We start from the raw sequence: 115,343 nt of genomic DNA, 5'->3' as shown, positions 1-115,343 counted from the left end.
AGCATGGTGGCCAGCGTGGCGATGAAGGGCGGGATCCGAAGGATGATTATGCAAAAGGCGTTGATCGCCCCGAAACCAACCCCGGCAAGAACGGCCCCCGGCAACGCAACCTGAATCCCATACGGGCTGAGATAGGCCGCAACAACCGAAGTAAAGGCCGCCACTGATCCGACCGACAGATCAATCCCGCCGGTCATGATCACAAAACACATGCCCAGCGCAATCGCGATGAACATCGCGTTGTAATTCAGGAAAGACGAGAAATTGTAGGCGCTGCCAAAGTTGTCATAGCGCATCAGCCCGAACAGAATCAAAGCCAGCAGTGCGATCCAAACCGTCACCGAGGCCGAATTACGTCGAAGGTATTTTCGCAGGTCAAAAGCCGTATCATCCAACATCGATTAAGCCCTCCGAAACTGCTGGACCCAGACGGCCAGGATAATGATGACGGCCTTGGCGATCAGTGCAACTTCGTCCTCTACCCCGTTGGCCAACAATGTATATTTGACCAACTGGATGATGACGGCACCCAGTATGGCACCAAAGATCGGCGCTCGCCCGCCTTGCAAAAGAGCCCCGCCAACAACCGCGGCCGCGATGGCATCAAGCTCCATCAGATTGCCGTTGCGCGCGGCGTCCGAGGCTGAGTTGATTGCAACCACAATCAAACCGGCTAGGCCCGCAAGCACCGCGCAGATGACATAGGCCCCGATCTTGACCCGTCGGACGGGACCACCCGACAGATAGGCCGCGCGTTCATTGCCCCCAATGGCCAGCAAGTAACGGCCCCATGTGGTTCTGGTGATCACCCAAAACAGCGCACAGGCAATGGCCAGCGCCAGCCAGCCCTGGAACGGCAATCCAAGCACTTTACCAGTTCCAAGATAACTGAATGAAGGGTTTGAAAACGTCTGCAGGTTCCCGTTCGTCAAGACTTGGGCAATACCGCGACCAGAGATGAAGAGAATGAGCGTCGCAACGATGGGCTGCACGTTCAACACGGCAACCATCACGCCGTTGAATACCCCGCATAGCCCCGCAATGAACAGCGGCAGGACAATGGCCAAAGTGACGCCTAGCATCGGATTGGCAGAGCCCAGATCCGACAGAAAGATCAAAGGAGCAAGCGCCCCCGCCAGCGCCATGACCGCCCCAACCGACAGATCGATCCCACCCGTGGCGATTACCAGCGTCATCCCCATGGCCACGATGGCGATCGTAGCGACCTGGCTGATATTTACGAACAGGGTTTGCAGTTGCAGGAAATTAGGTGTGAAAAACGCGTTGAACACCAGCAGGGCGACTAACGCGGCGATGCCGCCGTGAAAGCGGAAGGGCATTGATGCGACCCGTTGCGGCAACTTCATTGCGCGGTCCATGAACCAGTTCCTTCTTCATGATGCGCAAGCGCGCGCACCAGTATGTTCTCGGTGACCCCGGGGTTGGTCAGTTCCTTGACCGAGCGTCCCTCGTGCATGACCACGATGCGATCGGCGCCTTCCACCAGTTCTTCGAATTCCGAACTGATGAGAACGACGCCAAACCCCTTCTCGACATAAGACCGAATGAACGATTGGATCTCTCGCTTGGCGCCAACATCCACGCCTCGGGTCGGCTCGTCGAGTATCAGGATGTCGGGCTGCGTCGCCAGCCAACGGGCAAGCAGCACCTTCTGCTGGTTGCCGCCGGACAATTCGCGAATGGGTTGGTCCATATGCGCCGCCTTGATGCCCAGATCGTCGATAAAGGCCTGAACAATCTCGCGCTCGCGGGCAAAGTCGATTTGACCACGACTAGCCAGTTTCGGCAGCAGGGCCAGCGTCATGTTCTCGCGCACGGACATGTCTGGAATGATCCCTTCGGCCTTGCGATCTTCGGTCAGAAAGCCGACGCCGTTTGCGATCGCGTCACCCGGTCCGGACGGTTGCCCGACCACGCCATGCAACTCGATTGCGCCGCTGCGTTTCCCGTCCACTCCGAACAAAGCGCGCGCCGCCTCGGTCCGGCCTGAGCCCAGCAATCCGCCCAGCCCAACGATTTCCCCGCGGTGGAGAGTGAGGTCGAAATGCGTCAGCCGCGGGCCTGTTGAAACAGAGTCCGCCCGCAAAACGATATCGCCTTTCTTGGCCTTGGCACCTGCGAAGTCCGTCAAACCGTCTGCCGCGATCTCATCCTTGTTGCGGCCCAGCATGTCCGCGATCATTTCCAGTTTGGTCGTATCCTGGACGTTACGCGTGCTGACGGTACGCCCATCTCGCATCGTTGTGACTCGATCGCATATTTGGAACAGCTCATCGAGGAAATGCGAAACATAAAGAACAGACACGCCCTGTTTCTTCAACTCGCGCACAACACCGAACAGCACCTCGACTTCGCTGGCATCCAGCGACGACGTGGGTTCGTCCATGATGACAAGTTTCGCATCCAGCGAAACAGCCCGCGCAATCGCAACCAACTGCTGGATCGCTGTCGAGAAATTTCCTAGCGGCTCGGTCACGTCGATATCTATGCCAAAGCGCGTAAGAACCTCGCGTGCGCGCCTGTTGCCCTCGCGCCAGTCGACCAGAAAGCCGAGACGTTTGGGCTCGTACCCCATGATGATGTTTTCAGTCACTGACCGCAGCGGCACCAGGTTGAGCTCTTGATAGATGGTGGCAATTCCGGATTCCTGCGCTTCGCGCGGAGTGGAAATGCGGCTTGGCACACCCGCCAGATGAACGTCGCCGGCATCCCGATCGTAAACTCCGGTCAGAACCTTGATCATCGTCGATTTGCCCGCACCGTTCTGGCCGATCAGCGCATGAACCTCGCCGGGCGCGATTTCCAGGTTGGCCTGGCTAAGTGCCGGCACGCCGGCAAAGGACTTTTCAATTCCCGACATCGAGACGAGCGCATTCATGAGATGTCTTCCTCCGATTGCTTGCAGGTGGCGCCGACCACAGGCCAGCACCACCCACCAGGGAGAATCAATAGGCTTCGTGGATGTGATCGGCCGCATTGTCCTTGGTAAAGATGCGATCTTCGACTTTCACCCATTCCGGGATCGCCTCGCCAGCCGCGTATTTATTCATGACTTCACAAGCCAGAGGGCCGAAGAAGGGTGAGCTTTCCACCGTCACCCCCATCTTGCCATCGATAATAGCCTGAAGTGCATCGCGTGTCCCGTCGATCGAAACGATGGTCACGTCCTCGCCAGGCTTGCGGCCGGCCAGTTCCAGAGCCTGGATCGCACCGATTGCCATCTCGTCATTGTGGGCGTAGACCACGTTCACGTCGGGGTGCGCCTGCAGCAGGGTTTCCATCACCTGACGACCCAGGTCGCGCGCAAAGTCACCGGTCTGAGAAGCCACGATCTCAAAGCGGTCATCCGTTGCAATCGCGTCGTCGAAACCTTTTTTGCGGTCATTTGCAGGTGAAGAACCAGTCGTGCCTTCCAACTGGACGATGACGCCATTGTCGCCGTCGAAATTCTCCATCAGCCACTGTGCGGCACGGTTGCCCTGATCAATGAAATCCGACCCAAGGAACGCCACAAAATGCTCGCCCGGCTTGGCAACGGCCGGATCAACCGAGCGGTCCACCAAAAAGGTCGGGATTCCCGCGGCACGGGCCTTCATAACGGCTGGGATCAACGGCTTTTCTTCCCGCGGGGGCAAGAACAGAACGTCGATGCCTTGGGCGATCATGCTGTCCACATCCGCAACCTGCTTTGCTGCAGATCCGGCTGCATCCGTCGCGATAAGGTCCCAGCCGCAGGCCTCGGCCGTGTCATGGAACGATTTTGTCTCGGCAATGCGCCACGGATTGTTCGACTCCATCTGCGCAAAGCCGACCTTGTAGCGATCCTTCTGCTCAAGCGGTGGCAGATCCTGCGCTATCGCAGTCGTGCCCAACAGCGCACCCGCGACAACCGTCGAGATCAAAAGAGTTCTGCGTTTCATGGTTATTCCTCCTCCATTGGTGCGGTCGCCTCCGTTTTGACCGCGAGTTTTAGGTCATGCCCAATTCATGTAAGTCGTCTGTTTCCTCAGATAGCCATCAAAGCCATACGCGCCGTCTTCGCCCCCAACCCCGGACAAACCCCAACCGGTGTGAAATCCCTGTACGGCCTCACCATTGGAGCGGTTCAGGTACAATTCGCCGAACTTCAAACGGCTCGGGGCCTCCATCAATCGCCGGTGCGATGCCGTAAAGAGATAGGCGGACAGCCCGAATGACGTGTCATTCGCAAAACTTATCGCCTGATCAAAATCATCGACTCGCATGGCTGTCGCCACGGGTCCAAAGACCTCCTCCTGCATCGCGGCATTGCCGTTGTCGGAGACCTCGAGAACCGTTGGGGACATCCAGTGCCCTTCGCGGTGCGCGCCGTCCGTCAAAGGCCCGCCTTCCAGATGGACCGTGGCACCTTCGGCGATGCTGCGCTGGATGATTTCGACGACCTTGGTCACTTCGACCTTGCTGACTTTGGGCCCCAGGTCGCAGTCCTCCATCGGATCTCCGATCGACAATGCGCGGGCTGCTGTCACGAATTTTTCCAAGAACTGATCCGCAATACCGCGATGCAGATACATACGCTCGTTGCAGGTGCAAATCTGGCCGCAATTGGCAAACCGGGCGGCAATGGCGGCCGAAACAGCAGCGTCAATATCCGCATCCTCCATCACGATGAACGGAGCCTTGCCGCCAAGCTCGAGCCGGACAACCTTGATCCGGTCGGCCGCGGCGCGAAAAATCTCTTTACCGGCTCGTGTGCTGCCGGTCATTGTGATCAGTGAGGTATCGGGGTGTTCGACCAACCGCTGCCCAACCACCGGCCCTCTCCCCGTCAGAACATTCAGAACACCGGGCGGAAACCCGACCTTGTCCGCAAGCTCGGCAACCGCAAGACCGGAAAGCGGCGTGATTTCATGTCCCAACAAAACAACGGTGTTGCCCGCGACCAGCGCTGGCCCGATTTTCCTGGCCGCCAATGCCAAGGGATAGTTCCAGGCCGTCAGCGCAACGACAACCCCATAGGGATGGCGCCGAATCTGGATTTCTTCGGACCTGTTGTCCGAGGCCACTATGTCACCCGAAATCCGCCGGGCCTCTTCAGCTGCATGGCAAAGAAAGGTAGCGGCGGCATCCACTTCACCTCGGGCCTGCGAGATCGGCTTGCCCTGCTCGGCTGTGATCAAAGCAGCCAGACGCGCGGCGTCGACCCGGATGGCCGCGGCGAGCTTTCGGACCATTTGCGCCCGCTCGATCGCCGGGCGCGCAGACCACGCGCCAAAAGCCCTGCGGGCCGCCTCGACCGCCGCATCGGCATGCATGGCACCACCATCTGGAACCTGTGCTACGATCTCTTCATTTGCAGGGTTTTCGACATCGACCGCGTCCGCGTCAAAGTCGGCAAAGCGGCCATCGATGAACATCGAATGGCGAACGACTTGACCCAACTCCCCCACTACAGACCGCAATTTCGCCTCCCGCACTTGCTCGGCCAGACCACAATGGCGACCGCACCGCCGATCAAAACACTAATAATATTATTTCGTCAACACTAATATTAATTATCACTTACTAATATTAGTTGCGCACCCTCCGCATAGTCGATAAAAAGGATGCGAACAAAAAGGTTGAGCGATGAACGATCAAGCGAACAAAGCCGGGCAGCACAGGGGTGTAGGACGAGTCGCGGGCCGGCAGCGCGTGACGATGCACGACATTGCGCGCGTCGCCGGGTGTTCGCAGACGACAGTATCGCTGGTTCTCAACAAGAATGATTCCGTCAAGATCTCCGAGGATACCAAGCAACGGGTCCTGGATGCCGCCAACACGCTTGGATACGCCATGCCCTCTCAACTCAGGAAACCCCAGGACAGCGCGCGCCGGCCCGCGGCGCTGGACGGAACCATAGCTTTCGTCGTGGATGATCTGGCGTCGAGCCCCGAGATGGTGAACGCGTTCAACGGGGTGAAACAGGCCGTTCGGGACACCGGAAACCTTGTGTTGCTGGCCGAAACACAAAACGACCCCGAGGTCGAGCCCAGAACGCTGAGGTATTTCCTCGACCAACAGGTTGCAGGCATCATCTACGCGACCGTTTTTACGCGGCGGGTGGTCGTGCCGGAGATCCTCAGGCAGACGGCCACTCCGGTTCTGCTGTTGAACTGCTTTTGCGACGACCTCTCTTTTCCTGCGGTGATCCCCGGCGAAGTCGCTGCCGGACATACGGCGACCAACGCCCTGATCAAGGCCGGGCACAAACGAATTGCCACCATCACCGGCGAGCCGTTCATGGAATGCGCCGCCGGGCGAACGACCGGGTACAGAAACGCCCTTGCTTCCGCCGACATCCCATTTGACGAGGATTTGGTCATCGAGGGCAACTGGCTGCCCAGCGCAGGCTATGCTGCCACGCGCGAATTGATGGACCTGCCCTCTCCGCCAACCGCCATTTTCTGTCAGAATGACCGCATGGCAATCGGCTGCTATGAGGCGCTCAAGGAACTTGGCCTGTCCATCCCCGAGGACATTTCAGTCATCGGATTCGACGATGACGAAACCGCGCGACACCTGTCGCCACCCCTGACCTCGATGATCCTTCCAACTAGGGCGATGGGACGCTGGGTCATCGAACAGTTGTTCCACGGTCCGACGGATGGTCAGCGACACCCTCTCGTGAAGCTTGAATGCGAACTGGTCGAGCGCGACTCGATCAGCGAACCCAAACGCCGGGCCTGAAGGCGAACTCGTGACGGAAACCTTCGATCATATCGTCATCGGCGGCGGCTCTGCCGGCGCAGCCGCTGCAGCGCGACTGGTCAACCAGGGCAAGTGCAGGGTTCTGGTGCTGGAGGCCGGGCATTCGCACCGCCATCCGTTGCTGGACATGCCGCCGGGTATCTTCAAGATGATCAACGGGTCCAAGTTCATGACCTACCACCAGACCGAACCGCAGGACCACCTGGACGGTCGCGTGCATGACATTCCGCAGGCCAACGTGCTGGGTGGCGGGTCGTCTGTGAATGCCCAGGTCTATATGCGTGGCCGCCCTTCTGATTATGACGCGTGGGAAAACCTGCTCCGACAGACCAACGACAGAGTCGGCTGGGGATGGGATGATGTGCTGCCCTACTTCCGTAGAATGGAAGACAATAACAGGCTTCACAATGACCTGCATGGCAGCAACGGTCCGGTGCAGGTCTCGGATCCGGGGCATATCGACGACATGTCACGTTGGTTCGTTCAGTCGGTGCAGGCCCTTGGCGAACCATTCAACACGGACTTCAACGGCGCAACGCAGCGCGGTGTCGGGTTCTATCAGTTCACCAATCGCGCCGGTAAGCGCAGTTCGTCGGCTTATGCTTTTCTCGCCCCACTCGAGACGAACCCGAACTTGACCATCCAGCTTGGCGCAACGGTCAGCAAAATCATCATCGAAAACGATAAGGCCGTCGGCGTGCAGTATCGAGACAAACGCGGAGCCCACACGGTCCGGTGCGATGGTGAAGTTGTCGTTGCGGCGGGCGCTCTGGTGACGCCGAAAATCCTAATGCTATCAGGCATCGGACCTGATGCACATCTTGCCGATCACGGTATTCCCGTGATCTGCCCATTGCCTGGGGTTGGCCAGAACCTGATTGACCACCCTGAAGTTCCAATTACCGCCTTTGCCAACGGTCCCTACGGATACTTCAAACAAGGTGAGGGCTGGCGGATGCTTCGCAACGGCATCCAGTTCAAACTGTTCGGCAGCGGCCCGGTGACTTCGGCCGGGGTCGAAGCTGGCGCCTTCGTCAATCCGTCGATTCCTGATGGAGAACCGACCATTCAAGCCTTTTGCGTGCCCATCGTCTATCTGGATCGCGACGCACTGGACGAGGTGCAGGATGACTTTGGCCTGACCGTTACGACCGTCGTGGTCAAACCGAAATCACGCGGAGAGGTCCGGCTTCGCTCGGCCGATCCTCACGCCATGCCGGTGGTCTCGCCCAACCTTCTGAAGCATGAAGACGACATGCAGGAGATGATCCGGGGGCAGCGGTTCTTTCGCCGGGCATTCACGTCGGGCCCGCTTGCTCAAAGGGTTCGCGAAATCGTCATTCCTACAGCGGACGACGACCAGACGCTACGAGCACATTGCAAGCGATTCGTGAAAACCAACTATCACCCGGCGGGCACTGCCAAAATGGGCCAAGACGGCGACGGAATGGCCGTGCTGGACGCCAGAATGCGCGTGCGGGGGATCGAGAGCTTGCGGGTGTGCGACATGTCCGCCGTTCCGGACATCAACGCCGGCAACACAAACGCACCTGCCATGATGCTTGGCGAACGATGCGCCGACCTGATCCTTGGCATCGGATCAGCACGCGAGGGACGCAATTCTTAACCTAAGCTGCGGCGTCGTCCGTCATTGATCCGATTTCTGGCGCAAAAAATGGCGTCGCGCTGCCCGCCCGACCGAAAACGGATCTCCCTAGATGTTTTCCGACTAATTCGAACTTGCCTCAGTTTGCCGCGGAAACCGCGAACCTATCCGGAACAAAGTTGACGCCACTCGCTAAGGGCGGCGGCGCGGGTCAGCTTGAATGTATCTCTGCTGGTGAGATCGCTCCTTGTTAAAGTGGTTGTAGACGGAGGAATGGACGGAGGCGAATGTCTGTAAACTTCGCACCCGTATGAACCGCTGCATTACGCGTTCGCGTCGTCGAAACGGCAGGTGCGAATTCTCGACGCGGTTGTTGAGCCACCTGCCCGTCTGTTGTTTTTCAAGCGCGCCCAGTTCTCTGAGAGCGGCTCTGTATGAGGCAAAGCGATCCGTGACGATGGTTTCCGCTTTGCCGTGTCGCTTCATCAATTTCTCAAGGAATTTCAATGCTGCAGCATTGTTTTGGCGCTTGGTGACAACAGCTTCCAGTACCTCGCCTTCCTGATAAACGGCCCGCCAAATATAATGCCGCTTGCCATTTACCTTCACGAAAACCTCGTCAACGTGCCACTTCCATTTGGAGAACGCGCGCAGCAGCTGAACACGCTTCCGCCTTATATCAGCAGCAAACATCGGGCCAAACCTGTGCCACCAAAATCGAACAGTTTCGTGGCTCACGTCGATGCCTCGCTCGTGCACCAAATCATCGACATTCCGAAGCGAGAGCGGGAAAGGATGTACAGCATCACCGCAAAGCGGATGATCTCGAGACTGGTTTTGAAGCATTTAAATGGTGATCGTCTTTCCATCCACAAAGGCTATGATTGCCCCCTTGCCCGCCTCAAGCCAAGTTCTTCTGACAAAACCTACATTGCAGCGATTCAGACATCAGTCAGAGAGCCTTGCGCGCCAGACCTCAAATCGTTCAAGAACGTCTGGGTCGGTTGCAGGATAAAGTCCAATTACGGGGGTGTTTTTTCGCACCTCTTCCAGAACGAAGCGTTCGAACAGCTCCATTGGGCCTGCCTCGATCGCAATGTCATCGGCGAGGTGGCGTGGGATAATCATGACACCGTCGCTGTCACCCAGAACGATGTCGCCGGGATAGACCGCCACGCCGCCACACCCGATTGGCAAACCGATATCTACCGCATGATGTTTCGTAAGGTTGGTTGGGGCAGACGGTTTTGCAGCAAAGACTGGCATCTCAAGTGCTGCGGCACCGTCGGCGTCGCGAATTCCACCATCCGTGACAACGCCCGCTGCTCCGCGCATTTCCAGTCGCGTCAAAAGGATCGAACCTGCCGAGGCCGCCGATGCATCCTGCCGACAATCCATGACCAATACCGCGCGTTCAGGACATGTTTCCACGGCCACGCGCTGCGGGTGATCTGGCTCACGAAACGCCTCGATCGGGTCGGTGTCAGGCCGTGCAGGAATGTAGCGCAGTGTAAAAGCCGGGCCGACAAGGGAGGGCCTGCCCTTGCCCAATGGGGCAACGCCTTGAACATAGGCGTTTTGATAACCGCGTTTGTAAAGCAGCGTGGCCACAGTCGCTGTGCTGACCTTTGACAAGCGATCAAGCGTATTCGGATGCAGTTTGATCGTTTCGGCAGGCTGAGGGTTCGGCAAGGGCTGGATCCTTCTGCTAAGGCTGTTGGCAACTATCGAGCAGGCTTTGGTTGATGGGAACAAGTGCACCTTTGCCTTGCACGACATGCCCTGCCAGTTTGCAGGCCAGTGCTATGCTGTCAGGTAAGGGTGTATCCGTTGCCAGCCCCGCCAGAATGCCAGCGTTTAAACTGTCGCCTGCAGCAGTCGTATCCACAACCGAGGCCAGAGGCGGAACATGGACAGAGCCCTCTGCGCCGCGAGTACGATAAAGGACCGTTTCTGCGCCATTCTTGACAACGATCGTTTCTGCACCCGCCCTTGCATAGCGCTGCAAAGTGGCCGCGGGGTTCAAGTCGCTGAACCAAAGTGCCTCGTCCTCGTATGATGGCAAGGCGATATCGCTAACGGCGGCCGCCTGCATGATGTTCTCGGTCATCTCAGAGGGGCTGTCCCAAAGATGCGGGCGCAGATTGGGGTCGAAGGCAATCCGTTTTCCGGCACGCCGCGCTGACCGAGCAACGTCGAGCAAGGCAGCGCGCCCTTCAGGGTTCAAGATTGCCAGAGTGATGCCCGAGAAATAGATGAGATCAGATTGCGTCATGGCGTGGGCAAGTGCTTGCTTGTCTTGGGCCAATAGGCGTGCGGCCGACTGGCCGCGCCAATAGGTAAAACTGCGTTCCCCGTTGTTTAGCGTGATAAGATACATCCCCACTGAACGGTTTGGCACGATCCGCACCTGCTGGGTGTTGACCCCGCTTTCGCGCATGACACTCAGCATCCGTGATGAGATGGCGTCATCTCCGACGGCTGTAAAATAGGACAAGGGCGTTTCGGGTGTGAGTTGGGCCAGATACCAAGCTGTATTGAACGTGTCTCCGGCGAACCCCATTTGATACGTGCTTGGCGGGTCAGTTGGGGCCATTTCGGCCATACATTCACCTATCGCGAGAATTCGCATATTCCGGTTTCCAGTACTTCGAAGTTTGACAAACGGTAGCGTTCGACAATTAGGTAACCTGTTCTGCAGTGGTCACGAGAACAGCATCCCACCATTGATATCGACATTGGTCCCGGTCAGATAAGCCGAGTCCTCGCTTGCCAGAAACACCACGAGGTTCGCAACGTCCTGAGACTGGCCTTGCCGCTTGAGCGGCGCAGCAGCTTCTAGCCCCCGACGGCCTGCATCGGGAGTATGGATGTTATGGAAATCCGTGTCGATCATGCCTGGGCAGATTGCGTTGACACGGATATCAGGACCCAGTTCTTTTGCAAGACTACGGGTGAGCGTCATGACCCCGCCTTTTGACGTTGCATAAGCCGACGCACCCGGGCCACCACCGTCGCGACCCGCCTGACTGGCGATGTTTACAATGGCCCCGGATTTCATATGCAGCAGTGCCGCTTTGACCATAAGAAACGTGCTGGTCAGGTTGAGATCCATGACAGCCTGCCAATGCTCAAGCGACATCTCGGCGATTTTCTTGCGCGCGACCAAACCTCCGGCATTGTTCACCAGAATGTCCAGGCTTCCATAGGTATCGACCGTCTTGGCGATCAACGCATCGACCTCTTCGGGTTTGTTCAAGTCGCCTTGCATTGCAAACGCCTGTCCACCGATCTTTTTGATCTCGGCTACGGTTTCCTCGGCGCCGGCACTACTGGCGAAGTAATTCACCGCGACATTCACCCCTTCGGAGGCGAGTTTGACAGCGCAGGCGCGCCCGATATCGCGGCCACCACCCGTGACAATTGCGGTCTTTCCCTGAAGTCTCATGGTTGCTCTTTCCCGTTCAATTGGTGCTGCTATGCGTGACTGATGGATCTGACGCTAAAGCTTGGCAAAATAGTCGAAGATTTCCGGCACGTTGCCGTCACCCATGCCTGCGTCCGCGGCTGCCTGAAGGTTGTTCGCGGTTCCTTCAGCGATCTCGGCACGAGTGCCCACGTCCTCGGCCAGCTTCAGGAAGTATCCAAGATCCTTGTTGGCGTTGTTAATCGAAAACCCCAAATCGCTGACACCATCCACCGCGTAGTTCTTACAAAACTGCATAAAGGGGGAATTGGACGGTCCAGCTGACATGATGTCAAAAAGCTGCTGTTTGTTAACCCCTGAGCGTTCAGCCACAGCAAAGGCTTGGCTCATGGTGCAAGCTGTCGTCATGCCCATATAATTATTGATGAGCTTGGTCACATGGCCCGCACCCAGTTCGCCGAGGTGAAAGACATTTTCCCCTAGTACATCCAGGACAGGTTTCACCTTCTCAAAGGTGGCTATATCGCCTGCTGCCATGATGTTCAGCAAACCATCCTTGGCGTGCGCGGGTGTGCGTCCCAGCGGCGCATCAATCATACCAGCACCTTTTGCGGCCAAGTCTGTGCCGATTTTGCGTGTGGACGCTGGGATCGAGGTGCCAAAGTCAATGACCACAGCACTATCTTTGATGCCTGCCAGGATGCCGTCATCGCCGTAGATCAGGCTTTCGACGACATCCGATGTTGTTACACAAAGCATCACGATATCGCTGTTTTCAGCAAGCTCTCGTGGCGTTGTAACCTCTACAGCACCGCGGTTGACTGTGGCTGCGACGGCTTCCTTGCTCCGACCCATAACAACCAGATCAAAACTGTTGTTTTGCAAGCACTTTGCCATGTTACCGCCCATAAGACCGAGGCCGATGAAACCGATGACGGGTTTTGTCATATCTGACTCCTTAAACTCTTTCCAAGTGGGCTTCGCAGAGTGCCGTGACCCCTGCCTGTGCAACTTCGAGATCCTGGGCTGGTGAGCCCGAGCTGACACCGATCCCGCCAACCACCTGTCCGTCGACCGTCACGGGAAGGCCACCTGCAACGGTCACCATTCGTCCGCCGAGCGTTGAGGATATTCCGTGTGCGGCCATGCCAGGCTGATTTGCTTCACCAAGAGCATCGGTTCCTTTTTGGATACCGGTTGCAGTGAAACTCTTGTCGATGGCCAAAATGATGCTGGTAATCTTGCCACCATCCATCCGCTCAAACGCGATGAGGTTGCCGCTTTCATCGGTGACGGCAATACACATCGGTACGCCGATTTCCTGCGCCTTGGCTCGCGCTCCTGCGATCAACTTGCCCGCGTCATCGATGTCCAGGCGTCTTATTGTCAGCATCGCCTCATTCTCCTTTGATTTAGGGACCAATGATCAAGTTCGGCAGTGTCAGCGATATTGCCGGTACAAAAGTGATCAGCATGAGCGCGGCCAAGATGGCGAGGTAGAAAGGCCAAATCGTTTTGACCGCTTTCTCCATCGGTAGTTTTCCAACAGCACAACCCACAAAGAGGCAGGTCCCGACGGGTGGTGTGCAAAGACCGAGACCGAGGTTCACCAAAAGGATCATGCCGAACTGTAGCGGGTCGATGCCCAGCATGTTCATCACCGGCAGGAAAATCGGTGTGCAGATCAGGATCAACGCGGCCATGTCCATGATCATCCCCAAGAGCAACAGCACAGCGTTGATCATCAACAAGATCAGGATCGGGTTTTCTGTGATACCCAACAGGAATTCGACTGTTTTTGTCGGCACCCGGTTGAACGTCAGCATATAGGCAAAAGCACCGGCACAAGCGATCAGGATCATCACCATCGAAGTTGTGCGTACCGAAGAGATAACGGCGATTTTAAAGTTTTCCCAAGACAGGCTGCGATAGACAACAAGCGTCACCACAAAGGCATACATTGCCCCAAATGCACCGGATTCAGTCACTGTAAAGACGCCTGACAAGACCCCTCCGACAATGATCACGGCCGTCAACAAGCCAGGGATCGAGCCCACAAAGGCGATGGCCAGTGCGGTCCAACCCGGAAACTGTTCGGCCTGATAGCCGCGCTTGACCGCCACGACATAGGCGGCAATGGCAAGGCAGCAACACATAAGGACACCGGGCACAACTCCGGCCAGGAACAGTTTTGAGATTGAAACTGCACCGCCTGTTGCGAGGGCAAAGATGATCATGTTGTGGCTGGGTGGGATGATGATCCCGGCAATTGATGATGTCACTGTGACGTTCACCGCATAGTCGGCGTCATAACCTTTGTCTTTCATCACCGGGATCAGGATTGACCCAAGCGCCGAGATATCTGCAATTGCCGATCCGGAAATGCCACCAAACAACATGGACGAGAAGACATTGACGATACCAAGCCCACCGCGCACAGCGCCTACGGCGGCCTGCGCAAACCGAACCAACCGGATCGCGATTCCACCGTGAAACATCAGCTCGCCCGCAAAGATGAAAAACGGGATCGCCATTAGGGAAAAGACGTTGATCCCGGACACGATACGCTGGAACCCAACAAACATCGGCAATCCTTCAAACCAAAAGGAAGCCAATGCGGCGATACCAAGGGCGTATGCCACTGGAGCGCCGATGATGACACATAGGGCAAAAACCCCCAACAGAATCATGAGTCCCATGACTATCCCTGATCTATGTTGTCTTGGCGTTCGTCTCGGCCCAGAAACAGGCGGATCAGATGGCCAGTGGAAAAAAGGAACACCAACGCGCCGCTGATTGTCAGTGGCAAGGAGCGCAAGCCCTCTGACCATTGGATGAGCGGGATCAGGGTGTTCCATTTGAATATTGTCAGCTCGATCCCGTACCAAAACATCATGCCACCGAAACCTGCCATCAGGACATCAGTGAGCACGACGAAAACCGTTCGCACAGAGGGTGGGACTAAATTGCGGAACACGACAACAGAGAGGTGCGTGTGATTGTGCACTCCCGCAGCCGCCCCGAGAAACGCGATGACCATAACCAAAAGCAGTGAAACCTGCTCAACCCAAGTGGGCGTGTTGTTCAGAACGTAGCGACCGAACACCAGCCAGGCAAAGATCGCAGTCATAACGACAATGGCGATGCCAGACAGCAACATGCAAACTCGTGCGAGCAGGTCAAGAATCCTGTCCATGTTGCGCATGGCGGCAGGGGCGGTATCGGGCTCTTGCATTGGATTTCCTCTGAGACAAAACGCCCGGCATCCAATTGTCGGAGCCGGGCGCTCAAAGTTGAACTGTTAAGACAACTTATTCAGTGGCTTGCGCCATTTCTACCAACGCTTTCATATCAGGATTTGCAGCCAAGTAGTCTGCATAGACCGAATCCATTGCGGACTGGAATGGGCCTTTGTCGGCGATTTCATTGACGGTGATGCCGGCCGCTTCAACATCTTTACGCGCTTGTTCAGAACCAATTGCCCAAAGCTCACGCTGGACCAATGCGGCTTCTTCTGCTGCACCGCGCACAGCGGCTTGCAATTCAGGAGACAGCGCATTGAATTTGGCCGTGTTCACGCAGATGCACTCGGGGATAATCAGGTGTTCGGACAAAGAATAATTTGTGGTCACTTCATAGTGACCGACATTCTTGAACGACGGGAAGTTGTTCTCCGCACCATCAACAACGCCGGTTTTCAGCGCTTGCTGAACTTCGGAGAATGCCATTGGAGACGGGTTACCGCCCATAGCTGAAATCATAGATGTATAAAGATCGTTGTTCATCACACGGATTTTCAGACCTTCGACATCTGCGGGCGTGTTGATCGGCTTTTGGCTGTAGAAAGAACGCGCACCGGCATCAAACCATGCCAGTGGCAGAACGCCTGCTTCACCCATCGCAGCTGAAACAACCTCACCGGCGTCGCCGTCCAGCACGCGGAACATGTGCGGCACATCTTTGAAGATGAAAGGAAGCGATACAAGGTTAGCTTCTTTCACCATTGGGCCAATAGGACCGAGGTTGAAGTTACCAACCTCGATTGCGCCGATACGAACCTGTTCTAGGGCATCCGGTTGGGAACCAAGAACACCACCGTGGAACACATCGACGGTAACTTCTCCGTCTGTAGCGGCGTCAACCAGTTCGGCAAACTTGTCCATTGCAGCCGTGTTGGGATGGCCGTCGTTGTGGATATTCCAGGCTCGCCAGTTTTCGGCTGAAGCTGACGTTGCAATGAATGCCACAGCGGTCGCAGTTGCAAAGAACGATTTCGTGAAAGTCATGGGTTCTCCTCCCCGGTTATTTTTGGACAGGATTTGGCTTTCATGGAATTTCAGAGACCGTAAGCCACGTAGCTTTCGATTTCCCCCAAGAACCAGAATCGCTGCTGCCCTTAAAGGGACACTAGTATCCAAGTTATGTCAACTGTAGGCTTTTAGAATGTCAGATTGCTTGACAGTCGAAAGCGCAGGGCATTTGATAGGTGACAGGCCTACATTGGTTCACTCAAGCAAAACAAAATAGAATATTCTATTTGTTTCAATGCCATAACAGTGGATCTGTAATTTGAAACGTGACTAAGACAGAGGGCGCAAGCAACATACCGTGGAAGAAATTGTCAGACGAACCACAACCGATGCGGTCTATGAAGCGCTACACGACGAGATCGTTTCGCTTGAAATTCTTCCCGGTACAAAGCTATCCGAAACAGAGGTAGCCAGCCGATTCGGCGTATCACGCCAACCTGTTCGCAACGCATTCACAAGGCTCGGCAACGAAGATCTGCTCTTAATACGACCACAAAAGGCGACCGTAGTTCGAGGGTTTTCTATGGAGCGTGTGGCTCTCGCGCGATTGGTTCGAATGGCGGTGGAGCTAGAGATCGTCCATCGAGCAATGGAAGTTTGGGACGCAGCAAGTGCAGCAAAACTTGAAGAAAATCTCGCCTTACAAGAGCAGGCGATCAGTGACGGTGATCTATCGGCGTTTCACTCGCTGGACTATGATTTTCACAAACTGATCTACGTGCTCAGCGGCAATCCGATGGCATTTGATGTAATGCTAGAATCCAAGCAAAAGGTTGACCGGCTTTGTATGCTCAGTCTTGAAAAGGGCAGTGCCGCAGAGGCCATCCTCGCCGATCACCGAGAGATTGCACAGGCCATGGCGGCAGGAGACCATGACCAAGCGCAAGCCGCTGTCAGAAAACACCTGTCCCGCCTCGACGAAACCATCGACTTCATCCACAAGACGCACCCAGGCTACTTTGAGTAACCGAGGCCATGCGACCTGGTGGTCTCAGGCCGTTCCTCGTTCCGGACGATCATTATCAATATTGAATTTCATGCCGTCCAAAAGCTCTTCTAAATCGGGACGTGCCGCAGGGCCGTTAGAGATATCGGCCAGCATCAGTGTTCCATTCGGACGGATGGCAAACGCGCCAGGTTCGGCGAACAGACCCGTCGTTTCTGCATCAGATAGAGGCGATGACACGTAAAGACCAAGCGCGCGCATTTGCGCTTCAGTCATTCCATAGCAAAGTTCAAAATCCCAGCCGAATTCTGCTTTGTCTGCCGCAGCTTTTTCTTTGGTGTCGGCAGAGACAACAATAACGTCCATAACGTCAGCCCATGCCGACAGCGCCGCATTCAACTTGTTCAAAAAGCGCTTGCAGCGTGGACAATGCTTACCTCGATAAACAAACAACATGGTCCAGCGGTCTTTTTGTTGACCGATCGTAACCTTGTCATCAGACCCCAGCCTTAAAAAACTCATTTGCTCGATTCGCGCGCCGACATTTGGTTTGGCTGAGGTCATGAGTCGTTCCTTTCTTCTACAAACAAGGGCTTTGCGCGGATACCGTTAGCTTAGTTCATGTCACGTCAAGGCAATTATTGAAACCAAGATCGCGATATCATTTAGTGCTTGAAAGGCACGCTCGATCTAAGATTGCTGTCAGTTAACGAGGAATCACCGATACCTACCCGCCGCCACTCTACGCCCCTCATTGCAGCCGGGCTTCTAATGCCGTAACAGGTGTGAGCGCAACCAGCGTACTTGTGTCGAATTCAACGCGACCTGATCACCTGTGGCCCCAAGAAAACTTTAGAATCGAGACCAGAACGATCAAACGATCGGCCCGGTGAAACCCAAAACGTCACCGTTACTACTTAACTGTAACTTTGGGCTCAGTTCGGACGTTCGCCCGATTGTCGCGAGCGACCGCAATGCGGGACAAAGCGGATGTACAGCATCACCGAAAGGTGGATGATCTCGAGATTGGTTTTAAGAATTTGAAAGAGGCAGGTCTAGGCATAGGCAAAAGCAAGCAAAACTCCTGCCCCGCCCAAGCAAAGTTCTTCTGACAAGACGCTTGAAAGATCTGCGATTTGTAGCGCCGGATCGCTATTCAGCTCCCCGCCCGCCCAGAACTGATCTCTTCAGATGATCGCCAGCAGAAGCTTAGTAAAGACCCGCGACCTTTGCCCTCAGTTTTATCAGTGATGCAACAGTGTCGATTGTGGGTGTTGCGATCCCGGTCAGTTGCCCCAATTCCTGTACTGAAGTGACCAAGGCATCAATTTCCATAGGTCGGCGCTGCTCTTCTGGCCAAAGGCAAAATTGCACGAGGACAGATCGACCTCGAATTTAACCCCAAAACTCTGGCAAGCGCACTTGGCATCGCGGCCGATCATCTGCACCCGGATCTCACCCACGTCACCGCATCTTTCGATCTGCGCCGCCGCGGTGTCGAGGCCAAGATCATCGCTGGAGACATTTCACCCCAACCCGATCCTCACCTCCAGTCCATGCTGCTCCGCGCCCATGGCTGGGCGCGCGATCTGAATGCCGGGATTCAACTGATGGAAATTGCACGCCGTGAAAGCGTTCCCGGCGCATTCATCCGCACCCGCGCCCAGCTCGCGTTTCTCTCCCCGAAGATTCAGGCCGCGATTCTAGACGGGACCCAACCGCCCGAACTCACACTCAAGCGTCTGGTCAGCGTGACCCACCCACTTAATTGGTCCGAACAGGAACGCCAGTTCGGCTTTTGATAGCTTCAGATCCTGCGTCCCTGATACAGGGTTCGCCCTCCCTGATCCGCCGGAACAATTCCCTGTTCCCGCGAGAAAATTCCCTGTTCCGCTTTTTAGGGAATTTGCAACATAAACCTCTGAAAAACATGCAGTTCTGACAGGAGAAATGACCGAACTCAGACCCGTTTCACGAAAATTCCCTGTAAATTGCCGGGTATCAGGGAAATCCAGCCCAAAGCGACCCCGCCAAAATGCGGCACTGAGACTGCGGCCGGAATTGCGCTCTGAATGTACAGTCTGCTCCGTCTCTGATTGAAAGCGCACGCGCCAACTCGCGGAAATTGCGGCACAATTCCGGGTCAGAAAACACAACTGAAGTGAGACGGGTATGGGTGGCGGAGAGACAGGGATTCGAACCCTGGAGACGGTTCCCCGCCTACACACTTTCCAGGCGTGCGCCTTCGACCACTCGGCCACCTCTCCGTGCCGGCGATGTTTGGACCAATGTCATGGAATTTGCAAGGCCCCAATTCGGTGAAATCACGGGAAAGATCAATTAAATCCGGTCGCCTTTCCGGTGCGTCAAACCACCGGAAAGACTACCCTTCAGCTTTCGGACAGGTCGTCAGAATTCATCGCCAGCGTCGGGGTCCAGATCAGATTCGGTCAGTTCAACTGGCTCTCTTGTCGTCGACTCATCTGCCTTCTGTTTGGACGCAGAACCAGCCGCTTTCACCTTGTTTGAGGTCTGCAAAGCTTCGGGATTACGCAACCAGATATCACGCTGTGCAAACGGCACCTCGATGCCTGCTTCAAGGAAGCGTCGGTTGATTTCGTGGTTCATGTCGGATTTGACGGACAGAACCCAGTTCACATCCCGCAGGATCGCCCTGATTTCAAAATCCAATGCATCCGCTCCAAACCCCTGAAACACCACACTGGGTGCCGGGTTGGCCAAAACCATCGGGTGGTTGTTCGCAACCTCACTCAGGATGGTCTCGACCAGACGCGTATCAGTGCCATATGCGACGCCGACCGGAACAATCACCCTGCCGATTGTATTGCCACGCGTATAGTTGGTGACAACACCGCTGATCAGGTCCGAGTTGGGAATGATCACATCCGATCTGTCGAACGTCTCGATACGGGTCGAGCGGACGGAAATGTCACGTACGTAGCCCATCATCCCGTTCACATCAATCCAGTCACCCTTGGAGATTGGCCGTTCCACCAGAAGGATGATGCCGGACACAAAGTTGGACACAATCGTTTGCAGGCCAAAGCCAATACCGACAGACAGTGCACCAGCAACAATTGCCAGCGATGACAGGTCGAACCCCGCGACCATGATCGCTGCCAACGCAGCCAGAAAGATCCCGATATACCCCGAGCCAGCGACAATCGCATTCTGCCCGCCCGGATCGATGCTGGTTTTGGGCAACAGCGAGTTGCGCAACCCGCTTTGCAACAACCGTGTCAGCGTATATCCGATTGCGAATACAGCGATAAATGTCAGGAAATTGCTGGGCGAGATCATGACACCGCCGATGTCAAAGCCAAGCAGCAGACGTGACCACACCTCAAGCAGGTCCGTTTCACGCGCACCCCAGTATATCGCCAGAACAGGCAGCGCGACGATGGCCAGTGCAAAGCCCACCAAGACTGAAAAAAGAGAGTCGCGCGCAGCGTCGCCCTGCCCTGTGATCCATCCGTATATCTGGCTGACGAACCGTTGAATAATTGCCAATACGGCAATCAGAACCAGCGTTTTTACCGCCGGAAACACGATCGCTTCGGCCGCATTGGTATACCCGGCGATTGCCAGAACGGGTGTTGCAATCCCCAGCAGGAACATGGCCTTGCGCAGGAATTCCAACAACTGGCTGAATCCGGCGGCCCGCGTAGACGCCGTCTGGTCCAGCAGGCGGTCGTTCGTTCGGGTCTGCCGCACGCGGAGCAAAAGCAATGCCGTTCCGACGATCACGGGAAAGCTAATAACCGCACGGGTCGCATCCGAGACGTTTTCGATCTGCTGAAACAGAAGCGCCAGTTCGTGCAGGATCAACATCAAAGCCAACAGATCAATGTATATCCGCAATTCGGTAATCCGAGCAGCAGACAGGCGCTTGAATCCTTGTGAAGCGCCAATCACGTAAATCTGTCGGCCAATCCAGTCGTAGAAGAAGGCAATTGCCGCCCAGTAGGGGATTTTTTCCAGCAACAAACTGCCCCGCAGACCCGGAATACCCGAAAGACTGATCGCGGCGATGGCGGCAACGACACCGATCCATGGCAACAGAATCCGCAACAGAGAAATGATGAAGGACCAAACACCAGTGCCCGCTCCGCCCAGCAACCTCAGATAGTCGCCGCCCCGCTCGGACCAACGTTTGCCGAAGATCAGTAAAACCGCGGCCAGGATCACCAGAAACAGGATTCCCAAGCCACGATCACGGATACGTTCTTTCACTACGTCCGAACGCAGGTTGGTAATTGTTTCATTTGTCAGGCTCTGAAGCGCCTCTTTTACGTCTTGCCATGCAGGTCCCCAATATACGGGGTTGATCGGTGACGGCCCGCGCTCAAAGAATTGTTTTGTCTGCCGCGTCCGGATGATCCGATCGATTTCACTGATCAATCCATTTGCGCGGGTATAAGCTTCTTCGGAAATGATGCGCGGCACCCGCAAACTGTTGAGCTGCTCATTAAGATGAGTTCGCAATTTAGCGATGTCTTCAGGTTCGGCCGCGTCCCCTTCGGGTTTCGGACCAAGCGCCTTGATCTGGCTTTCCAGCGTTGCGATACGGTCTGTGTTGGCGCTGCGTGCCTTGTTAAAGTCCTCTCGGTAACCGTTTATTTCAGAACGTAAATTCTCAAACGCAGCGTTTGACGCACGGTTCGCTTCAATCACGGACTCGGCACGGTCAGCCGTTTTTATCCAGCCCCGGTAATACTCACTTTGCCTGTCGGTCAGCTGCGCGACAGCACCGCCTGCGAGCCCGACAAGACACAGGAATACCAGTGTCAGAAACAGGCGAACCTGCCCAGGCATCACACGTCCTCGAAAACGCCGGGAATGCTGCGCGGTGCTTCGGTCATCCAATCCGGCACCGGCAATTCTTTCTCGCGCAGGAAATCCGGGTTGAACAGCTTGGACTGATACCGCGTGCCATAGTCGCAAAGGACAGTCACAATCGTGTGGCCCGGCCCCATTTCCTTGGCCAGACGCACGGCGCCCGCCATGTTGATCGCGGTTGACCCGCCCATAACCAGCCCCTCTTCACGGAGCAGGTCAAAGATATAGGGCAACGCCTCGGTGTCAGTGATCTGATAGGAATGATCCGGCGTGAACCCTTCCAGGTTCTTTGTTATCCGCACCTGTCCGATACCTTCGGCAATCGATCCGCCCTCCATCGCGATTTCACCGGTGGTGTAGTAAGAGTAGAGACCCGCACCCATAGGATCGGCCAGACCGATTTTCACACCCTTGGGCTGCAACGCTTCGGCAACCCCGGCCAACGTACCGCCCGACCCGACAGCACAGATAAACCCGTCGACCTTACCTGCTGTTTGTTCCCAGATTTCGGGCCCTGTGGTTTCAACATGGGCCTGACGGTTCGCCACGTTGTCAAACTGGTTGGCCCAGATCGCCCCATTGGGTTCGGTCTGCGCCAATTCCTCGGCCAGACGGCGGGAATAATGCACGAAATTGTTGGGGTTGCGATAAGGTGCGGCCGGAACTTGAACCAGTTGTGCACCTGCCAGCCGCAGCATGTCTTTCTTTTCTTCCGACTGGGTCTCCGGGATCACAATCACGGTCTTGAACCCCATTGACGCACCCACCAGCGCCAGGCCAATACCGGTATTGCCTGCGGTGCCTTCCACAATGGTGCCGCCGGGCTTCAAATCGCCCCGCGCAATGGCATCACGGATAATAAAGAGTGCAGCACGGTCCTTGACGGATTGACCGGGGTTCATGAATTCGGCTTTGCCGAGAATTTCGCAACCAGTTTTTTCACTGATGCGGCGCAGCCGGATCAACGGTGTTTTTCCTACTGCGTCAGCAAGATCTCGTGCAATGCGCATGACGGCCCCTTGTCGTTTGTACCATCGAAGATTTACAGCCGCACCGCCGCGACCACAAGCAGGATAGTCACCCGCGCAATCTGTCCCGATGGCGGGCCAGCCAATAAGCCAGAGACACCAATTGTAGATCCTTGAAAACATGACGATCCGTCAAGTCTATGAATTCATCGAACGGCAAGATTTGACTGCGGATGTCTTCACCTTCTGTGTCCAGGCCGCCAGTGATTGTGGTGTGTGTCAACTCACCCAGACCAACATAAAGATACATGAACCCGGTGGAAGATCCGCTCGAGGTATAGGCCCCGCCGGCATATTCCAGCCTGTCAAAACGAATACCCGCCTCCTCCATCGCCTCGCGATGCGCGGCCTGTTCGGGTGTCTCGCCCGGATCAATCATCCCGGCCACCGCTTCCCAAAGCCAGGGTTCCGGATCGTTGTTCAGGAAAACCGGCGGTCTGAACTGTTCCACGATCAAAACGGTATCACGGACCGGATCATAGGGCAGAACGCCGACCGCACTGCCCTGCAACAAGCTTCCACGGCGCAGCACCGGACCCATGCTGCCGTCATGCCGCCGGTGTTGCAGATCGATTTCCTCCATCCCGAAATAATCGAGATACACCCGGTCATGGCGATGCACGATCACGTCTTTTGCAATGTCCCGCGGATCACCGGTTCGCCGCTGCCCGGCCATAATCTTCGACCAGGCACGCGTTTGCGTGGCGCGAATACTGCGGGCCATGACCCGGGGGGCGACCTTCCCGAAATAGGCCATCTCTTCCTCAGCTGCGAGCGTTGTGAGTTCGCCCAATCTGTCCGCCCAGTTCTGAAGCGACCACAAATCACCCGGTCTCCATGCATCGGGTGCCGGAAAAAAGACCTGCGCTTCGGCCTCGGTCCCGTCTTCTAATTCGACTTTCAAAGGCTTCAGATTATAGTCGAAAGACCCTTCGTAATAATCCAGCCTGGCCAGATCCTCAGGCGACAAGTCCTGCACGAGCAACCCTTCGGCACTGGCGCCTTCCGTTTCCAGGATCATCGGGAAATCCTGCCCCTGAACAGAATGGACAGCATGGCCTCGAAGTCGGGCGGGCCGTGCTTTGCTTTCGCTCAGAGGATGGCCAAGAACGCGTTCCAACAACGGCAAGTGCCGCAGCGTTCCATAAAAAAACAAATCAGACAAATTCGATCTCTCATGTAAGGAAACGGATCAGCGCCACGAACGGTTGGCCTGTTCTGTGGCCAGCCCCGAGACAACGGCACCAATCAGGAATGCAATCAGGATTTCCGGATAAATCAGCAGCTTACCGTACTCAATCCCGATTTTGAAAATGGCCAGTATGGCCTCGAACGGGCCACCGTAACGATTGCGCATGGCAAGCCGGAACATTTCATAACAGCCCTGCACGAACAGCGCCCAGAAAATCATCGAGGCGACACCGGTCAGCCCATTGTTGATCGCAGCAGTCCAACCGCGCCCGGCCCGCTTACCCATGATGCCCCACCCGCAAACCGCACCAAGGGCCATGTTGACCACGGTAAAGTACCCATAATCCTTACCTTCTTCACCGTTTTCGATGATCATGCCAGAGACAATGAAGGCCAGCACGATGAGGCAAATGGCGGCTACGAGACGCGAGGCAGTGGGCATATAACGGTCCGTCAGTTAACTTGCTTTACTACGGTGATCTGTGTCACATCGCAATTGCGCGTGTCAAAGGCTGCGCCACAGGCAGTCAAATAATAATTCCACATGCGGCGAAAACGCTCATCAAACCCCAAATCTGCGATCTGTTCCCATTTTGCGTTGAACGTTTCATACCATCTCCGCAGTGTCAGATCATAACTTTTGCCGAATTCTTTCGACTTCACCACATTCAGACCGGCCTGATTGATCTGCTGCCGCAGGATCGAAGGTGATGGGAGCATTCCGCCCGGAAAGATGTATTTCTGAATGAAATCTACGCCGTTCTTGTAGTAATCCCAGCGGTGGTCACCCACCGTTATGATTTGCAAGGTCGCTTGTGCCCCCGGCTTCAGTCTCTCACGAACGGTTTCAAAATAAACCGGCCAGTATTTTTGGCCCACCGCCTCGAACATCTCGATTGAGGCGATGCCATCATATTGTCCACGCTCGTCGCGATAGTCCTGCAACTTGAACGTCACTTGATCCGAAAGCCCTGCTTTTTCAATACGCTCTTTCGCATATTTAAATTGTTCCTCACTGATCGTAAGGCCGGTTACATGCAGGCCCCGTTCTTTCGCGGCATATTCGGCAAAACCGCCCCATCCGCATCCGATTTCCAGAATGTGGTCGCCGGGTTTGGCCCCCATCTCATCGACAAGGCTGGCGTATTTGGCAGTTTGCGCCTTCTCCAGACTTTCTTGCCCGGTCTCAAAAATGGCACTGGAATAGGTCATCGTGTCATCCAGCCACAAACCGTAGAAGTCGTTACCTAGATCATAGTGGTACGAGATATTCTTCTTCGCCTGCGTCCTGTTATTACGGTGAAGCCAGAACCGCAGCCGTTCATAGGCCTGAACAATAAATTTCCCAGTAAATCCGTCATAGACGGTCTCAGACCCCAAATGGACCAGATCCATGAATGAGCGGAGGTCTGGCGTGCTCCAATGTCCCTCAAGGTAGGCATCAGAAAAACCCAGTTCGCCTTCGCGGATCAGGCGGGCAAAAACATCTCCGTTGTGAATGTCGATCTGGGCGACGGGCCCTGCCTTGGGCCCTTCAGCGCGAAAAGTGCGGCCATCGGGCAATGTAATGTCCAACCGCCCCGACTCCATTCGGGTCAGCATCTTGAAGACCTGGGCGAAATACCTGGGCAGATCCGACTGCCCCTCTGTCGTCGTCAGCACCATCCGCTCTCCCCTCTGCGGTACAGTTATCAGGCTAGGGCGCGATTTTGTTTCTGGCAAGTTTTCAGTTCCTTAGTGGGATTTTCGGCTTTCATACGCACGCAAGGCGCGGTTTCGACCGTCCGCCAGTTTCACGACAGGTTCGGGATAATCCGCCTGCGGACACAGGTTCCATGACCGGGGAACCGCAGCAAAATAAGAAAGCGCAATGTCACTGGGTTTCGTCTGGCCTTCGGCGATCCAGCGCCGCAGGTAAGACCCCTGCGGATCAAACTTTTCCGCCTGCGTTTGAGGGTTGAATATGCGAAAGAAAGGTGCCGCGTCGGGGCCTGACCCAGCAACCCACTGCCAGCCCATGGTGTTACAGGCCGGGTCCCAGTCAATCAGGCAATCCTCGAACCAACTCATCCCGATTTTCCAGTGTGTCATCAGATGTTTGGTCAGGTAGCTGGCAACAATCATCCGGGCCCGATTATGCATACGGCCTGTCACATACATCTGTCGCAGGCCAGCATCGACGACAGGAATTCCGGTTCGGGCCTGCCTCCAGGCGGCAACTTCAGGATGGTGCGGATCGACGTTCCAGGGGAAATCATCCCATTCCGCTTTCCAGTTTTCGGTCAGCAGATGCGGTGAGTGATACATCAGGTGATAGGCAAACTCACGCCAGACCATCTGCCGCAGAAATGCCTCAGTGCCGGGGGTTCCCATCATCGCAGCCTGTTGAACCCTGTGCCAGACTGTACGTGGCCCGATCTCGCCCAATGAAAGGTATTCTGACAGGTTTGATGTTCCTTCCAAATCCAATCGGTCACGGTCAGTGGAATAACGGGGGACATGGTCGAGAAAGTGCTCAAGGCGATCGCGGGCGGCCTGCTCGCCGGGTTGGACATGGGGACGCACGATTGCAGCACCCCGATTCATGTCCGCACCCATCTGCCAGGTGCTAAGTCTGTCACTGGAAGGCCAAGTCGCTGGCGCTGCCAAGCGTGACACCAACGCATCCGGCGCGGGCACGTCCCGCCGCTGAACCGCGCGCCACATAGGGGTGTAGACACGAAACGGCTGGCCCTGTTTTGTTGATACCGTCCAGGGCTCAAAAAGCAAATGACCAGGAAAGGACTTTGCGCTTACACCCAGTTCGGTCAGCGCCGTTTTGATCTGTGTATCGCGTCTGATCGACGCTGGATCATAGGCCCGCGACCAATAGACAGCCTTTGCGCCCGTCTCTTTGACAAGTGTCCGCAATTGCTCAAGCGCATCGCCACGCCGCAGGATCAGACGGCTACCAAGCCTCGTCAGAGCGTCGCAAAAGACCTCCAGACCCAACCCCAACCGCCATTTTGGGGCCGCGCCAAGGTGTTGCACAAGAAGGTCATGAACAAAGACTGGTATGATCGGACGGCCGCTTGCAACAGCAGCAGTCAATGCCGGATGGTCCGACAGGCGCAGATCCCGTCGGTACCATAAGATGATCGGAGACCGCTCGTTTTCCATATCCACCCTGAGGTTTTCTTCGTTCTACGAAGCCCCAAGCTGAGTGGATCACAAAACGTGTTCAAGCGCCTCCAAAAGCTGATCAATCTCCTGCTGCGAGGTATAATGTGTAAAGCTGACCCGCAAAACGCCCTGTGCCAGATCCACGCCCATCGCTTGCAATGGGCGCACAGCATAAAAGTCGCCTCCCCCCGCCATAACACCGTATTGCGCCAGTTCTGCTGCAACTGACTCAGCGGGACGGTTCAGCGACAGCGCTACCGTCGGCGCACGCCGGGTGGCATCTGAAGTGCCGATCAGACGTACCGCGTTGCGGTCCTTTACCGCATCCAGAACCGGTTGAAGTAAGGACACCTCATGCGCGCGCATCAGGTCATGGGCAAAGGCACCCTGCTCTGCTGCACCGGCGTCAGGCCCACCGTGATGCGTGCACAGGAGCTCGACGTAATCGGCCATACCTGCACTTGCCGCAATCTGAGCATGATCCGGGCCTGCCGGGGTAAAGCGCTTGTAAAGAACGTCGGCGTTGAAGTAGTGCGCTTGGTTGGGCAGCAACTCTCCCAGTGTTCGGCGAATGACCATGCAGCCTTGATGCGGGCCAAAAGTTTTATAGGCTGAAAACAGATAGATATCCGGCCCCAAATCGCCAACATTCGGAAACCCATGCGGGGCGTAAGATACGCCGTCCACGCAGACAAATGCACCAGCCGCGTGGGCAATCGCAGTGATCTCGGTGACCGGGTTAATCTCTCCAACGACATTGGAACAATGCGGGAAACAGACCAGACGCACTTTTTCGTCCAGCATATTTTCCAGATCCTGCGGGTTCAGTGATCCGGTTTCAGGATCGATCTGCCACTCCCGCACTTCAATCCCTGCCTCGGCCAGACGACGCCATGGGCCCGAATTTGCCTCGTGATCCTGATTGGTCACGACAATCGCCTCGCCAGGTTTCATCCATTGCCTGAACGCCTGTGCCAAAACATAGGTATTCTGTGTCGTCGAAGGGCCAAAGCTCAGCTCATCGGTTTCAACACCCAGGATGGCGGCCATGCGCACGCGTGCCTCATCCATCTCGGCACCTGCAAGACGGCTGGCCTCATAAGGGGCGTAGGGCTGAACCTTTCGCTGCGTATAGAACCGCGTCAACCGGTCGATCACCGGCTTGCAGGTATATGACCCGCCCGCATTCTCAAAAAACGCCTGTCCTTTCAGGCTGGGTTCGGAAAAAGCCGGAAACTGTGCCCGAACGAAATTGATATCCAGAGAGCTCATGCCTCATTGCTCCTTAGTTGTGCTGTCATATCAACAAGATGCCCGCTCATGTTTCCGGACATCTCAGAAATCATGGCAGGTCTTCCAGCCCAGCCTGTGCTTGCGCCATGAGCTGACGAAACACCGGGCAGCCCTTCACTTCGGAAGGACAACGCTACTTAGACAGCACCATCCGCGACCGTCAAGCTGAAGCAAAAGAAAAAGCCCGGCGGGGTTGCCGGGGCTGAATTTCTAACACTCTGGGGCAGGTCTCGTTCGGGCCTCAACCCTGAACTTTGGTATATGTCCCCTCGCCTGCAAGAATACCACGGAAACCTCCGGGCTCATCCAGACCAAAGACGATCAGAGGCAGGTTGTTGTCACGCGCCAGCGCGATGGCTGACGCATCCATGACCCGCAACCGCTTGGCTAGAACGTCGTCATAGGTGACCGTGTCATAACGCACCGCGTCGGCATGTTGTTTGGGATCCTTGTCGTAGACGCCGTCGACACCGTTCTTGCCCATGAAAATCGCCTCACACGCCATTTCATTGGCGCGCAAGGTCGCCGCGGTGTCGGTGGTGAAATACGGGTTGCCGGTGCCGGCCGCAAAGATGCAAACCCTTTTCTTTTCAAGGTGTCGTACGGCGCGGCGGCGGATATACGGCTCGCACACTTCATCCATGCGAATGGCCGAAATGACCCTGGTGAACACCCCAATCTCTTCCAGGGCAGATTGCATACCCAGTGCGTTCATCACCGTGGCCAACATCCCCATATAGTCTGCTGTCGTCCGCTCCATACCCTGAGCAGACCCACTCAGGCCCCGGAAAATGTTTCCGCCACCGATAACCATGCAGATCTCAACACCCAGATCGTGAACCGATTTCACCTCTTGCGCGATGCGCTGAACGGTTGGAGGGTGCAGGCCAAAGCCCTGATCCCCCATCAATGCCTCTCCTGAAATTTTCAACATGACACGTTTGTATGTGGTTTTCGGGGTTTCGGCAGTTTCAGAAGACGGGGAAAGGCTCATGTTGCGCTCCGGGCTGGCACGGGGTTAATTTCCGGCGCAAAATGAAGCAAAAGCTCCGCAGGTTCAATGCGGTTGGTGAGGATTGAGGCAACCGCATATGACCCGGCGATCAACAGACGCGATATTTCGGCAATTGCCCCCTATTCCCGATGACAAGCCTGTCCTGATTGCAGGGCCCACAGCATCCGGGAAATCAGCGCTGGCACTGGAGATCGCCGAACGCCATGGCGGGGTCATCGTCAATGCCGATGCAAGTCAGGTTTATGATTGTTGGCGCGTGATTTCGGCCCGACCATCTGCCGAAGAAGAAGAACGCGCACCGCATCTGCTCTATGGTCACATCGCCTATGATCAGGATTATTCAGCCGGTCACTGGCTGCGTGAAGTGGTGCCACTGCTGACCGGGAGCCAGCGGCCAATCATCGTCGGCGGCACAGGATTGTATTTCACGGCCCTGACCGAAGGCATGGCCGAGATCCCTGCTACCCCAGTGCAGGTGCGGGCCGAAGCAAACTTACTGACCCTTGCTGATCTTGTTGCCGGGGTTGACGAACAGACTCTGGCTGGTCTGGATATACAGAACCGCGCGCGCGTGCAGCGCGCTTGGGAAGTGCAGCGTGCCACGGGGCGCAGCCTGATGTCCTGGCAGGCCGATACTCCACCGCCAATCTTACGGCTGAAAGATGTGGTTCCAATCGTTTTCGACGTCGACAAAGCGTGGCTTCTGAACCGGATTGAACGCCGTTTTGACCAGATGCTGGAACTGGGCGCAATCGACGAAGTTCGCGCCATGCGGGATCGTTTCGACCCCGTTCTTCCCGCCTGCAAAGCCATTGGTGTGCCAGAGCTTATGGCCTATCTGGATGGAAAACTGACTTTGGATCAGGCCCGTGAAAGGGCCACAATCTCGACCAGGCAATTTGCCAAACGCCAACGCACGTGGTTCCGGGCCAGAATGAAAACATGGAATCACGTTGATTTCTCAAAGTGATATCTAGTGTTGTTCATTCCACAAGATTTGACAACCAAAGTAAACGGATCAACGGAAACGAATTAGTTTTTCGTCTGTTATCAGTGATTTGACACAGAATCTCCGTAAGGATTTCTCCTGACGAAGCGCCACATGACAAAATCCGCGCCAAAGTATCAACACTGCGGGAACGTCGCTTTTGTGCATTTTATGTCGATTCCGAACGTTGACGTTAAGTGAATTCTGGTGCCGAATAGCGGCATGGGGATGCACAGAGTCCAAAAACCGGAACCCTTCTTTCTTTCGACAGGACAAGCCCGTGTCGCTTAGAACAATAACAAATCAACAAAATCAATGTCACAGGGAGACATTTATGACCAATACGGCAATCACCACAGACAAGGTGCACTGGGCGGCCGAGATGCACGCGCAGGAATACCGTGACGGCAAGCTTAGCCGCCGGGAATTTCTGGCCCGCGCGACGGCGCTGGGTGTCGCGGTACCGGCAGCCTATGGATTGATCGGTCTGCAGTCGCCTGCGGCGGCGCAAGAGCCGCAGCGCGGCGGCACCATCCGCTATCAGATGGAAGTGCGTGCGCTCAAAGATCCGCGGACTTATGACTGGACGCAAATTGCTACTTTCACAGCAGGCTGGCTGGAGTACCTCGTCGAATACAACAACGATGGCTCGTTCAAGCCGATGCTGCTGGAAAGCTGGGAAGCTAACGCCGATGCCACCGAATACACATTGAACGTTCGCAAGGGCGTAAAGTGGAACAATGGCGACGATTTCACAGCCGAAGACGTGGCCCGCAACATCGCTGGATGGTGTGACGCTGGTCTGGAAGGCAACTCGATGGCATCGCGTATGGCGTCGCTTATCGACGAAAGCACTCAGCAAGCTGCGGACGGTGCAATCACCGTTGTCGACTCCCATACTGTCAAACTGAAGTGCAACGCGCCTGACATCACGATCATCCCGGGCATGGCGGACTATCCCGCTCCTATCGTTCATAGCAGCTTTGATGCAAACGACATGCTTTCAAACCCGGTCGGCACAGGCTTCATGCTGCCCGACAGCCACGAAGTTGGCGTCAAAGGCGTACTGGTGCGCAACGAAGGCTTCGAATGGTGGGGTTATGAGGTCGGCAAAGGCGGCTATATAGACCGCATCGAGTTCATCGACTACGGCACTGACCCGGCTGCATTCCTTGCGGCTTATGAGGCCGAAGAGATCGACATGAACTGGGAGTCTGTTGGCGAATTCGTCGACATCTTCGACGGCATTGGGCTTGTGCGCTCGGAAATCCCGTCGGGCTTCACCATCGTTATCCGCCCGAACCAGTTGGCGGAGGACGAAAACGGTAACAAAATCTACGGCGACAAGCGCGTTCGTCAGGCTTTAGCTATGGCGGTGGACAACGAAGTGTGTCTGGAACTGGGTATGTCGGGTTATGGCATTCCGGCTGACAACTGCCACGTCGGGCCAATGCACCCTGAACATGACTCGGCCGTAACTCGCATTCCGTATGATCCTGCCGGCGCGAAAGCCCTGATGGACGAAGCGGGTATGGGTGACTTTGAGCATGAAGTGCAATCGATCGACGATGACTGGCGTCGTAACACCACAGCTGCGGTTGTAGCGCAACTGAACGACGCTGGCATCAAGGCCAAGCACACAGTTCTGCCGGGATCAACTTTCTGGAACGACTGGACGAAATACGCCTTCTCGTCGACGAACTGGAACCACCGCCCATTGGGCACCCAGGTTCTGGCGCTGGCCTACAAGTCAGGTGTTGCCTGGAATGAATCAGGTTTCGCCAATGCAGAGTTCGACGCCTTGTTGTCTGAAGCAAACTCGATCGCTGACGTGGATAAGCGTCGCGAAGTGATGGCCAAACTGCAGGCGATCATGATCGACGAAGGTGTCACGATCCAACCTTATTGGCGGACTGCGATGCGCCATCATCGCGACAATTTGGTGGGTGTTGAAAAGCATATCGCTGACCTGCCGCAGCTTTATAAGTTCGGCTTTACGTCCTGAGCCAAAAAGCAAAAGGCCGCGCCACCTCGGCGCGGCTTCTTCGTCCTGAATGCGGCGAACAAATAATAACAGCTAAGCGTGGCGTTCCATGAAACCCGCGCTAGCCGACCCACAGGGGCAAATATGGGACTTTTCATTCTAAGGCGCGTTGGCATTATGCTGTTGACGGCATTGTGTCTGACATTCCTGGTTTTCTTCTTAACCAACCTCTATCCGAACCTCGAAAAGCTAGCGAAAACGCAGGGCAACTTTCGGATGTCGGATGAGCAGGTTGAGAGCTACCTGAACAAAAATGGTTACCTCCAATCCACTCCGATAAAATACGGCGAATGGCTGGGTGTCCTGCCCTCATATCGGTACACGAATGAAGACGGAACCGTTCAGGGAAGATGCATTCTGCCGGGCAAAACCGCCGAGGAATCTCCGAGTTTTTGCGGAATCCTGCAAGGGTATTGGGGCTATTCGACTGTCTTCAAAGAAGAGGTTTCGACCGTTGTTGGCAACAGATTGGCTCTGACTGGCCGTCTGATGCTCTGGGTCATGCTGCTGATGGTTCCGTCTGCGTTGATCCTTGGTGTTTTGGCAGGAATGAAAGAAGGATCTGCCACCGACAGGACGTTGTCGACCTTCGCCATCACAACGACGGCGACACCGGAATACGTCTCGGGCGTGATCTTTATCGCCATCTTTACCTCTTCTGCAGTTGGATTGAAGTGGTTCAAGGGTACGGCCACGCAAGCGATGGAGAACCCGACCTTTGAAAACTTCTTCCTGCCGGTCCTGACCATTGCGCTTTATGGGATGGGTTATATTGCCCGGATGACCCGCGCCTCGATGACTGAAGTGATGACCGCCCAATATATCCGGACGGCGCGTCTGAAAGGTGTTTCCTTCCCCAATATCGTCATGAAACATGCGCTGCGTAATGCGCTGATCGCACCCTTCACCGTCATCATGCTGCAATTCCCCTGGCTGCTGAATGGCGTGGTGATCGTCGAGACCCTGTTCAACTACAAGGGCTTCGGCTGGGCGCTGGTTCAGGCCGCGGGCAATAACGACATTCAGCTGTTACTGGCGATTTCGGTCGTGTCGGTCTTTGTGGTGCTGGTGACCCAGCTGATCTCTGATATCGGCTATGTCTACCTCAACCCGCGCATCCGCATTTCTTAAGGAGGGTTAGATCATGGAACCACTTACCTGGACCGGCTCTATTGCCTTCCTGAACCCGCTTTTTGCACTTGGCCTTGCGCTGATGCTCTTGTCTATTGCCGTATGGATGCTGGCCAGCATCGTGCTGCCCGAAGACCAGATGACGGTGAACCCGGACGGTACGTTGAGCTCAAGCTCAGGCCTGCGGACACTGATACAATTGGCGCTGCGTTACAGTTTCCTGGCCAGTGTAGGACTCGCAGTCGCCTATATTGTGCTAGGCGTTCTGATGGGCACCAGCGCCGGAATAGTTGGCGCCATGTCCCAGCAGTTTTTGCCCGTATGGGTGTCTTTGATCATCCTTTATGCCATGTCGATCGCTTTCAAACGCAAGCTTGGCCTCTACGGCAAACTGTTTGACAGTCCAATCGGCATGATTGGCTTTGGCCTTGTGATGTTCTGGGTCTTCACCGGGATTTTCGGCGCGATGGATCTGATCGTTACACATGATCCGCTGTCGCAGGTCTCGGGCATGAAGAACAAAGTGCCAGGGACGCCACTGTCCAATCTGGAGGACGGTCAATACGCCTGGTATCTGCTGGGTGGCGACAACCTGGCCCGCGACGTGTTCAGCCGAATGGTCAAAGGGGCTTGGATTGTTGTTCAGATCGCCCCGCTTGCCACGATATTTGCCTTCATGGTTGGCATCACGCTGGGTCTGCCGGCAGGCTACTACGGTGGTCGGCTGGATACTTTGCTGTCCTTCCTTGCAAACCTGATCCTGGCCTTCCCGGTGATCCTGCTGTTCTATCTGCTGGTCACGCCTGAGATCGTTGCGACCGGTGTGCCGAACTACATGGCGGCTGTCTTGTTCGTATTCCCTATCATATTCCTCGGCGTGCTGCTGAACTCACGCTACTATACCAGACCGAACTTCCGAACACCGCTGCTGATCGGAGTTTTGGGGGTTGCGGGTTGGTTCTACCTGTCTCTGATTTCGACCGGTGGCTATATCATCAATACCGACGCCTATCGTATCTGGGGTCTGCCGACCTATCTGGATCTTTTCGATATTCCAGGCGGTATTCTGGTGGTCTTTGTTTCGGTGGTCTTTGTGAATTCGCCCACCGTGTTCCGCATCGTGCGCGGACTGGCGATGGACATCAAAACACGGGACTACGTGGCGGCAGCACAAACCCGTGGCGAGGGTCCGTGGTACATCATGCTGTGGGAAATCCTGCCCAATGCGCGGGGTCCGCTGATCGTCGATTTCTGCTTGCGTATTGGCTATACCACCATTCTTCTGGGAACCTTAGGTTTCTTTGGGCTGGGTCTGCCGCCCGAAAGCCCTGACTGGGGGTCGACTATCAACGAGGGGCGCAAGCTTTTGTCGATCTACCTGCACCCTGCTCTGCCGCCCGCGCTGGCCTTGTTGACGCTGGTTCTGGGTCTGAACCTGCTGGCCGACGGGTTGCGCGAAGAAAGCCTGAAGGACTGATGTGAAAGCGCCCGGGGGGCTAGCCCCCCGGACCCCCCGAGATATTTTTAGCCAGATGAAGAGGATCCCCTCGATCTGGTGAGGAGATACAAGATGAGCAAGATGGCGGATTATGACGGCCCGATCCTTGAGATCGACAAGCTGTCGATTTCCTTCTTTACCCGCCTGCGGGAAATTCCGGCTGTGATGGATTTCTCAGTCAGCGTCCAACCCGGTGAAGCTGTTGGTCTGGTCGGTGAATCTGGTTGCGGTAAATCCACGGTGGCGCTGGGCGTCATGCAGGACCTTGGTAAAAACGGTCGCATCGTTGGCGGTACGATCAAGTTCAAGGGTCGTGATCTGGCGGAAATGAGTTCAGATGAATTGCGCGACATACGCGGCAATGAGATCGCGATGATCTATCAGGAGCCGATGGCCTCGCTGAACCCGGCGATGAAGATCGGCAAGCAGCTGATGGAAGTGCCCATGATTCACGAGGGCGTCAGCGCAGAAGAAGCGTATTCGCGCGCTCTGGAAGTTGTCACCGATGTGCGCCTGCCGGACCCAGAGCGAATGCTCAACTCGTTCCCGCACCAGCTGTCAGGCGGTCAGCAACAGCGGATCGTGATCGCGATGGCACTGATGTCAAAACCGGCGCTGCTGATCCTTGATGAGCCAACGACGGCACTTGACGTGACGGTTGAGGCTGCCGTGGTCGAACTGGTGAAGGATCTGGGAAAGAAATACGGCACTTCGATGCTGTTCATTTCGCACAACCTCGGTCTGGTTCTGGAAACCTGCGACCGGCTTTGCGTCATGTATTCAGGTGAGGCGGTCGAGCGCGGCTCGATCAAGGATGTGTTTGATGAGATGCAGCATCCTTATACGCAGGCCCTGTTCCGGTCGATCCCGCTGCCGGGGGCCGACAAGAATTCGCGCCCGCTGGTGGCTATACCGGGGAACTTTCCTCTACCCCATGAGCGGCCCCCTGGTTGTAATTTCGGCCCGCGCTGCGACTATTTCGAAGAGGGTCGCTGTGACGCCAAGGACATCCTGATGGAGGCGGTTCCCGGAAATGACCGGCACCATACCCGTTGCCTGAAATTCAAAGAGATCGACTGGAACGCACCGATCACGGTGGGTGAACAGAAAGAGAAAGGTGAGATCGGCAGGGTCGTTCTGAAGATGGACAACCTCAAGAAATACTATGAGGTTGCGGCAAACGCCCTGTTCGGCGGTGGCGAAAAGAAGGTTGTGAAAGCAAACGAAACGCTCAGTTTCGAGGCGCATGAATCCGAGACGTTGGCCATTGTGGGCGAATCCGGTTGCGGCAAATCCACGTTCGCCAAAGTTTTGATGGGTCTTGAGACGGCCACGGACGGGCAGATCCTTCTGGACAACCGCAATATCGAACAAGTGCCCATAGAAGAGCGTGACGCAAAGACCGTTGGTGAAGTTCAGATGGTGTTTCAGAACCCGTTCGACACGCTGAACCCGTCGATGACCGTCGGGCGCCAGATCATCCGGGCATTGGAGATCTTCGGTGTTGGTAATTCCGAGGCCGATCGCAAGAAGCGGATGCTGGAACTGCTGGATCTGGTGAAACTTCCGCGCGCCTTTGCAGACAGGATGCCGCGTCAGCTGTCAGGTGGCCAGAAGCAACGCGTTGGTATCGCGCGCGCCTTTGCTGGTGATGCGCGCATCGTGGTGGCCGACGAGCCCGTATCAGCGCTGGACGTTTCCGTGCAAGCTGCGGTGACCGACCTGCTGATGGAAATTCAGCGCGTGCACAAAACCACGTTGCTGTTCATCAGCCATGACCTTTCCATCGTGCGATACCTCAGCGACCGGGTAATGGTGATGTATCTGGGCCACGTGGTCGAGCTGGGCACAACTGACCAGGTTTTTGCACCCCCCTACCACCCTTATACCGAAGCGCTGCTGAGTGCTGTTCCCATCGCCGATACATCGGTCGAAAAGCAGCACATCGTACTGGAGGGTGATATCCCTTCGGCCATGAACCCGCCACCGGGATGCCCGTTCCAGACACGGTGTCGCTGGAAGTCCGAAGTGCCTGACGGTCGCTGTGAGTCGCATGTACCGCCAGTGCAGACATTGGCCGAGGGTCATCAGGTAAAGTGCCACTTGTCCGAAGAGGTGCTGGCACGGATGCAACCCGTGATCAAAGTCGCGGCTGAATAGGTTTGCGGATCTTTACTGGAAAGGGCCGGTCGTTGACCGGCCCTTTCTGTGAGCGCCGCGTGTCACGAGGAGACCGGCGACGCTTGTGAGTGGTGGTTCCCTACAAGACTCTCAGCCGGTCATGACGTTGTTGCCGAAATGCATGAACTCCTGATCCATGCCTGAAATCTCTCCGGCCTCCAGTTTCAGGCTGGCACTGTCAAGCATCTGATAGCTTTTCTGCCCCTTTACCCACTCGTCCGCAGATTGCAGCGTGGTCAGCGTGTAAGACGTGACTTCGTTCAGGTAATGGGTTGGGATAATGATCTTGGGCTTTAGCTTGGCCACGATGTCATTACCCTGATCGAAACTCAGGATATGTTGCGACCCGTCTACCGGTAGGGTCAGAACATCGACCTGTCCGACGGCGTCCCAAAACTCCTGAGGCGGATTGTGGCGATTATCACCCCAGATCAGCGTACGAATGCCGCCTGTTTCCACCAGATAGACCACCATATCCATATGACCCACATTGTTCGGTGGGCAGGCTTCGACCCCAAACTCGGCCAGTGCATTGGTCCAGTTGTACCACCCCGGCGCCACGCAGGCATGTTTATCTGCAAAACCGGTGATCTTGATATCGGCGAACTCGAAATTGCCCACCATCCTGTCCAGCACCATGGTCGAGCTTGGTCGTTCGATCGCGTCGTGATCGAAATGCGCATGTGTCGACAAGGTAATGTCCACCGGGATCTGGGGGAATTCATTGCGGAACCAAAGCCCCCACGCGCCCGACGGGTCATCACGCCAGGGGTCGAACAGGACCGTTGCGCCGTTGGGCGAGGTGATCTTTATGGCGCAATGGCCATAATAGTCGATACCGACAACTCCGGCACTGGCCTGACCCGTCGATCCCTGCAGGTCGATCACGTGGTTATTGTTTCCTGGCTGCAACCAGGCTTGCGATTGCGCCTCGGCCGGTTTTGCCCCCAGCACTGAAGCTGTCGCGCCAACACCGGCAGCACCTGCCGCCATGAAAAATGACCGCCGAGACAGCCCCGGTGCCAGATGATCCCTGTCCCCTTTCAGGATGGTCGGTTTCAGATCCTTGCGATCCATATCTTTGTACCTCTCTGTTGGACGTGCGCCGTTTTTCCGCACCTCAACCCAGAGGGTAACAAGCCAAAGCACATCGGCTCAGACCGAAAAAATGGGGGTGAAATATGGGGGCAATCCCCATATTCGGCATTCACGAAATCGAGAGCAAATGACTGCGCAGGTTTTGATCCCGTCCCTCAAGTCCTAGTTTTCGACGAATGTTGTTGCGGTGAAAATCGATTGTCGACGTCTCTCGGGACAGGGCCTTGGCAATGTCCTTTGTGGTTTTCCCAAACATGACCATCTGTGCAATTTCCATTTCGGTCGGGGTCATTGCCGCGAAGGCATCCGTCAACTTGTCAGACAGCGAAGATGTGATCTCGTTCAGGTTCTTTTCGGCCAGCTCAAGATAGACAAATTGCGCCTCGTCGCCGGAAAGCTGCGCCCGAACCTTTTCAAGATACGGCAAAACTCTGCTTCGAACCTGCTCGACGATTTCGTGATCCCGGTTCTTGCGGTCATCGTCGAGACTTGAGAGCAATACGCGCAACGCTGTGTTCGTCTCCTGCAACTCTCGGGTTCGATCCGAAACACGCGTTTCAAGCTGGGCAAGTGTTTCGTTCAGTTTCTCCTCCAACGCGCGTCTCAGATAAACCTCTTGCAACAAAGCCAAATCCGACTCGACCATGCGCGCGAACTGCGCCAGCCCCTCTCGGAACAACAAGGCCCGCCGGTTCTGTTTACGGTCCAGAACACAGATTGTGCCAAACACCGAGCCATCGGGCCATTTCAGCGGTAAGCCGATGTAAAAGGTCATTCCGTGTTCCAGGTCGTCGTTGTCCGCCCAAACCGGATCACATTTGGCGTCCTCGACCACCAATTCTCCGTCACGCTCCAGAACACCCTGGCAATATAGCTTGGGGTTCAACTGGAAACTCAGACCGACCGGATATGGATTCTCGGGGTGATCGGATGTGATCAAAACCGCATGATCCGGCGCGTCGGTTTTCATGATCAGGCTTGCGGGCACGTCGGCCAGTTCTGCGACCAGATCAACAAGTTGCTGCCAGTTTGCCAGCGTTTCTTTGGGAATCTGCGGATGATCAGCAGGCATAAGGGGCCTCACCAGTTACTGGGCGATACCCTGTCAGGTTAGTTGCAGGCGTTACACTGAATCAAGAATACGACACTCTGCGGCGCAGCATCGGTTTCAGCCGCCCCAGATAACCTTCACGTAGTTCTGGGTTTCCTTGTACGGCGGGATACCACCATGCTTTTCAACCGCATCAGGTCCCGCGTTATAGGCCGCCAGCGCCAAAGGCCACGATTTGAACTTGCGGTACTGCCAGGACAGATATCTGGCACCGCCTTCGAGGTTCTGCTTGGGATCATGCGGGTTTACGCCCAAAAGCTCGGCCGTTTGTGGCATAAGTTGCGCCAATCCCAACGCACCTTTATGTGACTTCGCCTGAGGGTTCCATCCACTTTCCTGCTGCACGAGACGCAAGAACAGATCTTCAGGGATGTTGTGAAGGCGGGCAACACGCCGCGCGATTTCCAGATACTCTCCGCGATATTTTCCTGAATATCGTTTGCTGACCTGATCGCGCGTTGTTTTGGGTTTCAGCCGGGCCGAGTCGCGGTACTGGGTTGCCGCACGAGAATCCAGAACCTTCGCCTGTTTCAGGAAAATATCCTTGCGGCTTTTGCTGGACAATGTTTGTGCCTGCACCGGCGCAACGGCCAATACAAGGCAGGCAACGGAAAACCCAGCAACCCAAGAACGCATCTTTGCTTATCCTGCTCGATCAAAACCAGTGGGAGTATAGGTATTCCCGCAAAAAATGAAAGCTTGGTAAACAGTACAGTAAGACTCTTGTTCCACAGTGTTGTATCAACTGTGTTTCAACCATGATGCAGGCCGTATAGGGTCTCAAAAAATAAGTCGCGCCAGATTCGGTGCATTTACGCAGAACAGAACGAGGATTTACATGGCGGGTTCAGTCAACAAGGTCATTCTGGTGGGAAATCTTGGCCGTGACCCCGAGGTCCGGTCGTTCCAGAACGGCGGCAAAGTGTGCAACCTGCGCATTGCCACCTCGGAGAACTGGAAAGACCGCAACACGGGCGAGCGGCGCGAACGGACAGAGTGGCATTCGGTTGCCATCTTCTCGGAACCGCTGGCCCGCATCGCCGAGCAATATCTGCGCAAGGGCAGCAAGGTTTATATCGAAGGCCAGCTGGAAACCCGCAAATGGCAGGATCAATCCGGTCAGGATCGATATACGACCGAGGTTGTCTTGCGCCCCTATCGCGGGGAACTAACCCTGTTGGACGGTCGTAGTGAAGGCGGTGGCGGCAGCGGCGGCGGTTATGGTGGCGGCCAGGCCGGAGGTGGTTACGGTGACCCCTACGGCGGCCCATCCAGCTCTCCGGCACCAGCCTCGGGCGGAATCGACGACGACGAGATTCCGTTCTAACCAAAGCGGAGTAACAATATGACATGGTCCTTCTCTCTCGGCCGATTGCTCGGGTCCGAACTGAGGGTCCATGTCACCTTTTTTCTGCTGCTTGCGTGGGTCGGTTTTGCCGCATTCTCAGCCGGTGGCATGCCAGCCGCGATTGAGAACCTTCTCTTTGTTCTGGCGCTGTTTGCCTGCGTTGTCGCGCATGAGTTCGGTCACGCCCTTATGGCGCGGCGTTATGGTATCAAAACCCCCGACATAACCCTTCTGCCCATCGGCGGCCTGGCCCGGCTTGAGAGAATGCCGGAAAAACCGATGCAAGAGGTTCTGGTGGCGCTTGCGGGTCCGGCAGTGAATATCGCAATCTTTATTGGCCTTGCCGTGCTTGGTGCAGGGATGCCGCTTGAGACCCTCGCGCAATTGGAGTCACCAAATGTGAGAATTGTGGACAAGCTGGCCTATATCAATCTGCTTTTGGCCATCTTCAACTTGATCCCGGCATTCCCAATGGACGGAGGCCGCGTCTTTCGCGCCCTTCTGTGTTTACGCATGAATCGTGTCAAAGCCACCCGAATTGCAGCCGTTGGTGGCCAGGTTGTCGCCATCGGGTTTGGATTTCTAGGGCTGAGCTCTGGCAATCCAATTCTTGTGCTGATCGCCGTATTTGTGTTCTTTGCGGCCAATGCAGAAAGCCAGGAAGTCGCTTTGCGATCCGCTGTCCGCCGCGTTCTGGCCCGTGACGCGATGATCACCGAATTTCATGCCCTATCCCCCAGCGATACGCTGAGCACAGCCGCGCAAGCCGTCATTCACACCACGCAGCACGAGTTTCCGGTACTAGACTCAAATCACACTTTGCTGGGTTTTGTGACACGCGATCGCCTGTTCACTGCCCTGGCAAGCGACCAGCCCAGAACTGCGCCCGCGACCTCGATCATGGATGCCAACGTTCCCGCAGTCTTGCTGACAACCGGCCTTGAGGACGTACTGGAACACCTGCACAATGGTGCGCCGGCGATTGCAGTTCTGAGCCATGGCGGTCGTATGATCGGTTACATAACCCGCGAAAACATCGGCGAGCTGATGGTCATTCAGGGTCGTTAACCCCTGCGTCACATCGGGGCGAGAGCGTCCGACAGAACCGATAAGACTGCATCCTTCGGCACATCCGAGGTCACAAAAGCCTGACCAATTCCGCGGGCCAGGATAAACCGCAGCTGGCCGTCCACGACCTTTTTGTCCTGCCCCATCAGATCCACCAGTGACTCGGCACTTGGCAATTCGCCCGGAATATCAGCCAGATCCGTTTTCATACCCATTGCTCGCAGATGCGCACGTACCCGGCTTGGGTCTTCTTGTGAACACAGCCCAAGGCGGGACGAAAGCTCGAACGCAAGTGCACAGCCGATGGCCACGCCCTCGCCATGCAAAAGACGGTCCGAATAACCAGTGGCAGCCTCCAAGGCATGACAGAAGGTGTGTCCCAGATTCAGCAGGGCGCGGTCGCCTTGTTCGGTTTCGTCCCGGGCCACGATATCGGCTTTCATCTGAACCGAGCGGGTTACCGCACGCACCTGCGCGGCCAAGTCGCCCGAGGACACGCTTTGCCCGTTCGCCTCAAGCCATTCAAAGAAATCAGCATCCCCAAGCAAGCCGTATTTCACCACCTCGCCATACCCTGAAAGAAAGTCCCTCTGGGTCATGGTCTGCAACACAGATGTATCGGCCAGAACCAGCGATGGCTGATGAAAAGCGCCGATCAGGTTCTTCCCCTGAGGGGCGTTGATCCCTGTTTTCCCTCCGACGGAGCTGTCGACCTGCGCCAGCAAAGACGTGGGAAATTGCACGAACCGAACACCTCGGCGCAGGACGGCTGCGGCAAAGCCGGCAAGATCACCAATTACGCCACCACCAAGGGCCACAACAACGTCGCTGCGTTCAACCTTTTCAGCCAACAGCCACTCAACCGCGCGTTCGAAGTGAGGCCAGCTTTTGGTTGCCTCACCGGCGGGTAAGGCCAGCGCGGACATTTCGATTCCGGCGGCTTTCAGACCTACACGCAACGCGTCCAGATGCAGGTCAGCGACGTTCTCATCTGTCAGGACGGCCAACTTGGGGCGCGCCAATAGCGGTGCAATCCAATCGCCTGCGCGCGCCAGAAGATCCGGACCGATCTCAACGTCATACGACCGGTCTCCAAGTTCAACGTGTACTGTTTGGTGCATTATCTGATTTCCAAAACATCAGGGCGCGCCAATAAGGCGTCGACAACCCGGTCCACCATATTCTCGATCGAAGTTTCGCCATCCGAATCCACGATCAAATCTGCCTCCGCGTAAACCGGAACACGCGCCTCGTAGAGGGCTTTCAATGTCGCATAAGGATCAGCAGTGCGCAGCAGCGGGCGCGTGTCCTTGTGGCGAACTCGGCTCCACAAAACTTTCAGGTCTGCCCGCAGCCAGACAGACGCCCCGCGCAAGGTGATCATACGCCGGTTGTCGGGCTGAAGAAACGCCCCGCCACCCGTTGAAAGGATGCCTTTTTTCTCGTCCAGCAGACGGCTGATGACCTGTGTTTCCTTAGTGCGAAAAAACGGCTCCCCGTCCCGCTCAAAGATTTCGGGGATGGTCATGTTGGCGGCTGATTCGATTTCGGCATCACTATCCAGAAAGGGAACACCCAGACGCGCGGCCAAAGCGCGGCCCACGGCTGTCTTACCAGCCCCCATCATCCCCACCAGAACCACGGTTTTGTGCAGAGCAAATCGGGTCTGCGCGTCCGCTGAGTGCGTGTTATGCTTAATTTCGCTCATTTCACCGTGAATGACGTGATCTTGGGAAAAATGCCAGTTATAACTTGGTCAAAACCAAAAATTGAGGCAGCGTGACGCCATGAGCCGTCTGATCAAATTCCTGATATATGTTCTGTGCCTGGTATTCATCGGGCTGGTTGCCTATGCCTATGTCGGTCCATTCTTTGGTGTGGATTTCTCTGCGCCTCAAAGTGAAATTCGCGAGCCGGTTGTACTGGATGTCAACTAAGCAACTGCTTTTGGCAATCACACTGGCCGGGTCGGCACATGCGCAGGAACCCTTATCCGCCATCGAATGGCTGACAGACCCGCCGGAAAACCTGCCGGGAACCGTTCTGCTGGAACCACCGATCACGCAAGATGGCACTTTGCCAGGAATTGAGGTGACTTCGCTTGAAGCGCTGTCGCAGCCGCTGGGCCTTGTTTCGTCCTCTGTCACCGGCCTGCCCGTCGACCTTTGGCAAGGCAGCGATGCGGATCGCTTGGCCGAACTGATCGCCGACGTCCACGTGCGTGACAACCCGGCGATGCAGCGATTGTTGTTCACGTTACTCTTGTCTGAAACACGCGCGCCGTCAGGGCCTCTGGCCGAAGAAACCCTTTTACTGGCGCGGCTGGATCGGTTGATGCAACTGGGTGCCGCTGATCCGGCGCAATCGCTTGTTCAACTGGCCGGACCTACTGACACGCAAGACCGTTTCAAGCGCTGGTTCGATGCGACGCTCTTGACCGGGGATGAGGATCGCAGTTGTACCGCCCTTATTGCCGAACCGCATCTTTCGCGGGACTATGCGGCTCAGATCTTCTGCAAGGCCCGCCGCGGGGATTGGGCTTCAGCCGCGCTGACCCTTGAGGCAGCGCATGCGCTTGAAATCCTTCCACCCGAGGATCTGGCAGTTCTGGACCGTTTCCTCAGCCCGGAACTGTATGAAGGCGCAGCTTATCTGCCGCAGCCTGAGAACCCTGATCCCCTGACGTTCCGTTTGTTTGAGGCAATTGGCGAACGACTTCCCTCCGCTCCGCTGCCACGGGCGTTTGCCAATGCGGATCTGCGCGATGTCGCAGGTTGGAAGGCACAGATCGAAGCAGCGGAACGGCTTACCCGCATTGGCGCATTAACCCCCAATCAGCTGCTGGGCCTTTATACTGAGCGTGACCCGGCGGCCTCAGGTGCTGTCTGGGATCGGGTGGCCGCCGTTCAGCGTTTTGAAAGCGCGTTAGACACCGGGAACGCGGAAGCGATCGGAAAGACCTTGCAGCCGGTCTGGCAACAGATGCGCGGTGTCGGGCTTGAGGTTCCGTTTGCCGAACTGTTTGCCGAGCGCTTGTCGACTGTCACATTACCGGTTGCTGCCACCGAAAACCTGCGCTGGCGTATTCTGATGCTGTCCGGGCTTTACGAACAGGCCGCCTTGTCAACACCTGACACATCGAACGAAACCCGGTTTCTTGCCGCTTTGGCACAAGGCGATCCCGGGCGCGCGGTGTCCCCGTCCCCTTTGGCTGATGCCGTCGCTCAGGGGTTCGAATGGGCAGCGCCTGTGCCAGGCGACATTGATGCGTTGCTGACCAACGGTCAGTTGGGCGAAGCCATAATTGAAGCCATGCAATTGTTTGCACATGGCGCGCGGGGCAATCTGGTGGACCTGACAGCGGCAATTGCAACATTTCGGCGCGTTGGGCTGGAAGACACCGCGCGACGTGCGGCCCTGTCCCTTTTGATCCTGCAAAAACGTTGATCATGGGCTCTCCGGCATCAGATGCACTGTGGATTTCAACGTTCTTGCAGGCGCAGGCGGCAGAGCTTGGCGCTGCGACCAATACGCTGCTGGCTTATGGGCGCGATCTGAAAGATTTTGCCGAATGGCTGGACCGCAAGAAATCCGGATTTGATCAGGCAGATCGCGACCTGATCGAAGCCTACCTGATCGACTGCGATGCACAGGGCTTGTCACGTTCGACCCGCGCGCGGCGTTTGTCTGCAATAAAGCAGCTGTACCGGTTTGCCTTCGAGGAAGGCTGGCGCGCAGCCAATCCTGCCATTCAGATCAAAGGTCCCGGCCGGCAGAAACGGCTGCCCAAGACGCTGGATGTGCCCGAAGTTGATCGTTTATTGGAGGCCGCCCGAAAAACCGGGAGAACCGAAGCTGACAGGCTAAGAAACACCTGCCTGATGGAGGTTTTGTACGCCACCGGAATGCGGGTGACTGAACTTGTCTCCCTGCCAGTCTCCTCGGCCCGTGGCGATCCCCGGATGCTGCTGGTGCTGGGCAAAGGGGGGAAGGAGCGAATGGTCCCCCTGTCGCCCCCGGCCCGGGATGCGCTGGCCGCGTGGCTGACCGCGCGGGACGAGGCCGAGGATTTGGCCGTGGAAAATGGCGCTCAACGCTCGCGCTTTCTGTTCCCATCACGCGGTAAGTCCGGTCATCTGACACGGCACAGGTTCTTTTTGCTGGTGAAAGAGCTGGCTGTACGCGGCGGTGTTTCTTCTGAAAAAGTCACACCACACACGCTGCGCCATGCATTCGCTACGCATCTGCTGGCCAATGGTGCTGATCTGAGATCGATCCAGACGTTATTGGGTCATGCAGACGTGGCGACGACCGAAATCTATACGCATGTTCTGGATGAACGTCTGGCGGAACTGGTGTTGCAACATCACCCGCTGAGCAAAGACCGCAATGAGGACAAAGGCTAAGACCTTGATCCAGCGGAGCGACGTCCCCATAACGGATGCAGTACACTAACCTATCAAGGACCAATGGAACCCTTACCTTCTATGATCGACGGCGCATTCTGGTTTACGACCGGCGCTATCCTGTTTCTGCTTATCCTGTCCGGATTTTTCTCGGGCTCGGAAACGGCGCTGACCGCCTCATCAAGGGGGAAACTGCGCGCTCAGGCCGACAAGGGATCGCGCGGGGCTAAAAAGGCGCTGGAAATCACCGACGACAACGAACGTCTGATCGGGTCGGTTCTGCTGGGCAACAACCTCGTCAACATTCTGGCTGCGTCACTGGCGACGGCGTTGTTCACACGTCTTTTTGGCGAAAGCGGCGTGGCATTGGCGACACTGGTCATGACCTTTTTGGTGCTGATCTTTGCCGAAGTTCTGCCCAAGACATACGCCATCACCAATTCCGAAAAGGCCGCTGCGGCTGTTGCGCCGATCATCAGCGTGGTCGTGACGGTGTTTTCGCCTGTCGTCGCAGCCGTACGATTGCTGGTGCGTGGCGTATTGCGCTTGTTCGGAGTTCAGATCGATCCTGACAGCAACATTCTGGCCGTGCGCGAGGAAATCGCAGGCGCCCTGCAACTGGGCCATTCAGAAGGTGTTGTTGAAAAAGAAGATCGCGACCGCATCCTCGGCGCGCTGGATCTGGGCGACCGCACGGTGGAAGAGATCATGCTCCACCGTTCCAACATCGAGATGATCGATGCGAACGCCCCACCCGAAGCTATCCTGAGGCAATGCCTTGAAAGCCCTCACACTCGTCTGCCTGTTTTCAGGGACGAGCAGGAGAACATTGTTGGCGTTGTTCACGCCAAGGATTTGTTCCGCGCGATGTATGCACAGGCTGGCAGCAGCGACGGCGGCACCGACCGTCTGGCCAGCTTTGACATCGGCAAAGTCGCGAATGCCCCTTATTTCGTTCCAGAGACCACAACTCTGGATGACCAGATGCGCGAGTTTCTGCGAATGCACGCTCATTTTGCGCTGGTCGTAGACGAATATGGCTCATTGCGTGGCCTGATCACGCTTGAGGATATTCTCGAAGAAATTGTGGGCGAAATCGCCGATGAATTCGATATCGCCGAAGAGGTGCCGGTCATGCGGACGGATGATGGCCAATTCCTTGTCGAAGGCGCGATGACCATTCGTGACGCCAATCGTGCGCTGGACTGGTCGCTACCGGATGAAGAGGCCAACACTCTTGCTGGTCTGGTCATCCACGAAGCCCAGATGATCCCGGTTGTTGGGCAAGTATTTTCGTTCCATGGCTTCCGGTTCGAGGTCACAGCACGCGAAGGCAATCGTATCACAGCCCTGAAAGTGCGGCCCTTATAGGGTTTGGACGCAAGACAAAAACGACGCGCTCTGTCGCTCGTATGACAGAATGCTTAATCGTTGATCTGCACCGTCCTACCAGAAAAGGAGGAGCGGATGAAAAACACATGCCAGGTGGCCGTCATTGGTGGCGGCGTTGTCGGGTGTTCGGTTCTTTATCACCTGACCAAGCTTGGGTGGTCGGACGTCATGTTGCTGGAACGGTCCGAACTGACCAGCGGCTCGACCTGGCATGCAGCAGGCGGGTTTCACACCCTCAACGGCGACACCAACATGGCGGCGCTACAGGGCTACACGATCAGGCTGTATAAAGAACTGGAACAGATCACCGGCATGTCCTGTGGCCTGCACCACGTGGGCGGTGTGACACTGGCCGACAATCAGGACCGGTTTGATATGCTGCTGGCCGAACGCGCCAAGCATCGGTTCATGGGGCTTGAGACAGAAATCGTCGGCCCGGAAGAAATCAAAAAGATCGCGCCCATTACGAACATCGACGGAATTATCGGCGCTCTTTACGATCCGCTGGATGGTCATTTGGACCCGTCAGGCACCACCCATGCCTATGCCAAGGCCGCGCGAATGGGCGGCGCTACGATTGAAACCCATTGCATGGTGCGTGAAACCAACCAGCGCCCCGATGGAAGCTGGGATGTCGTCACCGACAAAGGCACAATCCATGCCGAACACATTGTTAATGCGGGCGGGCTTTGGGCACGCGAAGTTGGTGCCATGGCGGGTGTCTATTTCCCCCTGCACCCGATGGAGCATCAATACCTTGTCACAGACGCGATCCCCCAGATCGAAGCGATCATTGATGCGGGTGGCGAGCATCCGCATGTCATGGATCCGGCGGGTGAAAGCTATTTAAGGCAGGAAGGGCGTGGTCTGTGCATCGGGTTCTATGAACAACCCTGCAAGCCTTGGGCAGTAGACGGCACCCCGTGGGATTTCGGGCACGAGTTGCTGCCCGATGACTATGACAAGATCACCGACAGTATCGAATTCGCCTATCGCCGCTTTCCCGTGCTGGCTGAGGCCGGGATAAAATCGGTGATCCATGGGCCGTTTACCTTTGCCCCAGATGGAAACCCGCTGGTCGGCCCTGTACCCGGAATGCGCAACTACTGGTCGGCCTGCGGTGTCATGGCCGGGTTCAGTCAGGGTGGCGGCGTTGGCCTGACGCTGGCGCAGTGGATGATCGAAGGCGAGCCAGAGCGCGACGTGTTTGCCATGGATGTTGCCCGCTTCGGCGACTGGATCAGCCCAGGTTATACCCGCCCCAAAGTCATCGAGAATTATCAGAAACGCTTCAGCGTTGCCTATCCGAACGAAGAACTGCCCGCCGCACGCCCCAACCGCACAACACCAATGTATGACATCTTCAGCGATCTTGGCGCGGTTTGGGGGCAGCAATACGGCCTTGAAGTGCCAAACTATTTTGCGCAGGAAGACGAGCCGGGATTTGAAACGCCATCCTTCCGCCGCTCGAACGCGTTCGAGGCGACGGGGCGCGAAGTGCGGGCGGTGCGTGAAGCTGTAGGTATCAACGAGGTCCACAATTTCGGCAAATACCGCATCACCGGACCCAATGCTCGGAACTGGCTGGACCAGATCATGGCTGGTCGCATTCCGAAACCTGGTCGGCTGTCTTTGACCCCGATGCTGTCGCACAAGGGCAAGCTAATCGGCGATTTCACGGTTTCCTGCCTGAGTGACACTGAATTCCAGCTTACGGCGTCCTATGGCAGTCAGGCCTTCCACATGCGGTGGTTCCAGCAAAACGCTCAGGACGGTGTAACAATTAAAAACATCAGCGACCGGTTGAACGGTTTCCAGATTGCCGGCCCAAAGGCAACGCAGGTTCTGGCGACCTGCACACGAGACGACCTGACGGATTTCAACTTCCTGAACGTGCGACGGATGACTGTCGGCATGACCGACTGTATCGTTCAGCGTGTCAGCTATACGGGCGATCTTGGTTATGAAATCTATTGCGACCCCTTAGCGCAGCGTCAGCTTTGGTGGACGCTGTGGGAGGCCGGACAACCCCACGGAATTGTTCCGTTCGGAATGCGCGCAATGATGAGCCTGCGGCTGGACAAGTTTTTTGGCTCATGGATGCGAGAGTATTCGCCGGATTACACCGCCGCTGAAACGGGATTGGATCGGTTCATTGCATTCAGCAAAAACACCCGTTTCATCGGCCGCGATACAGCGGAATTAGAACGGGCCAACGGAACCATCCGCCAGTTGGCAGCCTTCGAGGTTGAAACAGACGATGCGGACGTCAACGCCTATGAACCGATCTGGCTGGATGGTTCGGTTGTTGGGTTCTGTACCTCCGGCGGCTACTCTCATTTTGCGCAGAAATCTGTCGCCATGGGCTTTCTGCCGTCCGGGCGCATAGAAGATGGTCTGGAGGTTGAAATCGAGATTCTGGGGCAGATGCGCAAAGCGAAGGTTATCTCGACACCTTTGTTTGACCCAGATGGCACACGCATGAGGGGATGACAGCACACATGACTGACAGCAGTGTGGCGCAATGACCGAAATCCCCATCATCCTGCTTGCTGCCGGTCATTCCAGCCGTATGGGCGGGCTGGACAAGCTTATGCAGCAAATTGATGGCATTCCACTGCTGACCCGTACGGCGACCCTAGCGCGTGGCGTGGCACCTGTCCTTGTCGCCCTGCCACTGCGCCCGCATCCAAGATACGATGCTCTTGCAGGAATGGACGTACAGACCGTTCCCGTACCGGACGCGGTCGAGGGAATGAATGCCAGTTTGCGCACCGCCATAAAACACCTTCCTGTTGATGCACCCGCGGTCATGGTTTTGCTGGCCGACTTACCCGACCTGACCCAGACCGATCTGAGAACGATCTTGAAAGCACGCCAGTTGCATCCCGACAATGTAATCTGGCGCGGAACAACCACAGATGGAAAGCCCGGGCACCCGGTGATCTTCGATCGGACGCTTTTCACTCAGCTTTCGGCATTACATGGCGACCACGGCGCGCAGGCGGTGGTTCGCTCACAACAGCGCGGCGTATTCCTGCAACCCCTGCCCGGTCAAAACGCGGTTTTAGATCTGGATACACCGGAAGATTGGGACGCCTGGCGCAAAAAGTGTACTTCTTGAATAAACACGGCCCGGTCGATATCGACCGGGCCGGTGCCCAATACAGGACTACCACTTTCTACAATTCCAAAAGTTTGACCAATAGGTCTTTAAGACACTCTGGTTCCCTAGCCGCTAAACCTAAACAAGACCCCCTCGTTAACACGCCGCTAAAACTTCCGGTAACTGAGTTAGCCGCCAGCGCCCCCTAGCGCTTTTGGCTTCCCCTCACTTGGGCAATTTCATCCTCACTTATCCGATCCTTAGAAACAACGTAAAATTGGATGAATAGGTTAATTTAGCGCATCTCGACTTGGCTTTTAGGCAACATAGCCCTGGGGCTTATTCAACCTATAGGCGATCCACATTCGGTGCACAAATCAACGATTCGGGATTAAGCGCAAACTTATGCGCCCATTCAGCTGCCTCTCAGCAAAGTTATAGCGTCAAGTCCGAAGACCTCCGGACTCGCCCACAACCATTGGAAGAGCAGCATTTTTCCCCACTGTTCAGTGAAAGCATTGTCAACAAAACAATGAAAATACAACTTTTTTGAAAGTTTGACGTCTGTTTTGGCAACAATCCTCCGATTCGCCTTCGACCTCCTCGGTTAAATCAGCGAATCCTGATCAACGTCTTTCGCCACAAAACACCCGCTTTGTGGCAAAATTAAGATTTATTAATTGATCAGTCAGGAAACCCCAATCCTGACAGTGCATCTCATGTCTCAACGCGCAACGGAAATTGCGTGATCAAACCAGGAGACAGAAATGAGCATCCGAAAATCTTCGCTTTTACTTCCCCGCACATCCAACTGGATGGGTGTTAGCGCATTGGGCGCAGCCATGCTGGCCACAACCGCTTTACCTTCGATGGCGGACGAGGCGCTAGCCGATCTTGTCGAATCCGTTTCCCCTTCGGTTGTGACCATCATTGCCGAGCAAAAGGCCGCCCCAAGCCCCGCACAGGGGCAGAGTTTTGATTTTGACGGTCATCCGTTTGGGGAATTCTTCAAACGTTTTGGTGGGCCTGAAGGGTTCAACATGCCTCAACGCGGTCCGGCACAAGGGCTCGGGTCAGGGTTTGTACTGGATGAATCCGGTTATGTCGTCACCAATCACCATGTGGTGGACAATGCCGAGACTGTAACCGTTCGCCTAAGTGATGACCGGACATTTGAGGCCGAGGTGGTTGGCACCGATCCGCTGACAGATATCGCAGTCTTGAAGATAGATGCAGGCCCGGGTCTGCAAGCTGTCAAACTGGGTGACAGCGATGCAATCCGCGTTGGCGAAGATGTCGTTGCGATCGGCAACCCGTTTGGTTTGAGCTCGACAGTTACTACCGGCATTGTATCGGCCAAAGGGCGCAATATCTCGGACGGGCCTTATGCCGAGTTCATTCAAACGGACGCCGCCATCAACAAGGGCAACTCTGGTGGCCCGCTTTTCAACATGGACGGCGAAGTGGTTGGCGTGAACTCGGCCATATATTCCCCCAGTGGCGGATCTGTCGGGCTGGGATTTGCCGTAACCTCGAACATCGTTGAACATATTGCGGTCGATCTGCAGGACGACGGGCAGGTCAGCCGTGGATGGCTGGGTGTATCTATCCAGAATATCAGCCCGCAGCTTGCGGCGGCACTGGGAATTGATGCCTCCTCGGGTGCACTGGTGGCAGATGTTGTCGCCGACAGCCCTGCAGATGGCGTTCTGGAGCAAGGCGATGTTATCCTGTCCTTCAACGGCGAAGCCGTAGACTCCAGTGGTGACCTGCCTATTCTGGTGGGCACAACCAAGGTCGGCACCGCAAGTAATCTGACCATTCTGCGCGATGGCAAACAGGAAACGGTCACTTTGACCGTTGGCCAGCATCAGGCAGCGTCGGCTCAGTCCGATACCCCTGTCGAATCCGAAGCGGCGGGCACGTCGCTTGGTGTCACCGTGGCCCCGCTGACCGAAACGATGCGAGCCGAGACAGGTATCGCCAAAGCCGTAGAAGGTGTCGTCGTCACAGACCTGCAACCGGACAGCCCTGCGGCTCGGGCGGGTCTGCAACGCGGTGACGTGATCGTCAAACTGGGCAATCAGGACACGTTCACACCCGAAGCGCTGAAGGCGGCACTGGACACCGAAAAAACAGACCCGGCACTGGTGCTGATCAACCGGGCTGGCAGCCAAATCTTCGTTGCCGTCGAACTGGTCTGATCAATACCATGCGCGCGCCGCTTGATGGGGAGAACCGGCGCGTGCCTCACCCGACGGACCTGAGTTGTCCGCTGTCCGTCGGGCTTGCCGGGTGCGTGCCCAGCACCCGGCAAGATCGTCAGCAAACCATATGCTTTGTTTGAATTTTGTGTTTAAATCCTTAGGGAAAGGAACCACATCATGAGCCGCCGTCTGTTGATCGTCGAAGATGACGCTGACACCAGGGATTTCATTGCCAAAGGGTTTGGCGAAGAAGGCTATGTTGTCGAAACGGCTGCTGATGGCCGCGAGGGATTGTACCACGCAACGGATGGCGGGTTTGACGCCATTGTGCTGGACAGGATGCTTCCCGGTCTGGACGGGCTGTCGCTGATCAAATCCCTGCGTGCAGCAGGGTTGAAAACACCGGTCTTGATGTTGACGGCCATGAGCGCAGTGGACGAGCGCGTCAAAGGATTGCGATCAGGCGCCGACGATTATCTGGTCAAGCCCTTCTCGTTTCAGGAACTTCATGCACGGATCGAAGCCCTGTTACGACGTCCGCAGGAATCCGAGGAAACGCCGACCCTGACCTGCAAGGATCTTGAAATGGATCTTCTGACCCGCAAGGTTACGCGGGACGGCCATGAGATCACGCTGACGCCCCGTGAATTCCAGATTCTCGAATTCTTTCTGCGCCGCAAGAACCGTGTCGTGTCGCGTACCATGCTGCTTGAGGGCGTCTGGGATTATCATTTCGACCCGAACACCAACGTTGTGGATGTTCACATCTCAAAGCTGCGCCGCCAGTTGGATGAAGGCGGAGACACACCTTTGATTGAAACAGTTCGCGGTGCGGGTTACATGATGTCCGATGGATAACCTTCGGCTTTCCCTTAATAATTCAAGAACAAGACTTGTCGCCACCAGCATGGTGCTAAGCACGTTACTGACCGCGTCTGTGCTGGCATTGGTCTATGTGACAGCCAACCGGAGCATCGAATCCGAGACCCGATCGGTCGTGTCCGCCGAACTGACCGGGCTTGCCGATGAATATGAACGGCGCGGGCTGATCGGGCTGATTACAGCGATCGAGCGTCGTCTTCCAAGCGCGTCCGATCGAGACGCGCTGTATCTGCTGGCGGATCGGCAGGGCGTCAAGCTTGTGGGTAACCTGAAAACCTGGCCGGTCAATGTGACCGCCGGAAGCGGTTGGGTCGACCTCGAGTTGCGCAGGGCTGACAATGACCAACTGGTGCCCATCTCGGCCGCTTCGATCCGATTGCCCGGTGGTGAACGCCTTTTGGTGGGACGGGATGCGGCGGCCCGTCAACAATTCGACCGTGTATTGTTCCGATCTCTGGCACTGGCACTAGGAATAGCATTTGTTCTGAGCGTGATCACTGGCTGGCTGTTCACACGTCTGGTGTTTTCACGCCTGTCAGACATCGCAAGCACAGCCGAAAACATCGTTTCCGGCGATCTTTCCAAGAGGATGCCCCTGCGCGGAACCGGGGACGAGTTCGATCAGGTCTCTGGCACGTTGAACAACATGCTCGACAGGATCGAAGAGCTGGTGAGCAATCTGCGCACCACGTCGAACTCTATCGCACATGATTTGCGCTCTCCTTTGTCCCGCCTTCGCCAAAGGGTCGAATCCCTTTCCGAGCCCGGCAAAAGCGATCTGGACCGCGAAATCGACATTGCGCGGGCTACGGGAGAAATCGACCATGTTTTGCGGGTCTTGGGGCAGCTTACCGAAATTTCGCGGGCCGAGGCCGGTCTAGGGCGCGAGCAATTCGAAGACATTGACTTGCAGCAACTGGTTGGAGATGTCGTGGAACTGTATGACCCGGTGGCCGCAGATCAGGACATCCGCCTTGAGGTTACAGGCTCTGCCCCGGCTATTCAGGGGCACCGGCCCCTACTCTCGCAGGCTCTTTCTAATTTGCTGGAAAACGCGATGCGTTATGCACCGGCGGATACCGCAATCACGATCTCTATCGGTACCAAGGACGGATTTGCCCAATTGCGGGTTCGGGACCGTGGTCCGGGTGTTCCGCCCGGAGAGTTGGATCGCCTTCAACTTCCCTTCGTCACACTTGATCCGGCGCGGACGGAACGCAATGCGGGATTGGGGCTCGCGCTGGTTGCCGCGATTTCACATATGCATGGCGGGACATTCGCAGCCCGAAACTGCGACCCAGGTTTGGAAACTACGATCAATCTGGCAATTCAGAGTTAATCCGGCAGTCCGTTTATCGCCAATACCTTGTTTTTGTACCGTTTATCCCCTGTAACTTCCGCACCGAACCAACCCGGCGGGACATAGGCATTTGCGTCTTCACTGGTATGGAACTCAACCTCAACCAAACGCAGGGGTTCCAGACCGCCTGAAAAAACATCCAGCTCGAACTGGTGGCCGTCTGGCATTAGATCCGTGTAACGCACCTTCTCGACCCGGCGACCTTTGGTTTCCGGCCAGAAGGTTTCAAACTGGTCTCGGGTTATCTCTGCCTCACGCTCAACACGTACAAGATCACCGCCGCCTTTTAAGGTCAGGAAAAACACATTGTTCTTTTGTCGAAGGCGCAATTCGGTCGAGTCCTCCGGCGCGGTGAGGTACCCCTGACGCACCTCTGCTTTTTCTGCGCGGCTCAGGTTCGGCAACCTTGCCACCAGAAACTTGCGTTCAATTTCTTTGCTCATCAGGGTGCCCCCGCTCTTTCTTCCAGCTCATCAAACAGCGCCCGATATGCCGCACCAGCAGCGCTACGACCTGCGTAAGTACAGACAGGGCCCCGATATTGCCCCATCTTTTCGACATCCGCAGCGAAAGGCACAACCGCGTGTAAAATGCGCTTGGGATGCTGGGCGCGCATTGAAACCATCGTTTCCCGATGCAACAACTTCCGGTTCTGCACCATCGAAAAGAACGCCCGCAGCTTCTTCTTACGCAGCCCGTGTTTGTCGAAAAAGCCAACCAGCTGATCGAATGACCGCTCGGACAGGGTTGTGGGAATGATCGGAACAACGATTTCATCAGCGGCCCGAAAGATATTCTCGGACAAGGTGGAAAAATTGGGCGGACAATCCAGAAGAACCAGATCATAGTCACTGCCAGCCGCCGACAATGCCCTTTTCAGACGCGAGCGTTTGTTCCGCATGCGCGACAGGAAGATATCAAAGTCGCGGAAAGTCAGGTTTGCGGGCAGAACGTCCAACCCGTCAAAATCACTTGCCCGGATGGCTTTGGTAAACCGCTCCACATCCTCAAAAAAACGGGCATCCGTCAGTTTTTTTGACGGCTTCACCCGAAAATAGAACCCGGACGCCCCCTGAGGATCGAGATCGCATAGCAAAACTTTTTGGCCAGCCTGCGCATAGGCATAGGCCAAGTTCACCGAAGTAGCGGTTTTTCCGACACCGCCCTTATTGCTGTAACAGGCAATGATCTTCATTCCCTACTCCTTTTTGTGGTGAAACAGACTGCGGAACATGTGCCGGATTTCTTGCCCGTCGAACTGAAGGAAGCTTGCGACAACGCGTTTTCTTTCGGTCTTCTGACGTTGATCAAGCACAGCGATTAGGCCGCCCACGGACAAACCGATCTGCGCGTTTACGTGGCCTTGCGTATCGGCGTGCGACGCTACAAAGGTCAGCAACGCGTCTTGCTGCACAGAATAGTCGTTGAACAAACCAAGATTATCCTGAAGTTTTTTCAACTGTTTAAGGATCGTTCTCAATCCGTTCGCATCGAAGAGCGGGGCAAACAATTCCATCAGATATCTTAGTTTTTTGCATTCGATACGAAGCTCATGCACCGTCTTGTCTGGCGTATCATCGCTTATGCCGCGCGCCAGTTTGCACATCTTGCGATAATGCTTCCAGATCAGCGCGCAGGCATAGTCATACGTGCCGCGATGCGCGTTTGGTCCGAGGTCCAAGTGATCAGTACTGGTGAACATTGCGGTCAGGTCGGTCATGGACGTCGTGTAGTCGGCGCTGCGCAACCAGCGAGATAGGCGCAGTTGCTCTTGTGTACGTTCCGTTTGAAACTGATCAAACATCTCGGACAGTCCTGCGTGAAGGCTCGGCGGGATAAGATTGAAATACTTGTCTTTTTTCAGAAGGTAGACATCCAAATCACGCAGAGGTCCCGTGGGGGCCATAAGATCGGAAAAGAGCCGCTTCAGTTCGGCCGTCTGGGCCTCGGACAACACACCCTTGAACAGGCTGATCACTGACCTGATCTTGCGCAACGAAACCCGGTAATCGTGCAAAAACTCGGTGTCGATATCAGCGATCATGCCCTCCTCGTTTTGCCGTGCAACCCTCAGATATATTTGAACGATTTTCGCAGCGACTTCGCTGCAAGGATCTGCTTGACCGAACTTTATTTCAGGCTTGGCCTGATAGGGAACCATGTCTGGAAACAGACTGGGATAGACCGTTTCAACGTCACGAACACCGCCCGAAACGCGATCGAGAGCGGAACGGACCAACTGATAGGCCTTCTTATACCCGCGCAACTGCTGAATTCGTACAATGGTTGCCTGCCCTGATGGCGTCGACATGTACGTTAAAGTTCCCCTGACTTTTGTCTTTTGCAGATCATCAAGCACGGCGAAGGTCTTTGCCTCGATCTCTCCAACACCAATCTGCGTCAGCGCCCGTAGTTCAGGAAAGTCGCTCAGCGCCTTCTGAACCGGCCCTTCTGGCAAGTCCCGTGCAAACCGCAGATGCCCCGAGTGCTGCTGAGACAAAGGGCCGTGGTCCTTCCGCAGCAGGTGCAACACCCCGCCAGTATCGATCAAAGCACGACCCGAGGCGCGCAGTGACTGATCGTGACAATCCAGCAATGCGAAAGCTGCGACGGGGCTATCGGGTGAAACTTTTTGGGAAAACCCGGCAATGGCATTTGCCAGAGCCGTTTCGTCAATCCTCGCTGGGAAAATGAACTGATCGCTTGACGATCTGGTCATGATACGCCTTTCCAGTTCAACTTCAGAAACCCCTTTACAGGTTTCTCAACGATCATATGCGCGCGCCCCTTGTTTGGTTTGGTTGCTCCAACGCCATCCAAGGTTCTCCTTTTCAGTCTCGGCTGAACCCGAAAGGACATCAAGGCATTATGCCTGCGACCGAGTGTAATCACGGGGTGACAGACCTCGGGTGCCGAAGTAAGACACCGCTATGAGCGAACCAGTATCTTCGATCCGAAACCTTGGCCCCGCCTTTGAACAGGCCTGCGCACGTGCTGGTATTCATTCGGCTGAGGCGCTGCGAGAACTGGGGCCGGACGAAGCCTATGCCCGCCTGTTGCGCGCCGGCACCAGGGCGCATTTCATCGGATATTATGTTCTGGTGATGGGATTGCAGGGCCGCCCGTGGAACGATTGCAAGGGCGACGAGAAGAAAGCCCTGCGCGAAAGGTTCGACGCAATCAAAGCTGGTAACGGTGCTGCTCCGGAAAACCAGATGATTGCAGATCTGGACGCCATCGGAGTTCGTGTTGCACCAAAGGACTTAAAGCAGCTCTGAACGAATAAGGCCGCACCCAACCAAGGATGCGGCCCCTGTTTGTCACCAATGGCTGTGGCTTAACCGACCAGTTCAATGCCCGAGAAGAAGTATGCGATTTCAACCGCTGCGGTTTCCGGTGCGTCCGAACCGTGGACCGAGTTTTCACCGACCGATTCCGCGAATTCAGCGCGGATGGTGCCGGGGGCTGCGTCCGCAGGGTTCGTTGCGCCCATGACTTCACGGTTCTTTGCAATGGCGCCTTCGCCTTCCAGAACCTGAACAACAACCGGAGCCGACGACATGAATTCGCACAGTTCGTCATAGAACGGACGTTCGGCATGAACGTCATAGAACTTGCCAGCCTGAGCTTTGGTCATGTGAATGCGCTTTTGCGCCACGATGCGCAGGCCTGCTTCTTCGAACTTGGCGTTGATCTTGCCGGTCAGGTTGCGGCGGGTTGCATCGGGTTTGATGATCGAGAATGTGCGTTCCAGTGCCATATCGGCCTCTCCTTATAATGTGACGCGGGATCCGCGCCGAAATCCATCGCGCGCCGGGTATCACGGTCTTTGATCCATGAAAAGTGTAATGATGCCTTGCCGGTGGCTTTGCAGTTCAGATTGTTTCTGGCAAAGGGTCGACACGGTCCAGTCGACGAACGTAAAGCACCGCCATCAAGCCGGCAAAGCTACAGGCCCACATCATGCCCAGTACCAGATACGGCCCGTTTTCGGGGCTGACGAACGCGCCGGTCATTGAGGTCAGAACAGCTCCCAAAGCCACGATCATTGCCCCCGACAGCCCTGCCGCGCTACCTGCCAGCCCGGGGCGTACCGACATGACACCGGCCGCGGCATTGGCATTGGTCAAACCGTTGCCAAAGCCGACACAGATTGCCGAACCGAAGAAGACCCAGACCGATCCCAGATCAGCGAGAAACAGCATCAATCCGCAGAACGGGCCAGTTGAGGCCACGATCCGCCCCGACAATATCATTGTCGTCAGGCGCGTCCGGGCCGCAATCCGACCGGTGACAAAATTGCCAACCATGAACCCGCCGGTGATGATGCCAATCCCCAGCCCCAGCGTTGCTGGGCTCAGGTCGAACCACGCTGCGGCAACCAGCGGCGCACCGGTGATAAAGCTGTAGAACCCCCCAATCGAAAACGCCGCGCATAGGGCATAACCCCAGAACCTGCGGGCACGGAACAGGTGTGGGTATTCGCGCAGTTGGGCACCAAATGTGGACGAGCGGTTCGTGTTGGTTTCGCCCAGGTCGAACCAAAGCAGCACCAGCAACCCTGCTCCAAGCAACGAGTACAGGACAAACCCCGAACGCCAACCGAAAAGCATATCCAGCGCCCCACCCAACATCGGCCCAAGCATCGGGGCTAAGGCCATGGCCATCGCGACGTAACCGAGTTTGCTTGCCGCCTCATTCGGTGCGTAACGGTCTCTGATCGACGCGCTGGACAGGACCGAGCCGGCGACAACAGCAGCCTGAAGCAGGCGGAAGCCAAGAAAAACCCAGATCGATCCGGCCAGTGTGCATCCGATCGACGCAAGGACAAATATTGATATACAAATCAAAAGGATAGGTCTGCGCCCAAAGCGATCCGATAACGGGCCCATGATCAGTTGCAACACTGCCGAAACCGCCAGATACCCCGCGACCGACAGGTTCATCAGGCCGTAATCCACCGTGAAGTCTTCACTCATATGCGCCAGCGACGGCAGGAACATGTTGAGCGTCAGCACAGACAGCGCCGTAGCAAAGATCAATGTGATCAGGGATGGAGGCGTCCGGGCCGCGCGCATGTGAAAAACCGCTTCAAAAAGCAAACGAGACAGCGCTAACACATTGCTTGATGCTTGAAAATGCCAAGCCGCTGGCGGCGGCATCACACCTCTGCTAAGAGCGCCTCATGTTACGGATCGAAGACATCACCTATGCCGTTGAAGGCCGCCCATTGTTTGATGGCGCCAGCGCAACCGTACCAGACGGTCACAAGGTTGGCCTTGTGGGCCGGAATGGCACGGGAAAGACCACGCTTTTTCGCCTGATCCGCGGGGAACTGGCGCTGGAATCGGGGAATATTGCGGTCCCCAAGCGCGCCCGCATTGGCGGGGTCGCGCAGGAGGTCCCATCATCCAACGTTTCGCTGATCGACACTGTTCTAGCCGCTGATACCGAACGCAGCGCCCTGATGACCGAGGCTGGCGACGCAACGGATCCCACGCGAATTGCCGAAATCCAGACCCGGCTGGCCGATATCGACGCCTGGTCGGCCGAGGCCCGCGCGGCCTCAATCCTCAAGGGGTTGGGGTTTGACGACGCAGACCAATTGCGCCCCTGTTCGGATTTTTCGGGTGGCTGGCGGATGCGCGTGGCCTTGGCGGCGGTTCTGTTCTCACAACCGGATTTGTTGCTGTTGGACGAACCGACCAACTATCTGGACCTTGAAGGCGCGTTGTGGCTCGAAAGCTATCTGGCCAGGTATCCACATACGGTCATAATCATCAGCCATGACCGGGGCCTGCTGAACCGTGCCGTAGGGTCGATCCTGCACCTGGAGGATCGCAAACTCACCTATTACGCCGTGCCATATGACAAATTCGCTGAACGGAGGGCGGAACGTCTGGCACAGGCAGAATCCGAAAACGCCAAAGCCAAGGCGCGCATCGCTCATTTGCAGAGCTTCGTGGATCGGTTTCGATATAAGGCATCCAAGGCCGTTCAGGCCCAATCGCGCCTGAAAATGATCGAACGCATCCAGTTGGTCTCAACCCCGCAAGAGGCCGCGCTGCGTGCGTTTTCCTTCCCCGAACCCGAGGAACTGTCGCCACCGATCATCCAGATTGAAGGCGGTGTGACCGGTTATGGCGAAACCGAAGTACTGCGCCGCCTGAACCTGCGCGTCGATCAGGATGACCGCATCGCGCTGCTGGGCAAGAACGGTCAGGGCAAATCAACCCTGTCCAAACTGCTGTCAGACCGCCTGCCCCTGATGGCTGGCAAGATGACCCGCAGCAACAAGCTGCGCATCGGGTATTTCGCTCAGCATCAGGTGGACGAGCTTTATGTGAACGAAACGCCACTGGACCACCTGCGCCGCCTGCGCCCAGACGAGGCGCCGGGCAAGTGGCGCTCGCGTCTGGCGGGGTTCGGCCTGAACGCGGCTCAGGCGGAAACCGAGGTTGGCCGCCTGTCGGGTGGGCAGAAGTCGCGCCTGTCGCTGCTGCTGGCAACCATCGACGCACCACATATGCTGATCCTCGACGAGCCGACGAACCATCTGGATATCGAAAGCCGTGAGGCGCTGGTCGAAGCGCTGACCGCCTATTCGGGTGCTGTCGTGCTGGTCAGCCACGACATGCACCTGCTGTCGCTTGTTGCCGATCGGTTGTGGCTGGTCTCGGACGGTACGGTCAAATCTTATGACAGTGACCTTGAATCCTATCGTGCCCTATTGCTGGCGCGTGACAAACCGGTCAAAGAAAAGCCACAAACAGAGAAGCCCAAACGCGCCTCGCGCGATACCATGCTGGCATTGCGGGCGGACCTGCGCAAATGCGAGGACCGGGTCGAGAAACTGACAGAGATGCACGACAAGCTCGCGGCAAAACTGGCCGACCCGACGCTTTACGAAGACGACAAGATCAACGATTTGGAAATCTGGAACCGCAAATTCGCCGAGGTGGTCGAGGCCATGCAAAAAGCAGAAGCGCTTTGGATCGCTGCTGCTGAGCGACTGGAACAGGCAGAAACGGTATGAGCGATCCTGTTGTTGAAACCAAAGCAATGATCGCGGGAATGCATCCCGAAATTCAACCCGGAGAATTCGCATTTGTGGTCTGGCCCGAAGATATGGACTGGCCCGACGGAACACGCGCCAGTTACGTCGAGGCCGAAGGGCTGTCTTTAGTCGTTCCGATCAATTGCGCACCAACAGAGGCGGTTGCTATGCGCTGTATCACACTTCAGGTGCACTCCTCGCTGGAAGGCGTGGGTCTGACCGCTGCGGTCTCGGGGGCGTTGGCACAGGCCGGAATTCCGGCAAACATGGTTGCGGGCTATCACCACGATCATGTTTATGTTCCGTCCGGACTGGCCGAAGACGCCCTTAGAATTTTGAAACATCTGCAACAGAGTAGCAAAGAGTGATTGACACCGCATTTCTGATCACCGCGTTCACAACGCTTTTCGTGGTTCTTGATCCACCGGCGCAAACGCCGATTTTTGTGGCCCTGACCCAGAACATGGATTGGCACACGCGCCGCTCTGTCGCGATACGCGCATGCCTGACGGCAGGCGGCATTCTGGCCATGTTCGCGGCCTTTGGCGAAGCGTTGCTGGGTTTTGTCGGCATCTCGATGGAGGCGTTTCGCGTTGCGGGAGGTGTTCTTCTGTTTCTGACCGCGCTCGACATGCTGTTTGAACGCCGGACCAAACGTCGTGAAAACAGTGCCGAAGAAGAAGAACATCCGGACCCGTCGGTGTTTCCGCTGGGCATCCCACTGATTGCAGGACCCGGTGCGATTGCCACCATGATCCTGCTGGCCGGTCAACATCCCGGCATTCAGGGTCTGGCGGTTGTCATCGGCGTTATGCTGGTCGTTCTGGCAATGGTTTTTGTGATGTATCTTACATCCGGGGCCGTGGCACGGCTTTTGGGGAAAACCGGGCTGAACGTGTTGACCCGGCTTCTTGGGATGCTGCTGGCTGCATTATCTGTTCAGTTTATTCTTGATGGCCTCAAGGCCTTTGGATTCGCATCTTAAGCCCCCATATTAACAAGGTTAAGGGGATTTCCGGGAACCGCATGGACAGTTTCGATATTGGACGCCTGATCTATCTGGCCCTGCTGGGGGCGGCGCTGCTGATGTGGTTTGTCACGCATAATCGGCAGTCGCTTAGCAAGACATTCCAGCAGGTTATGGCATGGGTGTTCATATTCGTCGGGGTCATCGCACTGGTCGGCCTGTGGGAGGATATTCGCTCCTCGGTCGGTCCCGCGCCGCAGATGAGTGTCACCGGTAACTCGGTTGAGGTTCCCCGCGCTTATGATGGCCATTATTACCTTCCGGTTCTGGTGAATGGTGAGCTGATCACCTTTCTTGTCGACACCGGTGCCAGCCAGATCGTGTTGAACGCGCGGGATGCCAAACGGGCAGGCATTGATCCCGATCAGCTGAGTTATTTCGGGCGCGCCTTGACTGCAAACGGTGAGGTGCGTACCGCGCCGGTGCGGCTTGAGACCCTGACGATAGGACCCATTACGGATCAGAACGTTTCGGCCTGGGTCAACGAGGGTGAGCTGGATAAATCGCTTTTGGGGATGGAATATCTGCACCGTTTTTCAAGCATTCAGTTTGCGGATGGCAAGCTGATCTTGTCCCGTTAATGCTCCTCACCTCTTGAGAACAAAAGTGGAACATGATAGCTTGCAGGCATGTCTGCTCAGCTTCTTGGCCACAAACCTGCGCGTCAGGTACCGGGGGTAAATCTCCATTCGCAGATCACCCTGCAACCGGGCCGCGTGCACGAGGCTTGCGGCCCCGCCCGGCGCAGCTTTGCCATCTGGCTGGCCGGTCAGACACAGGGTCCCGTGCTGTGGATTTCCCCCGCGTGGGAGCCCGCTCAACTGAACCCCGACGGAATTATGGCCTTTGCTGATCCGGCGCGTTTTCTGTTCGTCCACCCCACCCGCGCCGAAGATCTGCTATGGTGTATTGAAGAGGCGCTGCGCAGCGGGGCCATCCCGCTGATCATAGGCGACCTGCCCGGCGCGCCGGGGCTGACGCCGGTGCGGCGGATGCATCTGGCCGCAGAACAAGGCGGCACGATGGGCCATGCCCCGCTTGGCCTGCTGCTGACGCCCGGTGATGGCGGCGCACAAGGGGTTGAGACACGCTGGCACATGGCCGCCGCCCATCAGGGGGATGCCAGGCACTGGACCCTGACCCGCCGCCGCGCCCGCGCCCTGCCCCCGGTCAGCTGGCAAGCCACTCAGACCGCTGCCCGCACCGGTCTGCACCTGAAACGCATTGAAACAGAGGACATTCTGACGTGAAGCCGCAAGGATCACGCAAGATGTGACTGGCCAAACTCCGGATCGCACCCTAGCGTCGCCGCATGAGCCATCCGATCCATGACAGCCGCTATTCCTGGATACGCCTTCTGATCACGCTCGCCATCGCAACTGTGGCGAATGTGGGAATGTGGGCTGTAATCGTGGTCATGCCCGCCGTCGAAGCAGAATTCAGCGCCGGTCGCGCCGAAGCCTCGATGCCATATACACTTACGATGATTGGATTTGCGCTGGGCAATATGTGGCTGGGGCAACTGGTGGACCGGCTGGGTGTGACACGCGCCCTGATCGGCGCTGCTGTTTTAAGCGCCTTCAGTTATCTATTGGCAACGCTGGCCCCGAATATAACGCTACTATCCGCGGCGCATCTGCTGGTCGGGCTGGGAACATCGATCGGATTTGGGCCCTTGATCGCCGATATCTCGCACTGGTTCATGAAACGGCGTGGAATCGCCGTCGCACTGGTGGCCAGCGGGAATTACCTGTCTGGGGCAATCTGGCCTACTCTGCTGTCCGGTATTCTGGCACGCGACGGCTGGCAACAGGTCTATCTGACATTGGCGGCTCTGACGTTGCTGGTTGTCATCCCCCTGTCCTTGTTGTTGCGCCGCAAGGTCCCAATCGAAGCGCACAACACAGCCGCGGCCACAGCCCGGATCAACGCACGCAGTGTCGGTGTTTCACCACGCGTGTTACAGTACATTCTTGGTCTGGCCGGCATTGGATGTTGCGTAGCGATGTCCATGCCACAGGTCCATATCGTGTCGTATTGCGTCGGGCTGGGATACGGCCCCGCAGTGGGGGCTGAGATGCTATCGCTGATGCTACTGGGCGGCGTCGCCAGCCGTATCGTCTCGGGCCTGTTGGCCGACCGTCTCGGTGGCGTCATGACACTTCTGATCGGCTCTGTATTGCAGTGCATCGCGCTGTTCCTGTTCCTGCCGTATGACGGGATGGTCTCACTTTATGTGATCAGCTTGCTATTCGGTCTGGCGCAGGGTGGCATCGTGCCCAGCTACGCTTTGGTTGTCCGCGAATACATGCCGCCGCAAGAAGCCGGTGCGCGAGTCGGATTCGTCATGATGATGACAATTCTTGGCATGGCGCTTGGTGGCTGGATGTCAGGCTGGATTTACGATGTCACCGGAAGTTACCAACTGGCTTTCGTCAACGGCATTCTTTGGAACGGTTTGAACATTGCCATCGTTCTGATGTTGATCAAAAGATCCCGCCCCAGACGGGACACGGTCATGGCATGACACACCTGACCCGCCGCTTCGTACTTACGGGGATGGCGGCTCTGCCTTTGGCGAATACGGTGCAGGCCGCCTTGAAGCCATACAATTTGTCACCGAACGGCACCCGGGTCGGTTTTACCTTTGACCTCTCCGGCATTCCCCAGACCGGATCAATGCCGATCCGGGACGCGAACGTGGAAATTGACACGCAACGCCTGCAAAACAACCGGGTCACAGTGGTGCTGGACGTTACCAAGGCCAGAACCCGCTTGCCCTTTGCCCGCATGCCGATGCTCGGCCCCAGTGTATTGGACGCCGAAACCTATCCGACAATTCAGTTCGTATCGACTGACATTCAATTGGGGGCGGATGGGCGCATATCGGATGGTGCCCGCATCACAGGTGAACTGACAGTTCGCGGTATCACGCGCCCGGTCACCTTGGAGGCCAACCTATATCGCCAGCCCGGAACAGCCGCGAACGACTTGAACCGCCTGTCCATAAGTTTGACCGGGACTTTGAACCGGCACGATTTCGGTGCCTCGGGTTATCCCGATCTGGTAGGACAACATGTTGGGCTGGACATTCGTGCCGAGATCATTCGAGCAACCTGACTGACAAAAAGCAAAAAACGACTGGATAAAGTCGAATAGTTGCGCGCATTGTCCGGTGACGCCGCCTATCTGAGAAAACCATGCGCACGATCATTTCATTTGCCGCCCTGTTTCTGTCGGTCATTCTGCTTCAGCTTTCAACAGGCGGCGTCGGGCCACTGGATGCCATTTCCGGGATTACGTTAAGCTTTTCGACCGAACAGATCGGTATGCTGGGTTCGGCGCATTTTCTTGGCTTTTTCATAGGTTGCTGGTGGGCGCCGCGACTGATGGGCAGCGTCGGGCATTCCCGCGCATTTGCCGTATGCACAGCGCTGGGCGCGATGGGTTTGATCGGCCACACCCTGACAGACAATCCTTATGTATGGGCGGCGCTGCGCATCGCCTCGGGCACATGTGTGGCAGGCTGTTATACCGTCATCGAAGCCTGGCTGAATGCAAAAGTAACCAATGAGACACGTGGACGAGCCATGGGCACCTATCGCATCGTTGATATGGGTGCCTCGCTGAGTGCTCAGTTGATCATCGCCGTCCTGCCACCCGCCTCGTATGTATCCTACAACCTCTTGGCGATCCTTTGCTGCGCCTCGTTGCTGCCGCTGACGCTGACACGCGCAAGTCAACCGAAGACGCCTGACGCCCCCCGCCTGCGCCCGAAACTGGCGTGGCACAGTTCGCCGTTGGCCGTAGCGGGCGTCATTGTTTCGGCACTCAGCTCAGCATCTTTCCGAATGGTCGGGCCCGTCTACGGTCAGGAAGTCGGGCTGGGAGTGGACCAAATCGCCTTCTTCCTAGCTTCTTTCGTTCTGGGCGGGGCACTGGCACAGTATCCGATGGGGTGGCTCGCTGACAAGTATGACCGGCGCTGGGTCTTGATCTGGCTTTCGGTCGCGGCGGTACTAAGCTGCGGGGTCACAATGGCGGCAAGCGACACGGGAACTGTCGGTGTCATGCTGGCAGCAGGGCTTTTTGGGTTTACGACATTCCCGATCTTTTCGGTGTCATCCGCACATGCCAACGATTTTGCAACAACCGAGCAGAGGGTCGAGCTGTCTGCCGCCCTGATGTTCTGGTACGCGCTGGGGGCAATTGCGTCACCCTATATCACATCAACACTGATCCAGGATTTTGGACCCAGCGCGCTGTTTGCATTTGTCGCGGTCGGCCACGTATTCCTGATCGGCTTCGGCCTGGCCCGAATGCGGTCGCGTCCAACACCCGCGGAAAGAACCAATTACGTCTACGCACCGCGTACATCCTTTACGGTCGGAAGGTTGCTGAAACGCGCCCGCGAGGAATGAAAAGCAGACCCGCGGCCCTGCATTGCGCAGAGTCTGCGAATTGGCTGACTACAATCAGATCGCTTTAAAACGGCAATCGGCGACTTGGTCGTCCCATCAGGGGCGCGTCACAAATCAGAGTTATTCCAGTCATCTACGAAACCGGGCTTTTGCTGAGCGGTGACATAGGTTAGACGAACGCGCAGTTAGATATGCGGAAACGGAATATGGCTCGGATTCTCATCACCTCGGCAATCCCATACATCAATGGGATCAAGCACCTCGGCAACCTGATCGGCTCGCAACTGCCTGCCGACTTGTATGCACGCTATCAGCGTGGCCGGGGGAACGAGGTCATGTTCCTGTGTGCCACCGACGAACACGGCACCCCGGCCGAACTGGCCGCTGCTAAAGCTGGAAAGCCTGTGGCCGAGTATTGCGCGGACATGTACGAAATTCAGGCCGACATCGCCAAGCGTTTTGGGATGAGCTTTGATCACTTTGGCCGTTCATCCAGCGAGCAGAACAAAAAGCTGACCCAACATTTCGCCGGGAAACTGGATGAGGCCGGGTTGATCCGTGAAGTCACGGAAAAGCAAATCTATTCCAACGCGGATGGTCGTTTTCTTCCCGACCGCTATATCGAGGGCACCTGCCCCAATTGCGGGTATGAGAACGCACGTGGCGACCAGTGTGAAAACTGCACCAAGCAGTTGGATCCAACCGACCTGATTGAACCGCGCTCGGCCATTTCGGGCTCGACCGATCTGGAAGTGCGTGAGACCAAGCACCTCTATCTGCGCCAATCGGCAATGAAGGATCAGTTGGATGCCTGGATTGACAGCAAAACCGACTGGCCGATCCTGACCACATCCATTGCCAAGAAGTGGCTGCATGATGGCGACGGGTTGCAAGACCGGGGGATCACCCGCGATCTGGACTGGGGTGTTCCGGTCAAGAAAGGCGATCAGGACTGGCCCGGTATGGAAGGCAAGGTCTTCTATGTCTGGTTCGACGCGCCGATTGAATACATCGCCTGTGCCAAGGAATGGGCGGATTCCACTGGGAAACCCGATTCCGAGTGGGAACGCTGGTGGCGCACCGACAAGGGCGCGAACGATGTGCGCTATGTCCAGTTCATGGGCAAGGACAACGTGCCGTTTCACACGCTTTCTTTCCCCGCCACCATTCTCGGGTCGGGCGAGCCGTGGAAAATGGTCGACCACCTGAAATCCTTCAACTATCTAAACTACGACGGCGGCCAGTTCTCGACCTCGCAGGGTCGTGGCGTTTTCATGGATCAGGCGCTCGAGATTCTTCCAGCTGACTACTGGCGGTGGTGGCTGCTGAGCCATGCACCGGAAAGCAGCGACAGCGAGTTCACGTGGGAGAACTTCCAACAATCCGTGAACAAGGATCTGGCCGATGTTCTGGGCAACTTCGTCAGCCGCATCACTAAGTTCTGCCGCTCGAAATTCGGTGAGGTGGTGCCCGAAGGCGGTGAGTTTGGCGAGCGTGAGAACGCTCTGATCGATGAACTTACCAAACGTGTCCGCGCCTATGAGGCGCATATGGAAGCAATGGACGTCCGCAAATCGGCTCAGGAGCTGCGGGCCATCTGGGTGGCTGGCAATGAATTCCTGCAAGCTGCGGCGCCGTGGTCAACCTTCAAGGAAGACCCCGAACAAGCCGCTGCACAGGTGCGTCTGGGTCTGAACCTGATCCGGTTCTATGCCGTGCTCAGCGCGCCGTTCATCCCTGATGCTGCGGCCAAGATGCTAAGCGCCATGAACACGCTTGATACCAGCTGGCCGGAAGACGTAGCCGCAGCGTTGAACGCGCTACCCGCGGGTCACGACTTTACCGTGCCAGACGTTCTGTTCGCCAAGATCACAGACGAACAGCGCGAAGAATGGCAGGCAAAATTCGCCGGTAAACGCGGCTGACCACCCAGATATTCGGAAGCTCAAACGGGGGCCGTTGGCCCCTGTTTTCGTTCGGCACCTCGGAACGGGCCGACACCTAAACCAGCTTAGTTGCACAAATTTTTGGCGTCATCGCGAACCACCTCGGGATTCATCGCGCTTGAGAAATCGTGGTAAACAAGCCATCCTGCAAACAAGTTTTGTCGACTCGCGCGATTGTGACCGCCGGGATGGGCACCAATTGTTTCTGAAATGCACGAGGCTTTCGCCATGTCCCAAGTTTTCCCTTTTCCAACTCAGGCCAGCAATCCAATTGCCACCGCATTATTGCTGATATCCCTGGGACTGGCCCAACCTGCAACTGCACAGGACGAAGGAGCGGCACCGAAAGTTACGATTGCGGCCGCCTACACCGAAGAAATCACCGACGAGGCTTCCTTCATAGGGCGCGCTCAGGCGATCAATAAGGTCGACATCGTCGCCCGCGTGAACGGTTTTCTCAACAGCCGAAATGTCGAGGATGGGGCAACGGTCAAAGAAGGCGACCTGTTGTTCACCATCGAACCGGACCTTTACGAAGCAACATTGGAGGCCCGAAAAGCTGATCTGAACCGGGCCGAGGCAAATCTTGAGTTGGCCAAGGTTGACCTGGCGCGTAAGGAAGAGCTTTACAAGCGCGACGCGACACCTGAATCCGAACGTGACATCGCGCGGGCAAACGAACTGGTCGCCGAGGCTCAGGTCAAGGCCGCAAATGCAGCGATCCAGCAGGCCGAACTGGACCTCAGCTATACACAGATCCACGCGCCTTTTGATGGGCGTATCGGCAGCATCACCACCAGTGTCGGCGATGTGGTAGGCCCGACCAACCCCCCGCTGGTGAACATTGTCAGCGAGACGCCGATCTATGTGAATTTCTCGCTCAACGAAAAAATCTTCACTTCGGTTCTTCAGACCGTTGGTGCAAATTCCGCTTCTCTTGCTGACAGCCCGCAAAGCCCCAATGTGCATATCACGCTGCCAAATGGAACCAAGTTGGATGAAACGGGTAGGATCGTATTCGTTGACAATCGTATCGACCCGTTGACCGGTGCGATCACAATGCGCGCCCAGTTCGAAAATGCCGACCGTTTGATCCTGGATGGTGCATTCGTGAATGTGCAGATTGAAGCGCTGCAACCAACCCTGCAAGTTCTGGTGCCGCAAGCTGCACTGCAACGCGACCAGCGTGGTGACTTTGTTCTTGTAGTAAACGACAAACAGATGGTGGAGCAGCGATACATCACCACAGGCAACACGGAAGGTACTGCCATCATCGTTACGGAAGGCTTGCGTGAGGGCGAAAGCGTGATTGTCGAGGGCCTGCAACGGGTCCGCCCCGGCGTGGCTGTTGACGCGGTCGTCGCTTCTGAACAGCCGGGAGAATAATCGATGTTCTCAGCCCTGTTCATCAGCCGGCCAAAGCTGGCGTTTGTCATCTCGCTGGTACTGACCATCATGGGTGGCATCGGCTATCTGGTGCTGCCGGTCGCGCAGTTCCCTGACATTACCCCGCCCGTCGTCAACGTATCCACCAAATATACCGGCGCAAATGCGGAAACAGTGGAAAACACTGTTGCGGCACCGATCGAGGCGCAGGTCAACGGCGTGGACGATATGATCTACATGACATCCAGATCGTCTGACAACGGTTCCTATTCGCTGGATGTGACCTTTGAGGTCGGCACCGACCCCGATATCGCCTCGGTCAACGTGCAGAACCGGGTGGCACAGGCAATGTCGTCGTTGCCCGCCGAAGTGACATCTTCGGGCGTTGTCACACAAAAATCGTCGACCAACATGCTGATGCTGGTCACGCTGACCTCGCCCAACGGCACCTATGACAGCGTGTTTCTTTCCAACTATGCCTCGATCAACCTGCGCGATGCGCTGGCGCGTGTGCAGGGCGTGGGCAAGGCTGATGTTCTGACCAACCTGGAATACGCCATGCGGGTCTGGATGGACCCGGACAAGATGGCAGCCCTGTCCATCACACCAGGCGATGTGATCAACGCGATCCGCGAACAGAATATCGAAGTGTCCGCAGGCTCAATTGGTGCACCGCCTGTTCCCGAAGGCCAGACCTTTCAATACACGATCAAATCCAAAGGGCGACTGACGTCAGCCGAAGAATTTGGCAACATCGTGATCCGTACTGGAGATGCCGGCGCAATTGTCCGCGTAAGGGACATCGCCCGGGTTGAGCTTGGTGCACAGTTTTACTCGGCATCCGGTTATTTTCAGTCCGTGCCCGCCACCGTGATCGGCATTTATCAGGCCCCCGGCGCAAACGCCCTGGCCGTTTCAGAGCGCGTGCAGGCGGAACTGGAGCGGCTGTCCCGCGCATTCCCCACGGATGTCGAATATGATGTCCCCTTTAACACGACAGACTTTGTCGAAGCTTCTTTGAATGACGTTGTTTCCACGCTGATCCTGACCTTTACCCTCGTGATCTCGGTCGTTTTTGTGTTCCTGGGAAGTTGGCGCGCGACGATCATTCCGGCGGTTGCCATCCCGGTCTCACTGATCGGCACGTTTGCTTTCTTGCTGGCCTTCGGCATGTCGTTGAACACGATCTCGCTGTTTGCGCTGGTTTTGGCCATCGGCATCGTGGTCGATGACGCCATTGTCGTGGTCGAAAACGTCGAGCGCATCATCGCTGATGAGGGGCTGCCCCCAGCCGAAGCCACCCGTAAGGCTATGGGGCAGATCACCGGCCCCGTCATCGCGACCACACTGGTTCTGTTGGCGGTGTTCGTACCGGTGACCTTCATGCCGGGTATCTCAGGGCGGCTGTATTCTCAGTTCGCTGTTACGATCTCGACCGCTGTTGTAATCTCATCCATCAACGCGCTGACACTGTCGCCCGCTCTGTGTGGGCTGGTCCTTAAGGCCCGCTCGGGGCCACCCAAGGGGCTGCTTGCGCTGTTCGAAAATCTCATTGGTGGCCTTCGCAATGGCTATGTCGCCATTGTTCGCAAACTGCTTGTCTTTCCGGCTATCGCGCTGGCCATCGTGGTTGGGCTCGGCATGGGAACAGGGGCAATCATGTCGAACACGTCAGCTGGGTTTATCCCGCTGGAAGACAATGGTTATCTCTTTGTTGACGTGCAACTGCCTGACGCCGCGACGCTGGAACGGACCGAGGCCGTGACAAAGCGCCTTGATGACCAGATACGCGAGATTCCGGGTGTGTCCAGCACCGTTCTGATCAATGGCTTCTCATTGCTGAACGGCACAATCACCAACGGCGCTGCGATCTTCGTGAACCTCGACAACTGGAGCGAACGGCAGGAGGAAGACCTGAGCGCCGAAGCCATTTTGGCTAAGGTGCTGGCCATCGCGAATAATGAGACCGCAGCCTCGACCGTTGCCTTCAACCCGCCACCAATTCAGGGTCTCGGCATGTCGGCCGGGGTCGAGATGGAGGTGCAGCAAACCGGCGGCGGTTCACCGCAGGATCTGGCATCGGCTGTGGGATCGTTTGTTTATTCGGCCAACCAGCGACCCGAGATCGGACAGGCCTATACCACATTCCGTGCCAATGTTCCGCAGCTGTTCGTGGATCTGGACCGTGAGAAAGCCAAGACGCTGGACGTCTCGGTGGCTGAGATTTTCCAGACCATGCAGGCCCAACTGGGGTCATATTATGTCAACGACTTCAACCTGTTTGGTCGCGTCTATCGCGTAATGATCCAGGCGGAAGGCAGCTATCGCGATAATGTCGATGACATTGCCAGCCTCTATGTGCGTTCACAGAAGGGCGACATGGTGCCACTGGGTACCCTGATCGACGTGGAAAACGTATTGGGGCCGGTTCTGCTGAAGCGGCATAACCTGTTCCGATCGGCAACGGTAACAGCGGTACCGGCACCGGGCCTGTCCAGCGGCGATGCGATCACCGCGATGACAGAGGTTTCTGCTTCGGCCCTGCCGCCGGGATACTCGTTCGAATGGACGGGAACGGCACAACAACAGTTGGCGTCCGGCAGCCTGGTGATCATCATTCTGGGGCTGGCCATCCTATTCGGTTACCTGTTTCTGGTGGGACAGTATGAAAGCTGGACTATGCCGGTCTCGATCCTGCTGTCTGTGGTCGTGGCCTTGTTCGGGGCGGTGGCTGCGGTTGCCATCGTTGGCAGTGACATAAACCTCTATACGCAGATCGGTATGATCATGCTGGTGGGTCTGGCTTCGAAGAACGGCATTCTGATCGTTGAGTTCGCAATGGAACAGCGCGCCAAGGGTCTATCGATCAAGGAAGCAGCCGTCGAGGCCGCTCATCAGCGGTTCCGCGCTGTCATGATGACCGCCCTGTCTTTCCTGCTGGGGGTCGTACCGCTGCTGGCCGCCAATGGTGCGGGCGCGGCCAGCCAGAAAGCCATCGGTGTCGCCGTGTTCGGTGGCATGTTGGCCGCGACGCTGGTTGGCGTAATCGTGGTGCCTGTCCTCTACGCCCTGATGCAAAGCATGCGCGAGTGGCTGAAAGGCAGCAAAAACGATCCCGGCCCGTCAAATGAAGCGGCCTGATCCAATCAAAGCCCCGCCCATCAGCGGGGCTTTTTCTGGCGTTAGTCTGATCTTCCCCGCCGCCGTTCAGAGATTTCGCGGATCACCACCTTTGCCTCTGGTGTCGGTGCCTGCTCGACCCGGCGATAATCCGATCCATCCCGGTTCCGTGTCAGCAGCCCACAGGAGATCATGGTCCGGCGCAGGGTTGCAGGGTCATCAAAACAATGTTCGGCATTGAGGCACGCGTTGACGTCACCCTCTTGCAGCACCGCAGCAGCCGGTACCGCAGACCAGAGCCCCCACAAGGACAAAGTCTGCACAGATCTTTTTGACGACCACTGCCGAAGCCTGCCCTGCTCATCGAACAGGTGCAATGTACGCTCAACCGTACGCATGTCAGCAGCCGGTTGTTTCGGGCGGGCCTCGATCCGCCTGGCAGCGGCACTGGTGGCGCGCATATGTTGCACGTTCTGAAACCCGGCGGAACGGGCGACCATATTCATCAGGGTCAGGTGCGACGGGCTGGAGTCGCCAAGTTGTTGGGACAAGGTGCGCACGAATCCGGTCAGATCATCGGCGTGCAACGGTACAGGTGTTTTGCTCATCACAAATCCATATCGGGCGTTTTTCGCGATCGTTGGTCGCTGACTTGACGAAACAACGCCCGGATGGTTGCGATAGTTTCAAATTCACTGGCAGGTTTAGCACTCTGGGTAAGAGCAGCGACGCCTCGGTGTCTGCCGACCGTAACCAACGGCTAGCACAACACGGATCACCCGCCAAGAGGATAGAAAGATGGATCAGGCCGTGCTGCTGATCCGCCGTTCAGCCATCCAACCGTCGATCCGCGCGATCTGCTCGGCACTCAGTCGCAGGCCCAGCTTGTTGCGCCGCCAGACGACATCTTCGGCGGTTCTGGCATATTCCTTGTCGATCAGCCACGCGACTTCCCGCGCAGTCAGTGTTGCGCCAAAATCCTCGCCCAGATCAGACAACTGCTGCGCATCCCCAAGGACATCTGCTGCTTCAGTTCCATAGGCCCTGATTAGGCGTGTAGCCCAGGCGGCACCCAGAAACGGATACGCGGCCAAAAGCTGATCAGTCAGGGCTTCAACAGCGTCAACCGGAAAGTCACCGCCCGGCAGCGCAACACCGGCGGTCCAGGGGCCCGGCATATTCGGAAAGAATTCACCAATCTTCTCCAGAGCACTTTCCGCGAGCCGTCGATAGGTGGTGATCTTGCCGCCAAACACGTTCAATACAGGCGCCCCACCCTGCGCATCGACTTTCAGCGTGTAGTCCCGCGTTGCAGCGGTGGCACTGCTGGCACCGTCGTCATAAAGCGGCCGCACACCGGAATAGGTCCACACAACATCTTCGCGGGTCACAGTGCGCTTGAAATACTTCGATGCGAAAGTGCACAGATACTCCTGCTCGGCCTCAGTACAGACGGGTTTCGTGTCAGGGTCCGGGTGATCCTGATCCGTTGTGCCGATCAGGGTAAAGTCCTGCTCATACGGAATGGCGAAAATGATGCGGCCGTCTTCGCCCTGAAAGAAATAGCACTTGTCGTGGTCATAGAGCCGGGATGTCACAATATGGCTGCCCCGAACAAGTCGAACACCCTCGCGTGAGTTCACACGGATCTTGGTCTGGATGATGTCCCCGACCCAAGGGCCACCCGCATTGATCAGCATTCTGGCCCGGACAAGACGGGTTTCGCCGCTGCTGCGATCACGAATCGATACCTGCCAAAGGTCGTCCACCCGCTCGGCGGAAATCACCTCGGTTCGCACCATGATCTGCGCACCGCGCGCCTCGGCGTCGCGCGCATTCAGAACCACCAACCGCGAGTCTTCGATCCAGCAATCAGAATATTCGTATGCCGTTTCGAACTTGTCCTGTAGCGGGACGCCTTCCGGTGCCGATCGCAAGTTCAGCGACGTGGTGCCCGGCAGAATTTTGCGACCACCCAGATTGTCATACATGAACAAACCCAACCGGATCAGCCAGGCCGGACGCCGCCCGCGCATCCACGGCATGACCGTGCTGAGCAGCCGGGAGGTCGGCGTTTCCGAGTCAAATCGCATGTCCTTGTGGTATGGCAGTACAAAGCGCATCGGCCAGCTGATATGCGGCATCGCGCGCAACAGGGTTTCACGCTCGATCAGGGCCTCGCGTACCAGACGGATTTCGAAATACTCCAGATAGCGCAAACCGCCATGAAACAATTTCGTCGAGGCTGATGACGTGGCCGAGGCCAGATCATTCATCTCTGCCAAAGCAACTGACAGCCCGCGACCAGCAGCATCCCGAGCGATGCCGCAACCATTGATCCCACCACCGATGATAAAAAGGTCCGTTGTCTGAACGTCCGCTGACTGCATGCCAATGATTCCTTGTCAGGATGGATGATAGGCATTTGCCAGAACATCCTTCGTATGGTCAATGTTTATGTTCGAATTTTTTCGCTTTGCAACACTAACCTGAAATTTTCTAACACCTTCCTTGCTAAATCGGCCAAAAAGAACAAAAACGAAAGAAACACTTCAAGTTTGGAAACACCATGTCCCTGTCTTTTCGCCAATCTGACATTCTGGACATTGCCGGGGCCGAAGGCCGCGTCACCGTTGACGGGTTGGCCGAAAGATTTGGTGTCACGGTCCAGACGATCCGGCGCGACCTGACCGAGTTGGCCGAGGCAGGTAAACTGGATCGGGTGCATGGCGGCGCGGTGCTGCGCTCGGGCGTTTCCAACATCGGATATGAAGACCGCCGTGCCCTGAACGCCGACGCCAAGACCCGTATTGCACAGGCTTGCGCCATCGATATCCCCGACGGCGCATCGATCTTCATGAACATCGGAACCTCGACCGAGGCCGTGGCGCGGCAATTGCTGAACCACAAGAATCTGATGGTTGTGACCAACAACATGAATGTCGCAAACATTCTGATTGAGAACCCGGATTGTGAGGTCGTCATGGCCGGTGGCGTTCTGCGGCGCACCGACGGCGGGTTGATCGGAAATCTGACCGTATCGACCATTCGGCAATTTAAATTTGACCTTGCCGTAATCGGCTGTTCAGCTTTGGACACTGACGGAGATCTTCTGGACTTCGACTTTCAGGAGGTACAAGTCAGCCAGACCATCATTGCGCAGGCACGCCGCACATTTCTGGTTGCCGACCATTCAAAGTTTTACCGCTCGGCTCCGGCGCGCATCACTTCTTTGGCAGAAATCGACGCAATTTACACGGATGCGCCGTTACCAGGCGATCTGCACCTGCGCAGTCAGGAATGGCAAACGGACATCGTCCTGTGTAGCTAGCGGACATTAAGAATAGTCTCCAATTTACCGCGCCGCTTGCCAGATGCCACCCGGCCTGACACTATCGTTTGCATAAAGATATGTGCACGGGAGGGGAGCACCGGGCCATGATTGCGCTTTTATTTGCATTACTTACTGCCACGATGGGGCTCAACTATTTCAACATGACAAAGGCAGGCAATGCGCTGTTCTTCCTTACGATTGCCCTGAGTATCTACTGGTTGAAATTCCACGCCACCAGTCAGCTGACAATTCAGCTTTGAGGGCCTCGTCATGACACCTGAACTGTCACGAACATTTAACGCGATCGGAATGCTGGCTGTCTGTCTTGTTCTGGCGCTGGCGTTTTTCTATCAACTTGTCCTTTACGAACTGCCCTGCCCGCTTTGCCTGTTGCAGCGTGTCGGCTTTGTTGCTGTCGGCGTCGGGCTGGGCTTGAACCTGCTGTATGGCGCGCGACCGCAGCACTATGCCATCATGCTGATTGCCGCTTTGTATGGCGGCAGTGTTTCGATCCGGCAAATCCTGTTGCACATTGTGCCAGGAACCGGCCATTACGGATCGCCCGTTCTGGGGCTGCATTATTACACTTGGGCGGGCATCGCCTTTTTCCTTGTCCTGCTGGGTACGTCGTTCATGCTGCTGTTTGATCGCCAATATGACTCGGGCGCGGCCAGCGAGGTACATTTTGGGGGAAACAAGCTGGCCAAAACCGCCTTCTTTGTCATGCTGGCACTTGCCGTACTGAACGCCGGTTCAACTCTGCTGGAATGCGGACCGGGCATTTGTGATGACCCGCCAACGGACTACAAGTTGATTGACGAACTGAAAACGAATGACTGAGGATACCCTAACCTTCCCCTGATGGAGGCACACACATGGGACTATTGGGCCAGCCGCTGGGCTATTATGACTATCTGACATTGGTCGCGCTGATCCTGCTGCTTGCAGCAGTTATGGCGCTGTTCCTGTTCATTATGGGCCTTCCGGGGCGGATCGCGATCAAACGTAATCATCCCCATGCCGAAGCCGTAAAGATCATGGGATGGATGGGGTTTTTGGCTGTCGTGCCTTGGGTTCACGCCTTCATGTGGGCTTTCCACGATGGCGTCACGGTCGATATTCGCCGGGGCCCGGACGAGGAAAAAGATGCCATTCGCGATGAAATCAAACGCCTTGGCGGCAAGGTCAAACCCGAATACCAGGATCGTCTGGACACAGATGACACACAACCCAGTTAAGACCGAAGGACCCTAATTCCTATGTTCGTCGCCCTCGGCATCACGCTGTTCTACATCATTTTCGTCTGGCTCATTTTTTTCAAGCTGGAATGGCTGAAGTTCAACATTGCCTGGGGCATTGTTTCGTTCTGGGTGGGTGCACACCTGCTGTTGATCTTCCTTGTGGCATTGCGCTTCTTTCAGCCGTTTTCAGCAGACAGCCACGTGGTACGTTCGACCATACAGATCATCCCCAAGCTGACACAGCCGACGATCCTGTCCGAGGTTCTTGTTGAACCGAATACACCGGTCGCAAAGGGCGATCCGCTGTATCGGTTCGATGATACGGTGTTTTCGCTGGCGGTCGATAATGCGCAGGCCCAGTTGGTGGCGGCACAGCAGAACGCCAAAATCCTTGAACAGGATGTCATTGCGTCGACCGAAGCTGTCGAACGGGCCAATGCGCAATTGGCCTATGCGCAAACCCAACAGGCGCGGTATGAGAATCTTGTTCCGGCCGGAGGCGCCCGTCAGGACGATCTGGATCGATGGAACGAACAGGTGACGGAAGATCAGGCCGCCGTCAAACAGGCTGGGGCCAACCTGACCAAGGCTCAACTGGCGCTGGAATCGCAGATTGACGGCGTGAACACGGGCATCCTTCAGGCGCAGGCGCAATTGGCCGAAGCCGAGTATTTTCTGGAAAACACAACAATCTATGCGCCTGAAAATGGCATGATCGTCTCACAGCAGGCTCGCCCCGGATTGGTAGTCGGTGACGTCCGATTGGGTGCGATTGCCAGCTTTGTGACTGATGAAAGCCCTTATATCCTTGCCACGTTCCGCCAGCAGAACCTGAAATTTGTCGAGCCGGGGCAAGAGGTCGAAGTTGCACTTGATCTTTATCCCGGTGAAATCCTGACGGGCAAGGTCGAAGCGATCTGGTGGGCCACCCGGCAGGGGCAACTCATCCCGTCGGGCCGCCTGCCCGGTTTCGAGCTGCCCAAACTGCCCGGTCGGATTGCGGTCCAGATCACCGTCGATGTTCCGGAAGACCACATTTTCCCAGCAGGTGGTCATGCCGCAGTGGCGATCTATACAGGCCAAGGCAAAAGTTTTGAGTTTCTGAGGCGTATCAACATCCGTCTCTATTCCTTCGCCAACTTCATCCGACCTCTGGATATCTGAGGATGCGCGCCATGACACTCCGCAGGTTGTTGGGAACCGCCATTTGTGCCGCCACTCTCGCGGCCTGCACACCCGTTGGACCAGATTTCGTGCGCCCCAACTCACCTGTCGTGAAACAGTGGATCGAGGTCAACAACCCCAGCGCCGGTCAAAGTGGGCTGACGTCGCGCAGTGCGCCTGTCGTGAAATGGTGGCAGACATTCAATGATCCGACCCTCAACAAACTGATTGCCGAGGCATACGCCCAGAACCTGACACTTCAGGTCGCTGGAGCGCGGGTTTTGCAGGCCCGTGCACAACTGGGTATCGCCTTTGGCGAGCTTTACCCGCAGTCGCAGGCCGTTGGCGGCTCGCTTGAACGGCGTCAGATCAGTGACAATCTGGGGCCAATTTCGGATGTCAATCGCGTCATCCCGCTGGATACCGAGTTCTCGACCTCGCAAGTCGGCTTCGATGCCCAATGGGAGTTGGACGTCTGGGGCGCGCAACGACGCGGCGTTCAGGCGGCGCGATCCAACCTGGCCCTGCAAGTGGCGAATTACGACGACGCGTTGGTGACGCTGACCGGGGATGTCGCCGCGCTTTACGTCAATATCCGGGCGTTGCAAGAGACGCTGGCAATTGCGCGTGAGAACATCAAATTGCAGCAGGATTCGGCAGACCTGACTCAGCTGCGGTTTAACAATGGCGTCACCACGGAACTGGACGTGCAGGAATCCACCGCCCTGCTGAACAACACTAAGGCGCTGGTACCCGAACTGGAAAGCGACTTGCAACAGACCAAGAACGCGCTTGCGGTGTTGTTGGGCACGACACCTTCACGCATGACCGGTCTGTTGGGCAATTCCGGCCACATTCCATCGGCCCGAGCAAATGTGGCAGTGGGCGTTCCCGCTGAATTGCTACGCCGCCGCCCGGATGTGCGCGCGGCTGAACTGGCGGCAGCCACGCAATCGGCACAAGTGGGCATCGCGATGGCGGACCTGTATCCCCAATTCATCCTGTCTGGCGCGATCGGGCTGCAGGCATCCGGCGGGCGCGATCTGTTCAGCGGTGGCAGCACAACCGGTCTGGCCAGTGCCGGTGTGGTCTGGAATGTGCTGAACTATGGTCGCATCAAGAACAATGTTCGCGCGCAGGACGCCGCTTATCAGGCGCTGATTGCGAATTATCAGAACACTGTGCTGACCGCTTATTCCGAAGTTGAAAGTGCCATGGTCGCTTATGCGCAGGCACGTAAGCAGGTCGGGTTCTATCAACAAAGTGTCGAGGCCTCACGCAAAGCTGCCGAAATCGCCGTCAGCCAGTATACAGACGGCATTGCCGATTATTCGCGCGTGCTGAACACCCAGACCGCGCTATTGCGGTCGCAGGCCAATCTGATCGAGGCACGGCAGCAGGTATCCAGCAATCTGGTGGCGGTTTACAAGGGCCTGGGCGGCGGATGGCAGATCCGGCAAAACCAGGAATTCCTGCCCGAAACCGTTCTGGCCGAGATGGCCTATCGCACGGACTGGGGCGATCTGCTGCAGAAAACCCCAACCCGCGCAAGCCTGAATTAAGTGCTACTTGGTTAACCCGCGCAATCCGCCCGAGATCAGGATATTGACCTCATACAGAATGCGGGGCGCGGCCAGCCCGCCGGGGCTGGCCAGATAATTCGGGCTCCATTCCGGATCGAACTTCTGCTTGAACGCGCGCAGGCCTTCAAAATGGTAGAATTGCTCGCCATGTTCGTAAACGAACCCACCGATGCGGTTCCAAAGCGAAGCAAGCTGACGGTTTTCGATCCCTGAAAACGGTGCGGCACCCAGTGAAAACCAGTGAAACCCCTGCTGTGCGCCCCAATCCATCATGTCGGCGAAAAGAGCGTCCATAACGAAACTTGGGCTATCGGGTTCATAGCGCATAAGATCCAGCGACAGCTCCGACTTGTTCCCCCCTTGGAACAGGTTGGCAAAGGCCATGATCTTGCCGGTGTTGCCATCACGCAGGATAGCATGATCGAAATAGGACAGGTATTGATCATCAAGTCCCCCCAGCGCAAAGCCCTTTTCTGCACCGGCCTTTTGCGCAAGCCAGCGGTCTGAAATCCCACGCAAGTCTGACAACAGAGGCGCCAGTTCTTCCTTCGGAACGATCTCGAACACATATCCTTCGCGTTCAGCACGGTTCTTGGCTTGCCGGAACCGCTTGCGCGACTTTCCGTCCAGCGAGAAATCGTGCAAAGAAACCCGCGCAACCTCGCCAATTTTCAGGATCGACAGTCCAAGATCCAGAAAAGTCGGTAGATATTTGGTCGAGACACTGTAGAACGCGCAAAGTTTACCTTCGCGATCCGCCATTTCCCGAAGCTGCCAAATCAGTTGCTGCCCGGCACCCTCGTCTCCAACCGGTTCTCCTTTCGAAATCAGCGCATTGCCTGTGTCGGCGTAGGCAATAAACGCGGTCTCATCCGGTGAGATCAGGAATTGCTTGTCACCGGTAAGCGAGATTTGGGATTCCGTATCCTCACTCTCCATCACTAGCCGCTCGACAACCTCTGGGATTTCAACCCGCTGTGGTGTCGGAATCTCACGCCCGAACAGAGAGTTCATGGCAACAATGCCCACGATCACGGCCACGACAAGGCTGGACCGCAGAAAGCGCGAGGCGTCACCGTTCCAAGCAAACTGCCACCACAGATCATTTTGGTATTCGACATGCGAATATGCAAACAGCCCGATCCAGAAAATCACCGCCAGCAGAACCACGACACTGATCAGCCATGGGATGTTCAGCCGAAAAATCGACGCGCCACTGACCCGGTAGAACGCACCGCGAAACATGGCCAGCAGACCGATCGTTCCCAGCATCGAAAACGCCTCGTGGATGTCGAGCCCCTTTGCAAGCGAAGCAAAGAATCCCGCCCCCATCAACACCATCGCAACGACCCATGCCCTGTAGAGCTTGCGGAACAACCCGCGCGAGACCAGCAACAGCAATACGCCTACGACGCTGCCTGCAAGATGCGAAGCCTCGACAAATGACAGGGGCAGCAGATCTTTCAGCGTGCCGAGCTTTTGCGCCCCCGCTGGCAGCGCGCCCGACACCAGCAAGATCACCCCGGCCACTGCGGCAACCCCGGCCGCGACCATTGGAACCATGGGGCGGATCACACGATAGACCCAAACCGCGGCAGCGCCGATCATGTGTCTTTGGGTCAAGACCGATGCAACGGCAATGGAAAGGCTGGCGACTGCAAATGGCAAAAAAGTGTAAACCACCCGGTAAAGCAGCAACGCAGCAATCACATCCGAACGACCCGACGCCCCCAGACCGGCAATCAATGTCGCCTCAAACACGCCGATCCCGCCCGGCGCATGGCTCAGGATTCCAACGGCAATGGCAGCGATATAGATGGTGAAGAAATACGGGTACCCAACCCCCAAATCATCCGGCATCAGTACGTAAAGCGCCATGGATGCGCCAAACAGGTCGCCGATGGCAGCCAACGTCAGCAGGCCCGCCAGCTTGCCTCCGGGCAAATCGAAACCGACACCTGCAACAGCCAACCGTCGGCCACCGCTGGACAGCCAAATGAACATCGCGACAAATGCAACCAGCAAGCACAATCCTATGGTGGTTTCGACCGTTTCGCTGACGGGCATCACCTTGGATATTCCATCCGGGTGCAGGGTCAGCAACAGGCCCAAAATCAGGATCAGACCCATCCAGAACGCCACCCATGAGGTTGCGATTACACCAGCCACCCGGCCAAGATCCAAGCCAAGCGACGCGTATATCCGATACCGGATTGCGGTTCCGGTGATGTAGGAAAATCCAAGGCAGTTCGACACCGCGTATCCACTGGCTCCGGCCATCCCCGCCACAGGTAACGGCACCTTGCCATCCGCCACGCTTTGTACCGCGAACACATCATAGAGCGACAGCGACAAAAAGCTGAACGCTGTCCAGCACATCGCAAAAAACATCAATTTCCATGATGTCGCTGAAATATCTGTCTGGACATCCGACCATTTCACATGGGCCGACAGATCGTGCAAAACCGAAAGGGCAATCCCGGTAATAACGACCGGTATCGCGATGCGCAGCCAGGGTTTCTCCAGTAGACCAGCAAGACGTTCGGCCCACTTTTCGGCCAAAGGTTCGTCACCATTATCAGATGTGGTCATGCCGCAAGCCTTCCGGAAATACTGAACCCTTAATCAGCAAGCGGCCTACCTAAGGGTAAGCCGCACCCTGTCTACTCACGAACTCTGGCACAATTCGCATTTATCTCAAAGCACTAGAGCCGCCCCTTGCGCGTTGACAGCAGCAGGTTCGTTTCCGAACGTGTAACGCCGTCGATCCTGCGAATATGAAACAGAACCTCGTCCAGCTCGGCCAGAGTTTCCGTACTGATTTCGGCAATCAAATCCCAACTGCCGTTGGTCGAATGGACCGCCGTGACCTGCCGCATAGCCCCGATCCGGGACATCACGCGCTCGGTACCGCGCCCCTCGATTTCTAGCATCATCAGCCCACGCACAGGGCTTTGTGCCAGATCCCGACGCGTCAACACAGTAAAACCGACGATCTCACCAGATTGCTTGAGCCGTTGCAAACGGCTGCGCACCGTAGTGCGGGTTACGCCCAGCGTTTCCGACAGCTCTGACAGGCTGGCGCGCGCGTCACGCTGCAATGCGCCCAGCAGACGACTATCCAATTCGTCCATATCACTTTCTCATTAAGGAGTTTCCTGAACCATTTTGAGCATTTTGCGCTCTTCACGCAAGACACAGTGACGGCCTAAATGGACCACATGGAACGCAATAACATCATTTTAGTCGGCGCGCCGATGGACGCCGGAAAACGGCGTCAGGGTTGCCGAATGGGTCCTGACGCATATCGCGTGGCCGGGCTGGATCAGGCCTTGACCGATCTTGGTCACTCCGTTTGCGATTGGGGCGACGTGCAACCTGAAGAAACCGGCTTGCCCGAACATCCGCACCTGTTCGCGCTGCCCGAATGCATCGGTTGGACGCAAGCGCTGAGCAAGGTCGCGCTAAAAGCGGCTGATCGGGGCATTCCGATCTTCATGGGCGGCGATCACGCGTTGTCCATGGGAACCGTGACCGGGATGGCCGCTTATGCTGCAAAGATTGACCGCCCGCTGTTCGTTCTGTGGCTGGATGCCCATAGTGACTTTCACACCCCCGACAGCACAGACAGCGGCAACCTGCATGGCACACCCGTCGCCTATTTTACAGGAAGGCCGGGGTTCGAGGCATTTCCTTCCTTACCTGCCATCGTGCCAACGGACCGCGTCGGCATGATCGGCCTACGCTCTGTCGACCCGGCAGAACGTTCGGCGCTGGAACAAAACCGGGCCATGCTGGCCGACATGCGCAGCATTGACGAACATGGGATCAAGGCCCCGTTGCTGGCGTTTCTGGACCGCGTCAAAGTTGAAAACGCCCTTCTCCACGTTTCGTTGGATGTTGATTTCCTGGACCCGGCCATCGCCCCTGCCGTCGGCACCACTGTTCCTGGCGGTGCGACCGAGCGCGAGGCTCATCTGGTCATGGAACTGCTGCATGAAAGCGGACTGGTCAGTTCGCTGGATCTTGTCGAACTGAACCCGTTTCTGGATGAACGTGGCCGCACTGCAAAACTGATGGTCGATCTGGCCGCCTCACTTATGGGCCGTCGCGTCTTTGACCGCCCCACCCGGAGTTTCTGATGCTATCGCTACAAGCACCGTCTGCAGCAGTAATGATCCGGCCACATGCCTTTGCCTCCAACCCGGAAACACGCGATGACAATGCGTTTCAAACGCTGAGTATCACGTCGGCCGCAGCTACGTCGGAAGCTGCGAGAGATGAACATGACCAGGCAGTTCAACGCCTGCGCGACACAGGAATCACTGTTCACGTTTTTGATGATTTTGGCGATCTCGACACACCCGACAGCGTTTTTCCAAACAATTGGTTTTCCACACATCCTGGTGGTCACATAGCAGTTTACCCGATGTTCGTGCCGTCTCGCCGACGCGAGCGGCGAACCGATGTCATCGAACTGCTCAAACATGAGTATCGCGTGCAGGATGTCATAGACTATTCCGGGCTGGAACAAGACAACCTTGCGCTGGAAGGGACAGGTGCGATGGTGTTGGACCACATTGCCCGCATCGCGTATACAGTCACCTCCAATCGCGCCGACCCGGTCTTGCTGGAGCGGTTCTGCACTCATTTCAACTATGAACCAATTGCCTTTCAGGCCCGCGACGCAAAAGGCAGGGACGTTTATCATACCAACGTATTGATGGGGATCGGCACTCATTACGCGTTAATCTGCCTCGACATGATATCGGACCCCGACCGTCGCTTGACCATTCGCAATCGGTTAGAGGAATCCGGTCGAACCGTAATTGATCTGACTCATGACCAAATCGCCGAATTTGCGGGGAATGCAATTGAGTTGAAGGGACGCAATGGATTGGTGCTGGCATTGTCGAGCCGAGCGTTAGGCGCCCTCACCCCTGATCAAATCAAAATAATCCAAGCCAGTGCAACGCCTTTGCCACTGTCCGTCCCAACAATCGAAACTGCTGGTGGGTCAGTACGCTGCATGATTGCAGGCGTCCACCTTGCCCGCCGATAGGAGAGTACGATGCAACCTTCTGACAAGGCACTCGTGCCTTTTGTGTCCGTCGACAACATGATGCGTTTGATCCACCACATTGGCGTCGAACAGATGATCGTTCAGATCGCCGATCAAATCGAATCCGATTTCAAACGGTGGGAAAGCTTTGACAAGACCCCGCGTATCCCGGCGCATTCTCCGCACGGTGTGATTGAACTGATGCCCACCTCGGATGGTGAGGCATATGGGTTCAAATACGTGAACGGTCATCCCAAAAACACCTCCGAGGGTCTGCAAACTGTGACCGCATTCGGATTGCTGGCGGATGTTTACACCGGATATCCCACTCTGCTGACCGAAATGACGATGCTGACGGCGTTGCGCACGGCGGCAACGTCGGCTCTGGTCGGACGCTATCTTGCCCCGAAGAATGCCACAACCATGGCCATGATCGGCAATGGGGCGCAGTCCGAGTTCCAATGCCTCGCTTTCAAGGCAATGTGCGGGATCGACACTGTGCGGCTTTACGATATCGATCCCGGTGCAACAGCGAAATGCGCCGCAAACCTACAAGGCAAGGGCCTGACGGTCGTCCCATGCAAGACGCCGGAAGATGCTATTGAAGGCGCTCAGATCATCACCACCTGCACGGCAGACAAGAAAAACGCCACCATCCTCACCGACAACATGGTCGGTCCCGGCGTCCACATCAACGCCATCGGTGGCGATTGCCCCGGCAAGACAGAATTGCATCGCGACATCTTGCTGCGCTCAGACATTTTCGTAGAATATCCCGAGCAAACCCGGATCGAGGGCGAGATTCAGGCGCTGGATGCTGATCATCCCGTGACCGAGATGTGGCAGGTCATGACCGGTGCTGCCAAAGGGCGCACAGACAACCGCCAAATCACCCTGTTCGACAGCGTTGGCTTCGCGATTGAAGATTTCTCAGCCCTGCGTTATGTCAAGCAGGCGATCGAAGGCACCGCATTCTTTGAACCTCTGGACATGCTGGCAGACCCGGACGATCCGCGCGACCTGTTCGGAATGCTGATGCGGGCCGGTTAGGCGCACCTAAGGGGGCTCTGCCCCCGTCGCCCGTGCCGGGCGCCTCCCCCGGGATATTTATTGGCCAGATGAAGCAGGGGATCCGTTCTTCATCTGGCTTTAAATATCCCGGAGCGCGAGGCAGAGCCTCGCATCCCACCTAACCCGCAAGCGATGGCAGGTAGAGTACAATACCAGGGAACGCCACAAGCATTGCTATGGTCAGGGCGTCGGCCACGAAAAACGGCGTCACACCTCTGAAGACATCCTGAACACTCAAATCCGGACGCACCCCGGCGACGACAAAGCAATTCAATCCAATTGGCGGTGTAATCAGGCAGAATTCGGCCATTTTGACTACCAGAATTCCGAACCAGATCGCGCACATCGGGCCGGACATGCCAAACGCACTGTCTGCGGCACTGACAGATTCACCACCGTTCAGCGCCATAACCGCCGGATAAACAACAGGTAAGGTCAAGAGCAGCATTCCAATCGCATCCATGAACATGCCCAACACGGCGTAGGCAAGAAGAATACAGATCAGGATCAACATGGGCGACATCTCGAGCTCGGTTATCCAGTCAGAAAAGGCGCCGGGAAGGTCTGCAAATCCTAGAAACCGCACATAGATCAGAACGCCCCAGATGATCGAAAAGATCATCGCGGTAAGCTTGGCCGTTTCCAGCAGCGCGGATTTGAATTCACTCCACCGCATCCCGTGGAACAGGGCGAAGCAGAAGACGATGAAGGCGCCGATTGCACCGCCTTCCGTCGGTGTGCCCCACGCTTTTTCACCAAACGGGTTATAGACAAAGCAGATGATGATCAGGATGACGGCGACAATAGGAATGGCTCCGGGAAGGGCCGAAAAGCGCTGTTTCCATGTAAAGCCTGTGACCGGAGGACCGACGGACTTAAAGATCACAGCGATCCCGACAATCAGCACGGCATAGATGATCGCTGAAAAAGCACCCGGAATGAACCCCGCCAGAAGTAGCTTCCCGACATCCTGCTCGACGATGATCGCGTAGATCACCAGTATGGCCGATGGTGGGATCAACGAGGCCAGCGTTCCTCCGGCGGCCACCACACCAGCAGCAAAGCGTTTGTTGTAGCCGACCTTTAGCATTTCCGGGATCGCGATGCGGGCAAAGACGGCAGAGGTGGCGACCGAGGCACCCGAAACCGCGGCGAAACCGGCGGTGGCAAAAACAGTTGAAACCGCCAACCCTCCAGGAACCCAGGCGACCCAGCGTTTGGCAGCTTCAAACAACGCCCGCGTGAGCCCTGCGTAATAGGCCAGATACCCGATCAGGATAAAGGTCGGGATCAGGCTGAGGGTGTGAGAGGCAACTTTGGAATGCGGCACTTGCCCGGCGGTTTTGACCGCAACTGTCAGCGCCTTTCCAAACCGCGCTGGATCATACCCAAACTTGGCCCAAAAAATCCAAACCAGCCCGATAAGCCCGGCCAAGCCCGCAGCGAACGCCACGCGCATGCCGACCACGACAAAGACCAGAAGCCCGCCCGTGACCCAGAGGCCAATTTCAATCGTGTCCATAAATCAGTCCTGCCCTTCGAACTGTTCGGCCTCAGCCGCTGCTTGTGCTGCCGCGTCCTGTATCAACGGAACGGCCACCGGAGCTTCCAGTCCCAGCCATAATGCGCGGCCATAGCCCCAAGCCTGCAAAGCAAGCCGCAGGCACAGTACGGAAAACGCGATGGGGGCCAGTAGTTTCGCCGGCCACAATGGAATTCCGATATCAATGGAACTGTCGCGGCTCCACAATGGTGCGCCCAAGTCAAAGGAGCGGTCGAAGTGAGACCAACTGCCCCAAACCAGTGCAAGCATCAGAAGCAGGATCAAAACCACCGAGACCAGTTCGAACAGCCACAACCCCCTGCCGTGAAGGCGCGATAGAACGATGTCCATGCGGATGTGGCCGCCATCGCGCTGAACATATGAAATGCCCAGAAATGCGATCAGTGGCATCGCCTGTTCGATCCAGTCAACATACCCTGGCAATGGGGCATTCAGGGCATTGCGCCCACTGACCGAAATAACGGCGAGCACCATCAAGCCAAATACTGCGAATCCGCTGATGAGCGCCAGAAAGCGCTCCAGTTTCAACAACTTCTGATCCAGCTGGCTCAGACGGCTTCCGTCCACCAGCACTGTGGCCTGTCCTGCCATTCCGGTGTTCCCCAATATTAGTGTACCGGGTGCCCGTTGGGCACCCGGGTTCAGGATCAGTTGCCGCCGCGCTGTTGGGTCAGCGTCGCCTGAACGAGATCATAAAGATCCTGCGCTGGCAGTCCCTGTTCCGTCATTTCCGCGATCCACTTCTCACGGATCGGGTCGGCTGCCTTGGTGCGGAATTCTGCGATCACGGCATCATCGATCATGACTTTCTGGACACCCTTTTCTTGCAGAACACTGTCCCATTGCTCGAGCAATCCGTCGTAATTTGTCAGGTAATGGTCAATCGCCTCATCAATCGAGCTGTCCAGCGCCTCGCGATGCGCGGCTGGCAGGGCCTCATAGGCGTCAATGTTGACCACGACTGGGCAGTTTACCGTTCCTGGGTTCAGGTTTGCCGTCCACCAGTCGGCTTCGTTGATCGTCCCGAAAGACAGATGTGCGTGCTGGGCAAAGGCCACGGTGTCAACGACACCTGATTCCATGGCATTGAACGCTTCGGTTGCGGGGACCGATGTCGGAACACCTCCGACCGCCTCAAAGGCTTGCCCCAAACCACCAGTTGCACGGACCCGCATTCCGTCAAAATCAGACAGTTCATCGCGTGGCTCGCCGGTACCGACCAGGTTATACTGCGGCATCGGTGAGGTCATGATGATGCGGGCGTTCCATTGGGCCATCTCATCTTTGACTGCGGGATGATCATAAACCGCATGGCTGACCGCCACCTCCTCCTTCAGGTTGTTTACGCCAAGGAAGGGCAGCTCCAGAACAGTAATCGCGCGGTTTTTGTCGCGGTGGTAGCCTGCACAGAACTGAGCCATCTCGAAGGCGCCGATTTCAATACCGTCCAAGTTCTCGCGCGGCTTGGATAGTCCGCCATAGCTGACATTGATGGTGAATTCACCGCCGGTTTTTTCGCTGACAAGCTCGGCCAGTTTTTCAACATGCTCGGTGAAGGCACGACGTTTGCCCCAGACTGATGCGTTCCATTCAGTTGCAAAGGCTTCACCGACAAAAGCAAAGCTCAGGGCGGCGACGGCCGCACCGCTCAACATCTTTTTCATCATTTGATCTCCCATTGCTGCGCCTCCTCCCGAGGCGCTTGAGGATCAAGCTAGCGCCAACATTCTACTGTGCCAACCCTGCCTTGGCTTTCCGCTGGTATCAGAAGAAGTTCCCGCTTGGATTGCGCATGCAGGAAAACCAGGTGTTCGTGGACTGACCCTCGCTTGTGTCAAGCAATGCAAGCAGGACATGTGTTACACCTATCCATTTACTTTAAAAAGATTTTTACGAAATTTACGCGTTTTCTTTACTAGAGGTGGCCGTAGTTAGAAATTTCTTTACAAATAAATTCAGGGATTCCGGCAATTTATTTATTTATTTTCAGAACTCGGTAATATTCGACCTTGGGGAGGAACGGGATCGACATTGCCAGACCAAGTGGCAAAAAATGTCCCAACGTAATCCAGTCCAGAGGGAGGAGCCTCAAAAATGACCACCGCTGCCCAGGCAGATGCCAAGACCTATCCGCCATCCGCAGAAACCGTCGCCCGTGCGCATGTTGATGCCGAAAAATATGCCGGCATGTACGCCGCTTCGATCAGTGACCCCGACGCATTCTGGGGCGAGCAAGGCAAGCGCGTTGACTGGATCAAACCCTTCACCCAGGTCAAAGACGTTAACTACGATTTCGGTTCGGTTAAAATAAACTGGTATGCCGATGGCACCTTGAATGTCTCGGCCAACTGTTTGGATCGCCACCTGAAAACCCGCGGAGATCAAACGGCAATCATCTGGGAACCGGACGATCCAAATGATCCGGCTCAGCATATCTCTTACGCAGAACTGCACCGCCGCACCTGCCGCATGGCCAACATCCTTGAATCTATGGGTGTGCGCAAAGGCGACCGCGTCGTCATTTATCTGCCTATGATCCCCGAGGCCGCTTATGCCATGCTGGCCTGCGCGCGGATCGGCGCAATTCACTCTATTGTTTTTGCAGGCTTCTCGCCGGACGCTCTGGCAGCCCGGATCAACGGCTGTGACGCCAAGGTTGTCATCACCGCGGACGAGGCTCCGCGCGGTGGTCGTAAGACGCCGCTGAAATCCAATGCTGACGCGGCACTGCTACACTGCAAGGATACGGTCAAGTGCCTTGTCGTCAAACGCACCGGTGGCCAGACTACCTGGATTGACGGTCGTGACTTTGACTACAACGAAATGGCCCTTGAGGCGGACGACTACTGCGCACCAGCCGAAATGAGCGCCGAAGATCCGCTGTTCATCCTCTACACCTCCGGCTCGACAGGTCAGCCAAAAGGCGTTGTTCACACAACCGGCGGCTATCTTGTTTACGCCGCAATGACGCATGAGATCACCTTCGATTACCACGAAGGCGACGTGTACTGGTGTACGGCAGATGTGGGCTGGGTGACCGGCCACAGCTATATTGTCTATGGCCCGCTGGCCAATGGTGCGACAACGCTGATGTTCGAAGGCGTTCCAACCTTCCCCGACGCGTCGCGTTTCTGGCAGGTCTGCGAAAAACACAAGGTGAACCAGTTTTACACCGCGCCCACAGCGATCCGCGCCCTGATGGGTCAGGGCAAAGAGTTTGTCGAGAAATGCGACCTCAGCGATCTGCGCACTCTGGGAACCGTGGGTGAACCGATCAACCCCGAAGCCTGGAATTGGTACAACGAAGTCGTCGGCAAGGGCAAATGTCCCATCGTGGATACTTGGTGGCAAACTGAAACCGGCGGTCACCTGATGACCCCCCTGCCCGGCGCCCATGCAATGAAGCCCGGATCGGCAATGAAACCGTTCTTTGGCATCGAACCGGTGGTGTTGGACCCGCAGTCCGGCGTCGAGATCGAAGGTAATGGTGTCGAGGGTGTGCTCTGCATCAAAGACAGCTGGCCCGGCCAGATGCGCACTGTCTGGGGCGATCATGAGCGGTTCGAAAAGACCTATTTTTCGGATTACAAAGGCTACTACTTCACTGGTGATGGCTGTCGTCGCGATGAAGATGGCGACTACTGGATCACCGGCCGCGTGGACGATGTGATCAACGTGTCTGGCCACCGCATGGGAACGGCCGAGGTGGAAAGCGCTCTAGTTGCACACGCCGCCGTAGCAGAAGCTGCGGTTGTTGGGTATCCCCATGAAATCAAGGGGCAAGGCATCTATTGCTATGTCACTTTGATGAATGACCGTGAACCAAGCGAAGAGCTCCGTAAGGAGTTGCGCACCTGGGTCCGGACCGAAATCGGACCGATTGCCAGCCCCGATGTGATCCAATGGGCCCCGGGCCTGCCCAAAACACGTTCCGGTAAGATCATGCGCCGCATCCTGCGCAAGATCGCCGAAAATGATTTTGGTTCGCTGGGTGACACCTCGACACTGGCCGATCCGTCGGTGGTCGAAGACCTGATCGAAAACCGCGCAAGCAAGTGAGGATGTGATGGACGCCGCCACGATCACCACTCCCGCAGTACTCATCCTTCTCGGCCCTCCGGGCGCCGGGAAGGGCACGCAGGCCCGGATGCTGGAAGAGAAATTCGGGCTTGTTCAACTCAGCACGGGTGACCTGCTGCGCGAAGCCGTTGCAGCAGGCACGGACGCAGGCAAAGCCGCCAAAGCCGTGATGGAAGCCGGTGATCTGGTCAGTGACGAGATCGTCATTGCGATCCTGCGCGACCGTATGGCGCAATCAGATTGCGCCAAGGGCGTCATTCTGGATGGGTTCCCCCGCACAACGGTTCAGGCAGAGGCGCTGGATGGTCTGCTGGCGTCCAATGACCAGAAGATCAACGCAGCAATCAGCCTGGAAGTGGAAGATGCCGAAATGGTGATCCGCATTTCGGGCCGCTACACCTGCGCGGGCTGCGGCGAAGGGTACCACGACCAGTTCAAGAAGCCAGCCGAAGACGGAAAGTGCGACAAGTGCGGCAGCACCGAATTCAAGCGCCGCGCGGATGACAACGCTGAAACCGTGGCTTCGCGCCTAGCGGCTTATCATGCACAGACCGCGCCGCTGATCACCTATTACGACGGTCACGGTGTTCTGAAACGCATCAATGCCATGGGCAGGATCGAAGATATCGCTGGCGATCTCGAAGGGATCGTGAGCGACACCATGAGTTAAGGGGAGGAGATAAGCCACAAGGCTTTGATCTTAAAAAGAATACTTCAAAAGACCGCTTCGGCGGACTGGTGAAGTTTTACCTGGCACCATACGGTGTTGGGCATTGTCGAGAAGCGGACCGACGCACTGGAGGAGTTGAGCACCGGGCCGCCAAACGAGGAAGCGAAGGAGGAACCCGCAATGGCGGATCAATCTACAAACTCCGCGCAGGCAGCCGAAGCCGACAAGGGCTATTGGCAGGCCAACCTGCGCCTCATCTACATCAGCCTCGTGATCTGGGCGCTGGTGTCATTTGGATTCGGCATCCTGCTGCGTCCGCTGCTGTCGGGCATCGCCGTCGGTGGTACTGATCTGGGCTTTTGGTTCGCTCAGCAAGGATCGATCCTGGTCTTTCTGGTGCTGATCTTCAACTACGCCTGGCGCATGAACAAGCTAGACGCCGAACACGGCGTGGATGAAGAGTAAGGGAGAGCGGGGATAATGGATCAGTTTACCATCAACCTGCTGTTTGTCGGCGCATCCTTCGCGCTGTACATCGGCATTGCGATTTGGGCCCGCGCGGGTTCCACATCAGAGTTCTACGCCGCCGGTCGCGGCGTACACCCGGTCACCAACGGTATGGCAACAGCGGCGGACTGGATGTCTGCGGCCTCGTTCATCTCGATGGCGGGCCTGATTGCCTTTACCGGCTATGACAACTCGACCTTCCTGATGGGGTGGACGGGTGGCTACGTGCTGTTGGCCCTGCTGCTTGCGCCGTACCTGCGCAAATTCGGCAAGTTCACCGTATCGGAATTCATCGGCGACCGTTTCTACAGCCAGACAGCGCGCATCGTTGCGGTGATCTGTCTGATTGTCGCATCGGTGACCTACGTTATCGGTCAGATGACCGGTGTTGGGGTTGCCTTTGGCCGCTTCTTGGAAGTGTCGAACACCACCGGGCTGTTGATCGGTGCAGGCGTTGTGTTTGCCTACGCGGTGTTCGGAGGGATGAAGGGCGTGACCTATACACAGGTCGCTCAGTACTGCGTGCTGATCACCGCCTACACCATCCCTGCCATCTTTATCTCGCTACAGCTGACCGGCACTCCGATTCCGGCGCTGGGTCTGTTTGGCGACACTGCAAGCGGTGTACCGCTGCTGACCAAACTGGACGGCATCGTAACAGAGCTGGGCTTCAACGAATACACGGCCCATCACTCCAACACGCTGAATATGGTGCTGTTCACCCTGTCGCTGATGATCGGTACCGCCGGTCTGCCGCACGTTATCATGCGCTTCTTTACCGTCCCCAAAGTGTCTGACGCACGTTGGTCGGCTGGCTGGGCGTTGGTTTTCATCGCTCTGCTGTATCTTACCGCTCCGGCTGTTGGCGCAATGGCCCGTCTGAACATCACCGACATGATGTGGCCCAATGGTGGCATCGAAGGTGGTGCCGTTACAGTCGAACAGATCGACAATGATGCACGGTACGACTGGATGGCCACATGGCAGAAAACCGGCCTGCTGGATTGGGAGGACAAGAACGGCGACGGCAAGATTCAGTACTACAATGACAAATCTGAATCGATGCAGGCGATTGCGGAACAAAAAGGCTGGGTCGGTAACGAGCTGACCAAGTTCAACCGCGATATCCTGGTTCTGGCCAACCCCGAGATTGCCAACCTGCCCGGTTGGGTAATCGGTCTGGTCGCTGCCGGTGGTCTTGCGGCTGCTCTGTCGACTGCTGCGGGCTTGCTGCTGGCGATTTCGTCGGCCGTGTCCCACGACCTGATCAAGGGCGCAATCAACCCGCAGATCTCGGAAAAAGGCGAGCTTCTGTCGGCACGGATTGCAATGGCTGTGGCGATTGCTGTAGCGACCTGGTTGGGTCTGAATCCTCCGGGCTTTGCAGCACAGACTGTTGCTCTGGCCTTTGGTCTGGCGGCAGCCTCGATCTTCCCGGCACTGATGATGGGGATCTTCTCGACCCGCATCAACAACACCGGTGCTGTTGCAGGTATGCTGGCAGGTCTGGTCGTTACCCTGGTCTACATCTTCCTGCACAAGGGTTGGATGTTTATTCCGGACACCAACTCGTTCACCGATGCCGATCCGTTGCTGGGTCCGATCCAGTCGACCTCGTTCGGCGCTGTCGGTGCCATGGTCAACTTTGCTGTCGCCTATGTTGTGGCTGGCATGACCAAGGAAACTCCGCCGGAGATCAAGGAACTGGTCGAAAGCGTTCGCATTCCCCGTGGTGCGGGTGCAGCTCAGAACAAGTGAGCATGATGCGGTCGTTGGCTCTTGCCTTCGACCGCGTCTTTCGATCCACTACTCCCGCCCGGCATACCACTGGGCGGGATTTTTTCACCAGAACACCGGAGACATCAGATGCCCCTGTCCCACGATGAAATCGCCCGGTTTCTGAAATCCGTTCATCCCTATGACGCGTTACCGGCTGAAGCCCTGGATCAGATCGTAAAACAGATCGAGGTCTGGGAAGTCGAGGAAGACACCTCGGTCTATGAACTGGGTCATGCGCTTCCCGGCGTATTCGTGATCTATGAAGGACAGGTTGAAATCACCGATGAGAATGGTGCCGTTGTCTCTCAACTAGGCTTGCGTAATTCTTTTGGAGAGCGCGGACTGCTGAAAGACGGCAAGGCAGCCACCAAGGCGCGTGCGCACACTCCGTCGGTCCTGATTGTTTTGCCACCGGATCTGGTGCGCGAGTTGATCGACGGTCACGATGTGGTCGCCAAGTTCTTCAACCGCACACGCGGCGACAGAAGCGGCCCGCAAAGCCTTGCGACCAGTTCCATTGATATTCTGATGGCGCATAACCCGGCTACCTGCCCCGCGGATACGCCTGTTCAGAAAGCGGCGCAGATCATGCGCGACAAACACATCTCGTCACTATGCATCACAGACGGCGACACGTTGCAGGGCATCGCGACGCTCCGGGATATCTCAGGCAAATATGTTGCGGACGGCCTGCCTCCGTCCACACCGGTTTCCGAGATCATGACCGCGAACCCCGTCACCCTGTCACCCGGTGACATCGGCTCAGACGTGTTGCACATCATGATGGAACGCGGCATCGGCCACGTCCCGATTTCCGAGGGCGGTCGGCTGGTCGGTATCGTCACACAAACCGACCTGACACATTACCAGGCCGTGAACTCGGCCGAACTGGTGCGACGCATTGCCCAGGCAAATACCGCCGAAGATATGGCGCGGGTAACGGCGGAAATCCCACAGCTGCTGGTACAACTGGTTGCAGGAGGGAACCGGCACGAAATCGTCACGCGCCTGATCACCGACGTTGCTGACACGGTTACCCGGCGCCTTCTGGCCCTTGCTGAACAGAAACTGGGCCCGCCCCCTGTGCCGTATCTGTGGCTGGCATGCGGCTCGCAAGGGCGGCAGGAGCAGACAGGCGTGTCGGATCAGGACAACTGCCTGATGCTGGATGACAGCGTGACCGATGCGGATATGGAATACTTTGCAATGCTGGCCGGGTTCGTGTCGGACGGGCTGGATACCTGTGGCTATTTCTATTGTCCCGGCGACATGATGGCGACCAATCCGCGCTGGTGTCAGCCGGTGCGTGTCTGGCGCGACTATTTCAAGGGATGGATCGCCAAACCGAACCCCGAAGCGCAGATGCTGGCCTCGGTCATGTTTGACTTGCGTCCGATTGGCGGCGCGTTCGACCTGTTCGCCGACCTGCAGGCCGACACATTGGCGGCGGCAAGGTCCAATTCGATCTTCGTCGCACATATGATCTCGAACTCGTTGAAACACACGCCGCCGCTGGGATTGCTGCGTGGTTTTGCGACCATCCGGTCGGGCGAGCACCGCAACACGCTGGATATGAAACACAATGGTGTTGTTCCGGTCGTGGATCTGGCGCGAATCTACGCCCTGCAAGGCGAACTGCCCGAGGCCAATACGCGCGCCCGTCTGAAGGCTGGCGAGGCCAATGGCGTTCTCAGCGCGTCAGGCGCACGCGATTTGCTGGACGCCTATGATCTGATCGCCGAAACCCGGCTTGAACATCAGGTCCAGCTGGTCAAATCGGGCAAGAAACCAGACAATTATCTGCCACCTTCCGATCTTTCGGACTTTGAGCGAAGTCATCTTCGTGACGCCTTCGTTGTGGTAAAAACCATGCAATCAGCGGTCGGCCACGGCAAGGGAATGCTGGGCTGACATGCATCTGAAGAACGGAGAGACACGATGTTTCTGGAATTGATCGGCACTGTTTTTGCGGGCTTCGCTTTTGCGGGTATCGTTCTTGTGCTGAACAAGCTGACCGGAGGGCGGTTGCCGAAATGGGTTACTCCGGTCGCGGCGGGTTTGGGGATGATCGCTGTGACCATATCCAGCGAGTATTCCTGGTACGACCGTACGCGCGAACAGCTTCCCGAGGAAATGGCAATCGTGCAAGAGGTTGAAAGCCGCGCCCTCTACCGCCCGTGGACCTATGCCGTGCCCTTCGTCGACCGCTTTGCCGCTATCGACACCGTGTCGGTGCGAACAAACGAAAACGTTCCCGACCAACGACTTGTCGATCTTTATTTCTTCGGTCGCTGGGCTCCGGTTTCAAAACTGCCCGTGGCCGTAAACTGTGCCGAGAATCGTCGCGCCAACCTTGCGGACGGTGCTGAGTTTTCCGATGACGGACGTCTGCTGAATGCAGACTGGATATCTGCCGGGCCTGCCGACCCCATCATCGACGCCACCTGCGGGGTTTGACAATGCTCACAGGGTTAAGCCTGCGGCTCAGGATATTTCTGTTTTTCTGCCTGCTCGCGCTCGGCGGGATATCAATCAGTTCCGCCGCCCTGTGGATCACCTATGCCCGGGCCGCACAACCTGACCTGTTTGATGACTTCATCTTTGCCGAGGTTCTGATCGGGTTTGGATTGCTGGCTTTGATCGCCGGTGTCTGGCTGTTGTTTGACGACAATGTCGCCAAGCCGATCGAACGGCTTTCAGCGCAACTGCGGGCCCGCGCTCATGCCGGTGTCAGCACCGACCTGGACATGCAAGCCGCGCGGTATTTGGGAGATCTGGCCCCTGCTGCAGCTGGCCTGGCCGAGCAACTTGCCGCAAATGCCATGCACACGGCCGAGGCGGTGGCCGCTGAAACCGCTCATCTGGCGGCGGAAAAACAGCGCCTTACTGCCCTTCTGACCGAAATCCCGGTCGCCATGTTGCTGGCCAGTCCGAAACACCAGATCGTTTTGTATGATGGTCAGGCAGCCGAGGTGCTGGCCCAGATCGCGCATCCCCGCCTGAACGCCTCGCTCTTCGAATACATCGAATCGACGGGGCTGACGGACGCGTATGGAAAGTTGTGCAAATCAGGTAAGGATGTTTTCTGCACCCTGACCAGCGTGGACGGCCGACAAACCTATTCGGCCCGAATGAAGCCACTGGGGGACGCACCCGGTTACATGCTGGTGTTCGAAGACAGCGTTGCCCGTATGTCGCCAGATGAGGCCCGCCCACTGGTCTATGATTTCGAGTTGCTGGACACGCCGGGTGACGGTGCGTTCGAAAACCGCTCTTTGCTGGATCTGTGTTTTGTGGTCTTTGACACGGAAACAACCGGTTTGCTGCCGCACAAGGATGAGATCGTTCAAATCGGCGCGGTCCGCGTTGTGAAAGGCAAGATCGTTGCGGGCGAGCATCTGGACATGCTTGTTGATCCGGGCATTCCGATCCCTGCTGCCTCGACCCGCGTGCACAAGATCAGTGATCGCATGGTTCAGGGCGCGCCGGATATCGTCAAAGCCGGGCGTGTGTTTCACCAATTCTCACGCGATGCGGTGATCGTAGCCCATAACGCCCCGTTCGACATGGCGTTCCTGCGCCGCCATGCCAAGCGTATGGAAGTCGAATGGGATCATCCGATACTCGACACTGTGCTGCTGTCGGCTGTTTTGTTCGGCGCAAGCGATACACATACACTGGACGCAGTGTGCGAACGGCTGGACATCACTATCCCCGAGGCGCTGCGCCATACGGCATTGGGCGACGCGGTGGCAACGGCCGAGGCGCTGGTCAAGATGCTGCCCATTCTGCAAGCGCGCGGGCTGAACACCTTTGGCGAAGTCATCGTCCAGACCCGCAAACACGGACGTCTTCTGGAAGACCTGAATTAACACCGAAATTTGCAAATACCGTTCAGCTTTTCGTGGACAATCCGGGCCACGCATGGCACCTGATGCGCGGCCAAGGAACACGCGCGCGATATGACGGAAAAGAATTTCACACCGACCCCGGATCAAAGCCACGCCTTTCGTGAGGCGCTGGGATGTTTCGGAACAGGCGTCACCGTGATCACTGCGCAAACCGAAGACGGCCCGCGTGCAATCACTGTAAACTCGTTCGCGTCAGTGTCCCTAAATCCGCCGCTGGTGTTGTGGTGCCTGGCCAAAGAGTCAAACCGCTTCGACACTTTCAGCACCTGCACGCATTACTCGATCCATGTGATGGCTCAGGATCAACAGGACCAGGCGCTTAGATTTGCCCGCGACGGTGTGGATTTCACCCATGCCGAGTGGACGACGGACGAGGCTGATCGCCCGCAGCTGGCCAATTGTCTGGCACGGTTTGACTGCCGGTTGCATGCCCGGCACGAGGCTGGAGATCATCTGATCATTGTGGGTCATGTGGATCAGGTCATGTACCGCACCGGCAAGGGTCTGATCTTCAAGCGCGGTCAGTTCGGCGGGTTTGTCGACCCTTTCTAGTCGTCCAGCGACCCATGCACCGCCAGAACCTCTAGCTGTGCGTCTTGCGGAGTGATCACACGAAAGGCTTCGTGCACTCCTGTCTCAGACAATTCTCTGGCGACGGTCAGCAGCGTGTTGGCCGCATGGTCTTCACACAGCTCTGACATGTGATCGATTTCGTTCTGTGCCACGCTCAATGCCGCTTCGACCGAGGGCGCTCCGTAATACTGCACGAAATGTTCTGCCAGATTGCGGGTGATCTGATCCCTTTCAGCCGCTTCGATCTGGGTTACCGCCACAAATGTCACCCGGCCAAAGGTTTCCAACCCCAGCCAGCCATTCGCAAAAGCCTGACGCGCCTTACCTTCCAGATCCGCGCCGCTCCAGTTCGAAAACTCGAACCCGCCCGAAACGCACCATTCGCCCGTACGTGCCGGAGAATGGAACACGTTCATGTCGCTTTCATCGAAATGGATCGCGCGGGCCAGTTTCATCGTCCGTTCTCCAATAGTTCCGTCAGCGGGCGCAGGCGGGTGTTGACCCCGTCGCGGATCAGCATTCCAAACCTCTCATCCGTGCCAAGGAATACACCGCCATCAACCAGTGGCTCACCTACGCCACGCAGCAGGCCCATCCATTCGGCATGCAGGGGCGCGTTGCCATCCTCCTGCCAGCGGTTGAGCCAGGTCAGCATATGGCGTGACCAGCTTTCGACCAGTTGCGTGGCCGAAACCTCGGCACAACCTTCATCATAAAGGGCTGTGACATCCGGCGTTTCGCCGGGCGCGGTGCTGGTTTGCATCAATGCGAGCTCCCAGCCGACAATCAGCCAATCCGGTTCTTCTTCCGCGTTTTCCCCGGAGGCCGAAACGCGGAACACACCGCATTTCGCACCATTCACACAAATCAGACCATCCCACCCCAGATGCACCGCCACTTCGGGTGGGGCCAGAGCGCCCAGCGCATTCTGAAACCCAACGGCACAAAGCGGCAGCATCGCCATCGCGTCCCGAAGCGGCACCTCGGGCGCGAAAACGATCGCGACACGCAGGTAATCGGCCTGAATGTTATAAACAACCGCCCCCGCATCGCAGCCCAAAGCCGCCATAGCCTGGGCGCGTTCAAACGGGTCTTCCCCACCCTGAACCGGGTGACCCGTCAACAAAGGGGGAAAGACCGGTTGGCTCATGCGGTGCCTTTGGCGATCATGTCGCGGGCGATCTTGCGGAAAGCCTCGGCCTGAGGGCTGTCTGGTTTGCTGACCACAATAGGCGCACCCCCGTCTGCGGCGATACGAATGTCCAGATGCAACGGGATTTCACCCAGCAGCGGCACGCCCATCGCCTCGGCCTCGGACTTGACACCACCATGACCAAAGACGTGTTCTTCATGCCCACAGTTCGAACAGATATGCGTGGACATGTTTTCGATCATCCCAACGATAGGCGTCTTGAGCTGATTGAACATGTCGATTCCCTTGCGGGCATCAATCAGCGCCACATCCTGCGGCGTCGAGACGACAATAGCGCCGTCCACCTTGAATTTCTGGCTCAGCGTCAGTTGCACGTCGCCGGTACCGGGCGGCAGGTCGACGATCAGCACGTCCAGGGCACCCCATTGCACCTGGCTCATCATCTGTTGCAGCGCCCCCATCAGCATCGGCCCGCGCCAGACAACGGCCTGCCCTTCATTGGTCATCAACCCCATCGACATCATGGTGACGCCGTGGTTGCGCAGAGGCAGGATGGTCTTGCCATCGGGGCTGGCCGGACGGCCCGAGACACCCAACATCCGAGGCTGCGACGGCCCGTAAACATCCGCGTCCAGCAAACCCACGCGCCGCCCTTCTGCGGCCAGCGCACAGGCCAGATTGGCCGACACGGTGGATTTGCCCACACCCCCTTTGCCAGAAGCAACCGCAATGATCCGGTCGACACCGGGAACGGCCTGCGGTCCAGTTTGCGAGGGCTTGGGTTTCGGCTTCAGGTCCGGCGGCGCCTTATCGGAATGCGCAGTCATCAGGGCCGAAACATTTACGACGCCCTCAACCATCTGTGCGGCCTTTTCAGCTGTTGCGCGCACAGGTTCCATCTTTTCGGCATGCTTCGGGTCGATCTCAAGGACAAAGCGAACCGTATCGCCCTCGACATTCAGCGCACGCACGATGCCCGCACTGACAATGTCCTGACCTGAAACCGGATCGGTGATCTTTTTCAGGTTCGCCAGAACCGCGTCACGAACACTCACGCTGTTCTCTCCTTGGTATGCCCCGCCGACAGGGGCGTGCGTGTCGACATGTATTGGTCGCCGCTCATTGCATGTGTCTCCGTCTCTTTCTGTTCATTTGACGCGTAACAGCCTTCATAGTTAGGCTAAACCATGCGCCTTGTCTTGTTGTGCCTGAGCCTGACGCTCACCGCCACCCCCTCCTTGTCGCAGGAGGCGATTGGCCTTGCGGCCCCGGCAGAGGTTAACGACTCCGGTCTGTTGCAACATATCCTTCCTCGCTTCTCTCTCAAGACCGGGATACGCGTTGTCGCAGATGATGCCGGTGCCATGGTGCTGGAAACCGCGCCGCCCGGTGATCCTGTCTTTACCCGTGGTGGAGTGGTCTATCACCTGAGGATCGAAGGTGATAATCGTCAAATCCGGTTTCGCGACTGGCTGCATTCAGATATCGGCAAGCGCACTGTCGAAGGTTTTCTTCCTGCGGTGGGTGAGCAGTTCAGCACCGGCTTTGATCCCACATTCACCCAGTCGGACGATACCCTGGATGGCAACACCGTGCTGGGCGAAGAACTATCTATGACCCATTGTGGTCGATGTCATGTGATTGGCCCCCGAAACCGGATGAGCGGGCTTGGCTCAACCCCCTCATTCGCGGTTCTGCGCGCGATGCCGGATTGGTCGGAACGGTTCGAGGCGTTCTTTGCCCTCAATCCCCACCCCGCATTCACGCAGATCGACGGGTTGACACCCCCCTTTGATCCCGAGCGACCATCCCCAATTCACCCGGTCAAGATGACGTTGGACGATCTTGAAGCCATCCTGGCATTTGTTTCGCGCATTGACGCCGCAGATCTGGGCTCGCCGCTAAAGCTTCAGTGATCCTTTCTATCCGAATAGTAATCCTCGGTGGTAACGACCCGAGGCTTTGGTTTTGACTGGAACGGATTGTCCTGCTGCTGGAAATGAGCATTCACCCGGCAATTGTCACACATCTGGATCATCCGCGCCTGTTCCGTTGAGGCAAACATCGGGTGCGTGCCCGAAAGCTTTTCCATTATCCGCTCAACGGTTGATTTCACCCCAAACAAAGCCCCGCATTCGACGCAGGCAAATGGTTCCTCCTCGTTCAGGACCTGCTGAGACAAGGCAGCATCGCTCAGGTCCAGTTGTGGTACCAAGGTGATCGCATCTTCGGGGCAGATCGTCTTGCACATTCCGCATTGCAGGCACGCATCCTGCTGAAAGTTCAGCTGGGGCTTGTCAGGGTTATCCATCAAAGCCCCGGACGGGCACAGAGACACACAACTAAGACAGAGTGTGCAACTGTCAGTATTCACTGCAACGGCACCGTAAGGCGCACCTTCAGGCAATGGCAGCGGGGCTTTGGCCTGCGGATTCAGGGCCTGTGCTGCCAGTCGCGCGATTTGTCGGCGGTTGCCAAGTGGCAAGACCGGATCTGCCAACGGTTCGGGGACATTTTGCGCATACAGCAAGTCTGCCATCGCATCAGGGTCCACCTCCTCAATCAGCCCGATCCCATCCGAACTGGCTATGGCACGTGCCAGTTCAAGTTCGCGATCCAGCGCATCCCGCTCGGTCGTCGGGGCCAGCAGCACATCCACACGCGCAAATCCATGTGCCAGTGAGGCCAGCATTTCCGAATGACCGAACCCGGATATCACTTTCAATTCCAGCGGGATAACATCCGAAGGCAATCCCCGCCCGAACCTTGCTGCAAGCCTTATCATTTCGGCCCCGTGGGCGTCGTGCACAAGCAACCGGGGTGCGATACCGCCTGCCCTTCGGTACGTGCGCGCCAGAGTGTGCATCCGTGATAACAAGGCCGAAACAGGTGGATCTTCATAGGTTATCGCCGTCGACGGACAGACCGCCGCGCATTCACCACACCCGGCGCAGACCATCGGATCAATCGCTACATGCTCGCCCGAGGGCGTGATTGCACCGGTTGGGCAGATATCCAGACAGTTTGAGCACCCGACCTGTTCCGCCCGCGAATGGGCGCAAAGTGTTTCTTCCAGTCGCACGTACAGGGGTTTTTCGAATGTTCCAACCAGTTGGGCGGCGTCAAAAGCCAGACGTTCTACAGAAACCGCATCCTTGGGATCAGCCTTCAGGTACCCCTCGCGCTTGGCCGGGGCCTGCACAAAGGGCGTGCCCCCCGTCAGATCAACAATGATATCGCAGGCCGATTGCGCCCCATCTCTTGGTTCCGTCCAATTGAAAGCACCCCTGCCTGCGGGAACCACTTGCTGCACATTGTCCAGACGCAAAGAAAACCGACCCAGAGCACCCGAAACAGACCGCAACTGTCCCCGAATAACGTCGAAGGCCCGAGAGTCCGGCTCAGCCTGATCTGTGACCAGAACGGTTACAGCCAGTGTCCGGGCCAACCTTTCCGCCAGTCCAAAGGCAACGGTGCCCGGACCTATGATGAAACACGTGCCTTCGCTGATGACATCAACGCTGGGCGTCACGGGTTGCGGCAGGAACGCTTCGGCGGCTAAGGCAGCCATTTTGGCCGTCGCATCCGCGCCCTGATCGGACCACCCAGCGCGATCCCGCAGGTCGACAAAGCCGGGGGTCTCGATATTCATATCTTCGGCAAGCGACCGGAACACCTCTTGTTCTTGCAGACAGGCGATGACGATATCGCCCTCTTGCATCGAGGCCGCAGCGGATTGCAGTTCTTTTGTACAAAGCGCGGTATGCACCTTTGAACAGGAAATTCCGCAGGCGCTTTCGATCCTGTCGGTATCCAGCGCCTGAGTTCCCGCGCAATCGCAGAGCAAAAGTTTCGTGCCCATGTCCCCTCCCTCGGGAAGCAGTCCCGATCCTCTGCACTTTAGGCTGCATTCCCGATGAAGCAACTTCAACCCTGTGCAGCGTGCAGGGCGCCGGGCAGAATTGCGCGGCAAAATCCCATAAAACAAAAGCATTCTCAGGCTTTGATCACGAAGACGCTACCGGGAATACGACCAAAGTATTAACGCACGGGCTTGGCACGTGGCTATTTTGTGTACCATAGTGGACGTGGAAAGGCAGGGGAGAGCCTTTCGGGGAGGATCCAGTGGCCAAGGCCGCAAGCCAGATCGACATGCCGGTTGGCGTCATTGTGCGCAAAACACCCGGGGTCACGCGTTGGGCCCGCTGGAACTGGCGCGCGGTCGCCGTGTTGCCTGGTGCAGGGCCAGCCGATTGGCAGGAACTGCGCCGCGAAGGCGAGGCGGTCGAATACCACGCTGCCACCCTTCCTCTGACCCTTTGGGCGGACGAGACCGAAGCCTACCTGGTCAACCTGTCGGACGGGCAGCCCTCGATCTATCTTGTACTGCGGAATGAGCTGAAGGGCGACACGCCGCTGAATGCAGTTCTGATCACCGCTTCTCCGTTCCAGGGGCAGGATTACGCAGATACCGGCGAAGAAATTGTCGAGAAAATCCCAATGACCGAAGGGCTGATCGCCTGGGTGCGGGATTTCACCCTGAAACATCACCAGCACGAAGTGTTCGTCAAGCGCCGTCGCGACAAGAAGCGGACGGATCTGGTTGAAGACGGCAAAGGTGATGCACGTATCCGGCAGGCATCGGACGTGTACCGCTCGCCGAGACGGGTGCTGCAATGACAGAGCGGCGTGATTTCTGGTCGCGCCGGAAGGCAGCCGTTCAGGCCGAAGCTGAAGCCGAGGCGATGACCCTCGAAGAACGGGTGATCGCAGCACATCACACCGAACTTGAAGAAAAGAGTGACGCCGAGATTTTGGCCGAATTCAACCTTCCCGATCCGGATACCCTCGGACCCGGCGATGATGTTTCGGGCTTTATGTCCAAGGCAGTGCCTGATCGCCTGCGGCGCCGCGCCCTGCGTCGGCTGTGGCGGTTGAACCCTGTTCTAGCCAATGTCGACGGGCTGGTCGATTACGGCGAGGACTATACCGATGCGGCCTGCGTGATCGAAAACATCCAAACCGCCTATCAAGTTGGAAAAGGCATGCTGGCGCATGTCGAAGCGCTGGCCGCCGACGCGCAAGAAACGGAAGAAAACGAAATCGAAACTGATACGCTCTCTGAACCAGAGGTCGTGTCAGTTGACCCCGATCCCGTGCCACAGCCGGTTTCAGTGGTTAAGGTGGAAGAGCCGGAAGAAGTCGACCGTCCCCCGTCTCCACGTCGAATGACATTTGAATTTGAAGGATGACCGAATGACCGCAAGTGACGCGCACACTCTGGATGTTTCAGCCGAGGATCGCCTGCGCGCGGATTTCTACAACTTTCTGGGTCTGTTACTGGCAGGTCCTCCGGACCAGATGTTGCTGAACCAAATGGCTGGTCTGGTCGGAGATGACACGGATCTCGGCAAGGCCATTCAATCCATGGCGCGGGTTGCCAAGGTCACCAAGCCAGCCGCTGCCGAACGGGAATTCAATGCGTTATTCATCGGATTGGGCCGGGGTGAGTTGCTGCCTTACGCCAGTTTCTACCTGACGGGCTTCCTGAACGAGAAACCCTTGGCTCAGCTGCGCAATGACATGGCGGTTCGCGGGATCACACGTGCCCAAAACGTGTTCGAGCCCGAAGATAACATCGCCTCATTGATGGAGATGATGGCCGGAATGATCGTCGGGCGTTTTGGCAGCCCGGCATCCCTGGATGACCAAAAGGCATTCTGGAGCAAGCATATCGGCCCCTGGGCCACGCATTTCTATTCGGATTTGGAAGCAGCCGAGAACTCGGTTCTTTATGCATCCGTCGGCACTGCCGGTCGGGTGTTCATGGAGATCGAGCGCGAAGCGTTCCGGATGACGGCGGGGTAACCCGCACATCGCCGGTGTCCTATGGGCGCCAAACCGCAATTGGGAAAGGAGGTTCCCATGAGCAAGACCAAGGAAGAAGGCGCCACCCGCCGTGACTTCCTCAAACTGGCCGGAACCGCAGCACCCGCTGCCGTTGCCGCCGCCAGCCTGACCGGGAAGGCCGAAGCCGCCGCGCTGCCGGCCGACGAAACCCGCATTCAGGATACTGCGCATACACGCGCCTACATCGAGAGCACCCGGTTCTAGGATCGGACGCTCTCACACCCGACAGACGGTTGCGATTGGCCCTGACGTCGGCTTCAGCAGTACCAAGCCAGCCGTGGCTTACACGGCGCGCAAGGGAGGAAAGACATGCTTAGGAAAAAGACCAACGGGGTTGCGAGACGCCCCCAGCGGACAAGTATCCTGTCCCAGGTCGGCGAGAAAACCGTCGATCGCCGCGCATTCCTGCGTGGCTCGGGCCTGACGATCGGCGGCCTTGCCGCGATCAGCGCCACAGGTGGAACCGTGACGCCAGCCAGTGCCCAGACGGCGGCCAAACAGGCCGTTGAAAACATCAAATCCGTATGCACCCACTGTTCGGTCGGCTGTACTGTCGTTGCCGAAGTGCAGAACGGTGTCTGGGTCGGGCAGGAACCCGGCTGGGATAGCCCGTTCAACCTGGGTGCACACTGTGCCAAGGGGGCCTCGGTTCGCGAGCACGCCCATGGTGAACGCCGACTGAAATATCCGATGAAAAAGGAAGGCGGCGAGTGGAAGCGCATTAGCTGGGAAGAGGCGATCAACGAGATCGGCGATGGCATGATGTCGATCCGCGAAGAATCCGGGCCCGACAGCGTGTATTGGCTGGGCTCTGCAAAGCACAATAACGAACAGGCCTATCTGTTCCGCAAATTCGCCGCCTACTGGGGCACGAACAACGTGGACCATCAGGCCCGTATCTGCCACTCGACCACGGTTGCGGGTGTTGCGAATACATGGGGCTACGGCGCCATGACCAATTCGTATAACGACATCCACAACTCGCGCGCCATCTTCATCATCGGCGGCAACCCGGCTGAAGCGCACCCTGTCTCTCTGCTGCACGTTCTGCGCGCAAAAGAGCAGAATAACGCACCGCTGATCGTCTGCGACCCGCGATTTACGCGCACCGCGGCCCATGCGGATGAATATGTCCGTTTCCGCCCGGGCACAGACGTTGCGCTGATCTGGGGCATCCTGTGGCACATCTTCGACAACGGTTGGGAGGATAAAGAATTCATCCGCACCCGGGTCTGGGGCATGGACCAGATTCAGGATGAGGTGGCCAAATGGACGCCTGAAGAAACAGAACGCGTCACCGGCGTGCCTGGCTCGCAACTGAAACGCGTTGCCCGAACTATGGCGAACAACCGCCCCGGCACGGTCATCTGGTGCATGGGCGGCACACAGCACACCAACGGCAACAACAACACCCGCGCCTATTGCGTGCTTCAGCTTGCATTGGGCAATATGGGTACCTCGGGTGGTGGCACCAATATCTTCCGCGGCCACGACAACGTGCAGGGCGCGACAGACCTTGGTGTATTGTCCCATACCCTGCCCGGCTATTACGGCCTGTCCGCGGGCGCATGGGGCCACTGGAGCCGCGTCTGGGGTGAAGACCTGGATTGGTTGAAGGGCCAGTTCGCCACGATCAAGGGCAAAGACGGCAAGGACAAACCGCTGATGAATGAAAGCGGTATCCCGGTATCCCGCTGGATCGACGGTGTTCTGGAAGACCCTGCGAACATGGATCAGGACAACAATGTCCGTGCCATGGTTCTGTGGGGTCACGCGCCGAACTCGCAAACGCGGGGTCCGGAAATGAAAACGGCAATGGAAAAGCTGGACATGCTGGTCGTGGTCGACCCGTATCCCACCGTTTCCGCTGTTCTGCATGACCGTACCGATGGCGTCTATCTTTTGCCCGCCTGTACGCAGTTCGAAACCCGAGGTTCGGTCACCGCGTCAAACCGCTCGTTGCAGTGGCGTGACAAGGTCGTAGAACCGCTGTTCGAAAGCCTGCCGGACGAGGTCATCATGGCCAAGTTCGCCAATAAGTTCGGTTGGGCGGATCGCCTGTTCCGCAATATCGAGATGGAAGACCCCGAGACCCCGAATGTTGAAAGCATCACGCGTGAGTTCAACTCGGGCCTCTGGACCATCGGCTATACCGGGCAGTCGCCGGAACGTCTGAAAAGCCATATGGCCAATCAGCACACGTTCGACAGAACCACGCTGCAGGCCATTGGTGGACCAAACGACGGCGAATACTATGGTCTGCCGTGGCCCTGCTGGGGAACCGCTGAGATGGGTCATACGGGGACACCGAACCTCTATGACATGTCCAAACCGGTGGCCGAAGGTGGCCTGACCTTCCGCGCCCGGTTCGGTGTGGAACGCGATGGCGACAACCTGCTGGCCGAAGGGGTCTATAGCGTTGGATCAGAAATTCAGGACGGATACCCTGAATTCACGATGCAGATGCTGATGGATCTTGGCTGGGACGGTGACCTGACGGCTGAAGAACGCGCTGCAATCGATGCCGTTGCAGGCCCCGAGACCAATTGGAAAACCGACCTTTCAGGTGGTATCCAGCGGGTGGCGATCAAGCATGGCTGCGCGCCCTTCGGGAACGCCAAGGCCCGCGCGGTCGTCTGGACCTTCCCGGATCCGATCCCACTGCATCGCGAGCCGCTTTATACGAACCGGCGTGATCTGGTGGTGGACTATCCAACCTACGAGGACCGGCACGCATATCGCCTGCCCACCCTTTATGCTTCGATCCAAAAGAACGACTTTTCAAAGGATTACCCGATAATCCTGACGTCAGGTCGTCTGGTCGAATATGAAGGCGGCGGCGAGGAAAGCCGGTCTAATCCATGGCTTGCTGAACTTCAGCAGGATATGTTCGTCGAGATCAACCCGCGCGATGCCAACAACCTTGGCATTCGGGACGGGCAACAGGTCTGGGTCGAAGGTCCGGAAGGCGGTAAGGTCAAGGTGATGGCAATGCTGACCAATCGGGTTGGTGCCGGTGTCGCCTTCATGCCTTTCCACTTTGGCGGCCATTTCCAGGGCGAGGACTTGCGGCACAAATACCCCGCCGGTGCTGACCCCTATGTTCTGGGCGAAAGTTCCAACACCGCCCAGACTTATGGCTATGATTCAGTGACCCAGATGCAGGAGACCAAGTGTACTCTCTGCAAGATCTCGGCAGCGTAAGGAGGACGATTAATGGCTAGAGCAAAGTTTCTCTGCGACGCTGAACGCTGCATCGAATGCAACGCCTGCGTAACCGCGTGCAAGAACGAGCATGAGGTACCCTGGGGTATCAACCGCCGCAGGGTGGTGACGATCAATGACGGCAATCCGGGCGAACGCTCGATCTCGGTGGCCTGTATGCATTGTTCGGATGCGCCCTGCATGGCGGTGTGCCCGGTCGACTGCTTCTATCAGAACGAAGAAGGTGTTGTCCTGCACTCCAAGGACCTGTGCATCGGTTGCGGCTATTGCTTCTACGCGTGCCCATTTGGCGCGCCGCAATACCCGCAGGCGGGCAATTTCGGTTCACGCGGCAAGATGGACAAATGCACCTTCTGCGCCGGTGGTCCCGAAGAAAACCACTCGACCGCAGAGTTCGCCAAATATGGTCGCAACCGGATCGCCGAGGGCAAACTGCCCATCTGCGCCGAAATGTGCTCCACCAAGGCCCTGCTTGCCGGTGACGGCGACGTGGTGTCGGCTGTTTACCGTGAACGCGTCGTGGCGCGCGGTTTCGGCTCGGGCGCCTGGGGTTGGGGTACTGCCTACGACCAGAAAGACGGCTAAGCCGCTGTCTGCACAAAGCAATGGACAACCCGCTCGGCGCGGGTTGTCCGATCTTGGAATTTGACCGAGGTTCAGATGCTCCGCTTTCTCATCGCTTTTCTGTTGACCCTTGGGCTGACCCTTTCGGCAGCCGCCCAAACGACCGATGACAGCAACGCCACGCCTGAAAGGGCGGGAACCGGCGGAGCGACGACCCTCGAAGACATTCTCGCCCGACAACGTGGTGAGCAGGTTGATAACGGATATCGCTCCGGCAATACCGGCCAGAGCAATGTCGAGGGCCTGATGGGTCAGCTTGGCACCCGTGGAGTCGCGTCGGATAGTGATGTTTACCGTGCGTTGCGCTATGGCTCGGCCAATGTGACCGTATCGTCAAATGGCCCGGCGGCAAGTGTGCTGATACAGGATGGCGGCATGTGGTGGCTGAACTTCCGCAGCGGACCGCTGCGCGAATATGGCACCTATATCATCGCCGGGATGCTGGGCATCATTCTGCTGTTCTTCCTGATCCGTGGGAAAATCCGCATCGATGGAGAGAAAACGGGCCGCACGGTTACCCGCTTCAACGGGATTGAACGTTTCGGTCATTGGCTGTTTGCAGGATCGTTCCTAATCCTCGGCATTACTGGTTTGCTCACGCTCTATGGCCGCGACTTCCTGATTCCGATCTTCGGCAAGGAAGGTTTCGCTACCATCGCACTGGGCTGTAAGTGGCTGCATAACAATCTGGCCTGGGCCTTTATGCTGGGTCTGATCATCGTCACGGTGAACTGGATTGCTCATAACATCCCCAACCGCACTGACCTGAAATGGCTGGCCGCTGGCGGGGGCCTGTTCACCAAGGGCAACCACCCGCCCGCCCGGAAATTCAATGCGGGGCAGAAGATCATCTTCTGGGCCTGCATCCTTCTGGGCGTGTCAATCAGCCTGTCCGGCTTGTCACTGTTGTTCCCGTTCGAGATGCCCCTGTTCGCCAAAACCTTCTCTGTCGCAAACGCCACGGGCATTCCGCAGGCGCTGGGTCTGACCTTGCCGGTGCAGATGTCACCGCAGGAAGAGATGCAATTCGCCCAAGTCTGGCATGTCATGATTGCCTATGTGTTCATCGCGATCATCGTCGCTCATATCTATCTCGGCTCGGTCGGGATGGAGGGCGCGTTTGACGCCATGGGAACCGGAGAGGTCGAGGAACAATGGGCGCGCGAGCATCACTCACTCTGGCTGGAAGAGGTGCAGAAAAAAGAGGCTGACACAGCAGCCGCCTCACCCGCTGATTAGATGCGTGGGCTGGTTCTGGCGCTGGTGCTGGTGCCCCTGCCCGCCGTGGCAGAATTCTTCACGCTGAAAGGGCATGGCGGCCCCATCATGGGCATCGCCGCCGCGCCTGACGGTCGCATCGCAACAGCCAGTTTCGACAACTCTGTGGGCCTTTGGACCGGGCAAAAGCCAGATTGGTTCGAAGGGCACGAAGCGGCGGTGAACGCAGTCGCGTTCAACGGCTCCGCTTTCTATTCTGCTGGGGACGATTTCACCCTGCGCAAATGGCCCAGCGGTGAAGTCATTGGCCGACACAAGGGCAAGATTGTCGGCCTTGCCACGTCAGAAACCCTTATTGCCACGGCCAGCTGGGATGGAACAATCGGCCTGTGGTCTGTCGATGGCACAGAACCCGCGCGGCTTGGACCGACTGGCAGTGGCGTAAACGCGGTCGCATTCTCACCTGACGGCACGCAGCTTTATACGGCGGGCGTCGACGGCGCTTTGCGGCTATGGGATGTATCCAGCAGGCAGGAAACAAGGCGTCTGGTCGAGCACGGGTTCGGCATCAATGAACTGGCCCTGAATGCACAGGATAACTGGATCGCCTATGGTGCGGTTGACGGTGTTACGCGTATTCTTGACCTTGCCACCGGGGAAGAGCGCGACTTCACACTGGACCGCCGCCCGATCCTTGCCCTTGCACTCAGCCCGGATCGGAGACTCTTGGCCGTAGGCGATGGCGAAGGGTATATTATGGTCATCGACACCGTCGATTGGCGCATTGCACAGGATTTTCGCGCCACGTTGCGCGGTCCGGTCTGGGCTTTGGCATTTTCCGCAGACGGTAAAAGCATCCATGCGGGCGGACTTGACGAGGCGATGTACAGCTGGCCTGTGGACGCGTTGTCCGACCAACACCAGATGGCCTCGGCAGAACCGAGTTTCCTGAAAAATCCTGATGAGATGGACAACGGAGAACGCCAGTTTGCGCGCAAATGTTCGATCTGTCACAGCCTGTCCTCCGATAATGCACGACGTGCAGGCCCCACCTTGCACGGTGTATTTGGACGTCAGGCCGGCACAGTTCGCGGATATTTGTACTCGGATACATTGCAAGGCTCTGATATCATTTGGAATGACGAGACAATAAATGCCCTTTTCGACGAAGGGCCAGACCACTACATTCCGGGGTCGAAAATGCCGATGCAGCGGATTGCCAAAGCACAGGATCGCCAGGATCTTATCGCTTTTCTGCGTCGCGCAACAACTGACCGGAACTAAACCGGAGGAGCCCATGAAAGCCTTTCTCGCCGCCGTCGCCGCGATGGTCGTTATTGCAGGCGCAGCCCCGTTTGTGCTGGAACAAATCGGATTCAGTACCGCTGACACAACATCCGGCACCGCCGTGCGCCTCGACTGAATGCCGCAATATCTGACCACCCGTGAACTGGCCGATCTGCTGCGCATTGGCGAGCGGAAGGCCTATGACCTTGCCTCGTCAGGCGAAATACCGTGCGTGCGCGCCATGGGTAAGCTGTTGTTTCCGCGGGCCGAGATCATTGCCTGGCTCAACGCGTCGCGATCCGGTCCTCAGGTCGCAGAACCGCCCCTGCCCCCGATCATAGCAGGCAGCCACGATCCCTTGCTGGACTGGGCGCTGCGTGAAAGTGGATCGGGGCTGGCCACCTATTACGACGGTTCTTTTGACGGGCTGATCAGGCTCAGCAAACGCAGCGCGCAGGCCGCTGTGCTGCACATCCACGAAAATGGCGGATTCAACAAAGAATCCCTGCTAGACACTTTGGGCGAAGCCCCGGTGATCCTGTTTGAAATCGCCCGACGTGAGCGTGGATTGCTTCTTGCCCCGGGCATATCCGACATCAATTCTTTTGACGACCTCAAGTCACGCACCGTCATTCTGCGTCAGGACAGTGCAGCAAGCCAGCGCCTGTTCGACACTCAACTGAAAGCCCACGGCCTGAGCCGGGATGATCTGGACATTCGACCAGGCTGCGCACGCACAGAAGAAGAGCTGGCCATCGCCCTGCATGACCGGAAGGCCGAGGCCGGTTTTGGGCTTGGCGCCCTAGCCGGTCTCTACAACTTGGGTTTTGTCCCCACTCATTCCGAGCGGCTGGACCTCGCGATCTGGCGCCGGGCCTTCTTCGATCCGCCAATACAGAAACTGCTGACCCTGTTGCGCTCGGGTCAATTCGCCCAGCGGGCAAGCGAATTCGGCGGCTATGACCTGTCTGGTCTTGGCACGATCCACCACAATGGGGCCAGCGGGTGAGCTTCCACCCGCG

104 protein-coding genes, 1 tRNA gene and 1 pseudogene (1 of these 106 cut by a window edge) are annotated in these 115,343 nt (G+C 56.8%); 60 read left to right on the top strand and 46 right to left on the bottom strand.

The window, feature by feature from the left end:
- The 5 genes from ACR0AM_RS07030 to ACR0AM_RS07010 all read right to left on the bottom strand — a co-directional run.
- On the bottom strand, positions 1 to 398 hold the 5' end (the start) of the coding sequence (locus ACR0AM_RS07030; RefSeq protein WP_480603942.1) for an ABC transporter permease. It extends 598 nt beyond the left edge of the window; only the first 398 of its 996 coding nucleotides appear in the window; its start codon is at positions 396 to 398; its stop codon lies off the left edge, out of view.
- A 3-nt stretch (positions 399 to 401) separates the two neighbouring features.
- Positions 402 to 1,379 carry an ABC transporter permease gene (locus tag ACR0AM_RS07025; RefSeq protein WP_480603940.1) on the bottom strand — a complete coding sequence of 326 codons (978 nt, stop codon included), beginning with the start codon at positions 1,377 to 1,379 and terminating at the stop codon, positions 402 to 404.
- Positions 1,364 to 2,899, bottom strand: a complete 1,536-nt coding sequence (locus ACR0AM_RS07020) for a sugar ABC transporter ATP-binding protein (RefSeq protein ID WP_480622491.1) — start codon at positions 2,897 to 2,899, stop codon at positions 1,364 to 1,366. The genes ACR0AM_RS07025 and ACR0AM_RS07020 overlap by 16 nt, the downstream gene beginning before the upstream one ends.
- 67 nt (positions 2,900 to 2,966) lie before the next feature.
- A complete protein-coding gene (locus tag ACR0AM_RS07015) occupies positions 2,967 to 3,941 on the bottom strand; it encodes an ABC transporter substrate-binding protein (RefSeq protein WP_480622490.1) in 975 nt (324 codons plus the stop codon).
- Between the two features lie 54 nt (positions 3,942 to 3,995).
- Positions 3,996 to 5,462, bottom strand: a complete 1,467-nt coding sequence (locus ACR0AM_RS07010; RefSeq protein ID WP_480622489.1) for an aldehyde dehydrogenase family protein — start codon at positions 5,460 to 5,462, stop codon at positions 3,996 to 3,998.
- A gap of 166 nt (positions 5,463 to 5,628) precedes the next feature.
- Between ACR0AM_RS07010 and ACR0AM_RS07005 the strand changes: the two genes are divergently transcribed.
- Both ACR0AM_RS07005 and ACR0AM_RS07000 read left to right on the top strand, forming a co-directional pair.
- Complete coding sequence (locus ACR0AM_RS07005) at positions 5,629 to 6,729, top strand: LacI family DNA-binding transcriptional regulator (RefSeq protein WP_480622488.1); 1,101 nt, start codon at positions 5,629 to 5,631, stop codon at positions 6,727 to 6,729.
- 10 nt (positions 6,730 to 6,739) lie between these two features.
- The gene (locus ACR0AM_RS07000; protein WP_480603931.1) at positions 6,740 to 8,377 is read left to right on the top strand and encodes a GMC family oxidoreductase; all 1,638 of its coding nucleotides are present in this window, start codon (positions 6,740 to 6,742) and stop codon (positions 8,375 to 8,377) included.
- A 143-nt stretch (positions 8,378 to 8,520) separates the two neighbouring features.
- On the opposite strand, the pseudogene ACR0AM_RS06995 reads toward ACR0AM_RS07000, so the two are convergent.
- The 9 genes and pseudogenes from ACR0AM_RS06995 to ACR0AM_RS06955 form a co-directional block, all read right to left on the bottom strand.
- Positions 8,521 to 9,225, bottom strand: a pseudogene (locus ACR0AM_RS06995) (IS6 family transposase).
- 79 nt (positions 9,226 to 9,304) lie between these two features.
- On the bottom strand, positions 9,305 to 10,048 hold the full coding sequence (locus tag ACR0AM_RS06990; protein WP_480622487.1) for a ribonuclease activity regulator RraA: 744 nt from the start codon (positions 10,046 to 10,048) through the stop codon (positions 9,305 to 9,307).
- Positions 10,049 to 10,064: 16 nt separating this feature from the next.
- The gene (locus ACR0AM_RS06985; RefSeq protein ID WP_480622486.1) at positions 10,065 to 10,988 is read right to left on the bottom strand and encodes a sugar kinase; all 924 of its coding nucleotides are present in this window, start codon (positions 10,986 to 10,988) and stop codon (positions 10,065 to 10,067) included.
- A gap of 72 nt (positions 10,989 to 11,060) precedes the next feature.
- Positions 11,061 to 11,804 (bottom strand): SDR family NAD(P)-dependent oxidoreductase, encoded by a 744-nt coding sequence (locus ACR0AM_RS06980; protein ID WP_480622485.1) that lies wholly within the window; start codon positions 11,802 to 11,804, stop codon positions 11,061 to 11,063.
- A gap of 54 nt (positions 11,805 to 11,858) precedes the next feature.
- Positions 11,859 to 12,731 carry an NAD(P)-dependent oxidoreductase gene (locus ACR0AM_RS06975; protein WP_480603922.1) on the bottom strand — a complete coding sequence of 291 codons (873 nt, stop codon included), beginning with the start codon at positions 12,729 to 12,731 and terminating at the stop codon, positions 11,859 to 11,861.
- A 10-nt stretch (positions 12,732 to 12,741) separates the two neighbouring features.
- Positions 12,742 to 13,176, bottom strand: a complete 435-nt coding sequence (locus ACR0AM_RS06970) for a GlcG/HbpS family heme-binding protein (RefSeq protein WP_480622484.1) — start codon at positions 13,174 to 13,176, stop codon at positions 12,742 to 12,744.
- A gap of 19 nt (positions 13,177 to 13,195) precedes the next feature.
- Entirely contained in the window at positions 13,196 to 14,482 is a 1,287-nt protein-coding gene (locus tag ACR0AM_RS06965) for a TRAP transporter large permease (RefSeq protein WP_480603916.1), read from the bottom strand.
- Positions 14,483 to 14,484: 2 nt separating this feature from the next.
- Positions 14,485 to 15,018 carry a TRAP transporter small permease gene (locus ACR0AM_RS06960; protein WP_010437284.1) on the bottom strand — a complete coding sequence of 178 codons (534 nt, stop codon included), beginning with the start codon at positions 15,016 to 15,018 and terminating at the stop codon, positions 14,485 to 14,487.
- Positions 15,019 to 15,094: 76 nt separating this feature from the next.
- Positions 15,095 to 16,069, bottom strand: a complete 975-nt coding sequence (locus tag ACR0AM_RS06955) for a TRAP transporter substrate-binding protein (RefSeq protein ID WP_010437283.1) — start codon at positions 16,067 to 16,069, stop codon at positions 15,095 to 15,097.
- A gap of 322 nt (positions 16,070 to 16,391) precedes the next feature.
- Between ACR0AM_RS06955 and ACR0AM_RS06950 the strand changes: the two genes are divergently transcribed.
- Complete coding sequence (locus ACR0AM_RS06950; RefSeq protein ID WP_480603913.1) at positions 16,392 to 17,060, top strand: GntR family transcriptional regulator; 669 nt, start codon at positions 16,392 to 16,394, stop codon at positions 17,058 to 17,060.
- 24 nt (positions 17,061 to 17,084) lie between these two features.
- Here the strand turns inward: ACR0AM_RS06950 and ACR0AM_RS06945 are convergent, their stop codons facing one another.
- Both ACR0AM_RS06945 and ACR0AM_RS06940 read right to left on the bottom strand, forming a co-directional pair.
- Positions 17,085 to 17,603 (bottom strand): redoxin domain-containing protein, encoded by a 519-nt coding sequence (locus tag ACR0AM_RS06945; protein WP_480603910.1) that lies wholly within the window; start codon positions 17,601 to 17,603, stop codon positions 17,085 to 17,087.
- Positions 17,604 to 18,248: 645 nt separating this feature from the next.
- Entirely contained in the window at positions 18,249 to 18,413 is a 165-nt protein-coding gene (locus ACR0AM_RS06940; protein ID WP_480622483.1) for a ketopantoate reductase C-terminal domain-containing protein, read from the bottom strand.
- Positions 18,414 to 18,595: 182 nt separating this feature from the next.
- Between ACR0AM_RS06940 and ACR0AM_RS06935 the strand changes: the two genes are divergently transcribed.
- A complete protein-coding gene (locus ACR0AM_RS06935; RefSeq protein WP_480622482.1) occupies positions 18,596 to 18,841 on the top strand; it encodes a hypothetical protein in 246 nt (81 codons plus the stop codon).
- A 375-nt stretch (positions 18,842 to 19,216) separates the two neighbouring features.
- Here the strand turns inward: ACR0AM_RS06935 and ACR0AM_RS06930 are convergent.
- The 9 genes from ACR0AM_RS06930 to pyrH form a co-directional block, all read right to left on the bottom strand.
- Positions 19,217 to 19,306 (bottom strand) — tRNA-Ser (locus tag ACR0AM_RS06930).
- Positions 19,307 to 19,448: 142 nt separating this feature from the next.
- A complete protein-coding gene (locus ACR0AM_RS06925; protein WP_480622481.1) occupies positions 19,449 to 21,875 on the bottom strand; it encodes a DUF3772 domain-containing protein in 2,427 nt (808 codons plus the stop codon).
- Positions 21,875 to 22,909, bottom strand: coding sequence for a cysteine synthase A (locus ACR0AM_RS06920; RefSeq protein ID WP_480622480.1), 1,035 nt, complete (start codon positions 22,907 to 22,909; stop codon positions 21,875 to 21,877). Before ACR0AM_RS06920 ends, ACR0AM_RS06925 begins: the two co-directional genes overlap by 1 nt.
- 67 nt (positions 22,910 to 22,976) lie before the next feature.
- Positions 22,977 to 24,092, bottom strand: coding sequence for an NUDIX domain-containing protein (locus ACR0AM_RS06915; RefSeq protein WP_480622479.1), 1,116 nt, complete (start codon positions 24,090 to 24,092; stop codon positions 22,977 to 22,979).
- 27 nt (positions 24,093 to 24,119) lie between these two features.
- Positions 24,120 to 24,560: a TrgA family protein gene (locus ACR0AM_RS06910; protein ID WP_480472433.1), complete on the bottom strand. Its 441-nt coding sequence runs from the start codon at positions 24,558 to 24,560 to the stop codon at positions 24,120 to 24,122.
- Positions 24,561 to 24,571: 11 nt separating this feature from the next.
- Positions 24,572 to 25,783 carry a class I SAM-dependent methyltransferase gene (locus ACR0AM_RS06905; RefSeq protein WP_480472431.1) on the bottom strand — a complete coding sequence of 404 codons (1,212 nt, stop codon included), beginning with the start codon at positions 25,781 to 25,783 and terminating at the stop codon, positions 24,572 to 24,574.
- Positions 25,784 to 25,852: 69 nt separating this feature from the next.
- Complete coding sequence (locus tag ACR0AM_RS06900; RefSeq protein ID WP_480622510.1) at positions 25,853 to 27,277, bottom strand: cryptochrome/photolyase family protein; 1,425 nt, start codon at positions 27,275 to 27,277, stop codon at positions 25,853 to 25,855.
- Positions 27,278 to 27,325: 48 nt separating this feature from the next.
- A complete protein-coding gene (locus tag ACR0AM_RS06895; RefSeq protein WP_480481213.1) occupies positions 27,326 to 28,552 on the bottom strand; it encodes an aminotransferase class V-fold PLP-dependent enzyme in 1,227 nt (408 codons plus the stop codon).
- A gap of 262 nt (positions 28,553 to 28,814) precedes the next feature.
- Complete coding sequence (gene pyrH, locus ACR0AM_RS06890; protein ID WP_209504110.1) at positions 28,815 to 29,567, bottom strand: UMP kinase; 753 nt, start codon at positions 29,565 to 29,567, stop codon at positions 28,815 to 28,817.
- A 97-nt stretch (positions 29,568 to 29,664) separates the two neighbouring features.
- Here pyrH and miaA point away from each other — a divergent pair, with 97 nt between their 5' ends.
- The 5 genes from miaA (at position 29,665) to ACR0AM_RS06865 (ending at position 37,409) form a co-directional block, all read left to right on the top strand.
- A complete protein-coding gene (miaA, locus tag ACR0AM_RS06885) occupies positions 29,665 to 30,558 on the top strand; it encodes a tRNA (adenosine(37)-N6)-dimethylallyltransferase MiaA (RefSeq protein WP_480516798.1) in 894 nt (297 codons plus the stop codon).
- A 352-nt stretch (positions 30,559 to 30,910) separates the two neighbouring features.
- The gene (locus ACR0AM_RS06880; RefSeq protein WP_480622478.1) at positions 30,911 to 32,581 is read left to right on the top strand and encodes an ABC transporter substrate-binding protein; all 1,671 of its coding nucleotides are present in this window, start codon (positions 30,911 to 30,913) and stop codon (positions 32,579 to 32,581) included.
- Positions 32,582 to 32,704: 123 nt separating this feature from the next.
- Positions 32,705 to 33,751: an ABC transporter permease gene (locus ACR0AM_RS06875; protein ID WP_480622477.1), complete on the top strand. Its 1,047-nt coding sequence runs from the start codon at positions 32,705 to 32,707 to the stop codon at positions 33,749 to 33,751.
- A 13-nt stretch (positions 33,752 to 33,764) separates the two neighbouring features.
- A complete protein-coding gene (locus ACR0AM_RS06870) occupies positions 33,765 to 35,228 on the top strand; it encodes an ABC transporter permease (RefSeq protein ID WP_480622476.1) in 1,464 nt (487 codons plus the stop codon).
- Between the two features lie 93 nt (positions 35,229 to 35,321).
- A complete protein-coding gene (locus tag ACR0AM_RS06865; RefSeq protein WP_480472418.1) occupies positions 35,322 to 37,409 on the top strand; it encodes a dipeptide ABC transporter ATP-binding protein in 2,088 nt (695 codons plus the stop codon).
- A gap of 111 nt (positions 37,410 to 37,520) precedes the next feature.
- Here ACR0AM_RS06865 and ACR0AM_RS06860 read toward each other — a convergent pair whose 3' ends face one another.
- The 3 genes from ACR0AM_RS06860 to ACR0AM_RS06850 all read right to left on the bottom strand — a co-directional run bounded on the left by ACR0AM_RS06860 (position 37,521) and on the right by ACR0AM_RS06850 (position 40,275).
- Positions 37,521 to 38,507: an MBL fold metallo-hydrolase gene (locus tag ACR0AM_RS06860; RefSeq protein ID WP_480622475.1), complete on the bottom strand. Its 987-nt coding sequence runs from the start codon at positions 38,505 to 38,507 to the stop codon at positions 37,521 to 37,523.
- 130 nt (positions 38,508 to 38,637) lie between these two features.
- Positions 38,638 to 39,600, bottom strand: coding sequence for a LuxR C-terminal-related transcriptional regulator (locus ACR0AM_RS06855; protein ID WP_267363905.1), 963 nt, complete (start codon positions 39,598 to 39,600; stop codon positions 38,638 to 38,640).
- A 96-nt stretch (positions 39,601 to 39,696) separates the two neighbouring features.
- A complete protein-coding gene (locus tag ACR0AM_RS06850) occupies positions 39,697 to 40,275 on the bottom strand; it encodes a lytic transglycosylase domain-containing protein (RefSeq protein WP_267363904.1) in 579 nt (192 codons plus the stop codon).
- 202 nt (positions 40,276 to 40,477) lie between these two features.
- On the opposite strand from ACR0AM_RS06850, the gene ssb reads away from it, so the two are divergent.
- Complete coding sequence (gene ssb, locus ACR0AM_RS06845) at positions 40,478 to 40,966, top strand: single-stranded DNA-binding protein (protein WP_209504119.1); 489 nt, start codon at positions 40,478 to 40,480, stop codon at positions 40,964 to 40,966.
- Positions 40,967 to 40,984: 18 nt separating this feature from the next.
- Complete coding sequence (locus ACR0AM_RS06840; RefSeq protein ID WP_480622474.1) at positions 40,985 to 42,055, top strand: site-2 protease family protein; 1,071 nt, start codon at positions 40,985 to 40,987, stop codon at positions 42,053 to 42,055.
- A gap of 8 nt (positions 42,056 to 42,063) precedes the next feature.
- Here the strand turns inward: ACR0AM_RS06840 and aroB are convergent, their stop codons facing one another.
- Entirely contained in the window at positions 42,064 to 43,176 is a 1,113-nt protein-coding gene (gene aroB, locus ACR0AM_RS06835) for a 3-dehydroquinate synthase (protein WP_480622473.1), read from the bottom strand.
- Positions 43,176 to 43,763, bottom strand: coding sequence for a shikimate kinase (locus tag ACR0AM_RS06830; protein WP_480493332.1), 588 nt, complete (start codon positions 43,761 to 43,763; stop codon positions 43,176 to 43,178). The genes aroB and ACR0AM_RS06830 overlap by 1 nt, the downstream gene beginning before the upstream one ends.
- A 79-nt stretch (positions 43,764 to 43,842) precedes the next feature.
- Here ACR0AM_RS06830 and ACR0AM_RS06825 point away from each other — a divergent pair, with 79 nt between their 5' ends.
- From ACR0AM_RS06825 to ACR0AM_RS06785, 9 genes are all read left to right on the top strand, one after another.
- Positions 43,843 to 43,992, top strand: coding sequence for a hypothetical protein (locus ACR0AM_RS06825; RefSeq protein WP_480472404.1), 150 nt, complete (start codon positions 43,843 to 43,845; stop codon positions 43,990 to 43,992).
- Complete coding sequence (locus ACR0AM_RS06820; RefSeq protein WP_480622472.1) at positions 43,982 to 45,502, top strand: hypothetical protein; 1,521 nt, start codon at positions 43,982 to 43,984, stop codon at positions 45,500 to 45,502. Before ACR0AM_RS06825 ends, ACR0AM_RS06820 begins: the two co-directional genes overlap by 11 nt.
- 2 nt (positions 45,503 to 45,504) lie before the next feature.
- The gene (locus ACR0AM_RS06815) at positions 45,505 to 46,461 is read left to right on the top strand and encodes a site-specific tyrosine recombinase XerD (protein ID WP_480493336.1); all 957 of its coding nucleotides are present in this window, start codon (positions 45,505 to 45,507) and stop codon (positions 46,459 to 46,461) included.
- A gap of 63 nt (positions 46,462 to 46,524) precedes the next feature.
- Complete coding sequence (locus ACR0AM_RS06810) at positions 46,525 to 47,832, top strand: HlyC/CorC family transporter (protein ID WP_480622471.1); 1,308 nt, start codon at positions 46,525 to 46,527, stop codon at positions 47,830 to 47,832.
- A gap of 96 nt (positions 47,833 to 47,928) precedes the next feature.
- Positions 47,929 to 50,346, top strand: a complete 2,418-nt coding sequence (locus ACR0AM_RS06805) for a GcvT family protein (protein WP_480622470.1) — start codon at positions 47,929 to 47,931, stop codon at positions 50,344 to 50,346.
- A gap of 31 nt (positions 50,347 to 50,377) precedes the next feature.
- Positions 50,378 to 50,977, top strand: coding sequence for a nucleotidyltransferase family protein (locus tag ACR0AM_RS06800; RefSeq protein WP_480622469.1), 600 nt, complete (start codon positions 50,378 to 50,380; stop codon positions 50,975 to 50,977).
- Between the two features lie 749 nt (positions 50,978 to 51,726).
- Positions 51,727 to 53,163 carry a DegQ family serine endoprotease gene (locus tag ACR0AM_RS06795; RefSeq protein WP_480622468.1) on the top strand — a complete coding sequence of 479 codons (1,437 nt, stop codon included), beginning with the start codon at positions 51,727 to 51,729 and terminating at the stop codon, positions 53,161 to 53,163.
- 180 nt (positions 53,164 to 53,343) lie between these two features.
- Positions 53,344 to 54,024, top strand: coding sequence for a response regulator transcription factor (locus ACR0AM_RS06790; RefSeq protein ID WP_267366336.1), 681 nt, complete (start codon positions 53,344 to 53,346; stop codon positions 54,022 to 54,024).
- Positions 54,025 to 54,073: 49 nt separating this feature from the next.
- Complete coding sequence (locus ACR0AM_RS06785; protein ID WP_480516776.1) at positions 54,074 to 55,387, top strand: sensor histidine kinase; 1,314 nt, start codon at positions 54,074 to 54,076, stop codon at positions 55,385 to 55,387.
- On the opposite strand, the gene ACR0AM_RS06780 is transcribed toward ACR0AM_RS06785, so the two are convergent.
- From ACR0AM_RS06780 to ACR0AM_RS06770, 3 genes are read right to left on the bottom strand one after another with little or no spacing between them, the layout of a single operon-like run.
- Positions 55,384 to 55,851 carry a CYTH domain-containing protein gene (locus tag ACR0AM_RS06780; protein WP_480516774.1) on the bottom strand — a complete coding sequence of 156 codons (468 nt, stop codon included), beginning with the start codon at positions 55,849 to 55,851 and terminating at the stop codon, positions 55,384 to 55,386. The genes ACR0AM_RS06785 and ACR0AM_RS06780 overlap by 4 nt on opposite strands.
- Entirely contained in the window at positions 55,851 to 56,603 is a 753-nt protein-coding gene (locus ACR0AM_RS06775; protein ID WP_480472387.1) for a ParA family protein, read from the bottom strand. Before ACR0AM_RS06775 ends, ACR0AM_RS06780 begins: the two co-directional genes overlap by 1 nt.
- 3 nt (positions 56,604 to 56,606) lie before the next feature.
- Entirely contained in the window at positions 56,607 to 58,127 is a 1,521-nt protein-coding gene (locus tag ACR0AM_RS06770) for a CHAD domain-containing protein (protein ID WP_480622467.1), read from the bottom strand.
- 211 nt (positions 58,128 to 58,338) lie between these two features.
- Between ACR0AM_RS06770 and ACR0AM_RS06765 the strand changes: the two genes are divergently transcribed.
- Positions 58,339 to 58,686, top strand: a complete 348-nt coding sequence (locus ACR0AM_RS06765) for a TfoX/Sxy family protein (RefSeq protein WP_480472383.1) — start codon at positions 58,339 to 58,341, stop codon at positions 58,684 to 58,686.
- Positions 58,687 to 58,745: 59 nt separating this feature from the next.
- Here ACR0AM_RS06765 and ndk read toward each other — a convergent pair whose 3' ends face one another.
- A complete protein-coding gene (ndk, locus tag ACR0AM_RS06760; protein ID WP_008757405.1) occupies positions 58,746 to 59,168 on the bottom strand; it encodes a nucleoside-diphosphate kinase in 423 nt (140 codons plus the stop codon).
- 115 nt (positions 59,169 to 59,283) lie between these two features.
- Positions 59,284 to 60,486: a multidrug effflux MFS transporter gene (locus ACR0AM_RS06755; RefSeq protein WP_480553314.1), complete on the bottom strand. Its 1,203-nt coding sequence runs from the start codon at positions 60,484 to 60,486 to the stop codon at positions 59,284 to 59,286.
- Between the two features lie 107 nt (positions 60,487 to 60,593).
- On the opposite strand from ACR0AM_RS06755, the gene ACR0AM_RS06750 reads away from it, so the two are divergent.
- The 11 genes from ACR0AM_RS06750 to ACR0AM_RS06700 all read left to right on the top strand — a co-directional run bounded on the left by ACR0AM_RS06750 (position 60,594) and on the right by ACR0AM_RS06700 (position 74,386).
- Positions 60,594 to 62,444, top strand: a complete 1,851-nt coding sequence (locus ACR0AM_RS06750; RefSeq protein WP_480622466.1) for an ABC-F family ATP-binding cassette domain-containing protein — start codon at positions 60,594 to 60,596, stop codon at positions 62,442 to 62,444.
- Positions 62,441 to 62,833: an ACT domain-containing protein gene (locus tag ACR0AM_RS06745; RefSeq protein WP_480604290.1), complete on the top strand. Its 393-nt coding sequence runs from the start codon at positions 62,441 to 62,443 to the stop codon at positions 62,831 to 62,833. The genes ACR0AM_RS06750 and ACR0AM_RS06745 overlap by 4 nt, the downstream gene beginning before the upstream one ends.
- Entirely contained in the window at positions 62,830 to 63,450 is a 621-nt protein-coding gene (locus ACR0AM_RS06740) for a MarC family protein (RefSeq protein ID WP_480481263.1), read from the top strand. Before ACR0AM_RS06745 ends, ACR0AM_RS06740 begins: the two co-directional genes overlap by 4 nt.
- Before the next feature lie 41 nt (positions 63,451 to 63,491).
- Positions 63,492 to 64,073, top strand: a complete 582-nt coding sequence (locus tag ACR0AM_RS06735) for a retropepsin-like aspartic protease family protein (protein WP_480622465.1) — start codon at positions 63,492 to 63,494, stop codon at positions 64,071 to 64,073.
- A gap of 48 nt (positions 64,074 to 64,121) precedes the next feature.
- Positions 64,122 to 64,742: an ImuA family protein gene (locus tag ACR0AM_RS06730; protein WP_480622464.1), complete on the top strand. Its 621-nt coding sequence runs from the start codon at positions 64,122 to 64,124 to the stop codon at positions 64,740 to 64,742.
- 62 nt (positions 64,743 to 64,804) lie between these two features.
- Positions 64,805 to 66,019: an MFS transporter gene (locus ACR0AM_RS06725; RefSeq protein WP_480472369.1), complete on the top strand. Its 1,215-nt coding sequence runs from the start codon at positions 64,805 to 64,807 to the stop codon at positions 66,017 to 66,019.
- Positions 66,016 to 66,612, top strand: coding sequence for a YceI family protein (locus ACR0AM_RS06720; protein ID WP_480622463.1), 597 nt, complete (start codon positions 66,016 to 66,018; stop codon positions 66,610 to 66,612). The genes ACR0AM_RS06725 and ACR0AM_RS06720 overlap by 4 nt, the downstream gene beginning before the upstream one ends.
- Positions 66,613 to 66,692: 80 nt before the next feature.
- Positions 66,693 to 67,913: an MFS transporter gene (locus tag ACR0AM_RS06715; protein WP_480472365.1), complete on the top strand. Its 1,221-nt coding sequence runs from the start codon at positions 66,693 to 66,695 to the stop codon at positions 67,911 to 67,913.
- 206 nt (positions 67,914 to 68,119) lie between these two features.
- Positions 68,120 to 69,838: a methionine--tRNA ligase gene (gene metG, locus ACR0AM_RS06710; RefSeq protein ID WP_480622462.1), complete on the top strand. Its 1,719-nt coding sequence runs from the start codon at positions 68,120 to 68,122 to the stop codon at positions 69,836 to 69,838.
- A 249-nt stretch (positions 69,839 to 70,087) separates the two neighbouring features.
- Entirely contained in the window at positions 70,088 to 71,245 is a 1,158-nt protein-coding gene (locus ACR0AM_RS06705) for an efflux RND transporter periplasmic adaptor subunit (RefSeq protein ID WP_480622461.1), read from the top strand.
- A 3-nt stretch (positions 71,246 to 71,248) separates the two neighbouring features.
- Positions 71,249 to 74,386 (top strand): efflux RND transporter permease subunit, encoded by a 3,138-nt coding sequence (locus ACR0AM_RS06700; RefSeq protein WP_480622460.1) that lies wholly within the window; start codon positions 71,249 to 71,251, stop codon positions 74,384 to 74,386.
- Between the two features lie 41 nt (positions 74,387 to 74,427).
- On the opposite strand, the gene ACR0AM_RS06695 is transcribed toward ACR0AM_RS06700, so the two are convergent.
- Together ACR0AM_RS06695 and glpD are read right to left on the bottom strand one after the other, a co-directional pair.
- A complete protein-coding gene (locus ACR0AM_RS06695) occupies positions 74,428 to 74,973 on the bottom strand; it encodes a DUF2087 domain-containing protein (protein ID WP_480622459.1) in 546 nt (181 codons plus the stop codon).
- Positions 74,974 to 75,168: 195 nt separating this feature from the next.
- Positions 75,169 to 76,755 (bottom strand): glycerol-3-phosphate dehydrogenase, encoded by a 1,587-nt coding sequence (gene glpD / locus ACR0AM_RS06690; RefSeq protein WP_480622458.1) that lies wholly within the window; start codon positions 76,753 to 76,755, stop codon positions 75,169 to 75,171.
- Positions 76,756 to 76,934: 179 nt separating this feature from the next.
- Here glpD and ACR0AM_RS06685 point away from each other — a divergent pair, with 179 nt between their 5' ends.
- The 6 genes from ACR0AM_RS06685 (at position 76,935) to ACR0AM_RS06660 (ending at position 81,666) form a co-directional block, all read left to right on the top strand.
- The gene (locus ACR0AM_RS06685) at positions 76,935 to 77,696 is read left to right on the top strand and encodes a DeoR/GlpR family DNA-binding transcription regulator (RefSeq protein ID WP_480485869.1); all 762 of its coding nucleotides are present in this window, start codon (positions 76,935 to 76,937) and stop codon (positions 77,694 to 77,696) included.
- 107 nt (positions 77,697 to 77,803) lie between these two features.
- The gene (locus ACR0AM_RS06680) at positions 77,804 to 77,959 is read left to right on the top strand and encodes a DUF5993 family protein (RefSeq protein ID WP_209595994.1); all 156 of its coding nucleotides are present in this window, start codon (positions 77,804 to 77,806) and stop codon (positions 77,957 to 77,959) included.
- Positions 77,960 to 77,969: 10 nt separating this feature from the next.
- Positions 77,970 to 78,539: a disulfide bond formation protein B gene (locus ACR0AM_RS06675; RefSeq protein ID WP_480622457.1), complete on the top strand. Its 570-nt coding sequence runs from the start codon at positions 77,970 to 77,972 to the stop codon at positions 78,537 to 78,539.
- 35 nt (positions 78,540 to 78,574) lie between these two features.
- Positions 78,575 to 78,937: a DUF3302 domain-containing protein gene (locus tag ACR0AM_RS06670; protein ID WP_480485873.1), complete on the top strand. Its 363-nt coding sequence runs from the start codon at positions 78,575 to 78,577 to the stop codon at positions 78,935 to 78,937.
- A 21-nt stretch (positions 78,938 to 78,958) separates the two neighbouring features.
- A complete protein-coding gene (locus tag ACR0AM_RS06665) occupies positions 78,959 to 80,104 on the top strand; it encodes an HlyD family secretion protein (protein ID WP_267366155.1) in 1,146 nt (381 codons plus the stop codon).
- An 11-nt stretch (positions 80,105 to 80,115) separates the two neighbouring features.
- A complete protein-coding gene (locus ACR0AM_RS06660) occupies positions 80,116 to 81,666 on the top strand; it encodes an efflux transporter outer membrane subunit (RefSeq protein WP_480622456.1) in 1,551 nt (516 codons plus the stop codon).
- Between the two features lie 3 nt (positions 81,667 to 81,669).
- Here the strand turns inward: ACR0AM_RS06660 and mprF are convergent, their stop codons facing one another.
- Both mprF and ACR0AM_RS06650 read right to left on the bottom strand, forming a co-directional pair.
- Complete coding sequence (mprF, locus tag ACR0AM_RS06655; protein ID WP_480622455.1) at positions 81,670 to 84,279, bottom strand: bifunctional lysylphosphatidylglycerol flippase/synthetase MprF; 2,610 nt, start codon at positions 84,277 to 84,279, stop codon at positions 81,670 to 81,672.
- 113 nt (positions 84,280 to 84,392) lie between these two features.
- Entirely contained in the window at positions 84,393 to 84,821 is a 429-nt protein-coding gene (locus ACR0AM_RS06650) for an Lrp/AsnC family transcriptional regulator (RefSeq protein WP_480472343.1), read from the bottom strand.
- A gap of 87 nt (positions 84,822 to 84,908) precedes the next feature.
- Between ACR0AM_RS06650 and rocF the strand changes: the two genes are divergently transcribed.
- From rocF to ACR0AM_RS06635, 3 genes are read left to right on the top strand one after another with little or no spacing between them, the layout of a single operon-like run.
- A complete protein-coding gene (gene rocF, locus ACR0AM_RS06645) occupies positions 84,909 to 85,829 on the top strand; it encodes an arginase (RefSeq protein ID WP_480493559.1) in 921 nt (306 codons plus the stop codon).
- The gene (gene ctlX, locus ACR0AM_RS06640) at positions 85,829 to 86,749 is read left to right on the top strand and encodes a citrulline utilization hydrolase CtlX (protein WP_480622454.1); all 921 of its coding nucleotides are present in this window, start codon (positions 85,829 to 85,831) and stop codon (positions 86,747 to 86,749) included. Before rocF ends, ctlX begins: the two co-directional genes overlap by 1 nt.
- 9 nt (positions 86,750 to 86,758) lie before the next feature.
- Positions 86,759 to 87,799 (top strand): ornithine cyclodeaminase, encoded by a 1,041-nt coding sequence (locus tag ACR0AM_RS06635; RefSeq protein WP_480604273.1) that lies wholly within the window; start codon positions 86,759 to 86,761, stop codon positions 87,797 to 87,799.
- Positions 87,800 to 87,938: 139 nt separating this feature from the next.
- On the opposite strand, the gene ACR0AM_RS06630 is transcribed toward ACR0AM_RS06635, so the two are convergent.
- The 3 genes from ACR0AM_RS06630 to ACR0AM_RS06620 are packed head-to-tail and all read right to left on the bottom strand — an operon-like array spanning position 87,939 to position 91,048.
- Positions 87,939 to 89,342, bottom strand: a complete 1,404-nt coding sequence (locus ACR0AM_RS06630; protein ID WP_480622453.1) for a TRAP transporter large permease — start codon at positions 89,340 to 89,342, stop codon at positions 87,939 to 87,941.
- 3 nt (positions 89,343 to 89,345) lie between these two features.
- Positions 89,346 to 89,975: a TRAP transporter small permease subunit gene (locus ACR0AM_RS06625; protein ID WP_480472339.1), complete on the bottom strand. Its 630-nt coding sequence runs from the start codon at positions 89,973 to 89,975 to the stop codon at positions 89,346 to 89,348.
- 56 nt (positions 89,976 to 90,031) lie between these two features.
- Positions 90,032 to 91,048, bottom strand: coding sequence for a C4-dicarboxylate TRAP transporter substrate-binding protein (locus ACR0AM_RS06620; protein WP_480476952.1), 1,017 nt, complete (start codon positions 91,046 to 91,048; stop codon positions 90,032 to 90,034).
- A 430-nt stretch (positions 91,049 to 91,478) separates the two neighbouring features.
- On the opposite strand from ACR0AM_RS06620, the gene acs reads away from it, so the two are divergent.
- The 8 genes from acs (at position 91,479) to ACR0AM_RS06580 (ending at position 100,883) form a co-directional block, all read left to right on the top strand.
- Positions 91,479 to 93,443 (top strand): acetate--CoA ligase, encoded by a 1,965-nt coding sequence (acs, locus tag ACR0AM_RS06615; protein ID WP_480493360.1) that lies wholly within the window; start codon positions 91,479 to 91,481, stop codon positions 93,441 to 93,443.
- Positions 93,444 to 93,450: 7 nt separating this feature from the next.
- Complete coding sequence (locus tag ACR0AM_RS06610) at positions 93,451 to 94,134, top strand: adenylate kinase (RefSeq protein WP_480493362.1); 684 nt, start codon at positions 93,451 to 93,453, stop codon at positions 94,132 to 94,134.
- 180 nt (positions 94,135 to 94,314) lie between these two features.
- The gene (locus ACR0AM_RS06605; RefSeq protein WP_209504901.1) at positions 94,315 to 94,599 is read left to right on the top strand and encodes a DUF4212 domain-containing protein; all 285 of its coding nucleotides are present in this window, start codon (positions 94,315 to 94,317) and stop codon (positions 94,597 to 94,599) included.
- 15 nt (positions 94,600 to 94,614) lie between these two features.
- Entirely contained in the window at positions 94,615 to 96,399 is a 1,785-nt protein-coding gene (locus ACR0AM_RS06600) for a sodium:solute symporter family protein (protein ID WP_480476698.1), read from the top strand.
- Positions 96,400 to 96,507: 108 nt separating this feature from the next.
- Positions 96,508 to 98,331 (top strand): DUF294 nucleotidyltransferase-like domain-containing protein, encoded by a 1,824-nt coding sequence (locus ACR0AM_RS06595; RefSeq protein WP_480622452.1) that lies wholly within the window; start codon positions 96,508 to 96,510, stop codon positions 98,329 to 98,331.
- A gap of 27 nt (positions 98,332 to 98,358) precedes the next feature.
- Positions 98,359 to 98,877, top strand: coding sequence for a hypothetical protein (locus ACR0AM_RS06590; protein WP_480516730.1), 519 nt, complete (start codon positions 98,359 to 98,361; stop codon positions 98,875 to 98,877).
- Positions 98,878 to 98,879: 2 nt separating this feature from the next.
- Positions 98,880 to 100,292, top strand: coding sequence for a 3'-5' exonuclease (locus ACR0AM_RS06585; RefSeq protein WP_480537664.1), 1,413 nt, complete (start codon positions 98,880 to 98,882; stop codon positions 100,290 to 100,292).
- Positions 100,293 to 100,382: 90 nt separating this feature from the next.
- Positions 100,383 to 100,883 carry a flavin reductase family protein gene (locus ACR0AM_RS06580; protein WP_480537662.1) on the top strand — a complete coding sequence of 167 codons (501 nt, stop codon included), beginning with the start codon at positions 100,383 to 100,385 and terminating at the stop codon, positions 100,881 to 100,883.
- Here the strand turns inward: ACR0AM_RS06580 and ACR0AM_RS06575 are convergent.
- From ACR0AM_RS06575 to ACR0AM_RS06565, 3 genes are read right to left on the bottom strand one after another with little or no spacing between them, the layout of a single operon-like run.
- Positions 100,880 to 101,359, bottom strand: a complete 480-nt coding sequence (locus ACR0AM_RS06575) for a DUF6505 family protein (protein ID WP_480485889.1) — start codon at positions 101,357 to 101,359, stop codon at positions 100,880 to 100,882. The genes ACR0AM_RS06580 and ACR0AM_RS06575 overlap by 4 nt on opposite strands.
- Positions 101,356 to 102,054, bottom strand: coding sequence for a biotin/lipoate--protein ligase family protein (locus ACR0AM_RS06570; protein ID WP_480485891.1), 699 nt, complete (start codon positions 102,052 to 102,054; stop codon positions 101,356 to 101,358). Before ACR0AM_RS06570 ends, ACR0AM_RS06575 begins: the two co-directional genes overlap by 4 nt.
- Positions 102,051 to 103,112 (bottom strand): Mrp/NBP35 family ATP-binding protein, encoded by a 1,062-nt coding sequence (locus ACR0AM_RS06565; RefSeq protein ID WP_480485893.1) that lies wholly within the window; start codon positions 103,110 to 103,112, stop codon positions 102,051 to 102,053. The genes ACR0AM_RS06570 and ACR0AM_RS06565 overlap by 4 nt, the downstream gene beginning before the upstream one ends.
- Positions 103,113 to 103,244: 132 nt before the next feature.
- Here ACR0AM_RS06565 and ACR0AM_RS06560 point away from each other — a divergent pair, with 132 nt between their 5' ends.
- Positions 103,245 to 103,973, top strand: a complete 729-nt coding sequence (locus tag ACR0AM_RS06560; RefSeq protein WP_480622451.1) for a hypothetical protein — start codon at positions 103,245 to 103,247, stop codon at positions 103,971 to 103,973.
- On the opposite strand, the gene ACR0AM_RS06555 is transcribed toward ACR0AM_RS06560, so the two are convergent.
- A complete protein-coding gene (locus ACR0AM_RS06555; RefSeq protein WP_480622450.1) occupies positions 103,967 to 105,919 on the bottom strand; it encodes a 4Fe-4S binding protein in 1,953 nt (650 codons plus the stop codon). The two genes, ACR0AM_RS06560 and ACR0AM_RS06555, sit on opposite strands and share 7 nt — an antisense overlap.
- A gap of 263 nt (positions 105,920 to 106,182) precedes the next feature.
- Here ACR0AM_RS06555 and ACR0AM_RS06550 point away from each other — a divergent pair, with 263 nt between their 5' ends.
- The 10 genes from ACR0AM_RS06550 (at position 106,183) to ACR0AM_RS06505 (ending at position 115,330) form a co-directional block, all read left to right on the top strand.
- Positions 106,183 to 106,737, top strand: coding sequence for a DUF3305 domain-containing protein (locus ACR0AM_RS06550; RefSeq protein ID WP_480476678.1), 555 nt, complete (start codon positions 106,183 to 106,185; stop codon positions 106,735 to 106,737).
- Complete coding sequence (locus tag ACR0AM_RS06545; RefSeq protein WP_480622449.1) at positions 106,734 to 107,309, top strand: DUF3306 domain-containing protein; 576 nt, start codon at positions 106,734 to 106,736, stop codon at positions 107,307 to 107,309. The genes ACR0AM_RS06550 and ACR0AM_RS06545 overlap by 4 nt, the downstream gene beginning before the upstream one ends.
- Before the next feature lie 4 nt (positions 107,310 to 107,313).
- Complete coding sequence (locus tag ACR0AM_RS06540) at positions 107,314 to 107,925, top strand: TorD/DmsD family molecular chaperone (RefSeq protein ID WP_480476674.1); 612 nt, start codon at positions 107,314 to 107,316, stop codon at positions 107,923 to 107,925.
- Between the two features lie 57 nt (positions 107,926 to 107,982).
- Positions 107,983 to 108,171: a ubiquinol-cytochrome c reductase iron-sulfur subunit N-terminal domain-containing protein gene (locus ACR0AM_RS06535; RefSeq protein WP_480516714.1), complete on the top strand. Its 189-nt coding sequence runs from the start codon at positions 107,983 to 107,985 to the stop codon at positions 108,169 to 108,171.
- A 105-nt stretch (positions 108,172 to 108,276) separates the two neighbouring features.
- On the top strand, positions 108,277 to 111,171 hold the full coding sequence (locus ACR0AM_RS06530; protein ID WP_480476670.1) for a formate dehydrogenase subunit alpha: 2,895 nt from the start codon (positions 108,277 to 108,279) through the stop codon (positions 111,169 to 111,171).
- 12 nt (positions 111,172 to 111,183) lie between these two features.
- Positions 111,184 to 111,777 carry a formate dehydrogenase FDH3 subunit beta gene (gene fdh3B, locus ACR0AM_RS06525; protein WP_209504177.1) on the top strand — a complete coding sequence of 198 codons (594 nt, stop codon included), beginning with the start codon at positions 111,184 to 111,186 and terminating at the stop codon, positions 111,775 to 111,777.
- Positions 111,778 to 111,852: 75 nt separating this feature from the next.
- Complete coding sequence (locus ACR0AM_RS06520) at positions 111,853 to 113,055, top strand: formate dehydrogenase subunit gamma (RefSeq protein ID WP_480622448.1); 1,203 nt, start codon at positions 111,853 to 111,855, stop codon at positions 113,053 to 113,055.
- Complete coding sequence (locus ACR0AM_RS06515) at positions 113,056 to 114,318, top strand: c-type cytochrome (RefSeq protein ID WP_480622447.1); 1,263 nt, start codon at positions 113,056 to 113,058, stop codon at positions 114,316 to 114,318.
- 13 nt (positions 114,319 to 114,331) lie between these two features.
- Positions 114,332 to 114,457, top strand: a complete 126-nt coding sequence (locus ACR0AM_RS06510) for a hypothetical protein (protein ID WP_480476664.1) — start codon at positions 114,332 to 114,334, stop codon at positions 114,455 to 114,457.
- Positions 114,458 to 115,330: a substrate-binding domain-containing protein gene (locus ACR0AM_RS06505; protein ID WP_480622446.1), complete on the top strand. Its 873-nt coding sequence runs from the start codon at positions 114,458 to 114,460 to the stop codon at positions 115,328 to 115,330. It begins immediately after the preceding gene.
- Positions 115,331 to 115,343: the final 13 nt, after the last annotated feature.

This window comes from Ruegeria sp. AD9 (assembly GCF_056542305.1).
This window is presented reverse-complemented; position numbering and strand designations above follow the sequence as displayed.

What these genes read in the sequence shown, in the direction of transcription:
- ACR0AM_RS06975 (WP_480603922.1), bottom strand. Translation starts at nt 12,731, where the DNA reads ATGACAAAACCCGTCATCGGTTTCATCGGCCTCGGTCTTATGGGCGGT.
- ACR0AM_RS06825 (WP_480472404.1), top strand. Translation starts at nt 43,843, where the DNA reads ATGAGCCGTCTGATCAAATTCCTGATATATGTTCTGTGCCTGGTATTC.
- ACR0AM_RS06945 (WP_480603910.1), bottom strand. Translation starts at nt 17,603, where the DNA reads ATGACCTCAGCCAAACCAAATGTCGGCGCGCGAATCGAGCAAATGAGT.
- ctlX (WP_480622454.1), top strand. Translation starts at nt 85,829, where the DNA reads ATGCTATCGCTACAAGCACCGTCTGCAGCAGTAATGATCCGGCCACAT.
- ACR0AM_RS06610 (WP_480493362.1), top strand. Translation starts at nt 93,451, where the DNA reads ATGGACGCCGCCACGATCACCACTCCCGCAGTACTCATCCTTCTCGGC.
- ACR0AM_RS06820 (WP_480622472.1), top strand. Translation starts at nt 43,982, where the DNA reads ATGTCAACTAAGCAACTGCTTTTGGCAATCACACTGGCCGGGTCGGCA.
- ACR0AM_RS07020 (WP_480622491.1), bottom strand. Translation starts at nt 2,899, where the DNA reads ATGAATGCGCTCGTCTCGATGTCGGGAATTGAAAAGTCCTTTGCCGGC.
- ACR0AM_RS06700 (WP_480622460.1), top strand. Translation starts at nt 71,249, where the DNA reads ATGTTCTCAGCCCTGTTCATCAGCCGGCCAAAGCTGGCGTTTGTCATC.
- ACR0AM_RS06515 (WP_480622447.1), top strand. Translation starts at nt 113,056, where the DNA reads ATGCGTGGGCTGGTTCTGGCGCTGGTGCTGGTGCCCCTGCCCGCCGTG.
- ACR0AM_RS06780 (WP_480516774.1), bottom strand. Translation starts at nt 55,851, where the DNA reads ATGAGCAAAGAAATTGAACGCAAGTTTCTGGTGGCAAGGTTGCCGAAC.
- ACR0AM_RS06935 (WP_480622482.1), top strand. Translation starts at nt 18,596, where the DNA reads ATGCTGCTCCGCGCCCATGGCTGGGCGCGCGATCTGAATGCCGGGATT.
- ACR0AM_RS06755 (WP_480553314.1), bottom strand. Translation starts at nt 60,486, where the DNA reads ATGCGCGCGGCCCGGACGCCTCCATCCCTGATCACATTGATCTTTGCT.
- ACR0AM_RS06985 (WP_480622486.1), bottom strand. Translation starts at nt 10,988, where the DNA reads ATGCGAATTCTCGCGATAGGTGAATGTATGGCCGAAATGGCCCCAACT.
- ACR0AM_RS06660 (WP_480622456.1), top strand. Translation starts at nt 80,116, where the DNA reads ATGACACTCCGCAGGTTGTTGGGAACCGCCATTTGTGCCGCCACTCTC.
- ACR0AM_RS06905 (WP_480472431.1), bottom strand. Translation starts at nt 25,783, where the DNA reads ATGGTGCTGACGACGACAGAGGGGCAGTCGGATCTGCCCAGGTATTTC.
- ACR0AM_RS06625 (WP_480472339.1), bottom strand. Translation starts at nt 89,975, where the DNA reads ATGGCAGGACAGGCCACAGTGCTGGTGGACGGAAGCCGTCTGAGCCAG.
- mprF (WP_480622455.1), bottom strand. Translation starts at nt 84,279, where the DNA reads ATGACCACATCTGATAATGGTGACGAACCTTTGGCCGAAAAGTGGGCC.
- ACR0AM_RS06510 (WP_480476664.1), top strand. Translation starts at nt 114,332, where the DNA reads ATGAAAGCCTTTCTCGCCGCCGTCGCCGCGATGGTCGTTATTGCAGGC.
- ACR0AM_RS06680 (WP_209595994.1), top strand. Translation starts at nt 77,804, where the DNA reads ATGATTGCGCTTTTATTTGCATTACTTACTGCCACGATGGGGCTCAAC.
- ACR0AM_RS06695 (WP_480622459.1), bottom strand. Translation starts at nt 74,973, where the DNA reads ATGAGCAAAACACCTGTACCGTTGCACGCCGATGATCTGACCGGATTC.
- ACR0AM_RS06795 (WP_480622468.1), top strand. Translation starts at nt 51,727, where the DNA reads ATGAGCATCCGAAAATCTTCGCTTTTACTTCCCCGCACATCCAACTGG.
- ACR0AM_RS06675 (WP_480622457.1), top strand. Translation starts at nt 77,970, where the DNA reads ATGACACCTGAACTGTCACGAACATTTAACGCGATCGGAATGCTGGCT.
- fdh3B (WP_209504177.1), top strand. Translation starts at nt 111,184, where the DNA reads ATGGCTAGAGCAAAGTTTCTCTGCGACGCTGAACGCTGCATCGAATGC.
- ACR0AM_RS06880 (WP_480622478.1), top strand. Translation starts at nt 30,911, where the DNA reads ATGACCAATACGGCAATCACCACAGACAAGGTGCACTGGGCGGCCGAG.
- ACR0AM_RS07015 (WP_480622490.1), bottom strand. Translation starts at nt 3,941, where the DNA reads ATGAAACGCAGAACTCTTTTGATCTCGACGGTTGTCGCGGGTGCGCTG.
- pyrH (WP_209504110.1), bottom strand. Translation starts at nt 29,567, where the DNA reads ATGAGCCTTTCCCCGTCTTCTGAAACTGCCGAAACCCCGAAAACCACA.
- ACR0AM_RS06745 (WP_480604290.1), top strand. Translation starts at nt 62,441, where the DNA reads ATGAGCGATCCTGTTGTTGAAACCAAAGCAATGATCGCGGGAATGCAT.
- ACR0AM_RS06590 (WP_480516730.1), top strand. Translation starts at nt 98,359, where the DNA reads ATGTTTCTGGAATTGATCGGCACTGTTTTTGCGGGCTTCGCTTTTGCG.
- ACR0AM_RS06965 (WP_480603916.1), bottom strand. Translation starts at nt 14,482, where the DNA reads ATGGGACTCATGATTCTGTTGGGGGTTTTTGCCCTATGTGTCATCATC.
- ACR0AM_RS06595 (WP_480622452.1), top strand. Translation starts at nt 96,508, where the DNA reads ATGCCCCTGTCCCACGATGAAATCGCCCGGTTTCTGAAATCCGTTCAT.
- ACR0AM_RS06875 (WP_480622477.1), top strand. Translation starts at nt 32,705, where the DNA reads ATGGGACTTTTCATTCTAAGGCGCGTTGGCATTATGCTGTTGACGGCA.
- ACR0AM_RS07025 (WP_480603940.1), bottom strand. Translation starts at nt 1,379, where the DNA reads ATGGACCGCGCAATGAAGTTGCCGCAACGGGTCGCATCAATGCCCTTC.
- ACR0AM_RS06735 (WP_480622465.1), top strand. Translation starts at nt 63,492, where the DNA reads ATGGACAGTTTCGATATTGGACGCCTGATCTATCTGGCCCTGCTGGGG.
- ACR0AM_RS06910 (WP_480472433.1), bottom strand. Translation starts at nt 24,560, where the DNA reads ATGCCCACTGCCTCGCGTCTCGTAGCCGCCATTTGCCTCATCGTGCTG.
- ACR0AM_RS06770 (WP_480622467.1), bottom strand. Translation starts at nt 58,127, where the DNA reads ATGACCAGATCGTCAAGCGATCAGTTCATTTTCCCAGCGAGGATTGAC.
- ACR0AM_RS06815 (WP_480493336.1), top strand. Translation starts at nt 45,505, where the DNA reads ATGGGCTCTCCGGCATCAGATGCACTGTGGATTTCAACGTTCTTGCAG.
- ACR0AM_RS06720 (WP_480622463.1), top strand. Translation starts at nt 66,016, where the DNA reads ATGACACACCTGACCCGCCGCTTCGTACTTACGGGGATGGCGGCTCTG.
- ACR0AM_RS06960 (WP_010437284.1), bottom strand. Translation starts at nt 15,018, where the DNA reads ATGCAAGAGCCCGATACCGCCCCTGCCGCCATGCGCAACATGGACAGG.
- ACR0AM_RS06705 (WP_480622461.1), top strand. Translation starts at nt 70,088, where the DNA reads ATGTCCCAAGTTTTCCCTTTTCCAACTCAGGCCAGCAATCCAATTGCC.
- miaA (WP_480516798.1), top strand. Translation starts at nt 29,665, where the DNA reads ATGACCCGGCGATCAACAGACGCGATATTTCGGCAATTGCCCCCTATT.
- ACR0AM_RS06725 (WP_480472369.1), top strand. Translation starts at nt 64,805, where the DNA reads ATGAGCCATCCGATCCATGACAGCCGCTATTCCTGGATACGCCTTCTG.
- ACR0AM_RS06580 (WP_480537662.1), top strand. Translation starts at nt 100,383, where the DNA reads ATGACGGAAAAGAATTTCACACCGACCCCGGATCAAAGCCACGCCTTT.
- ACR0AM_RS06980 (WP_480622485.1), bottom strand. Translation starts at nt 11,804, where the DNA reads ATGAGACTTCAGGGAAAGACCGCAATTGTCACGGGTGGTGGCCGCGAT.
- ACR0AM_RS07005 (WP_480622488.1), top strand. Translation starts at nt 5,629, where the DNA reads ATGAACGATCAAGCGAACAAAGCCGGGCAGCACAGGGGTGTAGGACGA.
- ACR0AM_RS06870 (WP_480622476.1), top strand. Translation starts at nt 33,765, where the DNA reads ATGGAACCACTTACCTGGACCGGCTCTATTGCCTTCCTGAACCCGCTT.
- ACR0AM_RS06900 (WP_480622510.1), bottom strand. Translation starts at nt 27,277, where the DNA reads ATGGAAAACGAGCGGTCTCCGATCATCTTATGGTACCGACGGGATCTG.
- ACR0AM_RS06860 (WP_480622475.1), bottom strand. Translation starts at nt 38,507, where the DNA reads ATGGATCGCAAGGATCTGAAACCGACCATCCTGAAAGGGGACAGGGAT.
- acs (WP_480493360.1), top strand. Translation starts at nt 91,479, where the DNA reads ATGACCACCGCTGCCCAGGCAGATGCCAAGACCTATCCGCCATCCGCA.
- ACR0AM_RS06775 (WP_480472387.1), bottom strand. Translation starts at nt 56,603, where the DNA reads ATGAAGATCATTGCCTGTTACAGCAATAAGGGCGGTGTCGGAAAAACC.
- ACR0AM_RS06925 (WP_480622481.1), bottom strand. Translation starts at nt 21,875, where the DNA reads ATGCCTGGGCAGGTTCGCCTGTTTCTGACACTGGTATTCCTGTGTCTT.
- ACR0AM_RS06830 (WP_480493332.1), bottom strand. Translation starts at nt 43,763, where the DNA reads ATGAGCGAAATTAAGCATAACACGCACTCAGCGGACGCGCAGACCCGA.
- rocF (WP_480493559.1), top strand. Translation starts at nt 84,909, where the DNA reads ATGGAACGCAATAACATCATTTTAGTCGGCGCGCCGATGGACGCCGGA.
- ACR0AM_RS06790 (WP_267366336.1), top strand. Translation starts at nt 53,344, where the DNA reads ATGAGCCGCCGTCTGTTGATCGTCGAAGATGACGCTGACACCAGGGAT.
- ACR0AM_RS06520 (WP_480622448.1), top strand. Translation starts at nt 111,853, where the DNA reads ATGCTCCGCTTTCTCATCGCTTTTCTGTTGACCCTTGGGCTGACCCTT.
- ACR0AM_RS06805 (WP_480622470.1), top strand. Translation starts at nt 47,929, where the DNA reads ATGAAAAACACATGCCAGGTGGCCGTCATTGGTGGCGGCGTTGTCGGG.
- ACR0AM_RS06635 (WP_480604273.1), top strand. Translation starts at nt 86,759, where the DNA reads ATGCAACCTTCTGACAAGGCACTCGTGCCTTTTGTGTCCGTCGACAAC.
- ACR0AM_RS06530 (WP_480476670.1), top strand. Translation starts at nt 108,277, where the DNA reads ATGCTTAGGAAAAAGACCAACGGGGTTGCGAGACGCCCCCAGCGGACA.
- ndk (WP_008757405.1), bottom strand. Translation starts at nt 59,168, where the DNA reads ATGGCACTGGAACGCACATTCTCGATCATCAAACCCGATGCAACCCGC.
- ACR0AM_RS06545 (WP_480622449.1), top strand. Translation starts at nt 106,734, where the DNA reads ATGACAGAGCGGCGTGATTTCTGGTCGCGCCGGAAGGCAGCCGTTCAG.
- ACR0AM_RS06605 (WP_209504901.1), top strand. Translation starts at nt 94,315, where the DNA reads ATGGCGGATCAATCTACAAACTCCGCGCAGGCAGCCGAAGCCGACAAG.
- ACR0AM_RS06670 (WP_480485873.1), top strand. Translation starts at nt 78,575, where the DNA reads ATGGGACTATTGGGCCAGCCGCTGGGCTATTATGACTATCTGACATTG.
- metG (WP_480622462.1), top strand. Translation starts at nt 68,120, where the DNA reads ATGGCTCGGATTCTCATCACCTCGGCAATCCCATACATCAATGGGATC.
- ACR0AM_RS06540 (WP_480476674.1), top strand. Translation starts at nt 107,314, where the DNA reads ATGACCGCAAGTGACGCGCACACTCTGGATGTTTCAGCCGAGGATCGC.
- ACR0AM_RS06570 (WP_480485891.1), bottom strand. Translation starts at nt 102,054, where the DNA reads ATGAGCCAACCGGTCTTTCCCCCTTTGTTGACGGGTCACCCGGTTCAG.
- ACR0AM_RS06555 (WP_480622450.1), bottom strand. Translation starts at nt 105,919, where the DNA reads ATGGGCACGAAACTTTTGCTCTGCGATTGCGCGGGAACTCAGGCGCTG.
- ACR0AM_RS06810 (WP_480622471.1), top strand. Translation starts at nt 46,525, where the DNA reads ATGGAACCCTTACCTTCTATGATCGACGGCGCATTCTGGTTTACGACC.
- ACR0AM_RS06665 (WP_267366155.1), top strand. Translation starts at nt 78,959, where the DNA reads ATGTTCGTCGCCCTCGGCATCACGCTGTTCTACATCATTTTCGTCTGG.
- ACR0AM_RS06840 (WP_480622474.1), top strand. Translation starts at nt 40,985, where the DNA reads ATGACATGGTCCTTCTCTCTCGGCCGATTGCTCGGGTCCGAACTGAGG.
- ACR0AM_RS06785 (WP_480516776.1), top strand. Translation starts at nt 54,074, where the DNA reads ATGGTGCTAAGCACGTTACTGACCGCGTCTGTGCTGGCATTGGTCTAT.
- ACR0AM_RS06585 (WP_480537664.1), top strand. Translation starts at nt 98,880, where the DNA reads ATGCTCACAGGGTTAAGCCTGCGGCTCAGGATATTTCTGTTTTTCTGC.
- ACR0AM_RS06505 (WP_480622446.1), top strand. Translation starts at nt 114,458, where the DNA reads ATGCCGCAATATCTGACCACCCGTGAACTGGCCGATCTGCTGCGCATT.
- ACR0AM_RS06620 (WP_480476952.1), bottom strand. Translation starts at nt 91,048, where the DNA reads ATGAAAAAGATGTTGAGCGGTGCGGCCGTCGCCGCCCTGAGCTTTGCT.
- glpD (WP_480622458.1), bottom strand. Translation starts at nt 76,755, where the DNA reads ATGCAGTCAGCGGACGTTCAGACAACGGACCTTTTTATCATCGGTGGT.
- ACR0AM_RS06575 (WP_480485889.1), bottom strand. Translation starts at nt 101,359, where the DNA reads ATGAAACTGGCCCGCGCGATCCATTTCGATGAAAGCGACATGAACGTG.
- ACR0AM_RS06715 (WP_480472365.1), top strand. Translation starts at nt 66,693, where the DNA reads ATGCGCACGATCATTTCATTTGCCGCCCTGTTTCTGTCGGTCATTCTG.
- ACR0AM_RS06630 (WP_480622453.1), bottom strand. Translation starts at nt 89,342, where the DNA reads ATGGACACGATTGAAATTGGCCTCTGGGTCACGGGCGGGCTTCTGGTC.
- ACR0AM_RS06765 (WP_480472383.1), top strand. Translation starts at nt 58,339, where the DNA reads ATGAGCGAACCAGTATCTTCGATCCGAAACCTTGGCCCCGCCTTTGAA.
- ACR0AM_RS06850 (WP_267363904.1), bottom strand. Translation starts at nt 40,275, where the DNA reads ATGCGTTCTTGGGTTGCTGGGTTTTCCGTTGCCTGCCTTGTATTGGCC.
- ACR0AM_RS06800 (WP_480622469.1), top strand. Translation starts at nt 50,378, where the DNA reads ATGACCGAAATCCCCATCATCCTGCTTGCTGCCGGTCATTCCAGCCGT.
- ACR0AM_RS06920 (WP_480622480.1), bottom strand. Translation starts at nt 22,909, where the DNA reads ATGCGCATTGCACGAGATCTTGCTGACGCAGTAGGAAAAACACCGTTG.
- ACR0AM_RS06855 (WP_267363905.1), bottom strand. Translation starts at nt 39,600, where the DNA reads ATGCCTGCTGATCATCCGCAGATTCCCAAAGAAACGCTGGCAAACTGG.
- ACR0AM_RS06560 (WP_480622451.1), top strand. Translation starts at nt 103,245, where the DNA reads ATGCGCCTTGTCTTGTTGTGCCTGAGCCTGACGCTCACCGCCACCCCC.
- ACR0AM_RS06750 (WP_480622466.1), top strand. Translation starts at nt 60,594, where the DNA reads ATGTTACGGATCGAAGACATCACCTATGCCGTTGAAGGCCGCCCATTG.
- aroB (WP_480622473.1), bottom strand. Translation starts at nt 43,176, where the DNA reads ATGCACCAAACAGTACACGTTGAACTTGGAGACCGGTCGTATGACGTT.
- ACR0AM_RS06535 (WP_480516714.1), top strand. Translation starts at nt 107,983, where the DNA reads ATGAGCAAGACCAAGGAAGAAGGCGCCACCCGCCGTGACTTCCTCAAA.
- ACR0AM_RS06970 (WP_480622484.1), bottom strand. Translation starts at nt 13,176, where the DNA reads ATGCTGACAATAAGACGCCTGGACATCGATGACGCGGGCAAGTTGATC.
- ACR0AM_RS06685 (WP_480485869.1), top strand. Translation starts at nt 76,935, where the DNA reads ATGTCCCTGTCTTTTCGCCAATCTGACATTCTGGACATTGCCGGGGCC.
- ACR0AM_RS06600 (WP_480476698.1), top strand. Translation starts at nt 94,615, where the DNA reads ATGGATCAGTTTACCATCAACCTGCTGTTTGTCGGCGCATCCTTCGCG.
- ACR0AM_RS06730 (WP_480622464.1), top strand. Translation starts at nt 64,122, where the DNA reads ATGTCTGCTCAGCTTCTTGGCCACAAACCTGCGCGTCAGGTACCGGGG.
- ACR0AM_RS06895 (WP_480481213.1), bottom strand. Translation starts at nt 28,552, where the DNA reads ATGAGCTCTCTGGATATCAATTTCGTTCGGGCACAGTTTCCGGCTTTT.
- ACR0AM_RS06650 (WP_480472343.1), bottom strand. Translation starts at nt 84,821, where the DNA reads ATGGACGAATTGGATAGTCGTCTGCTGGGCGCATTGCAGCGTGACGCG.
- ssb (WP_209504119.1), top strand. Translation starts at nt 40,478, where the DNA reads ATGGCGGGTTCAGTCAACAAGGTCATTCTGGTGGGAAATCTTGGCCGT.
- ACR0AM_RS06955 (WP_010437283.1), bottom strand. Translation starts at nt 16,069, where the DNA reads ATGACTTTCACGAAATCGTTCTTTGCAACTGCGACCGCTGTGGCATTC.
- ACR0AM_RS06865 (WP_480472418.1), top strand. Translation starts at nt 35,322, where the DNA reads ATGAGCAAGATGGCGGATTATGACGGCCCGATCCTTGAGATCGACAAG.